Annotated in this window: 106 protein-coding genes, 4 tRNA genes and 1 riboswitch (1 of these 111 cut by a window edge); of the genes, 51 read left to right on the forward strand and 59 right to left on the reverse strand. The window is 70.9% G+C overall.

Going from position 1 to position 113449, the window contains the following annotated elements; translation table 11 throughout:
• Window positions 1-212 precede the first annotated feature (212 nt).
• The 3 genes from ABZU91_RS20785 to ABZU91_RS20795 all read left to right on the forward strand — a co-directional run bounded on the left by ABZU91_RS20785 (window position 213) and on the right by ABZU91_RS20795 (window position 2392).
• A complete protein-coding gene (locus tag ABZU91_RS20785; RefSeq protein WP_355242715.1) occupies window positions 213-917 on the forward strand; it encodes a dihydrofolate reductase family protein in 705 nt (234 codons plus the stop codon).
• Window positions 918-950: 33 nt separating this feature from the next.
• Window positions 951-1595 (forward strand): dihydrofolate reductase family protein, encoded by a 645-nt coding sequence (locus ABZU91_RS20790; RefSeq protein ID WP_355242718.1) that lies wholly within the window; start codon window positions 951-953, stop codon window positions 1593-1595.
• A 146-nt stretch (window positions 1596-1741) separates the two neighbouring features.
• Window positions 1742-2392, forward strand: coding sequence for a hypothetical protein (locus tag ABZU91_RS20795; RefSeq protein WP_355242721.1), 651 nt, complete (start codon window positions 1742-1744; stop codon window positions 2390-2392).
• A gap of 74 nt (window positions 2393-2466) precedes the next feature.
• Here the strand turns inward: ABZU91_RS20795 and ABZU91_RS20800 are convergent.
• A tRNA-Gly gene (locus ABZU91_RS20800) sits at window positions 2467-2540 on the reverse strand.
• 202 nt (window positions 2541-2742) lie between these two features.
• On the opposite strand from ABZU91_RS20800, the gene ABZU91_RS20805 reads away from it, so the two are divergent.
• Complete coding sequence (locus tag ABZU91_RS20805; protein ID WP_355242724.1) at window positions 2743-3726, forward strand: zinc metalloprotease; 984 nt, start codon at window positions 2743-2745, stop codon at window positions 3724-3726.
• A 77-nt stretch (window positions 3727-3803) separates the two neighbouring features.
• Here ABZU91_RS20805 and ABZU91_RS20810 read toward each other — a convergent pair whose 3' ends face one another.
• Window positions 3804-4352 (reverse strand): pyridoxamine 5'-phosphate oxidase family protein, encoded by a 549-nt coding sequence (locus tag ABZU91_RS20810; RefSeq protein ID WP_355242727.1) that lies wholly within the window; start codon window positions 4350-4352, stop codon window positions 3804-3806.
• Window positions 4353-4429: 77 nt separating this feature from the next.
• On the opposite strand from ABZU91_RS20810, the gene dcd reads away from it, so the two are divergent.
• On the forward strand, window positions 4430-5008 hold the full coding sequence (gene dcd / locus ABZU91_RS20815; RefSeq protein WP_266247661.1) for a dCTP deaminase: 579 nt from the start codon (window positions 4430-4432) through the stop codon (window positions 5006-5008).
• 60 nt (window positions 5009-5068) lie between these two features.
• Here dcd and ABZU91_RS20820 read toward each other — a convergent pair whose 3' ends face one another.
• Complete coding sequence (locus ABZU91_RS20820) at window positions 5069-6109, reverse strand: NlpC/P60 family protein (protein ID WP_355242730.1); 1041 nt, start codon at window positions 6107-6109, stop codon at window positions 5069-5071.
• A gap of 12 nt (window positions 6110-6121) precedes the next feature.
• Window positions 6122-6258: riboswitch (cyclic di-AMP (ydaO/yuaA leader) on the reverse strand.
• A 235-nt stretch (window positions 6259-6493) separates the two neighbouring features.
• Here ABZU91_RS20820 and ABZU91_RS20825 point away from each other — a divergent pair.
• Window positions 6494-8449 carry an N-acetylmuramoyl-L-alanine amidase gene (locus tag ABZU91_RS20825; RefSeq protein WP_355242733.1) on the forward strand — a complete coding sequence of 652 codons (1956 nt, stop codon included), beginning with the start codon at window positions 6494-6496 and terminating at the stop codon, window positions 8447-8449.
• Window positions 8450-8508: 59 nt separating this feature from the next.
• On the opposite strand, the gene ABZU91_RS20830 is transcribed toward ABZU91_RS20825, so the two are convergent.
• From ABZU91_RS20830 to ABZU91_RS20850, 5 genes are all read right to left on the reverse strand, one after another.
• Entirely contained in the window at window positions 8509-9522 is a 1014-nt protein-coding gene (locus ABZU91_RS20830) for an NlpC/P60 family protein (RefSeq protein ID WP_355242736.1), read from the reverse strand.
• A gap of 167 nt (window positions 9523-9689) precedes the next feature.
• Window positions 9690-10691 (reverse strand): hemolysin family protein, encoded by a 1002-nt coding sequence (locus ABZU91_RS20835; protein ID WP_355242739.1) that lies wholly within the window; start codon window positions 10689-10691, stop codon window positions 9690-9692.
• Complete coding sequence (locus tag ABZU91_RS20840) at window positions 10684-12006, reverse strand: hemolysin family protein (RefSeq protein WP_355242742.1); 1323 nt, start codon at window positions 12004-12006, stop codon at window positions 10684-10686. The genes ABZU91_RS20835 and ABZU91_RS20840 overlap by 8 nt, the downstream gene beginning before the upstream one ends.
• Before the next feature lie 104 nt (window positions 12007-12110).
• Window positions 12111-14366 carry a (Fe-S)-binding protein gene (locus tag ABZU91_RS20845; protein WP_355242745.1) on the reverse strand — a complete coding sequence of 752 codons (2256 nt, stop codon included), beginning with the start codon at window positions 14364-14366 and terminating at the stop codon, window positions 12111-12113.
• A 309-nt stretch (window positions 14367-14675) separates the two neighbouring features.
• Window positions 14676-14939 (reverse strand): cell division protein CrgA, encoded by a 264-nt coding sequence (locus ABZU91_RS20850; RefSeq protein WP_355242748.1) that lies wholly within the window; start codon window positions 14937-14939, stop codon window positions 14676-14678.
• 221 nt (window positions 14940-15160) lie between these two features.
• Here ABZU91_RS20850 and ABZU91_RS20855 point away from each other — a divergent pair, with 221 nt between their 5' ends.
• From ABZU91_RS20855 to ABZU91_RS20870, 4 genes are read left to right on the forward strand one after another with little or no spacing between them, the layout of a single operon-like run.
• Complete coding sequence (locus tag ABZU91_RS20855; protein ID WP_355242751.1) at window positions 15161-15964, forward strand: DUF881 domain-containing protein; 804 nt, start codon at window positions 15161-15163, stop codon at window positions 15962-15964.
• Complete coding sequence (locus ABZU91_RS20860; RefSeq protein ID WP_355242754.1) at window positions 15961-17658, forward strand: class E sortase; 1698 nt, start codon at window positions 15961-15963, stop codon at window positions 17656-17658. The genes ABZU91_RS20855 and ABZU91_RS20860 overlap by 4 nt, the downstream gene beginning before the upstream one ends.
• Before the next feature lie 4 nt (window positions 17659-17662).
• Window positions 17663-17956, forward strand: a complete 294-nt coding sequence (locus ABZU91_RS20865) for a hypothetical protein (RefSeq protein ID WP_355242757.1) — start codon at window positions 17663-17665, stop codon at window positions 17954-17956.
• Between the two features lie 2 nt (window positions 17957-17958).
• On the forward strand, window positions 17959-18609 hold the full coding sequence (locus ABZU91_RS20870) for an aminodeoxychorismate/anthranilate synthase component II (RefSeq protein ID WP_355242760.1): 651 nt from the start codon (window positions 17959-17961) through the stop codon (window positions 18607-18609).
• A 17-nt stretch (window positions 18610-18626) separates the two neighbouring features.
• Here the strand turns inward: ABZU91_RS20870 and ABZU91_RS20875 are convergent, their stop codons facing one another.
• The 8 genes from ABZU91_RS20875 to ABZU91_RS20910 are packed head-to-tail and all read right to left on the reverse strand — an operon-like array spanning window position 18627 to window position 28334.
• On the reverse strand, window positions 18627-19334 hold the full coding sequence (locus tag ABZU91_RS20875) for an ElyC/SanA/YdcF family protein (protein ID WP_355242763.1): 708 nt from the start codon (window positions 19332-19334) through the stop codon (window positions 18627-18629).
• 14 nt (window positions 19335-19348) lie between these two features.
• The gene (pknB, locus tag ABZU91_RS20880) at window positions 19349-21166 is read right to left on the reverse strand and encodes a Stk1 family PASTA domain-containing Ser/Thr kinase (RefSeq protein ID WP_355242766.1); all 1818 of its coding nucleotides are present in this window, start codon (window positions 21164-21166) and stop codon (window positions 19349-19351) included.
• Entirely contained in the window at window positions 21163-22569 is a 1407-nt protein-coding gene (locus ABZU91_RS20885; RefSeq protein WP_355242769.1) for a protein kinase, read from the reverse strand. The genes pknB and ABZU91_RS20885 overlap by 4 nt, the downstream gene beginning before the upstream one ends.
• Window position 22570: 1 nt before the next feature.
• Complete coding sequence (locus tag ABZU91_RS20890) at window positions 22571-24079, reverse strand: penicillin-binding protein 2 (protein ID WP_355242772.1); 1509 nt, start codon at window positions 24077-24079, stop codon at window positions 22571-22573.
• Window positions 24076-25566, reverse strand: coding sequence for an FtsW/RodA/SpoVE family cell cycle protein (locus ABZU91_RS20895; protein WP_355242775.1), 1491 nt, complete (start codon window positions 25564-25566; stop codon window positions 24076-24078). The genes ABZU91_RS20890 and ABZU91_RS20895 overlap by 4 nt, the downstream gene beginning before the upstream one ends.
• Before the next feature lie 30 nt (window positions 25567-25596).
• Window positions 25597-27057 (reverse strand): protein phosphatase 2C domain-containing protein, encoded by a 1461-nt coding sequence (locus ABZU91_RS20900; protein ID WP_355242778.1) that lies wholly within the window; start codon window positions 27055-27057, stop codon window positions 25597-25599.
• Window positions 27054-27539, reverse strand: coding sequence for an FHA domain-containing protein (locus tag ABZU91_RS20905; RefSeq protein ID WP_007454124.1), 486 nt, complete (start codon window positions 27537-27539; stop codon window positions 27054-27056). Before ABZU91_RS20905 ends, ABZU91_RS20900 begins: the two co-directional genes overlap by 4 nt.
• A 6-nt stretch (window positions 27540-27545) precedes the next feature.
• Window positions 27546-28334, reverse strand: a complete 789-nt coding sequence (locus ABZU91_RS20910; RefSeq protein ID WP_007454122.1) for a DUF3662 and FHA domain-containing protein — start codon at window positions 28332-28334, stop codon at window positions 27546-27548.
• A 207-nt stretch (window positions 28335-28541) separates the two neighbouring features.
• On the opposite strand from ABZU91_RS20910, the gene ABZU91_RS20915 reads away from it, so the two are divergent.
• The 3 genes from ABZU91_RS20915 to ABZU91_RS20925 all read left to right on the forward strand — a co-directional run bounded on the left by ABZU91_RS20915 (window position 28542) and on the right by ABZU91_RS20925 (window position 30611).
• Window positions 28542-28627: transfer RNA gene (locus ABZU91_RS20915), tRNA-Leu, on the forward strand.
• Window positions 28628-28692: 65 nt separating this feature from the next.
• On the forward strand, window positions 28693-29808 hold the full coding sequence (locus ABZU91_RS20920; protein ID WP_355242782.1) for an NAD-dependent epimerase/dehydratase family protein: 1116 nt from the start codon (window positions 28693-28695) through the stop codon (window positions 29806-29808).
• The gene (locus tag ABZU91_RS20925) at window positions 29805-30611 is read left to right on the forward strand and encodes a WecB/TagA/CpsF family glycosyltransferase (protein WP_355242785.1); all 807 of its coding nucleotides are present in this window, start codon (window positions 29805-29807) and stop codon (window positions 30609-30611) included. Before ABZU91_RS20920 ends, ABZU91_RS20925 begins: the two co-directional genes overlap by 4 nt.
• A 73-nt stretch (window positions 30612-30684) precedes the next feature.
• Here ABZU91_RS20925 and ABZU91_RS20930 read toward each other — a convergent pair whose 3' ends face one another.
• Complete coding sequence (locus ABZU91_RS20930; RefSeq protein ID WP_355242788.1) at window positions 30685-32241, reverse strand: S8 family serine peptidase; 1557 nt, start codon at window positions 32239-32241, stop codon at window positions 30685-30687.
• Between the two features lie 216 nt (window positions 32242-32457).
• Between ABZU91_RS20930 and ABZU91_RS20935 the strand changes: the two genes are divergently transcribed.
• On the forward strand, window positions 32458-33057 hold the full coding sequence (locus ABZU91_RS20935; protein WP_355242791.1) for a hypothetical protein: 600 nt from the start codon (window positions 32458-32460) through the stop codon (window positions 33055-33057).
• Here the strand turns inward: ABZU91_RS20935 and ABZU91_RS20940 are convergent.
• From ABZU91_RS20940 to ABZU91_RS20950, 3 genes are all read right to left on the reverse strand, one after another.
• The gene (locus ABZU91_RS20940; RefSeq protein WP_355242794.1) at window positions 33025-33426 is read right to left on the reverse strand and encodes a hypothetical protein; all 402 of its coding nucleotides are present in this window, start codon (window positions 33424-33426) and stop codon (window positions 33025-33027) included. The two genes, ABZU91_RS20935 and ABZU91_RS20940, sit on opposite strands and share 33 nt — an antisense overlap.
• Before the next feature lie 221 nt (window positions 33427-33647).
• A complete protein-coding gene (locus ABZU91_RS20945; RefSeq protein WP_355048523.1) occupies window positions 33648-33869 on the reverse strand; it encodes a DUF397 domain-containing protein in 222 nt (73 codons plus the stop codon).
• On the reverse strand, window positions 33839-34714 hold the full coding sequence (locus tag ABZU91_RS20950; protein ID WP_234584497.1) for a helix-turn-helix transcriptional regulator: 876 nt from the start codon (window positions 34712-34714) through the stop codon (window positions 33839-33841). Before ABZU91_RS20950 ends, ABZU91_RS20945 begins: the two co-directional genes overlap by 31 nt.
• A gap of 625 nt (window positions 34715-35339) precedes the next feature.
• Between ABZU91_RS20950 and ABZU91_RS20955 the strand changes: the two genes are divergently transcribed.
• Both ABZU91_RS20955 and ABZU91_RS20960 read left to right on the forward strand, forming a co-directional pair.
• Window positions 35340-35624: a hypothetical protein gene (locus ABZU91_RS20955; protein WP_355242798.1), complete on the forward strand. Its 285-nt coding sequence runs from the start codon at window positions 35340-35342 to the stop codon at window positions 35622-35624.
• A 98-nt stretch (window positions 35625-35722) separates the two neighbouring features.
• Complete coding sequence (locus tag ABZU91_RS20960) at window positions 35723-36154, forward strand: hypothetical protein (RefSeq protein WP_355242800.1); 432 nt, start codon at window positions 35723-35725, stop codon at window positions 36152-36154.
• Between the two features lie 7 nt (window positions 36155-36161).
• On the opposite strand, the gene ABZU91_RS20965 is transcribed toward ABZU91_RS20960, so the two are convergent.
• Together ABZU91_RS20965 and ABZU91_RS20970 are read right to left on the reverse strand one after the other, a co-directional pair.
• Window positions 36162-36965, reverse strand: coding sequence for a PASTA domain-containing protein (locus tag ABZU91_RS20965; RefSeq protein ID WP_355242803.1), 804 nt, complete (start codon window positions 36963-36965; stop codon window positions 36162-36164).
• A gap of 130 nt (window positions 36966-37095) precedes the next feature.
• Complete coding sequence (locus ABZU91_RS20970) at window positions 37096-37797, reverse strand: PASTA domain-containing protein (protein ID WP_355242806.1); 702 nt, start codon at window positions 37795-37797, stop codon at window positions 37096-37098.
• 122 nt (window positions 37798-37919) lie between these two features.
• Here ABZU91_RS20970 and ABZU91_RS20975 point away from each other — a divergent pair, with 122 nt between their 5' ends.
• Entirely contained in the window at window positions 37920-39455 is a 1536-nt protein-coding gene (locus tag ABZU91_RS20975; RefSeq protein ID WP_355242809.1) for a hypothetical protein, read from the forward strand.
• Between the two features lie 195 nt (window positions 39456-39650).
• Here the strand turns inward: ABZU91_RS20975 and ABZU91_RS20980 are convergent, their stop codons facing one another.
• Both ABZU91_RS20980 and ABZU91_RS20985 read right to left on the reverse strand, forming a co-directional pair.
• Window positions 39651-41129, reverse strand: a complete 1479-nt coding sequence (locus tag ABZU91_RS20980; protein WP_355242812.1) for a glutamate--cysteine ligase — start codon at window positions 41127-41129, stop codon at window positions 39651-39653.
• Between the two features lie 284 nt (window positions 41130-41413).
• Window positions 41414-41998 (reverse strand): YceI family protein, encoded by a 585-nt coding sequence (locus ABZU91_RS20985; protein ID WP_355242815.1) that lies wholly within the window; start codon window positions 41996-41998, stop codon window positions 41414-41416.
• A 100-nt stretch (window positions 41999-42098) separates the two neighbouring features.
• On the opposite strand from ABZU91_RS20985, the gene ABZU91_RS20990 reads away from it, so the two are divergent.
• Window positions 42099-42599: a MarR family transcriptional regulator gene (locus tag ABZU91_RS20990; protein ID WP_355242817.1), complete on the forward strand. Its 501-nt coding sequence runs from the start codon at window positions 42099-42101 to the stop codon at window positions 42597-42599.
• A gap of 241 nt (window positions 42600-42840) precedes the next feature.
• On the opposite strand, the gene ABZU91_RS20995 is transcribed toward ABZU91_RS20990, so the two are convergent.
• The 3 genes from ABZU91_RS20995 to ABZU91_RS21005 all read right to left on the reverse strand — a co-directional run bounded on the left by ABZU91_RS20995 (window position 42841) and on the right by ABZU91_RS21005 (window position 48409).
• Entirely contained in the window at window positions 42841-45519 is a 2679-nt protein-coding gene (locus ABZU91_RS20995) for a helix-turn-helix domain-containing protein (protein WP_355242820.1), read from the reverse strand.
• A gap of 143 nt (window positions 45520-45662) precedes the next feature.
• A complete protein-coding gene (locus ABZU91_RS21000) occupies window positions 45663-46811 on the reverse strand; it encodes an acyl-CoA dehydrogenase family protein (RefSeq protein WP_355242823.1) in 1149 nt (382 codons plus the stop codon).
• A 65-nt stretch (window positions 46812-46876) separates the two neighbouring features.
• Window positions 46877-48409: an acyl-CoA carboxylase subunit beta gene (locus tag ABZU91_RS21005; RefSeq protein WP_355242826.1), complete on the reverse strand. Its 1533-nt coding sequence runs from the start codon at window positions 48407-48409 to the stop codon at window positions 46877-46879.
• 162 nt (window positions 48410-48571) lie between these two features.
• Here ABZU91_RS21005 and ABZU91_RS21010 point away from each other — a divergent pair, with 162 nt between their 5' ends.
• A complete protein-coding gene (locus tag ABZU91_RS21010; protein ID WP_355242829.1) occupies window positions 48572-49132 on the forward strand; it encodes a snapalysin family zinc-dependent metalloprotease in 561 nt (186 codons plus the stop codon).
• Between the two features lie 57 nt (window positions 49133-49189).
• Here ABZU91_RS21010 and ABZU91_RS21015 read toward each other — a convergent pair whose 3' ends face one another.
• The 5 genes from ABZU91_RS21015 to ABZU91_RS21035 all read right to left on the reverse strand — a co-directional run bounded on the left by ABZU91_RS21015 (window position 49190) and on the right by ABZU91_RS21035 (window position 56951).
• Entirely contained in the window at window positions 49190-50110 is a 921-nt protein-coding gene (locus tag ABZU91_RS21015; protein WP_355242832.1) for a hydroxymethylglutaryl-CoA lyase, read from the reverse strand.
• Between the two features lie 113 nt (window positions 50111-50223).
• Window positions 50224-51561 (reverse strand): biotin carboxylase N-terminal domain-containing protein, encoded by a 1338-nt coding sequence (locus ABZU91_RS21020; protein WP_355242835.1) that lies wholly within the window; start codon window positions 51559-51561, stop codon window positions 50224-50226.
• Window positions 51562-51632: 71 nt separating this feature from the next.
• Entirely contained in the window at window positions 51633-52232 is a 600-nt protein-coding gene (locus ABZU91_RS21025; RefSeq protein WP_355242838.1) for a TetR/AcrR family transcriptional regulator, read from the reverse strand.
• Window positions 52233-52302: 70 nt separating this feature from the next.
• Window positions 52303-55161, reverse strand: a complete 2859-nt coding sequence (locus ABZU91_RS21030) for a hypothetical protein (protein ID WP_355242841.1) — start codon at window positions 55159-55161, stop codon at window positions 52303-52305.
• Window positions 55158-56951, reverse strand: coding sequence for an HSP90 family protein (locus ABZU91_RS21035; RefSeq protein ID WP_355242844.1), 1794 nt, complete (start codon window positions 56949-56951; stop codon window positions 55158-55160). The genes ABZU91_RS21030 and ABZU91_RS21035 overlap by 4 nt, the downstream gene beginning before the upstream one ends.
• A 121-nt stretch (window positions 56952-57072) precedes the next feature.
• Here ABZU91_RS21035 and ABZU91_RS21040 point away from each other — a divergent pair, with 121 nt between their 5' ends.
• Genes ABZU91_RS21040 through ABZU91_RS21050 form a run of 3 tightly spaced genes read left to right on the forward strand, consistent with a single transcriptional unit; the run spans window position 57073 to window position 60057 of the window.
• Window positions 57073-58314, forward strand: coding sequence for an MFS transporter (locus tag ABZU91_RS21040; protein ID WP_355242847.1), 1242 nt, complete (start codon window positions 57073-57075; stop codon window positions 58312-58314).
• A gap of 31 nt (window positions 58315-58345) precedes the next feature.
• A complete protein-coding gene (locus tag ABZU91_RS21045) occupies window positions 58346-58882 on the forward strand; it encodes a SigE family RNA polymerase sigma factor (protein WP_355242850.1) in 537 nt (178 codons plus the stop codon).
• A complete protein-coding gene (locus ABZU91_RS21050) occupies window positions 58879-60057 on the forward strand; it encodes a hypothetical protein (RefSeq protein WP_355242853.1) in 1179 nt (392 codons plus the stop codon). Before ABZU91_RS21045 ends, ABZU91_RS21050 begins: the two co-directional genes overlap by 4 nt.
• Before the next feature lie 64 nt (window positions 60058-60121).
• Here ABZU91_RS21050 and ABZU91_RS21055 read toward each other — a convergent pair whose 3' ends face one another.
• From ABZU91_RS21055 to ABZU91_RS21070, 4 genes are all read right to left on the reverse strand, one after another.
• Window positions 60122-61024, reverse strand: coding sequence for a sulfurtransferase (locus tag ABZU91_RS21055; protein ID WP_355242856.1), 903 nt, complete (start codon window positions 61022-61024; stop codon window positions 60122-60124).
• Window positions 61025-61149: 125 nt separating this feature from the next.
• On the reverse strand, window positions 61150-62736 hold the full coding sequence (locus ABZU91_RS21060; RefSeq protein WP_355242859.1) for a hypothetical protein: 1587 nt from the start codon (window positions 62734-62736) through the stop codon (window positions 61150-61152).
• A 147-nt stretch (window positions 62737-62883) separates the two neighbouring features.
• A complete protein-coding gene (locus ABZU91_RS21065; RefSeq protein ID WP_355242862.1) occupies window positions 62884-63114 on the reverse strand; it encodes a hypothetical protein in 231 nt (76 codons plus the stop codon).
• Window positions 63115-63334: 220 nt separating this feature from the next.
• Entirely contained in the window at window positions 63335-64102 is a 768-nt protein-coding gene (locus ABZU91_RS21070; RefSeq protein WP_355242865.1) for an SGNH/GDSL hydrolase family protein, read from the reverse strand.
• A gap of 493 nt (window positions 64103-64595) precedes the next feature.
• Between ABZU91_RS21070 and ABZU91_RS21075 the strand changes: the two genes are divergently transcribed.
• Genes ABZU91_RS21075 through ABZU91_RS21100 form a run of 6 tightly spaced genes read left to right on the forward strand, consistent with a single transcriptional unit; the run spans window position 64596 to window position 70255 of the window.
• Window positions 64596-65735 (forward strand): transporter substrate-binding domain-containing protein, encoded by a 1140-nt coding sequence (locus tag ABZU91_RS21075; protein ID WP_355242868.1) that lies wholly within the window; start codon window positions 64596-64598, stop codon window positions 65733-65735.
• Window positions 65621-66835 (forward strand): hypothetical protein, encoded by a 1215-nt coding sequence (locus ABZU91_RS21080; protein WP_355242871.1) that lies wholly within the window; start codon window positions 65621-65623, stop codon window positions 66833-66835. Before ABZU91_RS21075 ends, ABZU91_RS21080 begins: the two co-directional genes overlap by 115 nt.
• Before the next feature lie 53 nt (window positions 66836-66888).
• Entirely contained in the window at window positions 66889-68658 is a 1770-nt protein-coding gene (locus ABZU91_RS21085; protein WP_355242874.1) for a proline--tRNA ligase, read from the forward strand.
• A 56-nt stretch (window positions 68659-68714) separates the two neighbouring features.
• Window positions 68715-69140, forward strand: coding sequence for a CBS domain-containing protein (locus tag ABZU91_RS21090; protein WP_355242877.1), 426 nt, complete (start codon window positions 68715-68717; stop codon window positions 69138-69140).
• 30 nt (window positions 69141-69170) lie between these two features.
• Window positions 69171-69599: a SufE family protein gene (locus tag ABZU91_RS21095; protein WP_355242880.1), complete on the forward strand. Its 429-nt coding sequence runs from the start codon at window positions 69171-69173 to the stop codon at window positions 69597-69599.
• A 20-nt stretch (window positions 69600-69619) separates the two neighbouring features.
• Window positions 69620-70255, forward strand: a complete 636-nt coding sequence (locus ABZU91_RS21100; protein ID WP_355242883.1) for a DsbA family oxidoreductase — start codon at window positions 69620-69622, stop codon at window positions 70253-70255.
• Window positions 70256-70309: 54 nt separating this feature from the next.
• Here the strand turns inward: ABZU91_RS21100 and ABZU91_RS21105 are convergent, their stop codons facing one another.
• From ABZU91_RS21105 to ABZU91_RS21135, 7 genes are all read right to left on the reverse strand, one after another.
• Window positions 70310-70858 carry a YbaK/EbsC family protein gene (locus tag ABZU91_RS21105; protein WP_355243023.1) on the reverse strand — a complete coding sequence of 183 codons (549 nt, stop codon included), beginning with the start codon at window positions 70856-70858 and terminating at the stop codon, window positions 70310-70312.
• Window positions 70859-70941: 83 nt separating this feature from the next.
• Window positions 70942-71136, reverse strand: coding sequence for a hypothetical protein (locus ABZU91_RS21110; RefSeq protein ID WP_355242886.1), 195 nt, complete (start codon window positions 71134-71136; stop codon window positions 70942-70944).
• Window positions 71137-71173: 37 nt separating this feature from the next.
• A complete protein-coding gene (locus ABZU91_RS21115; protein ID WP_355242889.1) occupies window positions 71174-71953 on the reverse strand; it encodes an NAD(P)H-binding protein in 780 nt (259 codons plus the stop codon).
• 68 nt (window positions 71954-72021) lie between these two features.
• Window positions 72022-72543, reverse strand: a complete 522-nt coding sequence (locus tag ABZU91_RS21120) for a GAP family protein (protein ID WP_355242892.1) — start codon at window positions 72541-72543, stop codon at window positions 72022-72024.
• Complete coding sequence (locus ABZU91_RS21125; RefSeq protein ID WP_355242895.1) at window positions 72525-72662, reverse strand: hypothetical protein; 138 nt, start codon at window positions 72660-72662, stop codon at window positions 72525-72527. Before ABZU91_RS21125 ends, ABZU91_RS21120 begins: the two co-directional genes overlap by 19 nt.
• A gap of 52 nt (window positions 72663-72714) precedes the next feature.
• Complete coding sequence (locus ABZU91_RS21130) at window positions 72715-74103, reverse strand: MFS transporter (RefSeq protein WP_355242898.1); 1389 nt, start codon at window positions 74101-74103, stop codon at window positions 72715-72717.
• A gap of 58 nt (window positions 74104-74161) precedes the next feature.
• A complete protein-coding gene (locus ABZU91_RS21135) occupies window positions 74162-74422 on the reverse strand; it encodes a hypothetical protein (protein ID WP_355242901.1) in 261 nt (86 codons plus the stop codon).
• A gap of 219 nt (window positions 74423-74641) precedes the next feature.
• Between ABZU91_RS21135 and ABZU91_RS21140 the strand changes: the two genes are divergently transcribed.
• From ABZU91_RS21140 to ABZU91_RS21185, 10 genes are all read left to right on the forward strand, one after another.
• Entirely contained in the window at window positions 74642-79090 is a 4449-nt protein-coding gene (locus ABZU91_RS21140; protein WP_355242904.1) for an HAD-IC family P-type ATPase, read from the forward strand.
• Between the two features lie 59 nt (window positions 79091-79149).
• Window positions 79150-79959: an MBL fold metallo-hydrolase gene (locus ABZU91_RS21145; RefSeq protein WP_355242907.1), complete on the forward strand. Its 810-nt coding sequence runs from the start codon at window positions 79150-79152 to the stop codon at window positions 79957-79959.
• A 9-nt stretch (window positions 79960-79968) separates the two neighbouring features.
• A complete protein-coding gene (locus tag ABZU91_RS21150; protein WP_355242910.1) occupies window positions 79969-80427 on the forward strand; it encodes a hypothetical protein in 459 nt (152 codons plus the stop codon).
• 264 nt (window positions 80428-80691) lie between these two features.
• Entirely contained in the window at window positions 80692-80889 is a 198-nt protein-coding gene (locus ABZU91_RS21155) for a hypothetical protein (RefSeq protein ID WP_355242913.1), read from the forward strand.
• A 24-nt stretch (window positions 80890-80913) separates the two neighbouring features.
• Window positions 80914-81645, forward strand: coding sequence for an LPXTG cell wall anchor domain-containing protein (locus ABZU91_RS21160; RefSeq protein ID WP_355242916.1), 732 nt, complete (start codon window positions 80914-80916; stop codon window positions 81643-81645).
• A 125-nt stretch (window positions 81646-81770) separates the two neighbouring features.
• A complete protein-coding gene (locus ABZU91_RS21165) occupies window positions 81771-82229 on the forward strand; it encodes an SRPBCC family protein (protein WP_355242919.1) in 459 nt (152 codons plus the stop codon).
• Window positions 82230-82530: 301 nt separating this feature from the next.
• Window positions 82531-82869, forward strand: a complete 339-nt coding sequence (locus tag ABZU91_RS21170) for a hypothetical protein (RefSeq protein WP_355242922.1) — start codon at window positions 82531-82533, stop codon at window positions 82867-82869.
• A gap of 311 nt (window positions 82870-83180) precedes the next feature.
• Window positions 83181-83378 (forward strand): hypothetical protein, encoded by a 198-nt coding sequence (locus ABZU91_RS21175; protein WP_355242925.1) that lies wholly within the window; start codon window positions 83181-83183, stop codon window positions 83376-83378.
• On the forward strand, window positions 83375-83779 hold the full coding sequence (locus ABZU91_RS21180) for a type II toxin-antitoxin system VapC family toxin (RefSeq protein ID WP_355242927.1): 405 nt from the start codon (window positions 83375-83377) through the stop codon (window positions 83777-83779). The genes ABZU91_RS21175 and ABZU91_RS21180 overlap by 4 nt, the downstream gene beginning before the upstream one ends.
• A gap of 197 nt (window positions 83780-83976) precedes the next feature.
• On the forward strand, window positions 83977-84237 hold the full coding sequence (locus ABZU91_RS21185) for a hypothetical protein (protein WP_355242930.1): 261 nt from the start codon (window positions 83977-83979) through the stop codon (window positions 84235-84237).
• Here ABZU91_RS21185 and ABZU91_RS21190 read toward each other — a convergent pair.
• From ABZU91_RS21190 to gyrB, 6 genes are all read right to left on the reverse strand, one after another.
• Window positions 84208-84283 (reverse strand) — tRNA-Ala (locus ABZU91_RS21190). The two genes, ABZU91_RS21185 and ABZU91_RS21190, sit on opposite strands and share 30 nt — an antisense overlap.
• A 39-nt stretch (window positions 84284-84322) precedes the next feature.
• Entirely contained in the window at window positions 84323-84451 is a 129-nt protein-coding gene (locus ABZU91_RS21195; RefSeq protein ID WP_007453934.1) for a DLW-39 family protein, read from the reverse strand.
• Between the two features lie 42 nt (window positions 84452-84493).
• Window positions 84494-84567, reverse strand: a tRNA-Ile gene (locus ABZU91_RS21200).
• 152 nt (window positions 84568-84719) lie between these two features.
• Window positions 84720-85631 (reverse strand): DUF3566 domain-containing protein, encoded by a 912-nt coding sequence (locus tag ABZU91_RS21205; RefSeq protein WP_355242933.1) that lies wholly within the window; start codon window positions 85629-85631, stop codon window positions 84720-84722.
• 4 nt (window positions 85632-85635) lie between these two features.
• Window positions 85636-89418, reverse strand: coding sequence for an intein-containing DNA gyrase subunit A (gyrA, locus tag ABZU91_RS21210; protein WP_355242936.1), 3783 nt, complete (start codon window positions 89416-89418; stop codon window positions 85636-85638).
• A 130-nt stretch (window positions 89419-89548) separates the two neighbouring features.
• Window positions 89549-91495, reverse strand: a complete 1947-nt coding sequence (gene gyrB, locus ABZU91_RS21215; RefSeq protein ID WP_355242939.1) for a DNA topoisomerase (ATP-hydrolyzing) subunit B — start codon at window positions 91493-91495, stop codon at window positions 89549-89551.
• A gap of 522 nt (window positions 91496-92017) precedes the next feature.
• On the opposite strand from gyrB, the gene ABZU91_RS21220 reads away from it, so the two are divergent.
• Window positions 92018-92572 carry a hypothetical protein gene (locus ABZU91_RS21220; RefSeq protein WP_355242942.1) on the forward strand — a complete coding sequence of 185 codons (555 nt, stop codon included), beginning with the start codon at window positions 92018-92020 and terminating at the stop codon, window positions 92570-92572.
• Here the strand turns inward: ABZU91_RS21220 and ABZU91_RS21225 are convergent.
• A complete protein-coding gene (locus ABZU91_RS21225) occupies window positions 92557-93081 on the reverse strand; it encodes a MarR family transcriptional regulator (RefSeq protein ID WP_355242945.1) in 525 nt (174 codons plus the stop codon). The genes ABZU91_RS21220 and ABZU91_RS21225 overlap by 16 nt on opposite strands.
• 100 nt (window positions 93082-93181) lie before the next feature.
• Between ABZU91_RS21225 and ABZU91_RS21230 the strand changes: the two genes are divergently transcribed.
• Entirely contained in the window at window positions 93182-93412 is a 231-nt protein-coding gene (locus tag ABZU91_RS21230; protein WP_355242948.1) for a hypothetical protein, read from the forward strand.
• A gap of 9 nt (window positions 93413-93421) precedes the next feature.
• Here ABZU91_RS21230 and ABZU91_RS21235 read toward each other — a convergent pair whose 3' ends face one another.
• The 5 genes from ABZU91_RS21235 to dnaA all read right to left on the reverse strand — a co-directional run bounded on the left by ABZU91_RS21235 (window position 93422) and on the right by dnaA (window position 99886).
• Window positions 93422-94054, reverse strand: coding sequence for a DciA family protein (locus tag ABZU91_RS21235; protein WP_355242950.1), 633 nt, complete (start codon window positions 94052-94054; stop codon window positions 93422-93424).
• On the reverse strand, window positions 94044-95177 hold the full coding sequence (gene recF / locus ABZU91_RS21240; RefSeq protein WP_355242953.1) for a DNA replication/repair protein RecF: 1134 nt from the start codon (window positions 95175-95177) through the stop codon (window positions 94044-94046). The genes ABZU91_RS21235 and recF overlap by 11 nt, the downstream gene beginning before the upstream one ends.
• Before the next feature lie 16 nt (window positions 95178-95193).
• A complete protein-coding gene (gnd, locus tag ABZU91_RS21245) occupies window positions 95194-96066 on the reverse strand; it encodes a phosphogluconate dehydrogenase (NAD(+)-dependent, decarboxylating) (RefSeq protein WP_355242956.1) in 873 nt (290 codons plus the stop codon).
• Between the two features lie 38 nt (window positions 96067-96104).
• Entirely contained in the window at window positions 96105-97238 is a 1134-nt protein-coding gene (dnaN, locus tag ABZU91_RS21250; RefSeq protein WP_355242960.1) for a DNA polymerase III subunit beta, read from the reverse strand.
• An 818-nt stretch (window positions 97239-98056) separates the two neighbouring features.
• Window positions 98057-99886, reverse strand: coding sequence for a chromosomal replication initiator protein DnaA (gene dnaA, locus ABZU91_RS21255; RefSeq protein ID WP_355242963.1), 1830 nt, complete (start codon window positions 99884-99886; stop codon window positions 98057-98059).
• 624 nt (window positions 99887-100510) lie between these two features.
• On the opposite strand from dnaA, the gene rpmH reads away from it, so the two are divergent.
• From rpmH to ABZU91_RS21300, 9 genes are all read left to right on the forward strand, one after another.
• A complete protein-coding gene (rpmH, locus tag ABZU91_RS21260; RefSeq protein WP_355242966.1) occupies window positions 100511-100648 on the forward strand; it encodes a 50S ribosomal protein L34 in 138 nt (45 codons plus the stop codon).
• A 34-nt stretch (window positions 100649-100682) separates the two neighbouring features.
• Complete coding sequence (gene rnpA, locus ABZU91_RS21265; RefSeq protein ID WP_355242969.1) at window positions 100683-101099, forward strand: ribonuclease P protein component; 417 nt, start codon at window positions 100683-100685, stop codon at window positions 101097-101099.
• Window positions 101096-101389, forward strand: a complete 294-nt coding sequence (yidD, locus tag ABZU91_RS21270; protein ID WP_355242972.1) for a membrane protein insertion efficiency factor YidD — start codon at window positions 101096-101098, stop codon at window positions 101387-101389. The genes rnpA and yidD overlap by 4 nt, the downstream gene beginning before the upstream one ends.
• Window positions 101390-101391: 2 nt before the next feature.
• Window positions 101392-102384 carry a membrane protein insertase YidC gene (yidC, locus tag ABZU91_RS21275; RefSeq protein WP_355243026.1) on the forward strand — a complete coding sequence of 331 codons (993 nt, stop codon included), beginning with the start codon at window positions 101392-101394 and terminating at the stop codon, window positions 102382-102384.
• Between the two features lie 214 nt (window positions 102385-102598).
• Window positions 102599-103210, forward strand: coding sequence for a R3H domain-containing nucleic acid-binding protein (locus tag ABZU91_RS21280; protein ID WP_355242974.1), 612 nt, complete (start codon window positions 102599-102601; stop codon window positions 103208-103210).
• A gap of 122 nt (window positions 103211-103332) precedes the next feature.
• Window positions 103333-104043, forward strand: coding sequence for a 16S rRNA (guanine(527)-N(7))-methyltransferase RsmG (gene rsmG, locus ABZU91_RS21285; protein ID WP_355243029.1), 711 nt, complete (start codon window positions 103333-103335; stop codon window positions 104041-104043).
• A gap of 255 nt (window positions 104044-104298) precedes the next feature.
• Window positions 104299-105606 (forward strand): AAA family ATPase, encoded by a 1308-nt coding sequence (locus tag ABZU91_RS21290; RefSeq protein WP_355242977.1) that lies wholly within the window; start codon window positions 104299-104301, stop codon window positions 105604-105606.
• Window positions 105607-105633: 27 nt separating this feature from the next.
• Window positions 105634-106656 (forward strand): ParB/RepB/Spo0J family partition protein, encoded by a 1023-nt coding sequence (locus tag ABZU91_RS21295; RefSeq protein ID WP_355242980.1) that lies wholly within the window; start codon window positions 105634-105636, stop codon window positions 106654-106656.
• Window positions 106657-107423: 767 nt separating this feature from the next.
• Complete coding sequence (locus tag ABZU91_RS21300) at window positions 107424-108449, forward strand: hypothetical protein (protein ID WP_355242983.1); 1026 nt, start codon at window positions 107424-107426, stop codon at window positions 108447-108449.
• Between the two features lie 320 nt (window positions 108450-108769).
• On the opposite strand, the gene ABZU91_RS21305 is transcribed toward ABZU91_RS21300, so the two are convergent.
• Complete coding sequence (locus ABZU91_RS21305; protein WP_355242986.1) at window positions 108770-109267, reverse strand: SgcJ/EcaC family oxidoreductase; 498 nt, start codon at window positions 109265-109267, stop codon at window positions 108770-108772.
• Window positions 109268-109292: 25 nt separating this feature from the next.
• Between ABZU91_RS21305 and ABZU91_RS21310 the strand changes: the two genes are divergently transcribed.
• Window positions 109293-109799: a MarR family transcriptional regulator gene (locus ABZU91_RS21310; RefSeq protein WP_355242989.1), complete on the forward strand. Its 507-nt coding sequence runs from the start codon at window positions 109293-109295 to the stop codon at window positions 109797-109799.
• A 107-nt stretch (window positions 109800-109906) separates the two neighbouring features.
• On the opposite strand, the gene ABZU91_RS21315 is transcribed toward ABZU91_RS21310, so the two are convergent.
• The gene (locus ABZU91_RS21315; protein ID WP_355242992.1) at window positions 109907-110908 is read right to left on the reverse strand and encodes a D-alanine--D-alanine ligase; all 1002 of its coding nucleotides are present in this window, start codon (window positions 110906-110908) and stop codon (window positions 109907-109909) included.
• Between the two features lie 7 nt (window positions 110909-110915).
• The gene (locus ABZU91_RS21320) at window positions 110916-112229 is read right to left on the reverse strand and encodes a PLP-dependent aminotransferase family protein (RefSeq protein ID WP_355242994.1); all 1314 of its coding nucleotides are present in this window, start codon (window positions 112227-112229) and stop codon (window positions 110916-110918) included.
• Window positions 112230-112513: 284 nt separating this feature from the next.
• Here ABZU91_RS21320 and ABZU91_RS21325 point away from each other — a divergent pair, with 284 nt between their 5' ends.
• The gene (locus ABZU91_RS21325) at window positions 112514-113179 is read left to right on the forward strand and encodes a GNAT family N-acetyltransferase (protein ID WP_074315552.1); all 666 of its coding nucleotides are present in this window, start codon (window positions 112514-112516) and stop codon (window positions 113177-113179) included.
• A 6-nt stretch (window positions 113180-113185) separates the two neighbouring features.
• Here the strand turns inward: ABZU91_RS21325 and ABZU91_RS21330 are convergent, their stop codons facing one another.
• Window positions 113186-113449, reverse strand: partial view of an N-acetylmuramoyl-L-alanine amidase gene (locus ABZU91_RS21330; RefSeq protein ID WP_355242998.1) — the final stretch only. It continues 900 nt past the right edge of the window; 264 of the gene's 1164 nt are visible here — the last part of the coding sequence; the start codon falls outside the window, past its right edge — the gene reads right to left on this strand; the stop codon is at window positions 113186-113188.

The raw sequence follows: 113449 nt of genomic DNA on the forward strand, positions 1-113449 counted from the left end.
CACCCGCTACGCCAAACGAGCATCCCTTTACCGGGCCAGCCTTGTCCTCATCGCCGCCATCATCTGGCTTCCATGATCGACAGGACAGGCCCTAGTCGGCATCGCTGTGTGACTCAGGTCACAACTGGACACGGTAGGGGCGTCCTGATCGACTCCGACCTCGTTGCGAGCAGCACCCGGTGGGGTGCCGCCCGAGAGAGGGAAGAAGCGACATGACGAAGGTGACCGCACAGTTGTCCGTCTCGATGGACGGCTTCTACGCCGGACCGCAGTTCGACGGCCGCGGCGACTGGATCGACTCGGCCGAGGCCGCGGGCTTCTTCCGGATCACCCGCTGGGCCACCGAGGCGGCGGCCTGGCGCGAACGGCAGGGCTTCGCCGGCGGCGAGCGGGACGCCAACTCCGACGTGATGGCCGAGACGTTCGAGGCGGCCGGCGCGTACGTCATGGGTCGTCGGATGGCCGACGGCGGCGAGGTGCCCTGGGGTGCGGAGCCACCGTTCCGCGCACCGGTCTTCGTCGTCACCCACCGACCCCGCGAAACCCTGCTGCGCGGCGGCGGAACCAGCTTCACCTACGTCACCGACGGGGTGGCCAGCGCGGTCGAGCAGGCGCGCGCCGCAGCCGGTGGCAAGAACGTCGCCGTGGCCGGCGGCGGCAGCCTGGCACGCCAGGTGCTCAAGGCCGGCCTGCTCGACGAGTTGGAGCTGCACGTCGTACCGGTCGTGCTCGGCACGGGCCTGCGCCTGCTCGACGCCGACCTCGACCTCGGCGACAAGGAGGCGATCGAGCTGACGCCGACCCGGGTCATCCACACACCGCAGGTCACCCACATCCGGTACACGGTCAACGGTCGCGCCCCGCTCGTGCTCGACGACCGGGGTCGGGGCGGCGGAGCCACGGCGACCACCAACTGACCTGCGCTTCCATCGATCCCACGAGGAGTTCGCATGCCACAGCTACTACGGGTGCAGTGCTTCAACGTCTCGCGCGACGGGTTCGGAACCGGGGAGGGACAGAGCCTGGAACGGCCCTTCGGCCACGCCGACCCCGCCCCGCTGTTCTCCTGGCGTGCCGCCACCGCCAGCTTCGTCTACCGCACCGAGCCCGGCGGCACCCGCGGCCTGGACGACTACCTGACCCGCGACGCCGAGCACAACATCGGCGCGGAGATCATGGGCCGCAACAAATTCGGCCCCCAGCGCGGGCCGTGGGAAAACCACGAATGGCAGGGGTGGTGGGGAGACAACCCGCCGTTCCACACGCCGGTCTTCGTGCTCACCCACCACGTACGGCCGTCGTTCGCCCTGTCCGACACCACGTTCCACTTCCTCGACGCCAGCCCGGCCGAGGCGCTGGCCCGGGCGAAGGAGGCAGCCGACGGCCGGGACGTACGCCTGGGTGGAGGGGTGGCGACCATCCGTGCGTTCCTCGACGCCGACCTGGTCGACACCATGCACATCGCCGTCGCGCCAGTCGACCTGCACCGGGGCGAACGGTTGTGGGAGAGCCCTGACGAGCTGCTCGACCGCTTTCACCTGGAGTCGGTGCCCAGCCCCAGCGGAGTCACCCACCTGCTGTTCTGGAGGCGGTGACGCAGACGCCGGGCTTCTAGCAGGCTGCACGTGAAGCCCGGGTAAATCGATCACCTTGAGTAACAATTCCATCACATGGAGTTGTGCACCCCTGCGTCTGGGTAACTCGGCAGTAGAAAGAAACTCACCCCTGCAGGGGAGGAACGATGACGCGGGACAAGACCACCCAGGACAGGACCACCAGGCCCAAGACCATCAGGGACAACAAGGCCGCGATGATCGGGCTTGTCGGCGTGGTCGCTGCTGCTGCCATCGGGGCACTGATCGCCGGAATCTTCGCCCTGTTCGAGCCGGACAAGGGCAGCGGGGACACGGTCAACAACAGCCCTTGCGGCGTGATCAAGGGCAGTCAGATCAACTGCAACAATCCGCAGGGTGAGCCGCTACCCACGACGAATCAGGCTCCCACCGGAACCGGGCCGTGGCCGTTTCGGACCGTCAATACCTGGGGTGAGAGCGGCGTCGACATGGGAGCGGTCGTGCGCCCCTGCAAGGAACAGGACTGCGGTTGCGACCCTACGGTCAAGTGCCGGCTGGGCGTGGCGAAGGGCAATACCACCGTGTACGCCCGATGCCTGGCTCACTCCGACTTCACCGGGGTGCCGGGCGAGGTTCAGGACACGGTCTGGTTCAAGATTGCCTGGCCCAACAACAAGCTGAAGGCGACCCAGGTGTTCGCCCCCACCGCTCACGACCAGTACTCCGGATGGGTGAAGGGCTCGACGCTGGAGCCCGAGGGGCACAACGGCAACATCCCCGTGTGCCCCGCCGAGCCGCGTGTCGAGCCCTTCAACTGACCGGACGATCTCAGCACGGTCCAGAACGACGGAAGCCCTGGGGGGACATGTGTCCTGACCAGGGCTTCCGTGCGTGGAGCGGGTGACGGGAATCGAACCCGCACTGTCAGCTTGGGAAGCTGATGTTCTGCCATTGAACTACACCCGCGAGCGGCACCACTGTACCCGAGTCGTCGCGCCCGTGCACCCAGCCACCCCCGCGCGCCAGCTGACCACGCCCACCGCGAAGAAGTTTCCAGACGGCAACATATGGCCGTTCTCAAATGCATCGATGGGTTGTAACGTCTGCCACACGTTGCCAGCCATGGCGTGACACACCCCCTGCCGCGCCGCCAGAAAGAGGTGGGCCCATGGGACTCCGTCCCAACCTGCTGACCCGGCGTGTCGCCGGTGTCGCGTCGACGACCCTCGCGCTGCTGCTCAGCACCGCTGCGGTGGGCGTCGTTCCGGCTGCTTCGGCCTCCTCCGCAGCGCCGGGCGGCGCCTGTTCGGGGCCGGCCGGCAGCCAGGCCAATGCCCGGGCGAAGCCCGGCGCCGCAGCCCTGCACGAGCCGAACGAGCTGACCGCCAAGCAGGTCCGCGAGCGGGACGCCGACCTTGCGGCGGCATTGCGTGAACGGGCCAACTACCGGGCCGGCGCCGGCGCGACGACGCTGGCCACCGTCACCATCCCGGTGGTGGTGCACGTGATCCAGGAGAACAGCACCCGGGCCGGCGGCAACATCCCGGACTCGATGATCACCTCGCAGATCAGCGTGCTCAACCAGGCCTACGCGGGCGGGACCGGCGGCGCGACCACCGCTTTCGCGTTCCGGCTCGACAAGATCAATCGGGTGACGAACACGTCCTGGTACCCGATCGTCGACGGCTCGTCCGCCGAGCGGTCGATGAAGTCGTCGCTGCGGGTCGGCGGCAAGAACACGCTCAACATCTACCTCGGTGAGCTGAGCGACGACCTGCTGGGCTGGGCGACCTTCCCGCAGCGCAACCTGAGCAGCATGGACGGCGTGGTCGTGCTGAACGAGTCACTGCCGGGCGGCACCGCCACCAACTACAACCAGGGCGACACCGGCACCCACGAGATCGGCCACTGGCTGAACCTCTACCACACCTTCCAGGGTGGCTGCGGCGGCTCCGGCGACGGCGTCAGCGACACCCCGGCCGAGGCGTCGCCTGCATACCAGTGCCCGACCGGGCGGAACACCTGCTCGGCGACCGGCCTGGACCCGATCACCAACTTCATGGACTACACCTACGACTCGTGCATGTACCAGTTCACGACGGGGCAGGCGAGCCGCATGCTGACCGCGTGGAACGCGTACCGCGCGGCGTAGCACCCCGCACGTACATCCGGTGCCGGCTCCCTCGTGACGGAGCCGGCACCGGCGTCTTTCCGAGGAACAGGCCGTGGTCAGGCGGCCGTGTACTGGACGTCACGGCTGCGGCGGGTCGGGCGCGTCTGCGGTACGGCCGGAGCCGCGACCGCCGCCGGCGGGCTCTGCGGATCGAGCCAGACCTGGACGGCCGGATGACCGACCGCGATGCCCAGGCCGTGCTGCTCACGGCGGGTCAGCATCGCCACGTCGACGGTGAACTCGAACAGCCGCCAGTCGACCCGTGGCTCCGCCCGGGCGCTCTGCGCCAGCCGGGCCACCCGAACCGGATCGGTGACCGGTCGGGCGCGGCCCGCCACGTACGCCTCGTCGTCGCTCTCCTCCGGCGGGAACGAGTGCAGCGCGTAGCGCCCGTCCCGTTCGAGGTCGCGGCGCTTCGGCGAGTCGATGATGAAGCAGAACAGACCCTCGTCGGTGATGACCGGGGAGACCGGGTGGACCCGGGGCCCACCGTCGGCGCGGACCGTGGCCAGGTAGCCGAAGCCCGGCCCGTACTGCTGCAGGAGAACGCGAATCCCATCGGCGAGGCGGGGCTCGTCGGCGGCGAAATCGGACCAGGAAGCCATGCGGGCATTCTATCGAACAAATGTACGAGGAGCGACCTCGACACGCTGGTCACCGCCCACCTCGCTAAGGTGGTCCGATGCTGCTCTCCGACCGCGACCTGGTCTCCGAGATCAAGGCCGGCACGCTGGGCCTGGAGCCGTTCGAGCCCACCCTGGTCCAACCCTCCAGCATCGACGTACGACTCGATCGGCTGTTCCGGGTCTTCAACAACCATCTCTACACCCACATCGACCCGGCCATGCAGCAGGACGACCTGACCTCGGTGGTCGAGGTGCCCGACGGCGAGCCGTTCGTGCTGCACCCGGGAGAGTTCGTGCTCGCCTCGACACTGGAGGTGATCTCGCTCGGCGACCAGCTCGCCGGCCGGCTGGAGGGTAAGTCCAGCTTGGGCCGCCTCGGCCTGCTCACCCACTCCACCGCCGGGTTCATCGACCCGGGCTTCTCCGGGCACGTGACGCTGGAGCTGTCCAACGTGGCGAACCTGCCGATCACCCTCTGGCCGGGCATGAAGATCGGCCAGCTCTGCATCTTCCGGCTGTCCTCGCCGGCCGAGCACCCGTACGGCTCGGTGGTCTACGGGTCGCGTTACCAGGGTCAGCGGGGGCCGACGCCGAGTCGTTCCTGGCAGAACTGGCGCGCCTGGCCGACGAGGTAGGAGACGACGAGGGCCCGCCGCGAGCGGATCGCGACGGGCCCCGACCGCGTCCCGCGTTTCTCAGCCGGGACGGCCGTAGCTGTGGATGGGCCCGTCGTCGGCCTTCTTCATCTTGACGGGCACCCCGGCCTGCGAGGCGTGCACCACCCAGCCGTTGCCGACGTACATGCCGACGTGGTGGATGTCGCTGTAGTAGAAGACGAGGTCACCGGGGCGCAGGTCGCCCTTGCTGACGTTCCTGGTCACCCGGCTCTGCGCGGCGGCGTTGTGCGGCAGCGACACACCGGCCTTCGCCCAGGCGGCCAGCATCAGCCCGGAGCAGTCGTACGACTCCGGCCCCTCGGCGCCCCACACGTACGGCTTGCCGATCTGGGCGCAGGCGAACTTCACCGCGATGCCGGCAGCGCCACCCGGATAGCTGGCCGGGCAGGGCGCCGGACGCAGCGGACCGCCGCCGCCGTTGCCGTACACCTTGAGGCGCTGCTTCTGCAGCCGGTCGATCTCCTCGTTGATCTGCTTCTTCTTCGCCGCCAACTGCGCCTCGGTCCGGGTCAGCTGGGCGACCATCTCGTCCAGCGGCGCCTTCTGCCGGGCCAGCTCGTCGCGGAGATCGGCGACCTGCCGGACGTCCTGCTGCTGGTTGTGGGCGAACCGGTCGAGCATCTCGAGTTGCCCGACCACCTCACTCGGCGAGCGGCTGCCGAGCATCGTGTTGACGGTCGACAGGTTCTGGCCCATGTACGCCCGTACGGCCAGCGCGCTCACCTTGTTCATCGCGGCGTCGACCTGGCGCTCCAGGGGCGCGATGCGAGCGGCGAGCGTGTCGGCCTGCTTGCGCTTGAGGGCCAGGTCGGCTCGGGTGGCGTTGTGCCGCTCGATGATCGGTTCGAGCTTGTTCCAGTCGGCGTCGATCTGCCGTTCGATCTCGGCGACGGACGGGTCGGCCTGGGCCACCGTGGCGCTGCCCGTCAGGACGACGGCGACGCCGACCAGGGCGGCGAGTGCGGTGGTGAAGCGGGACCAGCGTGGGCGCGGCGCGATCGACGTCGGGTCGGCCGGAGCCGACCGCTCGGACGACGGCCGCGGGGCATCAAGGGCCACCGGGTTCCGTACTCCTTCTTCCTGACCGCCTACCGGGTTAGCTGACGGGTTCGGGCGGGAAGTGGGCGCCCTACCGCAGTGGCTGCGGATTCACCCCAGGGAAACGTGGGTCCCCGGCTCGCTCGGAAGCGACTCGGCGGTGTCGGTCCGTTACCGCCCGGGATGGGCAGACCTGCTACCGGGCCGACAAATGACCAGAGTAGAGACGGCCGTTACCGATCCGCAACCCACGCGTCCGTGACACTCCGTACCGATTGGAGCGGGCCGCCGAGCGTAGGTGAAGGTTTCTTTCTGCATGTTTTGAAACATGGAAAGGTATTGACGTGGACTCCCGTGCGGCGCGAAGGTGACCGCACTGACACCAGTTCACATGTAGGGGGTTCGATGAAGCGTCCGACCCTGCTCGCCGTCGCGGTCCTCACCGCCACAGCGGCCGTACCACTGCACACCGGCCCCGCCTCCGCTGCGCCCGCCGCCGACCGCCAGCAGCAGTACGCTGCCGCGGCGACCGAGTACGGCGTCCCGATCGACGTGCTGCTCGGCGTCTCCTACCTGGAGTCCCGCTGGGACAGCAACGCCGGTACGCCGAGCACCAGCGGCGGCTACGGCCCGATGCACCTGACCGATGCCCGGCACGTGACCGCTCTGCCCCGACGCGGCCACCACGACGCCCCGGGGGAGGACCCGCGTGGCGACGACTCCCGCCACGCTCTGACGCCCGCCCCGGCCGCCGACCCCGCGCCGCCCACCGCCGCCCTGCAGACCGTGGACGCCGCCGCCACGCTGACCGGGGCCACGACCGAGGCGCTGCGCACCGACGCGACGACGAACATCCGGGGCGGGGCGGCGCTGCTGGCCGCGTACCAACGGGAGGTGGGCGCGCCCGTCGGCGCCGGCACCGACCCGGCCACCTGGTACGGCGCGGTGGCCCACTACGCCGGCGCGGACAGCGCCGATGCCGCGGCGGCCTTCGCCGACGAGGTCTTCACCACGATCGGCACCGGCCAGACCCGAGTGACCGACGACGGCCAGCGGGTCACGCTGCCGGCCCGCGCCGTACGACCCGAGCGATCCTGGCTGGACCGGCTGGGCCTGCGGCGACTCGCTCGCCCGGACGGACTGGAATGCCCGCCCACGGTGTCCTGTGAGTGGATCCCCGCCCCCTACGCGGCGTTCGGCGACGGCGACTACGGCAACCACGATCTCTCCGACCGGCCCGCCCGGCAGAAGATCGAGTACATCGTCATCCACGACACCGAGGCGAGTTGGGCGACCACGCTCCAACTCGTCCAGGACCCGACCTATGTGAGCTGGCACTACTCGCTTCGCTCGGTGGACGGGCACGTCGCCCAGCACGTCCGGACCAAGGACGTCGCCTGGCACGCCGGCAACTGGTACGTCAACGCCAAGTCGATCGGGCTGGAACACGAGGGCTTCGCCGCGCAGGGCACCTGGTACACCGAGGCGATGTACCGGACCTCGGCGAAGCTCGTCCGGCACCTCGCGCTGCGGCTGGGCATCCCGCTGGACCGCCAGCACATCATCGGCCACGACAACGTGCCCGGCACCACCGCGGCGACCGTGCGGGGGATGCACTGGGACCCGGGGCCCTACTGGGACTGGACGCACTACCTCGACCTGCTGCACGCGCCACGGCTCGACACCGGCACCCCGGCCACCGGGCTGGTCCGGATCGACCCCGACTACGCGACCAACCAGCCGGCGTTCACCGGCTGCGTCACCCCGGGGACGCCGTGCGCGCCGCGCGGCTCGTCGTCGGTGATCCTGCACACCGCGCCGTCGGCGGACGCGCCGCTGGTCAACGACATCGCGCTGCGTCCCGACGGCACCCCGGACACGATGGACGTGTCGGACCACGGCGCCCGCGCCTCCGCCGGCCAGACGTACGCGCTGGCCGGTCGGCAGGGCGACTGGACGGCCATCTGGTACCTCGGACAGCGGGCCTGGTTCCACAACCCGACATCCGCGCCGACCGCCGCCTGGACCGTCGGAATGGTGGTCACCCCGAAGCCCGGCCGGGCGACGATCGGAGTGTACGGGCGGGCGTACCCGGAGCAGGCGGCCTACCCGGCCGGCGTGCCCTACCAGACGATCTCGCCACTGCAGTACACCCTCGCCGCCGGTCAGCGGTACGCCGTCGGCACCGTGCTGCAGAGCGAGTACTACCGGGCCAGCACGTTCGACGGTTCGTCCCCCGGCGACTGGACGGTGATCCGGGGCGAGAAGCGGTACGTGCAGATCCAGTTCGGTCATCGCATCATGTACGTCGACCTCGCCGACGTACAGCTCCTGCCGTCACCGGTGGGCGCACCCCGCTGAGAAGCCACGACGGCCCCCGGTCGGTGTGACCGGGGGCCGTTCGTCGTGCCTGGTGCGGATCAGCCGGGTCTACGGAACCCCGCGACGGGCATGGTGTTGATGCTCGACACCATCACCGGTTTGCCGGCGCGTGGTGCGTGCACCATCTGGTTGTTACCCAGATACAGCCCGACGTGACTCAGGCCGGAGTAAAAGAAGACCAGGTCACCGGCGCGGGCGTCGGCGCGCGAGACGGCCTTGCCCTCGTTCCACTGGTCACCCGTGTGGTGGGTGAGGTAGATCCCGGCCGACTTGTAGGCGTACTGGGTCAGGCCCGAGCAGTCGAACGAGTTAGGACCGACCGCACCCCAGACGTACGGGTCGCCGACCTGCTGGCAGGCGGTCCTGATCGCCTTCTGCGCCGCCGCGGAGACCACGCCGTTGATGGTCGGGCAACCCGCGGTCTTGACAGTGGTCTTCGGCATCGACGCTTCGAGCTTCTTGATCTCGGCGTCGATCTGCTTCTTCTTGGCCGCCAGGTCGTTCTGCTGCTTGGTCTGGGTGGCGATCAGCGCGTCCAGCTTCTGCTTCTCGCCGTCGTACTTGGCCCGGACGGCCAGCACACCCGCGACCTGCTTGCGCTCCTGGGCGGCGAGCCGGTCGAGGAGGGTGAGCTGCTCGGTGAGCGTGTCCGGCTTGGCGCTGACCAGCAGCGCGCCGATCTCCTGCGACGGGCCCGACATGTAGTAACGGGAAGCGAGGTCACCGACCCGGTTGAGCGCCAACTCGCTCTGCAGGGCCAGCGGCTCGATCTTCTTCTGCAGCGCTGCCGACTTGCTCTTGTTGACCTTCAGTTGCGCCCGCACCTTGTTGTACTGCTCGATCGTGGGCTCCAACTGCTCCCACTTCTTGTCGATCTGCGCCTCGATCTCGTCGACCGTCGGCTCGGCCTGCGCCGGCACGGCGAGCATCCCGGCACCGACTGCGGCGGCCGCGACCAGCACGAGCAGACGGTGGGCGACCCTGCGCAGACCGCCCGGTCGAACGGACAGCCCTGGTGCGTGACGATGAGGGGGCATGGTTGCCACCGGCACCGACTCCTTTGCAACCGACCGCCGGGCGCCTCGCTTGAGGGAAGGGCCGAGGCAGACGACCCACAGCGGTCGGAGCACAACATTAGGGAAGCGCCGGACCGGAATCAAGGCGAGCCGAGTCACCGTCACTGTCGCGCAACCACTTGCACACCATGTGTGTTGGTCATTTAACCAACGATTGCGGTCAATACATCATCGAGTGTCACCACACCGAGTGGACGACGGCCGTCACTGACCAGCACCATGTGCCGCCGTTCCCTGCGCATCGCGAGCAGCAGATCGGCCAGCGTACGGTCCGGTGGCACCACCGCCAACGGCCGGTACACCTCGGCCGGCACCGGTGCTCGGCGACCCTGTCCGGCGTACCCGAGGACGTCCTTGACGTGCACGAAGCCCAGCACGCGACGGGTGGACCGCTGCACCACCGGAAAGCGGGACCGACCGGTACGGGTGGCCAGCACCTCCAACGACGCGGGCGAGACGTCCTCGGCCACCGTCATCACCGTCGACCACGGCTGCAGGGCGTCGGCCGCGGTCCGGGTGTGCAGGGCCAGAGCGCCGGTGATGCGGGCGTGTTCCTCGGCGTCGAGCAGTCCCTCCGTACGCGCCTGCGACACCAGCCCCGCCAACTCCTCGGCGGTGAACACCGTCTTGACGGCCTCCGTCGCCTCGATGCGCCACAGGGCCAGCACCCGGCGGGCGGCCCACTTCATCGCCAGCAGCAGAGGCTTGGTGGCCACGCAGAACGCCAGCATGGCCGGGCCCAGCCAGAGCGCGGAGACCTCCGGGCCGGCCAGCGTGATGTTCTTCGGCACCATCTCGCCCACCACCGTGTGCAGGAAGACGACGACACCGAGCGCAAGCACGAACGCCACCGGGTGCACCGCGCGCTCGGGCAGACCGATGGCGTGGAACGGCGACTCGAGCAGATGGGCCAGCGCCGGCTCCGCGATCGCGCCGAGGCCCAGCGAGCAGACCGTGATACCGAGCTGCGCGCCGGCGATCATCAGCGGGATCTGGTTCATCGCCGACAACGCCCAGCGGGCCCGCTTCGAGCCGGCCGCCAACGGCTCGATCACCGTCCGACGGGACGCGATCAGGGCGAATTCACTGCCCACGAAGAAGCCGTTGCCGAGCAGCAGCAGCACGGCCACCAACAGCTCAGTCATCGGCGTCCGGATCCGCCGGAAGCAACACCCGGACCTGCTCGATCCGGTGCCGCTCCACCTCAACCACGGTGAACTCCCAGCCGTCGGCGTCGACCGTCTCGCCGGGCAGCGGAATGTGCCCGAGCCGCGCCAGCAGGAAACCGGCCAGCGTCTCGTACGGCCCCTCGGGCAGCCGGAAACCCGTCTGCTCGACCAGCTCGTCGGAGCGCAGCACACCGTCGACGAGCACGGTGCGCTCACCGCCCGGCACGGTCAGCTCGAACGGCTCGACGTCGTCCACGGTGGCCGGATCGAACTCGTCGGCGATCTCGCCCACCAGCTCCTCGACCAGGTCCTCGATCGTCACCACGCCATCCGTGCCGCCGTACTCGTCGACGACGATGGCCAGGTCCGCGCCGGCCGCCTTCAACGCCGCCAGCACGCCGTCCAGGTCCAGGCTCTCCGGCACGTACACCGGTTCCCGGGCCACCGCGGCGACCATGGTCGACCCCCGCGCGGCCAGCGGCACGCCCAGCGCGTCCGGCACACCCGCCACGCCGGTGACGAGGTCGAGGGTCTCCTCGTACACCGGGAAGCGGGTCCGCCCCGTCCGCCGGGACTCCTCCAGCAGCTCGGCCACGGTCGCGGTGGCCCGCAGCGCGACCACGTCGACCCGCGGGGTCATCGCCTCGGCCGCCCGCTTGTCGCCGAACCGGATGGTGCGACGCAGCAGCATCGCCGTGTCCGGTGGCAGCGCGCCCGCGCGGGCCGAGATGGCGGCCAGCAGGCCCAGTTCCTCCGGCGAGCGGGCGCTCGCCAACTCCTCCTGCGGCTCCACGCCGAGCGCCCGGACCAGCCGGTTCGCCGAACCGTTCAAGCCCCGGATCAACCAGCCGAACGTCCGGGAGAAGGTGTGCATCGGCCCGGCGGTGGCCAGCGCGGCGGGCATCGGCCGGGCCAGCGCCGCGTTCTTGGGCACCAGCTCACCGAAGAGCATGGAGAGGAGCGTCGCCAGGGCCAGCGCCAGGAACGGGGTGAAGCGCTCGGTGTTCTCCCCGGCCACCGGACGCAGCAGCGGGGTGAAGATCCGGGCCAGCGCCGGCTCGGCCAGGTAGCCGGTGAGCAGGGCGGTGATGGTGATCCCGAGCTGCGCCCCGGAGAGCTGGAAGGACAGCTCGCGCAGCGCGGTGCGTACCGTCCGGGCAGCCTCGTCGCCGGCGGCGGCCCGCCTGTCGATCTCCGCGCGGTCGACCGTGACCAGGGCGAACTCGGCCGCGACGAAGAACGCGTTGCCGGCGGTCAGCGCAACGAAGCCGACCAGCGGCAGCAGCGTCATCAAGAGCAGGCCGTCGATGTCCCCTCACCTCGGCGAGATTCTTGCACGGCGGCGACGACCCCTGCGGGCCGCCGCCACCGATGTGCAGAACCCAGGTGTACGCGTCAGCCGGCGACCGCCGTCGACTCCTTGTCGCCGCGCGGCTGTTCGGGCTTGACCGAGCGCAGCAGGACGCTCGCCACGTCGATGACCTCGACCTGCTCGCCGGCGCCCTTGCCGTTGACACCGTCGTTGAGCATGGTCGAGCAGAACGGGCAGCCCACGGCGACCGTCTTCGCCCCGGTGGCCATGGCCTCCTCGACCCGGTCCACGTTGATCCGCTTGCCGATCTTCTCCTCCATCCACATCCGGGCGCCGCCGGCGCCGCAGCAGAAGGAGCGCTCGCTGTTGCGCGGCATCTCGATCAGGCCGCTGTCGCGGCCCGTACCGGACCGGATCGCTGCGTCACCCTGGCCATCTCCGGCTCCGCCTCCGATGGCGGTGCCCAGCACCTCGCGGGGGGCGGCGAAGACCCGGTTGTGCCGGCCCAGGTAGCAGGGGTCGTGGTAGGTGACACCGCCGTCGACCGGCTGCACCGGGGTCAGCTTGCCGGTGGACACCAGGTGGGCCAGCAACTGGGTGTGGTGCACCACCTCGAACTCGCCGCCGAGCTGGCCGTACTCGTTGCCCAGCGTGTTGAAGCAGTGCGGGCAGGTGGCGACGATCTTGCGCTTGACCTTCTCGCGGCCCTCGAACGCCTCGTTCAGCGTCTCGACGTTCTGCTGGGCGAGCATCTGGAAGACGAACTCGTTACCGATCCGGCGGGCCGGGTCACCGGAGCACGTCTCGCCCTCGCCGAGGATCGCGAAGCTCACGCCGGCCTCGTTGAGCAGCGTGGCGACCGCGCGGGTGGTCTTCTTGGCCCGATCCTCGAACGCGCCGGCGCAGCCGACCCAGAACAGGTACTCGAAGTCGTCCACCTCGCCGACCCGCGGCACCTCGAAGTCGAGGCCCTTGGTCCAGTCCTCGCGGGTGTTCTGCGGCGCGCCCCACGGGTTGCCCTTGTTCTCCAGGTTGCGCAGCATCACGCCCGCCTCGGAGGGGAAGCTCGACTCGATCAGCACCTGGTAGCGCCGCATGTCGACGATGTGGTCCACGTGCTCGATATCCACCGGGCACTGCTCGACGCAGGCGCCGCAGGTGGTGCAGGACCAGAGGACGTCGGGGTCGATGACACCGCCCTCTTCGGCGGTGCCGATCAGCGGCTTGTCACCCTCGGCGAGCGACAGGACGTCCAGGTGCGCGAGCTGCGCCTGGGTGGCCTTCTCCTCGCCGGTGAGGTCCTTGCCGCCACCGGCCAGCAGGTAGGGGGCCTTGGCGTACGCGTGGTCGCGCAGGCTGAGCACGAGCAGCTTCGGCGACAGCGGCTTGCCGGTGTTCCAGGCGGGGCACTGCGACTGGCAGCGCCCACACTCGGTGCAGGTGCTGAAATCCAGCAGGCCCTTCCAGGTGAACTGCTCGACCTGGGCCACGCCGAACTGGTCCTTCTCCGGGTCGGCCTCCTCGAAGTCGAGCAGCTTGCCCTGGCTGGTCATCGGACGCAGGGGGCCCAGCCCGGAACCGGCCGGCTTCTCCGGGTCGCGCTTGAAGAAGATGTTGGGGAACGCCAGGAAGCGGTGCCAGGCGACGCCCATGGTGACGTTCAGCGAGATGACGATCAGCCAGGTCATCGAGATGACGATCTTGATGAGCGCGGCGACGCTCGCGCCGTCCGACCAGTCCGGGAGGATCGCGCCGACCGCGTGGCTGACCGGGGTCGCCCAGACCGGGTACTCGAAGTGGTCGGTGGCGACCTTGAAGCCCCGGATCACCAGGCCGAAGATCAGGACCAGCAGCACGATCCACTCGACGAAGTAGCCCTGCCACATGGTCGAGCCGGTGAAGCGGGAGCGACCGCCGGGCCGGCTCGGCCGGTTACGCAGCCGGATCGCCATCAACACCAGGATGCCGGCCAGCCCCAGCACCGTGATGATCTCGGTGGCCAGCCCGAAGACGGTCCAGTGCCCGATGAGCGGCAGTCGGCCGGTCGGCGTGACCACCTCGAAGTACGCCTCGAGCACCAGCAGGGACAGCACGATGAAGCCGACCATCACGAACCAGTGGGCGGCACCCACCACACCCCACTTGAGCATCCGGGTGTGGCCGGCGGTCTCCACCAGCATCTTGCTGGTGCGGGCGCCCTTGTCGGCGAACCGCTCCGGAGCGGGTTGCCCCAACCGGATGACGGCCGTCATCTTCATGACCGCGCGCACCGCCAGCCACACCGCCACGGCAGTGATGCCAGCCGCGAGGATCGTGGTGACGATCTGGACGCTGCCCATCGAGTTGGCCTCCCCGGTCTGCTGCTCGTCGAGCGGTTCAGCAACCGGGGCCGGGGCAGGAAGCGGCCAACATCGCGCCGCCGCCACACCCGCGACCGGACCGGTCGATGACCTCGCTCCGCTCGGTCATGCAGTGCAGCCTACGCGCAAGGTTACCCAGCAGTAACGTGAGTCATCTCGCAGTAGGCCGCGCTGCCTGCGGACACCATAGGGTGCCCGGCCCGGTCCTGCCGGGCAGGGGCTCGGCGGGTGATGGGGATCCTGCGGTCCGGTGGTGGATCCCGGGGTGCGGTGGCGCCCCGACCGGGCTCAGCGCCAGCGGGAGAGCAGCACCAGCGACGCGACCATCGCGCCGAAGCCGACCGCCAGGTTCCAGTACTGCCATGAGGCGACCGGGTACTCCTGCTCGGAGAGGTAGTAGACGACAAGCCAGCCGATGCCCGCGACGATCAGGGCGACCGCGGTGATCGGAAGCCACACCGGGCTAGGCTTGCGCGACGTCGCCGTCGTCGTCGGACGGACGTCCGTCGGCGGCGTGTACACCTTCTTCTTGCGGACCTGAGACTTGGGCACGGCGCTCTCCAGAGGGGGTGACGACCTCGTCCGGCCTGACAACCGGACGCGGAGGCGACGGTTCATGGCCAATAATGTTCGACAGCTAGCGTAGTCCCGAACGGCCGCCTGGACCACGAATGGGGTCAGGCAGGTACATGGAGTGACCGAAAAGGGCGGGACTGTTCGCATCACGGCCCAGCCGTCACGAACTTATCCCCGACACGCGGAAGGAACGCTCGGTGGAGTACACATCCGGCGCCGCCTCCTGGCAGAAGGTCCTCCGACGGGCCGTCGCCGGGCTGCTGCCCCGGCGGCCACGCCAACGGCGACCAGGCTGGTCGATCGGGGTTCCCCTGATCGCCGCCGCGGCAGGGCTGCTGTTCACCACCACCGCGACCACGGCGGGCGGTACCGCCCTGAGGGAGGACCGGCGGCCCCAGCTCAACCAGCTCATCGAGGAGCGGCAGCAGCAGGTCACAGCGAGCGAGCGCCGCGCTGCCACCCTGCGGAACGAGGTCGAGCAACGCACCAACACGCTCGCCGACTCGGACGCACCGATCAAGGCCCAGCAGAACCGCGCCCAACGCAGCCTCCAGGCCGCCGGATTCACTCCCGTCAGCGGCACGGCCGTGACGGTCGAGCTGAACGACGCACCCCAGCACAACGACGAGGCACACTCCGACGCCACCAACGACGACCTGGTCGTGCACCAGGGCGACGTACAGGCGGTGGTCAACGCGCTCTGGGCAGGTGGTGCCGAGGCCATGTCAATCATGAACGTCCGCGTGCTCGCAACCAGCGCGGTACGCTGCGTCGGTAACACCCTGCTGCTGCACGGCCGGGTGTACTCCCCACCATTCAAGATCGTAGCAATCGGCGATCCCGCTGCACTTCAGCAGGCCCTCGCCAGCTCTGAGGGAGTCCGGTTGTTCAAGGACGCTGTCGACGACTACCAACTCGGCTACAAGGAGTCCGTCTCCACCGTGACCGTGCCGGCCTTCGAGGACTCGACCGCCCTGCGCTCGGCGACGGTGCCCAGGTGAGCGACCCCGAGGACCGGCGCGACGGGCGACACCGGGACCAGGGCGACGAACCGACGGCCTTCCTGCCCAAGGTCAACCGTCCCGAGCCGGGACGCGCCGAACCGGTCCCGGGCCATACGGAGTCGTCCCCGGGCCGCGTCGAGCCCACTCCGGGCCGGCCGCCGACCGGCAACTGGCCCGAGCCTGTGCTGCCCACTCGCCCACGGACGACCCGCCCGCCGGCCACCTTCGAGCCGCCGAACCCGACCGGTCCGTCCCCGGTCGACCGTTCCGCCCCGCCGCAGGCGGGCCACCACGCCCCTGCCGCGCGCGCCGACAACGCCGCGCCGCCGAGCGCCGGACGACCCGACCCGCAGCGCACCCCCGGCCACCCGGCCCCCACGGCGCCGCCGCGCTGGCCGGGCATCCTGGCGGCCGACGTCGCACCGCGCGGCGACTCCCCCGCTCCCGGCGGGCCGGCCGCACCTTCCCCGCAGGGACCGGTCCGACCTGCCGCCCCGGGCACCGACCCCACGCGGTCACCAGCGGCGGGAGGGACGGCGGCGAGCCGTCCCTCGACCGCCGGCGCACCGACCACGCCGGTCGACGCTCCCGGCACCCCGACTTCCGGCGACTTCGGTCGGCCCGGTCTGTCGACACCCGCAGCGCCCTCCACGCCTCCGGTCGGGGACGCGCCGACCGCGTTCCTCCCGAAGGTCGCCGCCGGGTCCACTCGTCCGACCAGCACGTCGAGCACTCCCATCTCCCCGGCCGGGTCCAGTCGCACCGATGACCCGAACGCCACCGCGGTCATCCCCGCCGTGACCAAGGGACCGACGCCCCGGCCGCCGGCCATGGACTCGACGGCGCTGATGGGCGCGGTTCCCCGTACGCCCACCCCCGACGACCCGGCCGGCGCGGACGACGGCGCCGCCGAGCCGCCCCGACCGCGTCGCGGGGAACGGGTCGTCCAACTCCGGCCACACCAGACCGGCGAGGGTTACAAGAGCGTCTACTCCGAGCTGACCCGCCCGTCCCTCGCCTCCCGGTTGCGGACCGGCATCCGGGCCACCGGCGAGGTTCTGATCACCTTCGGCCTGGTGGTGCTGCTCTTCGCCGGCTACGAGGTGTGGGGCAAGTCCGCCGTCGTCGACGCCCACCAGAACGACCTCAGCAGCCAACTCGCCGAGGAGTGGGGGCCGACCGACGACCCGACGGTCGTTCCGTCCACGGGCCCGAGCGCCAAGCCTGCCCCACCCGTGCGCGGCAAGCCGATCGCCGGCCTCTACATACCCAAGCTCGAGAAGAACTGGGTGGTGGTCGAGGGCGTCACCCAGGACGACATCCGGTACGCCCCGGGCCACTACCCGACCAGCGCGCTGCCCGGCAAAGTCGGCAACTTCTCCGTGGCCGGCCACCGCAACCGGGCCACCTTCTGGAGGCTGGACGAGCTGCACGACGGCGATGCGATCGTGGTCGAGAGCAAGACCGACTGGTTCGTCTACCGGGTGGCACAGACCCGGATCGTCAAGCCCACGCAGGTCGAGGTAGTGGCGCCGGTGCCCGGCGAGCCAGACCAGAAGCCGACCAAGCGGATGCTCACGTTGACCACCTGCAACCCGAAGTGGGACAACTACCAGCGCCTGATCGTCCACGCCGAGTTGGACCGGACCCAGCCGAAGTCGGCCGGCCGCCCGACGGAGCTGGGAGGCTGACGCGATGTACGCGTTCATCTGGCGCAAGCTCCCGTTCGGACTGGCCGGCAAGCTCACCGGTTCGGTGCTGCTCGCCGTCGCTACGGTGGCCCTGCTCTGGTACGTGGCCTTCCCGTGGGCCGAGCCCCTGCTGCCCTTCGACGACGTGCAGGTCACCCAGGACTCCGGCGTTCCCGGAGAACCCGGCGAGCCGGGCGGTGGAGACGCGGTGACCGGGGAGACCCCGGGCGGCGACGAGCACGACCTGCCGTACGACACGGAACGGAACAACCCCGAGCCGTCCTCCACGAGCAGGTGACGATGCGCGTCCTGGTGATCGACAACTACGACTCGTTCGTCTTCAACCTAGTGCAGTACCTGGGCCAGCTCGGTGTGGACTGCGACGTACGCCGCAACGACGAGATCGACGTCGCCGAGGTCGGCCGGCTCGACGTTGGGGGTGTTCTGCTCTCACCCGGGCCGGGCAGCCCGGATCGGGCCGGTATCTGCCTGGACGTCATCCGGGAGTACGCGGGCAAGCTGCCGATCTTCGGCGTCTGTCTCGGCCACCAGGCCATCGGGGAGGCGTTCGGGGCAACCGTGACGCGGGCTCCCGAGTTGCTGCACGGCAAGACGTCCGAGGTACGGCACCACTCCGTCGGTGTCCTCGCCGGCCTGCCCGACCCGTTCACCGCCACCCGCTACCACTCGCTGGCCGTACTCCCCGAGACGCTGCCCGACGAGCTGGAGGTGACCGGCTGGACCGGCTCCGGGGTGGTGATGGCGATGCGGCACCGGACGCTGCCCATCGAGGGTGTGCAGTTCCACCCGGAGTCGGTGCTCACCGAGGGCGGTCACCTGATGCTCGCCAACTGGCTGGCGAGTTGCGGTCACACCGAGGCGCTGGAGCGCGCCCCCGCGCTGGCCGCCGAGGTGGACGCCCGGCGACTCGCCGCCTTCGCCAACGCGTAGAGGTCGGCATCGGCCGGTCAGCTTCCCAGGGCATCCCGCACGGCGGGGTTCACCGATGATCGGACCGCAGGTGGCCGGTCCCGGAACGCGTCCCAGGCTGCCTTGCCGCTGGCGAGGTAGTCCCGGACCGCCTTGCCGGCGAGCATGACGGAGCCGCATCCGTCGCATCGAGCGGAGACCCCGTCGACGTCGAGGCCGAGGTGCCGGCAGAGCGTCACCGCCCGGGACAGGTGGTAGGACTGCGTCACGATCAGCGCGCGTTGGACGCCGTACACGTCCCGGGCGCGGACGCAGCTGTCGTACGTGTCCAGGCCGAACGGGTCCGCCACCACCCGTCGCGGGTCGACACCGAGTCGCTCGGTCAGGTACGCCGTCATCACCGTCGGCTCATCGCCGGAGGTGCCCGCGCCATCGCCGGAGACGAGCACCACCCGCGCCCGTCCGGTACGTACCAGCTCGGCGGCGGTGTCCAGACGGCCGACGAGCCTGTCGCTCGGTTGCTTCCCGTCCGCTGCCGCCGCGGTGCCCAGGACGATCACGACGTCGGCGGCGGGCGCGTCGGCCGCGTCGTGGGTGTGCCCCCGTGCGCCGATCGTCGTCCACGACCACGGGACACTGCTCAGCACCACCACGACCACGCCCAGGGTCGCCGCGCGCCGCAGCCGTCGTCGCCAGTGGCCCGCCGCTGGTGGGCGGTCGCCGGTGGAGGCCCGAAGGCCCCGCACCCCGATGCGGACCGCTACTCCCCGGAGAGGCGGACCGGCGGCGGGAAGATCGGCTGGCCGGAGCCGCCACCGCCGCCAGGCGTCGGCGTGCCACTCGGCGTCGGCGTCGGCGTCCCCGACGGAGTCGGCGTCTCCTCGACCTCTTCCGGGACACCGATGTCGATGGTCACCGTCTTGCCCTGCGCCAGGTCAGTGCCGCCCTTCGGGTTCTGCTTCTGTACCCGGCCAGCCTCGGCGGCCGGGACCTCGTCGCCGTCGCGGAATGCGACCACGTAGCCAGCCGCGCGGAGTTCGGCGGCGGCGTCGTCCTTGGTGGAGTTGACGACGTTGGGCACCTTGTCGACGTTGCCGCGCGAGACCTCGACGGTCACCTCGCTGTCCTGGGGGACGGTGGTCCCCGAGGGCGGGCTGACCTTGACGACGATGCCCTTCTGCGCGGGGTTGTCGACCGGCTTCTCCTTGACGACCAGCCCCAGTGCTTCGAGCTGGGGCTTGACGTTGTCGAACTGCGAGTTGACCAGACCCGGGGGGATCTTGGCGTCGGGCTTGCCGTCACAGATCTGGACGGTCACGTTGCTCGCCTGCTTCAGCCGGGCGCCCGCCGCGGGGTCCTGCTTGGCGACAGTGCCCTTCGTACAGTCGTTGGCCAGGACAGGGTCGCCCACCACCGGGTTGAAGCCCGCGTTACGGATCTCGGTGACCGCCGCGTCACGCGTCTTGCCCGCGAGGGTGGGCACCGACTTCAGATCCTTGTCGTCCTGCTGACTCCAGAGCAGCGCGGCGACCAGAGCGATCACCGCCAGCACGCCGACCGCGCTGAACAGGGCGATCAACCAGGAGGACGCCTTACGCTGGCGCGGATCGCCCACCCGTGCCGGGATCTGCCGGGTCTGCGGTCCGGTGGCGGGCGGGTAGCCGCCAGCGCCCCCGGCCGGTGCCATCGCCACCGTCTCCGCCTCGCGCAGCACCGGAGTGGCCAGCACCGGTCGGCCGGCGGCGGCGCGGAGCAGGTCGGCCCGCATCTCGCCGGCGCTCTGGTAGCGGTTGAGCGGGTTCTTGGAGAGCGCCTTCAGCACGATCGCGTCGACCGCCGGCGTCACGTCCGGGTTGATGTCGCTCGGGGTCGGCGGCGTCTCCCGTACATGCTGGTACGCGACGCTGACCGGGCTGTCGCCGACGAACGGCGGATGCCCACAGACCAGCTCGAAGAGGACACAGCCGGCCGCGTACACGTCGGAGCGGGCGTCCACGGCCTCACCGCGCGCCTGCTCGGGTGACAGGTACTGGGCCGTGCCGATGACCGCGCTGGTCTGCGTCATGGTGGTCGCGCCACTGGCCAGCGCCCGGGCGATGCCGAAGTCCATCACCTTGACCTGGCCGGTCTGGGTGAGCATGACGTTGCCCGGTTTGATGTCCCGGTGGATGATGCCGTGCCGGTGGCTGAACTCCAACGCCGCGCACATGTCGGCGCAGATCTCCAACGCACGGCGGGGCTGCAACCGGCCCTCGGCGCCGAGGACCTCCTTCAACGTCCGTCCGTTGACGAACTCCATGACGATGAAGGGCAACGTCTCGCCGGTCGGGGCGGTCTCCTCGCCGGTGTCGTAGACCGCCACGATCGCCGGGTGGTTGAGCGAGGCGGCGTTCTGTGCCTCCCGGCGGAAGCGCATCTGGAACGTCGCGTCCCGGGCGAGGTCGGTGCGGAGCATCTTGATCGCGACGTCCCGACCGAGCCGGAGGTCGCGACCGCGGTGCACCTCGGCCATGCCGCCGTAGCCGAGCAGCTCGCCGACCTGGTACCTGCCACCGAGCAGGCGGGCCTGCGCTGTCATCGCGTCTGTCGTCCTTCGCTCGTCGTCGTCCCGCCGTCACCCGGCCGGAATCGTCCCTCACGACGGTACGACGTCCGGGTCGCATCGTCGCGTCCGTCGAGCCGCAGCGCGCCGGACGTCACGGTCTGTGAAGCCGGCGCCTCGGACGCACCGTTCTGCGACTGCTTGCGCAGGTTGTAGGAAATCACGCCGGAGCAGAGCAGGACCAGTAAGGCCACCAGGATGGCGAGGAGCACCATCCCGGGCCGGGACCGGCTGGGCTCGGGGGCCGGTCCGGCCTGCCGGGCGTACGCCGGTGGTTGTTCCTGCCGGGTCTGTGCCGGCGGCACCGCTGCGGCACCGCGCGGATAGCCACCCTGGGCGACCGGCGGTCGGGCGTGCGGTACGGCCGGCGCGACCGCCGTGGGGCGGGGCTGCGCGGCCGGCGCGATCGTGGTGGGCCGCTGCCCGACGGGCGACTGTCGATGCGGCGCGCCCGGCGGGCGGAACTGCTGTGCCTGCGGGACCTGGGCCCGGCCGGGCGCGGCGGGCGAGGACGGTGCCCCGGAGATCGGCGCGGAGTGACCGCCGGCCCGGGCCTGCTGGGACAACGCGGCCTTGAGCTGCCGGGCGACCGCGGCGAGGGCGGCGGCGCTCGGCCACCGGGCGGCCGGGTCCTTGGCCAGCGCCCGCTCGACGACCGCCCGGACCTGCGGCGGGATGTCGTTGGGCAGCGGCCGGGGCGTCTCCCGGACGTGTCGCATGGCGATGTCGAGCGGGTTGTCGCCCTCGAACGGCCGCCGTCCGGCGAGGCACTGGTAGGCGACCACGCCGAGCGCGTACACGTCGGACGCCGGAGTGGCCACCTGTCCGGTGGCCTGCTCCGGCGAGATGTACGAGGCGGTGCCGAGCACCGAGCCGGCGGCGGTGAGCTGCCCGACGATGTCGGAGCGGGCGATGCCGAAGTCGGTCAGCACGAGCGTGCCGTTCGGCCGGACCAGCAGATTGCCCGGCTTCACGTCGCGGTGCACGATGCCCTTCTCGTGCGCGGCGTGCAGCGCGTCCGCAGCCTGCGCGACGAGGGCCATCGTCCGGGCCGGCGTGAGCCGGCCGACCCGGCTCAGCGTGGACGAAAGGGCGTCGCCCTCGACGTACTCCATGACCAGGAACGCGATCTGCTGGTCGTTGCCGAAGTCGTAGACGTCGACGACACCGGGATGGTTGATGGTGGCCATCGTCCGGGCCTCGCCGCGGAACCGCTCGGCGAAGTCCGGGTCGTCGAGCAGCGCGGGGAGCAGGCTCTTCACCGCGACCGTCCGGCCGAGCACCTGGTCGGTGCCGCGCCAGACGTCGCCCATGCCGCCGCTGGCGATCCGCTCGTCGAGACGGTAGCGGTTGCCGAGCTGGACGCCGGGGCTGAGCATGTCAGCGGCCCCCGGGGTCGGCGATGGCGGCCCGCATGATCTGGCCACCGATCCGGGCCGCTTCGGAGCTGCCACCGCTGCCGGCCTGTTCCAGTACGACGCACACGGCCGAGACCGGGTTGCCGTTCTTGTCCAGGGCGAAGCCGATGAACCAGCCGTGGTCGGGGCGGTCCGGCGCGGACTGCGCCGTGCCCGTCTTGCCGCCGACCGCGTAACCGCTGATCGCCGCCTTCTGGCCGGTGCCCTTCTGGACGACGCCGACCATCATGTCGCGCAGGTCGGAGGCGACCTGCGGCTCGACGGGCTGGCGGAGCTCCCGTGCCTTCGCGGTGTAGTAGCTGGTGGTCCGGTCCGGTGCGAGGAGCTGCCGGACCAGGTACGGCCGCATCTGGCTGCCGCCGTTGGCGACCGCCCCCGCGATCATCGCGCCCTGCAACGGGGTCATCCGGACGTTGTTCTGACCGATCGAGGACTGGGCCAGCGCGGCCGGGTCGGTGCCGCCGTCCGGGTTCAGCATGTCGCCGGTCCGGCTGGCCGCCGTCCGGAGACCGCCCTCCTCGCCGAGCTGGCCGACGGTCAGGTCGTCCTGCTCGAAGCCGAACTGGCGGGCCTTCTCCTTGACCTTGTCCGCGCCGAGTCGCACGCCGAGCTGCGCGAAGCCCGTGTTGCAGGACTCGATGACCGCCTCCTGCAGGGTGACCTGCGGCTCCGGGCAGATCGACGGTACGGCGTTACGGATCGGGGTGCCCGAGGTGGGCGGCGTGTAGCTGGACCCGGCCGGGATCGGGGTCGACTTGGTGACGCCGTTCTCCAACGCCGCCGCGGCAACGACGATCTTGAAGGTGGAGCCCGGGGGCAGCGTCTCGGAGAGGGCGCGGTTCTTCAGCGGGCCGTCCGGGTTCTGCTCCAGCTTGTTGATCTCCGCAGCCGCCGCGGCCGTGTCGTGGCTGACGAGCGGGTTCGGGTCGAAGCTGGGCATCGACACCAGGGCCTGCACCGCACCGGTACGCGGGTCGATGGCGATCGCCGCGCCCCGCTTCGCATCCACCTGGTTGTTGCGCATCTGGTCGTACGCCACGTCCTGCGCCCGCTTCGAGAGCGTGAGCAGCACGTTGCCGCCGGCGGTCTCGTCGCCGGTGAACATGTCCTTGAACCGGTCGCCGATCAACTGGTCGCTGGTGCCGGCCAGGAAGTCGTTCTCCAACTGCTCGATGCCGGTGTCGGCCAGGTTGACCGGCTTGTAGCCGAGCACGTGGGCGTACTTGGCGCTGCCCGGGTAGGTGCGCTGGAACTTCAGCTTGCCGGTGGTCTCCTTGCTGGTGGCCAACGCGGTGCCGCCAGCCTCGATGTTGCCGCGCTTGCGCTTGTAGTCGGCGACCTGGACCCGACCGTTGTAGTCACTGGTGCGGTACTCGTCGGCCTTGTACGCCTGGATCCAGTTCAGGTTCGCGAAGAGCAGACCGAACAGGACCATGACGACGACGCCGACACGGCGCAGGGGTGCGTTCACGGCTTGATCACCTCCGTGGGAGCACCGTGCAACTGCTCGGGCGGACCGCCCGAGGGCCGGGCCGCCTTGCCGGCGCCACCGGTCACCGGCCGCCGGGCCCCGTCGGAGACCCGCAACAGGACCGCGATGAGCAGCCAGTTCGCCATCAGCGACGAACCACCGGCGGACAGGAACGGAGTGGTCTGACCGGTCAGCGGAATCAGCTTGCTGATGCCGCCGACGATCACGAAGACCTGGAGGCCCAGAGTGAAGGCGAGACCGCCGGCGAGCAGCTTGCCGAACGAGTCACGGACCGCCAGCGCGGCGCGCAGGCCCCGCTCCACGATCAGCAGGTAGACCACCAGCAGCGCGGAGAGACCGAAGAGGCCGATCTCCTCACCGATGCCGGCGAAGATGAAGTCGTTCTGCACCTCGGGCAGGATGTCCGGCTGACCACCGCCCGGCCCGGCGCCGAAGAGCCCACCCGTGCCGAGCGCGAGCAGACCCTGGACGAGCTGGTAGCCCTTGTCGGTCGGGTCGGCGAACGGGTCCAGCCAGATCTCGGCACGCAGGTAGAAGTTGGCGAACGGGCCGCCGACCGTCGAACCGAGGACGTACGCGAGATAGGCGCCACCGAAGAAGAGGAGAAGACCGATCAGCAGCCAACTGACCCGTTCGGTGGCGATGTAGAGGGTCACCACGAACATGCCGAAGTACAGCAGCGAGGTGCCGAGGTCCTTCTCGAAGACCAGCACCAGGAGACTGATCAGCCAGACCACGACCACCGGGCCGAGGTCCCGCCCACGCGGAAAGTCGATACCGAGGAACCGCCGGCTGGCCAGCGAGAGCACCTCACGCTTGCGCACGAGGTAGTACGCGAAGAAGACCAGCAGCGCCAGCTTGGCGAACTCACCCGGCTGGAGCGAGAACCCGCCGACCCGGATCCACAGCTTGGCGCCGTTGATCTCGGACATGCTGCGCGGCAGCACCGCCGGGAGCATCACCAGCACGATGCCGGCGAGCCCCAGGGTGTACGCGTACCGGGAGACCGAACGGTGGTCGCGCATGATGGCGAGCAGGCCGGCGGCGAGGATCACCGAGGCGAGCGTCCAGGCGAGCTGCCGCCCGCCGATGCCGGCGAAGGTGGCCAGATCCTCCCGGTCGACCGGGGCGGCGTCGCCCAGGTCGATCCGCCGCAGGAAACCGACGCCGAGGCCGTTCAGCAGGGCCACCGCCGGCAGCAGAGCCGGATCGGCGAACGGGGCGAGGAACCGGATGACCAGGTGCAGCCCGAGGAAGACCGCGCCGAGCGCGGCGGCGGGCATCCAGAAATCCGGCGTGACCGTGTCCAGAAGGTTCGCCTCGACGGTCGCCATGTACGCGGCCACCAGCACCATGGCCAGCAGCAGCAGGGACAGCTCGGCGTTGCGTCGGGACCGGGCCAGGCGTACGCCGGACTCCCCGCCCGTGGTGGCGGGCGAGGATGCCGGTGTGGCCGCTACGGTCACGGGTGGAGTCCTTGGGATCTCAGTCGACACTCACTCGGGAGACCGGCAGCCGGCCGGGTCGAGCGCCGGCGGTGCCGAGTCGGAGGGCGTGGCGTCGGGTGCGGTGGTCGGATCGGTCCCGCCTACGGTGGCCGCCATGGTCGGGCTCGCGCTGAGGACCCCGTTTACCGACGCGCTCGGGCTGGTGGCCGGCGTCGGGGACGTCACGGTCGGGCTCGCGGGGGGAGTGGGCGAGGGCGTGCCGGTCGGCACCGCCGTGTCGGGCGTGCAGAGCGGCTTCAGGTTGGGGTTGCTCGGGGTGTCGCTGGTCAACTCCGCGAGCTGACGCTCGGCGTCCGGTTCACTCTTGGCCCGGATGCCCACCTTGACCGTGTCCTGGGCGGCGACGGTGAGGTCGTCCAGGCGGGTGCCACTGGTGCGGTGCACCGTGGACAGATCCATCCCGGCGATCTGCCCCTGGATGCCGCGGAAGACGGCGACCTGGCCCTCCTCGGTGGCACCCACGTAGTACTGGCGCTGGGTGTACGTCCAGCCGGCGAAGAGCCCACCGCCGATGATCACCAGGAGCGCAAGCGCCATGGCGGTGGTGCGTACCGGACGACGCTTGCGCCGCTCCGGCTCGTCGTCGGCGGCCGCCGGCTCCTCGGGCACGGCGGGACGCGGCGCGGAGAGCGCCGAGGCCCGGGCAGCCGGGGTCGATTCGTCCGCTGAGGTGGCCATGCCGCGATCCCGGGCGGCGGCGCCGCCGACGATCGGGGTGGCCTCGACGATGTCGTGGTCGGTGGCGTCGGCGATGATCACCGTGATGTTGTCCGGGCCGCCGCCGCGCAGCGCGAGCTGCACCAGCCGCTCGACGCACTGCTGCGGATCGGTGTACTCCCGCAGGGTCTCGCCGATGGTCTCGGCGCTCACCACGCCGGAGAGGCCGTCGCTACAGATCAGGTACCGGTCACCGGGGAGCACCTGACGCACCGAGTACTCCGGGTCGATGTCCCGGCCGTCCAGCGCGCGGGTCAGCAGCGACCGCTGCGGGTGGCTGCTGGCCTCCTCGGCGCTGATCCGGCCCTCGTCGACCAGCATCTGGACGTACGTGTCGTCCTTGGTGATCTGGGCGAACTCACCGTTGCGCAGGAGATAGGCCCGCGAGTCGCCGATGTGGACCATCCCCAGCTTGCTGCCGGAGAAGAGGGTCGCCGTCAGCGTGGTGCCCATCCCCTCCAACTGCGGGTTGGCGTCCACCGTGTCGCGGAGTTGTTGGTTGGCGGTGCCGACGGCCGAACGCAACGCGTCGACGAGGGCGTCCCCTGGGACATCCTCGTCGAGCGGCGCCATGGCACCGATGACGATGTTGCTGGCGACGTCACCGGCGGCCATGCCGCCCATGCCGTCGGCAACGGCGAGTAGCCGCGGCCCGGCGTAGACGGAGTCTTGATTGCCGTCACGGATCAGACCGCGGTCGCTGTGGGCCGCATAGCGCAGGGTCAGAGTCATGGCCGTAATTCGAGGGAAGTGCGGCCGATCCGGATCGGCACGCCGAGGGGTACGGGGGTTGGTCCGGTGACCTTAGCGCGATCTAGGTACGTGCCGTTAGTCGAGCCGAGATCCTCGACGAACCACTGGCCCTCGCGTGGCACGAGTCGCGCGTGCCGTGCGGAGGCGTAGTCGTCGGTGATGACCAGGGTGGAGTCCTCGGCCCGACCAATGGTGATCTGCGCTTCGCCCAGGGTGATGCGGGTGCCGGCCAGTTGACCTGCGGTGACCACCAGCTGGTGGGCCGCCCTGCCCCGCTTCACCTTCGCCGGTTTGGCCGCCTGCCCCGTCGAGGCGCCAACCGCGCGTGGTGCCGCCACCAGGCGACCGGACCGGGCTCCCGCGAAGAGATCCCGACGGATCACGCCGACCACCGTGAATACGAAGATCCACAGCAGGATCAGGAACCCGAACCGGGCGACGGTGATGACAAGTGCCGGCAAGGCGGCTCAGCCGTCCACGCGGAAGGTCAGCGTCGTGGTGCCGAGCTGGACCATGTCACCGGGGTTCAGGGCGACCGCGGAGACCCGCTGCCCGTTGACCATGGTGCCGTTGGTGGAACCCAGATCGGTCAGCACAACCTGGCCGCCGTCGAAATCCAGTCGGGCGTGTCGCCGGGAGATACCGACGTCGGGCAGGCGCAGGTTCGCCTGGTCACCGCGACCGATCACCGTCGACCCCATCTGGAGGGGGTAGGTGCGTCCGTCACCGGAGACCAGCCGCACGTTGCGACCGCCACCGTGCCCGGGCGGCGGACCGTAGCCGCCACCCTGGTCGTACGCGGGGTACGCGGGCGGACCGGCGTCGTAGCCGGGCGCCGACACCGGGGCGACCTCGCCACCGGTGTAGACCTCGGCGGTGACCCGGAACATTCCCGTGTCGAGGCCCTCGCCCCGCTCGATCTCCACGATCACGTCGCCGTAGACCGTCCAGGCCTGCTCGCCGATGAACTCCGCCTGCGACTGGGCCAACTCCTGGGCCAGCGCGGCGGCGTACGGCGCCAGACGACTGTGGTCGAACGGCGAGAGATCGATCACGTAGCGGTTGGGCACCAACGTGCGCCCACCGGCCAGGATCGCCTTGTGCGCCTCGGCCTCCCGCTGCATGGCGTTGAGGATCTCCACGGGGTGGACCACCCCTTTGAAGACCTTGGCGAAAGCCCCTTCGACCAGGCCTTCCAGACGCTTCTCGAAGCGTTGCAGCACGCTCACCGGCTCCTCCTCGGGTCCCGAGGACATGATGGTATCCGGCCGGCGCGCGCGCAGCTCACACGCCGCTCGGCCGCCTGCTCCCGGCCCGTTCGGAAGGACCGGGACCACCGTGCTAATCTTTCGTCCGCCACGAACGGTAACCGCTCGTGGCGAGCGTCTGGGACAGCGTAGTATTCCCGGGGCCTGTTGGAGACAGCGGGTCCGGGGCGGCTACAGTGTCCCGGGTCGTGCCACGGGGATGTGGCGGAATGGCAGACGCGCACGGTTCAGGTCCGTGTGCCCGAAAGGGCGTGGGGGTTCAACTCCCCCCATCCCCACCAAAAGACGAGGGCTCCGCTTGATGCGGGGCCCTTCCGTCATATCGGGGCGTGCCGGGCGTCACGCTATGCTCCGATGGTTTCTGCCTCCGATGGACCAGGAGTGGCGTGTGAGTGTCGCGTTGGTGACCGGGTCGGGCGGTCTGATCGGCTCCGAGGCGGTCCGGCACTTCGCCGGCCTCGGTCTGGACGTCGTCGGCATCGACAACGACATGCGCCGGTACTTCTTCGGTGAGGACGGCTCCACCTCGTGGAGCCTGGAACGGCTCGGCCGTGACCTCGGTAACTCGTACACCCACTTCGCGGTGGACATCCGGGACCGGGACGGCCTGGAGCAGGTGTTCAAGAAGTACGGCTCGGACATCGCCGTGGTGATCCACAGCGCGGCCCAGCCGAGCCACGACTGGGCGGCCAAGGAGCCGTACACGGACTTCGACGTGAACGCCGGTGGCACCCTCAACATCCTGGAGAACACCCGCCGGCACGCGATCGACGCACCGTTCATCCACTGCTCCACCAACAAGGTGTACGGCGACCGGCCCAACAGCCTGCCGCTGCTGGAGCTGGAGACCCGGTACGAGCTGCCCGAGGACCACCGCTGGTACCAGGGCATCACCGAGGAGATGTCGATCGACCACTCGCTGCACTCGGTCTTCGGCGCCTCGAAGGTGGCCGCGGACGTGATGGTGCAGGAGTACGGCCGCTACTTCGACATGAAGACCGCCTGTTTCCGGGGCGGCACCCTGACCGGCCCGGCCCACTCGGCCGCGGAGCTGCACGGGTTCCTGGCGTACCTGATGCGCTGCGTGATGGAGGGTCGGACTTACAACCTGTTCGGCTACAAGGGCAAGATGGTCCGCGACGCGATCCACTCGCACGACGTGCTGACCGCGTTCGAGGCGTTCTTCCGGGCGCCCCGTTCGGCCGAGGTCTACAACCTGGGCGGCGGTCGGCACTCCAACACCTCGCACATCGAGGCCTTCCGGATCGCGGAGGAGATCACCGGCCGCGAGGCGCAGATCAACTACGTCGAGCAGAACCGCACCGGCGACCACCAGTGGTACGTGAGCAGCATGGCCCGGTTCGAGGCGCAGTACCCGGACTGGAAGATCACGTACGACGTGCCGATGATCCTGCGGGAGATCTACGAGGCCAACGTGGACAAGTGGGTGCCGCAGGCATGACTCGCCAGACCAAACGCAACGTCCTCGGTGTCCTCGTCGACGCCACCGACTACGCCTCGGCGACGGACGCCGTGGTGGCCGCGGCGCACGAGCGCCGGCCTCTCGCGTTGACCGCGCTGGCCGTGCACGGTGTGATGACCGGGGTGCTCGATCCGGCGCACAACGCCCGGCTGAACTCCTTCGACGTGGTCACCCCGGACGGACAGCCGGTGCGCTGGGCGCTCAACCTGCTGCACCACGCCGGGCTCACCGACCGGGTCTACGGGCCGACGCTGACCCTGCACGTGCTCGCCCGCTTCGCGGACGAGGGGCTGCCCGTCTACCTGTACGGCTCGACCGAGGAGACGTTGGCCAAGCTGATCCCGGCGTTGGAGCGGATGTTCCCGGCTCTGAAGATCGCCGGTGTGGAGCCGTCGAAGTTCCGCGCGGTCCAACCGGGCGAGGACGCCGAGATCGCCGACCGAATCCGGTCCAGTGGTGCCCGGCTCGTCCTGGTGGGGCTCGGCTGCCCGCGCCAGGAGGTCTTCACGTACGCGATGCGCCCGCTGCTGGACATGCCGATGATGGCGGTCGGCGCGGCGTTCGACTATCACGCCGGGCTGTTGCGCCAGCCTCCGTCGTGGATGCAGCGCGCCGGCCTGGAGTGGTTCTGGCGGCTCGGTCTGGAGCCGAAGCGGCTCTGGCGCCGCTACGTGATCCTCAACCCGGCCTACCTGACCCGGCTCGCCGGCCAGAAGACCGGTCTGTGGAAGGCCCGCCCGCCGGCACCGGCCACCGAGCGGCCGGCGACCTTCGCGGTCTGACAACCGATCTGGTACGACACGAGGCCCCACCGGGATCTTCCGGGTGGGGCCTCGTCCCTGGGTGGGGAACAGGTCAGACGGTCAGGGTCCAGCTGCTCAGGTAGCCGGTGTCCGCCGAGTAGACGTCGCGCACCTGGAGTCGCCAGGTGCCGTCCGCGGCTTCGCCGGACAGGTTGACCGAGTACGTGGTGTTCACGTTGTCGGCGCTGTCCGAGGTGCTGCTGTTCTTCAGCCGGTACGAACTGCCGTCTGGAGCGAGCAGGTCGATCACCAGGTCGCCCCGGTAGGTGTGGACGATGTTGACCGCCACGGTGGAGGCCGACGAGGCGTTCCGGCCGCAGCCGGAGATGGTGATCTGGCTGGTGATCGCAGCGCCGGCGTCCGGGATCGTCAGGGCGGCGCCGTTGGTGCCGGTGCAGCCGGTGGGCGGCGGAGTGGTGCCGCCACTACCCACGTAGAGCAGCAGGTTCGGTGAGCCCGAGCCGGCATTGGTGATCACGTTCGGCGTGGCGTTGGACACCAGTTGGTTGCGCACCTGGGCCGGGGTCCAGCTCGGGTTGGCGCTCGCCACCAGGGCCGCCGCCCCGACCACGTGCGGCGTGGCCATCGAGGTGCCGCTGATCGTGTTGGTCGCGGTGTTGCTCGTGTACCAGGACGAGGTGATCGACGAGCCGGGCGCGAAGATGTCCAGGCAGGTGCCGATGTTGGAGAACGACGAGCGGGCGTCGGAGTTGGTCGTCGAGCCGACCGTGATCGCCTCCGTGGTGCGCGCCGGCGAGACGTTGCAGGCGTTCGCGCCGTTGTCGTTGCCGGCCGCGAGGCCGTAGGTCACGCCGGAGGCGATCGAGTTGCGGACGGCGGTGTCCAGCGAGCTGTTCGCCCCGCCGCCGAGGCTCATGTTCGCCACGGCCGGCTTGATCGCGTTCTGGGTGACCCAGTCGACGCCGGCGATCACACCGGCGTTGGTCCCGCTGCCGGAGCAGTTCAGCACGCGTACGCCGACCAACTGGACGCCCTTGGCCACGCCGTACGTCGAGCCGCCCACGGTGCCGGCGACGTGCGTCCCGTGCCCGTTGCAGTCGTCCGCTGACCCGCCGTCCACGGCGTCGTAGCCGGAGGTGGCCCGGCCCCCGAAGTCGTTGTGGGAGAAGCGGATGCCCGTGTCGATGATGTAGGCGTGCACGTTGCTCGCCGTGTTCGGGTAGGTGTAGGAGCTGTCCATCGGAAGGTTGCGCTGGTCGATGCGGTCCAGGCCCCAGGACGGCGGGTTGGCCTGCGTACCGGAGATCGACACGGTGTGGTTCTGCTCGACGTACGCGACGGCCGGGTCGGCGGCGATCCGTGCCGCCGCGGCCGCGCTGACGGTGACTTCGAAGCCCCGCAGCGCCGTGCCGTAGGTGCGGGCGATCTTTCCGCCGTGTCGGCCGGTCAACCGTTGCGCGGTGTCGCCGACCCGGTTCGGTGCCACGGCTGCGTCCTTGAGGACGACGATGTAGCTGTCCGGTACGGCGGTTGCCCCACCAGCCTCCCGTACGACGCCGACGGGCTCGGCGGCCAGAGCCGGGGCACCGACGGCCAGCACGGTCGCGGTGGCCACCCCGACCAGTGCGGACCTGCGTGGAAGACCCATCTCCCTACCTCCCTCCGACCGGCGTCGAGACGCGACCACCGGTACCACTGATCGACAATCGCCGATCTAGGTGAGGGTAGGTCGATGGGGTCGGGTAGATAAACATGCCGAAACGTCCATCACCCGGATGGGATGCCCCCTACGGGCCGGGCTTCCGGGGGCAGCGGGGGTCCGCCCCGGATTCGCTGCGTTCCCCAACGGGAAAGACTCTCCGACATGGAGAGTCAGCTCACCATCCTGTTGCCGGTTGCCGCCGTCTGGCTGGCCGCCGGGGTCCTGGCCGACCGACTGCCACGGCTGCGGGACGCGCGTGCGCTCCGTCGGCGTACCGGATGGTTGCTGGCGCTCGCGCTGGCCGGCGTGGCGCTGCTCGCGGCGGCGTCCATCGGCGGCATGTCGAGCGCCGGCACCGCGCCGATCGACCGGGCCGCCGCGGGGCTCACCCTCACCACCGGCCCGGCGCTCGTGGTGGTCCTCTGCTCCGTACGGCGGATCCGCCGGCTGCGGGCCGGGGCCGGCGCGTTCGACACCGCACCCGGTACGCCCGCCCCGCACGGGCTGCGTGCCGCTGCGGCACACCCGCTCGTCGGGTTGCCGTTGCAGGTCACCGCCCTGGCGACGCTGCCGGCCGTGATCGCGGCAGCCGGCGCGGACCTCGGCGCCGAGCCCGGGGTGACCGGCCCGGCGATCACCGTCGGAGCACTCGCGGTAGCCGTCATCGGTGTCCGGCACGCGCTGCGACACAGTCGGCTCATCGAGCGGGCGCAGCCCACGGCCGCGCGGTCAGCGCGAGCGGCCGGCCCCCTGCACGTATAGGAGTTCCAGGATCGCCCGGGTCGCCTCGAACCAGCGATCCAGCCAGCCGGGCGGCGGCACGCTGCCCTTCGGCGGCAACTCCATCAGCAGGCCACGCAGCAGTGGGTGGTCGGCCAGCGAGCTGGTGGGCTCGATCGGCCAGCCGTCCGGCGGGAACGACGGCTCGACCAGCGGGTTGGGGTCCAGCGACGGCAGCGAGAGCGGCGGATCCATCGGCTCCGCACCCGACACCTCCCGCCCGTCCAACTCCTGGTCGGCCGAGATCACCTCGGTCAGTACGGTGTCCCGGCGCGCCCCGCGGTACTTGCCACCGAACCGCTCCGGCTTGGCCGGACCGTTGGTGAGGTTCTCTGATCCGATCGTCGTCATCCGTCTCGCCTACCTCGCTCGGGTGCGAATCGGTGCGGCGCGTCATCGACCAACGCCGTACCGACGGGTTCAACGAGGCGGGCCCGTTGTGGCGACGGGAATCCCGGCGGAACCTCGTCACGCCCGGCCGTCCCGGTTGCCGCTCCCGGCTCGCCGAAGCGCGGACACGGAAGGTCCCCGCCCGGTCACGGACCGGACGGGGACCTTCATCGACCACTCGGTCAGGCCGAGCCCAACACACCACCCCTGGCTCCGGCGACGAAGGCCCGCCAGTCACCGGGAGCGAAGACCAGGGCCGGGCCGGCCTTGTCCTTCGAATCCCGTACGCCGACTGCCCCGGTCACGTACGCCACCTCTACGCAGTTGTCGCAGTTCGGCCCGCTCTTCGAGCTCTTGAACCACGTCGCCTGCGTCAGGTCCACGGGGAACCTCTTGGTCGCCATTTCGGCTCCTCTGCCAGTTTTGCGATGTGTGCGACGGACTCCTCCGGACGAATGGCCGCAGCGCGGATGTGATCGAAGATGAAGCTGTACTTCTGCAGTTCGTCGCTCTTCTCGAGGAAAAGCCCACCCGTGGCGTTCTCCGCGTACACAACATCCGGATCACCGGGCTCGGGGAAGCTGAGGATCGTGAAGGTGCCGTCCATGCCGGCGTGCGCACCCACCTCGAAGGGGAGGATCTGGAGCGTCACGTTCGGCAACTCGGCCACCTCGACCAACCGCCTGAGTTGGCCGCGCATCACCTCGTCCCCGCCCACCGGCCGACTTACCACCGCCTCATCGAGCACCACCCACAGATCGACCGGATCGTCCTGGGTCAATAACGACTGACGGCCGAGACGGACACGCACTCTTTGATGTACCTGATCGGCGGTGAAGTCCGGACGGGCGGCGCGGATCATCGCACCGGCGTACTCCTCGGTCTCCAACAGACCGGGGACGACCTGCTGTTCGTACGCCCGGATGGAGCTGGCCGCAGCCTCCAGCCCGACGTACGCCCCGACCAGCACCGTGCTGTACGGGTGCCACCAACCCTTCTGCCGTGCCTCGCGGGCGATCTGCACGAGCTCGTCGCTCTCGGCACCGACCACGCCGTAGATCCGCAGCATGTCCCGCACGTCGCGCGGGGTGGCCGTGGTGTGTCCCGTCTCGATCCGGGAGACCTTGGACGCCGAGCACTCCAACTGCTCGGCCACCACTTCTATGGTGATCCCGGCCGACTCCCGTTGCCGGCGCAACTCCGCGCCGAGCCGTCGCCGTCGAATCGTCGGGCTGCGCCGTTCACTCATCGCGCGGCCTCGGCACTTCTGGTCCTCGCCGCTGGTTGCTCGACCCCACTCTCGGGCTACCTCCGGTCGCCGCGCCACTGGTTGCCGCCTGCCGGGGGCGCGACCGTCGACCGGCGAGCGTTCGCGACGAGGGGTGGTGCCGGTCATCGGCCGGCCGCGACGGGCGAAACCGGCCCTCAGTGTGCCGTCCGTACGCGGATGGCTTCAAGCGCCGCTTTGCGTGGCGAACTCACGTATCGGCAAAAGTCGACGTGCAACTTGCATGAAGCACGTCGCTGATGCACTCTGTCCGTATGGCTCGGATCACTCAGCGTTTCGGTCCGCTCTCTGGGCGTGGTGACCCCACCGACCCCGGACAGCCGGATGGGACGCGGGCCCGGCCAGCGACACCCGGACCTGCGCCGGGGTAATGACCCCACCGCTGCAAGCCAGTTGACTGCGGCGGTGGGCGCGGTTCCCGGCAGCAGTCAGGTGATGGTCGGGTGGCGGCACGCCACCAGCGTGTACGGCCCGACCACCACCAGCACCATCCGGTCCACGAGGCGCGATCCCGTCACCGGGCCGAGATCATCCCAGACCAGTCACCCGCCGGCACCCCGCCGGCTTACCCTCCCCAGGAGCCCATGTGCTTCCCCGCTCCGGTGACGTTCTGCACGTGACTCGCGCGGCGAGTGTCCAGTTCCTCAGGCCGATCATGTTCCGGGTGATCCGGGTGCTCGACTGGCCGACGTACGACGGTTGGCTCTGGCTCGACGGCTACGAACTCAACGCCGCAGGCGACGCCGTCAACCGACGGTCGATCTTCGTACAGCGGGAAGGGCTGCAACAGGTGCAGGCCGCACCCGTGCCCCGCCCGCACACCGTACGGACCCGTCGACCCGTTGCCCGTACGCCGGTCCGAGTCGGCTGACCAGCGCGATCCGCCGCGGGTAGGCGTGCCGTCGCCATAGAATCGGTACGCCCACCCCGGCACCGTTCCACCCGCACGTCCAGGACCCTGAGCCTGGGATGGTCATGGTCAATCAGCCCGCCGTGCGGCGGCACCACCGCTGGAGTATCACCTACGCTCTCGGACTGCTCGCCCTCCTCGGAGCCGTGACCACCGCCGTGGTCCTGGTTCGCGATCCGGCGTCGTCCTCCACCCGGCTGGCCGTACCGGTGCCGGCACCAGAGATCACCGTGGTCAGGTCCGACCCACCGGCCGACGACTACGGTTGGATCGGCGCCGACACCACCGACGGGTACGTCGAGACGACCAGCCCGGCCGCCGGTACCGGCGCTGGCGGTCAGGCCGATGGCCGCCAGGATCTCGCCGCGCCGACGCCGACCGGGCACGCCACCACCGACGTACGCCGCTCGCTCTTCTGGTCCGGGATCTTCGGCCTCACCATCTCGCTCGCCGGCCTCGGCCTCGTCGGCACCCGCCGGCGGATGTGGTGAGCGTCGGTCACGGCGTGGTCGTCGCCGTTGGGCTCAGGCTGGTCTGGCTGACCTCCGTCGAGGGCCGGGCCTGGGAGACCACCACCTGCACCTCCTCGTCGGTCCCCACCAGGGTGCCGGCAGCCGGATCGGTCCGCACCACGGTCCCGGGCGGCAGTTCGGACGGGCGGTACACCACCCGGTAGCTCAGGCCCAGCCGTTCCAGCAGCCCCTCGGCGGTCGACTGTCCAAGCCCGGTGAGCGGCGGCACCGGTATCTGCGCCTCCTCGGTGGTGGCCGCCGGGCTGCTCGGCGACGCGCTGCTGGGCGCCGCCGACGTCGGGGCGCTGCTGCTCGGCGGCGCCGTGACGCTGGCCGGCGGGACAGACGGCGTGGCCGGGCCGTCGGGGTCGTCCTCCCGCGCGCTCAGCACCACCCACAGGGCCGTACCGAGCAGGGCGGCGAGCAACAACGCGAGTACGCCCCAGAGGATCGGCAGCCACCAACGCCGGCCGCCCTGCTCCTCCACGTACCAGTCCGCCGACGGTTCGGCCGGGCGAGGCGCTCGTACCTCGGCCCGCCCGGACCACGCCGGCGGCATCGACCGCTCCACCGGCATCCGTGCGGTCCGGTCATTCGCCGACGCGGCCCGGTCGATAGGCATCGTCTCGTCCGGCGACGCGCTGCCACCCGACGCCGCCCGATCGATCGGCATCGTCTCGTCCGGCGACGCGGTGGGTTCCGGCTGCTGCGGACGGCCGCCGGCTGGCGGCAGAGGGCGGGTCCGGTCGTCGTCGGGCCCGGCGGGCGGCTCCTGGCGGTCGTCGCTCATGGCACGTCCTTTCCCGAACCGGGCGGGCGCCCTGGCCCTCGACCGTCAACCTAACCGGCCACGTCGACATCGGCCGGCATCGGTGACGCGAACCGCGTGCCGCCGGCGGGTCGGGGAAGGTCGGGGTCGGTCAGGTGGTGGGCTTGGCCGTCGGCTGGCTCGGCGGAGCCGCCGCCCCACACCAGATGCTGACCTCGTCGTTCCAGCGGGCCGGACCGTCCTCGGCCGGTACCTGCTGACTGACCTTTCCGCTGCGCCCACTGCGGTAACTCGGGTAGAGCCCCGCCTCAACCAGCTCGTCCGCTGCCTTGGCGCAGTCGTCGCCGACCACGTCGGGCACCTCGGCGGCGGGCGCCGGACCGGGGATCTGCAGCTCGACGGTGGTACCCCGGGTCACCGTGGTACCCACGGCCGGCGAGGCTCTCTCCACCGTGCGCCCGATGCCGCCGCCGAAGACCAGACGCCACCCCAACCGTTGCTTGCGCAGCATCTCGCGCGCCTGCACGAAGTCGGCCCCGACCACCGGAGGTACGGTCAGCCCGGTCCCCTTCGTCGCCGAGGCGGTCGTCCGGGGAGCGGACGGAGTGGTCCGACCGGTGGTCGGCCGAGCCGAGGTGGCCTCGTCGGTCGGCGTACCGGTCGCCGTGGCGACGGCCTGCGGGTTCGTCGGAGATTCGTCGTCGTCGCCGGCCAGCAGCCAGCCACCGGTGGCGCCCACCACGGCCAGGAGCACCGCGACCAGCCCGCCACCGAGCAGCACACTGGCTCGGCTGCCACCGCCGCCGTCCCGGCCGCCGCCGGAATCCTGTCGACCCGTGTTCGCGTCCGTCATACCGCCCACCGCCTCATCACCGGCGACCGTACCGTTCGCCGCCCATCACGTTGTGCCGACGGTCCATACCGGCGGGTCACTGCGACTCGCCGCACCGACGACGGGACGTTACGCTGCCCGGCATGGCCAGACGGGGCTGGGGAGTATCGATCGCGACGGCGGTCGGGGTCGCTGCCGGCGCGGGCGCCGCGCAACTGGGCTTCGGCTACGGGCTCGGCGTCATCACCTGGACGCCGACCGAGGCCGGGGCCAACGGCACGGCCTGGGCCGACGGTCTCGCCTGGGCCACCTGGCTCGCCGCCAGCTCGACGGTGCTGGGTGCGGTCTGCGCGCAGCGACTGCACCAGCGTGCCGCACCGGCCGACCCGCCGACGACCGACGCCGCACCGACCACCATCCCCACGGTCGAGGCTGACCTGCCGCAGCCGGCGATGATCGCGCCCGAACGGCCGACCCGGACCGGGGATGCCGACGCGACGCAGGACCGGCCGGCCGTGGCCGTCGATCGGTCGGCACCGCTGACGGACGAGCGCGGCGGCCTGTTCCGGCGGCTGTCCCTGGCACTCGGCGCCGGGCTCGGCGGGCTCGTCACCGTCCTGCTGGTCGCCGTACCGGCCCGGGTCGCCGTGGGTGCCGACACCGGTGTGCCGCAGCGGGTCGCGGCCCTGCACGCGGCGCTGGGAATCCTGATCGGCGTTGTCGTCGCGCTCTGGGCGCTGCGGTCCCGTACCGTCGCGCTGAACATCACCGCGACGGCCGCCTGGCTGTGGCTGCTCGCGGTGGTCTCGGTCATCGACGGTGTACGCGTCGGACGCGGGCTGACCGGCGCCCAACTCGGCACGTGGCAGCTCGACCCGGACCACGCGCGGTACTGGATCGGGGGCCAGATCTACTGGCCCGGCGCGCTGCTGGCGCTCGTACCCGCGCTCCTGATCGGTGCCCTCACCGCCCGGGGCGCCGTGCGGTCGGGCGGGCACCGGGTGGGCGCTGCGGCCTCCGGCGCGGCCGGCCCGCTGCTCGTCGCACTCGCCTACCTGACCACCGTGCCGCGTTGGGCGACCCCGGGGCCGGCACAGTTCTCGACCCAGCTCATCGCCCCGTACGCGGTGATCGCCGGCGTCGGCGGTTCGATACTGGTCGCCCGCCTCGCCGAACGCGGCAACCGCCGACGTGCCGCCGATCGAGGCCCGACCGCCCCGGCCGACGATCCCGGCCGGGCGACGGCGACCGACTACACAGAACCGACGCCGACCGGACCGGTGGCACCACGCAAAGCGGGGTCGACGCCCGCGGCCCGCTCATCCGAACCGGTGTCGACCACTGCGGCCGGCTCCCCCGAACCGGAGTCGGCCACTCGGGCGGATTCCACCCGAGCCACGGGGCTCGGCCCGACCTCGCGCCCGACGCCTACCCGGGAGGGCGACTCGGACGGCACCCGACCGGGACGCCGCGCCCGTTCGGTGAGCGACGCCGCAGCCGGTACGGCAGCCCGACGAGGCAGGACCGCCGCGGCGCCGACCACGCCAGACACCCAGCCGGACGACACGACCACCGCCGAACCCCGCGTCCCCGCCCCACGCCCCGCCCCGGACGCCGCAGCCCCGGCCAACACCCCGACCCCCCACCGGGCCCGCCCACCCCGCCGCACCACCACCTGACCCACCCCACCGTCCCCTCCCCGCACCCACCCACCCACCCCACCCCCTCCGTCCCCCTCCGTTGCCCTCCGTCCCCCTCCGTCCCCCTCCGTTGATCATGAAGTTATTGCTGCGACACGCCGCGGCGGGTGGCAACAACTTCATGATCAACAGCGCGGGGTGGTGGGTGGGGTGGGGTGGGGGTGGGGTGGGGGGTTAGTCGACGGGCCAGGTGTGGACTGGCTCGTTGGTGCGTTGGAGTTCCGCGTAGCGCTTGACCATGTGGTGCAGGGCTGCCGGGCGGTCCAAGCCCCGCTGCCGCTCGGCCGACCAGACCGCCTCGGTCTGCCAGACGGAGCCGTTGCGGCCGGTGCGGCAGCGCTGCTCGATGATGCCGAGGAGCCGGTCCCGCTGCTCCGGGGCGACACCGAAGCCGTCCAGCCCGGTCGCGGCGACGGGCAGTAGCTGGTCCAGCACGAGCTTGGTGACCGGAACGTCACCGACCCGGGGCCAGTGCAGCACGGCGTCCAGACCACGACGGGCCGCCGAGTGGAAGTTCTCCTCGGCCGAGGAGAAGGTGAGCTGGCTCCAGATCGGTCGGTCGGCCTCCGCGAGACCACGGACCAGCCCGAAGTAGAGGGCCGCGTTGGCCAGCATGTCCACCACTGTCGGACCCGCGGGCAGCACGCGGTTCTCCACCCGGAGGTGCGGGCGGCCGTTCATGATGTCGTAGACCGGGCGGTTCCAGCGGTAGACCGTGCCGTTGTGCAGCCGCAGCTCGCTCAGCTGGGGCACCCCGCCGGCGTGCAACACCTCCACCGGATCCTCGTCCTCGCAGATCGGCAGCAGCGGTGGGAAGTACCGGACGTTCTCCTCGAACAGATCGAAGATCGAGGTGATCCAGCGTTCGCCGAACCAGACCCGGGGACGTACGCCCTGGGCCTTGAGTTCTTCCGGTCGGGTGTCGGTGGCCTGCTTGAACAGGGCGATGCGGGTCTCGGCCCACAGTTGGCGACCGTAGAGGAAGGGCGAGTTGGCCCCGACCGCCACCTGCACTCCGGCAACGGCCTGGGACGCGTTCCAGTAGTCGGCGAAGCTGTCCGGCGCGACCTGGAGGTGGAACTGGAGACTCGTGCAGGCCGCCTCGGGGGCGATCGAGTCGGTGTGCGTGCGCAACTGCTCGACACCCCGGATGTCGAGCTCGATGGCCTCGCCCCGGGCGCCGACGATCTGGTCGTTGAGCACCCGGTAGCGCTCGTTGGTGGAGAGGTTGTCCTCGACGAGGTGCCCCTCGGTGAGGGTGGGCAGGATGCCGACCAGGACGATCTTGGCGTCGGACCTGGCAGCACGTTCGTCGGCCCGGGAGAGGCTGCTGCGCAGGTCGTGTTCGTAGTCGGCGAACCCGGCACCCTCGATCAGCCGGGGCTCCGCGTTCAACTCCAGGTTGAACTGCCCCAACTCGGTCTGGAACAGCGGATCGGCGATCTCGGCGAGGATCTCCTCGTTGCGCATCGCCGGCTCGGCCGCCGAGTCGACCAGGTTGAGCTCGATCTCGAGACCGGTCATCGGCCGGTCGGCGTCGAACCCGAAGTCGTCGAGCATCAGGGCGAAGACGTCGAGGCACCGCCGGACCTTCTGCCGGTAGCGGACGCGGTCCTCCCGGGTGAAGGCGCCCTGCGAGACGTCCCTGCCCATGTGTCCTCCCGACAACCGGCGCGGTCGGGATCATGCCGTCCCGGAAAGCGCATTGTGAACCATCAACGGTAAGAGCGCTCGCCTGGCCAGGGCCAGAGGCCGACGACGGTGTCCGACGCCGGCGGAAGCGGATGCGCTCGTGGCGCCATCTCTACCCCGTCGGCATCGTGCGGGACCCCGCGTTGGCAAGAACAAGTCGTGACAATTCACACGCGCCTGGTACGGACGACGCCGGGCCCGCGCCGACGTACGGCGCGGGCCCGGCGTACCGGTGATCCGTGAGATCAGGCCTGGCGGATGCCTTCGCCCTCGATCTCGATCTTGATCTTGCGGCCGACCAGGACGCCGCCGGTCTCCAGGGCGACGTTCCAGGTCAGGCCGAACTCCTCGCGGTCGATCTCGGTGCTCGCGGAGAAGCCGAAGACGTCCTGGGCACCGAACGGGCTGCGGCCCACGCCCTCGAACTCGACCTCCAGCTCGACCGGACGGGTGACGTCCTTGATGGTCAGCTCACCGTTGAGCACGAACTCGTTGCCGTTGCGGGACTTCACGCCGGTGCTGCGGAACTCCAGGGTCGGGTACTTCTCCGCGTCCAGGAACTCGGGGCTGCGCAGGTGCGCGTCCCGGTCACCCTGGGTGGTGTCGATGCTGGCAGCCTGGATGGTCGCGACGACCGAGGACTGGAGCGGGTCCTCGGCGATCGTGATGGTGGCGGTCGCCTCGTTGAACTCACCGCGGACCTTGCTCACCATCATGTGCCGGGCGACGAATCCGACCCGCTTGTGCGCCGCGTCCAGCACATAGGTGCCGGCCGCCGGGATGGTGAGACCGTCCCAGTCGCGGGTAACCGCGTCGATGCTGCTGGTCATGACTGGTGTCCTCCAGAGGATTGTTTAGTAGCCCAACGACTGCTTGAGCAAATATAACCGCAACAACATTCCCCGTGTCAAGTACTGGTAGGATGAACGAGTGACCAACGTGTTCGACGACCCCCGGATCACCGCGGTTGGCCTCCTATACGAGGCCCACGCCGGGCTCTCGGCCCGGTTCGCCGCCCAACTCGAGGAGCACGGCCTCTCTCAGGTCGAGTTCGAGGTGATTACCCGCCTGGCCCGCTCGCCGGGCAACCAACTGCGGATGACCGACCTCGCCGCACAGACCTCCCTGTCCACGAGCGGGGTGACCCGCGTGGTGGACCGGATGGAACGCGACGGGCTACTCACCCGCCGAGCATGCCCGAACGACCGTCGCAGCTCGTACGCGGTGGTCACCACGTCCGGGATGCAGCGGCTCGACGAGACGCTGCCCGGGCATCTACGGATCATCGAGCAGTGGTTCACCGGCCAACTCGAACCCGAGGCGCTGGCGGCGCTGCTCGACGGCCTGCGACGGGTGCGGGACGCCGTCCATCCTGGCGCCACCGCCGGCAGCACCGAGCAGGAGATGGCCGACGACTGCGACCCGACCTGAGCGCTGGCCCGCACGAAGGGCGTCCGGGCGACACCGGCAGAAAGACCGGCAGAACTGACCTTGTGGACCGGACAAACCTCTTGAAGAACACCTTTCTACCCGGCAACGGTGGCAGGCTTTCGCCCACCGGGGAATCACCGGGGGGTGACGGCGCGGGCGAACAGCGAGGGGTAGCACCAAGGGGGCTCTTCGCCCGCGCCACTCTCGACCCGGAAGTCCACTGAGGGCGACAGGCGTCCACTCACCGTTCGGTGGATCCGCCCCGCGCGGCGATCAGTGCGTAGAGCAGACCGGACTCCTGCGGCAGCAGCCGGATGCCGGTGTCCTCGCAGACCCGGTCGAGACGATCGAGGACGGCCGGGTCGCCGGTGCTCGCGGCGAGGCCCACCAGCGCCTCCACCACGTCCCGCCGGTCGTGACCGGCCTCGACGGCGGCGGCGAACCACTCGGCCGCCAACTCCCGATCACCCGCGTGCAGCGCCAGGTTCCCCTCGATCAGCGCGCAGATTCCCACCTCCGGCCCGCTCCACGACAACACCGTGTCGTCCGAGCGTGGTCGCGGCAGCCCGACCCGCCCGGTCCACTGCTGCCCCGGCGCGGCGAGCGTCGCCTCGGCGGTGCCCACGCGCAGTTCGGTGAGCACCTCGGTCGCCTCCGTGACACGTCCGTCCTGGGCGAGCGCCAGGCCGACCGTGCCCAGCACGCGCCGACGATGACCCGGGTCGCCCAGCTCGAACAGCGCCGCGACCGCCCGCCGCCCCTGGTCGACGGCGTCGGCGTACCGGCCCTCGAGGCGGGACACTTCGGCACGGTTGGCCCAGGCCAGCACCCGCAGCCGCTGCTCACCGCCCTCCGCGGCGAGCCGGTCCACGGCAGCCAGCCGGCGGCGCGCCGCAGCCAGGTCGCCGACGCGGATCTCGTGCCAGGCAAGGCTGTTCTGCGCCACCGCCAGATCACGGGTACGCCCGTTGCGGGCGGCGAGCCGGAGCACCGCCTCGGCCTGTTCCCGCGCCTCGTCGTGCTCGCCGACGCTGGTCAGCAGCGCGCCGAGCACGCTTCGCGCCTCCAGCTCGCCGGTCACGTCGCCGGACTGTCGGAAGACCTCCAACGCGGCGCGCGCCGTCGGGACCTCGTCGGCCTCGGCGCCGTGTTCGGCGGCGAGCCGCGCCACGCCGAGGCTGGCCCAACCACGCAGGATCGGGTCCGCGTCGGCGGTTCGCGGGTCGGCCAGCAACCGTCGCAGCCACTGCCGCCCGGCGACGTCGCGCCCACGAAAGCGCCACCAGCGGGGTAGGCAGGCGGCGAGCCGCAGCGCGGTCAACGGGTCGTCGGAGGCCGCATGGGCCAGCGCGGTGCTGATGTCGCTGCTCACCTCGTCGAGCCGGTGTACCGCGTCGAGCATCCGGGGGCCGGCCAGTTCGGTGGCGGTCCGCGCCACGAGCCGGGCGATCACCTCCGCGTGTCGACGTCGTACGCAGGTCAGCTCACCACCACCGACGGCCTGCTCGACGGCGAAGTCACGGACCGTGTCGAGCAGACGGAACCGGAACGGCCCGGTGCCGCGGACGCTCAGCAGGCCCAGCTCGACCAGGCGGTCCAGCAGTGGGACCGGGTCGATGGCGACCGTGCCGTCCCGGTCGGCCTCGTCGGTGAGCATCTCCTCGGCCATCTCCACCGACCACCGGTTGCCGAACATGGCGAGTCGCCGCAGCGCGTCGCGCTCGTCCGCGGCGAGCAGGCGGTAGCTGGTCGCCACCGCGTCCCGCAGGGTCACCGCCACCGCCGCTCGCGTGACATCGGTGGCGTACGGACGGCGGGCGGCCACCTCCGGCCCGTCCCACCGACCCCGGGTCGGGTCGGTCGAGGTGGTCAGGTCCAGCACGCGGTCGCCGTACCTGTCGAGCAGTTCGGTGAGGTCGAGCAGCCGTCCCCGAGCGGCCATCAGCTCGATCGCCAGTGGCAGGCCGCCCAGCCGGCGGACCAGCGCGGCCAGCGCCGGTAGCTCGTCGGGGCTGGGCGGCTCCCGACGGACCTGGGCGAGCCGTGCGATGAACAGGGCGACCGCAGGCCATGAGACGAGCGTGGCCGGGCCGGAGTGCTCGGCGTCCGGCGGCGGCACCTCGAGCGGGGCGACCGGCCAGACCCGTTCGCCGGGCAGCCCGACCGGGTGCCGTCCGGTGACCAGCACCCGCAGTGACGGCAGTGCCGCGCCCAGCCGGTGCACTGTCTCGGCCACCGGGCCGGGAGCGCGTTCGACGGCGTCCATGACCAGCAGCGCCGGCCGGCCGGCGAGACGGGCGACGAGTTCCGGCAGCCGGGCGGTGCCGAGGACCGTCATCGAGGCGGCGAGCACGTCCGGCGCGTCCGAGCCCTGGCCGACCAGCACGCCGGCCACACCGCCCGGATGGGCGCGTGCCGCCGCGTGGGCCACGGCGAGTGCGAGCGCGGTCTTGCCGACACCGGCCAATCCGACGAGGCTGACCAGCCGGGGGCCGTGCTCCGCGGTCAGCATCGCGGCCAGCTCGGTGACGTCACGGTCGCGTCCGATCAGGGCGACCGGGGGCGGAAGCGCGACCGGCGCGTCGGCCCGTGTCGCGTCGGCCGTCGATGCGCCGCCGGGCGTTCCCGAGATGACATCCGACCCGGACAGCTCACCGCCGATCGCGCCGCGAGCCGTGGCCAGGAACGCCACCCGGGCGGCGCCGGCGAGCCCCAACGCCGAGGCGAGCAGATCGACGGTGGTGCGCTGCGGTCGAACCGAGCGGCCACGCTCCAGGTCCCGCACGGTCCGCACGCCGACTTCGGCACGGGACGCCAGCTCCGCCTGCGTCAGGCCGGCAGAGCGCCGGTGCGCACGGAGCAGCTCCGGCAGCCCGGTACGACCGTCCGGGCTCCGCGACCGTCCATGATCCGGAGTCATGGGCACGAAGAGTACGGTTCGCCTCCGACCATCGGCAGTCGAACGTCGTCCTGCCGACGTCCGCTCGCCGATATCCGACAGCCGAACGGTTGATCGACAATGGCCGCTCCAGTACTGCCGCGGACCCGTGTGCTCCGGTGGGGTCAGAGACCCAGATCGCGGGCGATGATCATGCGCTGCACCTCGCTGGTGCCCTCACCGATTTCAAGGATCTTGGAGTCCCGCCAGAACCGGGCGACCGGGTACTCGTTCATGAAGCCGTAGCCGCCGTGGATCTGGGTGGCCTCGCGGGCGTTGTCCACCGCGATCGTGCTCGCGTGCAGCTTCGCGATGGCGGCCTGCCGTTTGAACGGCTCGCCGGCCAGCATCCGGGCGGCGGCGTCGTAGTAGGCCAGCCGGGCGGTGTGCGCCTTCAGCTCCATGTCCGCGATCTTGAACTGGACGGCCTGGTTGTCGCCGATCGGTCGACCGAAGGCGTGCCGCTCCTTGGCGTACCTGATGGACTCGTCGACACAGCCCTGGGCGAGGCCGACGGCCAGCGCGGCGATGGCGATCCGGCCCTCGTCGAGGATCCGTAGGAACTGGGCGAACCCTCGGCCGCGCGTACCGAGCAGGTTGGCCGCCGGCACCCGACAGTCGTCGAAGGTCAGCTCGTGGGTGTCCGAGGCTGTCCACCCGACCTTGGAGTAGCCGGGGGCCACCGTGAAGCCGGGCGTACCGGTCGGCACGATGATCGTCGACAGCTCCTTGGAGCCGTCCGGGTTGGTGCCGGTCACCGCGGTGACGGTCACCATGGCCGTGATGTCGGTGCCCGAGTTGGTGATGAACGCCTTCGAACCGTTGATCACCCACTCGTCGCCGTCCAGCACGGCACGCGTCTGGGTGCCGCCGGCGTCGGAGCCGGTGCCCGGCTCGGTGAGCCCGAACCCGGCAAGCGCCTCGCCGCTGAGCAGCCGGGGCAGCCAGGTCGCCTTCTGCTCCTCGGTGCCGAAGCGGTAGATCGGCATCGCGCCCAACGACACGGCCGCCTCCAGCGTGATGGCCACGCTGGAGTCGACCCGGGCCAACTCCTCCAAAGCCAGACACAGGGCGAAGTAGTCGCCGCCCATCCCGCCGTGCTCCTCGCCGAAGGGCAGGCCGAACAGGCCCATCTTGCCCATCTGCCGGATCACCTCGTACGGGAAGGTGTGTCGCTCGTAGTGCTCGGCGATGACCGGGGCGACCACCTCGCGGGCGAAGTCCCGCACGCTCTCCCGCAGCGCCGCTTGTTCGTCGGTGAGCCGGAAGTCCATCTCATCCTCCTGGTGGGGACGGTCCGCCGGGGCGCTCGTGACGCCGGGACGGGTGGCTGTGCGGGTCAGACCGGGGTGACGCCGTGCCGGCGTCGGGAGAAGTGCCGGTCCTTCGTACGCGCCGCCGCGAACCGGCGGACCAGCTCCGTACGCAGGTCGTGGGGCTCGACGATGGCGTCCACCACCAGCTCGCTGGCGAGCCGGACGACGTCGATGTCCTGCTCGTACTCGGCCCGCTTGGCGGCCACGAAGGCGGCCCGCTCGTCCGCGTCCTCGATCGCCGCGATCTTGTTGGCGTAGACGGCGTTCACGGCGGCCTCGGCCCCCATGACCGCGATCTTCGCGGTGGGCAGCGCGATCGTCGCGTCGGGTTCGAAGCCGGGGCCGGCCATCGCGTACAGGCCCGCGCCGTACGCCTTGCGGACGACCACGCAGATCTTCGGCACGGTCGCCTCGGAGATCGCGGTGATCATCTTGGCGCCGTGCCGGATGATGCCCTGCTTCTCGACGGCGCTGCCCACCATGAAGCCGGGGACGTCGCTGAGGAAGAGCAGTGGCACGTTGAACGCGTCGCAGAGCTGCACGAACCGGGTGGCCTTGTCGGCCGAGTCGACGAAGAGCACGCCGCCCTTGAACATCGAGTTGTTGCCGATAACGCCGACGACCTGGCCGTCGAGACGACCGAAGCCGATCGTCAACTCCTTGGCCCACAGCGCCTGGATCTCAAAGAAGGAACCCTCGTCGAGCAGGCCCTTGACGTACCGTCGCATGTCGAACGCCTGCCGCTCGCTGGCCGGCACCAGCGCGGCCAGGTCGACCTTCGCGGACGCGGCGACCGCCGGCGCGGTCGGCGGCGCCTGGGTCCAGTTCGCCGGCAGGTACGACAGGTAGGTCTTCACCACGTCGAGCGCGTCGGCCTCGGTCTTGCAGAGGAAGTGACCGACACCGGATTCGGCGGTGTGCACCTTGGCCCCGCCCATCGCCTCCAGGGTGGTCTTCTCCCCGGTGACCATCTCGACCATCCGGTCGGAGCCGAGATACATGCTGGCGTTGCCGTCGACCAGCGCGACCACGTCGCAGAACGCCGGGATGTACGCCCCTCCGGCGGCGCTCGGGCCGAACAGCGCGCAGACCTGCGGGATCGAGCCCGAGGCGCGGACCTGGTTCCAGAAGATCTTGCCGGCGCCACGGCGACCGGGGAAGAGGTCGACCTGGTCGGTGATCCGCGCGCCGGCCGAGTCGACCAGGTAGACCATCGGCACGCCGGCGCCGTAGGCCCGCTCGATGATCCGGATGATCTTCTCGACGGTACGGGCGCCCCAACTGCCGGCCTTGACGGTGGAGTCGTTGGCCATCAGGCAGACCTGCCGGCCGTCGATCGTGGCGGTGCCGGTGACCACGCCGTCGGCGGGCAGGCCTTCGGCGAGCGCGTTGGCGTAGAGGCCGTCCTCGACGAAGGAACCCTCGTCGACCAGCAGCGCGACACGTTCGCGCGCGAAGAGCTTGCCCTTGGCCTCGTTGGCCGCGTGGTACTTGTCCGCGCCGCCGGACCGGGCCCGCTTGCGCAGTTGCTCCAGCGCCTCACCGTCGAGCGTCACGCCGACTCCCTCGCCCGTGTTGACCTGAACGATCGTTAGGCTATCGCATTCGCGCACCCTCCGGCGACCCACGATCGACGGACGCTCCTTTGAGCGAAACATTGAAATCTATTAATCTCTGTGGATAGGCTCCTGACACCCCCTCTTGGATAGGAGTCAGCGATGACCTCACGACTCAGTCGGCTCGCCGTCGCGTTGGTCGCGACGGCAGGTGCCACGCTCGGCGTCACGGTCGCCAACCCCGCGCCCGCGTCCGCCGCGATGACCATCTGCTACAACACCAGCCAGGCAGGCGCCTACGCCGGCACCGCCAACCAGTCCGCCTCGATCTGGAACAACGCCACCAGCAACCTGACGCTCTCCGCGAACTGCGGCTCGAACCTGCGGATCTACCAGATCACCGGCGGCGGCTCGTACGCCGTGCGGACCAGCCTCGGCAACGGCCGGGTCTACATCGACACGCAGCAGGCGGCGCAGTACAGCCCGCTTCGGATCATGACCCACGAGATCGGGCACATCCTCGGTCTGCCGGACAACTACAACGGCAACTGCGCGATCCTGATGTCCGGCGGCAGCGCCGGCACCAGCTGCACCAACCCGTACCCGAGCACCGCCGAGGCGAACCGGGTGAGCAGCCTCTTCGCCGGCACGTTCAGCGCGACCGACCGCAGCGCGGACATCTTCCGTGACAGCTGGCCGGCGGCGCTCACCACGGTGGGCTGACCGAACCCGCGCACCACGAAGGGGCCGGCGTGTTCCGCCGGCCCCTTCGTCGCGTCCTCAGCTCGGCATCGGCGTCAGCCGGGTACGCGGGCCCGCCCGCAGCACGCCCGAGGGCAGCTTCTTGCCGAGCAGCTCCTCGGCCAGCTCGGCCACCTCGATCAGGGCGTCCAGGTCGATGCCGGTGTCGATGCCCATGTCGTGCAGCATGTGCACCGCCTCCTCGGTGGCCAGGTTGCCGCTGGCGCCCGGCGCGTACGGGCAGCCGCCCAGGCCACCGACGCTCGCGTCGAACTCGGTCACCCCCAGCTCCAGTGCGGTCAGCAGGTTGGCCAGCGCCGTACCCCGGGTGTTGTGGAAGTGCAGCAGCACCGGCACGTGGGCGTTGCGGTCGCGTACCGCGGTCAGCAGCTCACGGACCCGACGCGGAGTGGCCATGCCGGTCGTGTCGCCGAACGCCACCCGGTCCGCGCCGTCGCGGACCACGCGGTCGACGATGCCGGCGACCCGCCCCGGGTCGATGTCCCCCTCGTACGGGCACCCGAAGCTGGTCGCCACGATCACCTCGACCCGCGCCCAGGCCCCGTGCAGGAGGTCGATCAGCTCGGCGATGTCGTCCAACGACTCGTCGGTCGAGCGGTTGACGTTCCGGCGGTTGTGGGTGTCGCTGGCCGACACCACGACCTCGATCTCGGTGAACCCGGCGGCCAGGGCCCGCTGCGCGCCCCGGGTGTTCGGCACCAGCGCCGAGTACCGCACGCCGTCGGTCTTCGCCGCCCGCCGCCACACCTCGTCGGCGTCAGCCATCTGCGGGATCGCCTTCGGGTGCACGAACGACACCGCCTCGATCCGGCGTACCCCGGTGGCGGAGAGCGCGTCGAGGAGCCGCACCTTGGCGTCGGCGGGAATCGGCTCCTCGTTCTGCAACCCGTCTCGCGGCCCGACCTCGCGGATGGAGACGGAATCCGGCAACTGGCTCATGGTCACCTCGCTGTGACGTCGGATGGGGGGCGGCGGTCGGTGCTGTTGGGTGCCAGTGTCGGCCCGCCGGACCGCAGGGCACCAGCCCCGCGAGCCGACGACGGCCGGCCGGGTCAGCGCATGCGGGAGACGATGCCGGTGTCGTAGGCGCCGGAGCGGAACTCCTCGTTCTCCAGCAGCTCGGCGAAGAACGGGACGTTGTTCTTCGGGCCCTCGATCTGGAACGCCGCGACCGCGTCGCGAGCGCGTTCGAGCACCTCGTCGCGGGTCGCGCCACTGACGATCAACTTGGCCAGCAGGCTGTCGTAGAACGGGGTGACCGTGTTGCCCCCGGTGTATCCGGAGTCGACCCGGACACCCTCGCCCGTCGGCTCCACCCACGTCCTGATCACACCCGGCCCCGGCAGGAAGCGCTTCGGGTCCTCCGCGTTGATCCGCATCTCGATGGCGTGCCCGCTCGGCACGAGCGCGTCCGGGTCGAAACTGGGCGCCAGCCCGGCCGCCACCCGCAGCTGCTCCTCCACCAGGTCGACGCCGTAGACGTACTCGGTCACCGGGTGCTCCACCTGCAGCCGCGTGTTCATCTCCAAGAAGAAGAACTCACCGGAAGTGGGGTCGAGCAGGCATTCCACCGTGCCCGCGTTGCGGTAACCCACGGCCTCGCCGGCTCGGACCGCCGCCGCCAGCAGGCGTGCGCGCAGTTCCGGCGAGACGGCCGGCGACGGGGACTCCTCGACCAGCTTCTGGTTGCGCCGCTGCACCGAGCACTCCCGCTCGCCGAGCGCCACCACCCGACCGTCGGCCAGGCCGAGGATCTGCACCTCGACGTGCCGCACCCGAGGAAAGTACCGCTCGATCAACACCGAACCGTCGCCGAACATCCGCTCGGCGAAGGCACGCACCTTGTCGTACTCGGTGCGGAGCGCGGCCTCGTCGGCGGCCACGCCCATGCCCATGCCGCCGCCACCGGCTGCGGCCTTGACCATCACCGGGTAGCCGATCTCGGCGGCGGCCGTCACGGCCGCGTCCAGGTCGGCGGCCGGGTCGGTGGTGCCGGGCGCGACCGGCACGCCGGCCGCCGCCATCAGGTTACGAGCATTGATCTTGTCGCCCATGGCGGTGATCGCGTCCGCGCCGGGCCCGACCCAGATCAGGCCGCTCTCCTCGACGGTACGGGCGAACTCGGCGTTCTCCGACAGGAAGCCGTAACCGGGGTGGATGGCCTGCGCGCCGGTCGACTTCGCGGCGGCGAGGATCGCCTCGACGTTGCGGTAACTCTGCGCCGGGTTGGGCGGGCCGATGAGAACGGCCTCGTCCGCCTCGACGACGAACGGCAGCTCGGCGTCCGCCTCCGAGTACACCGCGATCGCGCGGATGCCGAGCCGCTTCGCGGTCCGGATGACCCGGCGGGCGATCTCGCCCCGATTGGCGACCAGCAGTGACTCGATCATGTTTCCTCCCGGCGTCCGGATGTTGGGACGATGTCAGGGAATCATGACCGGCGCACTTCTGACGAGTCGGATCAGGCGAGCAGTGCGGCCAGGGTCGCTCCGCGCAGCAGCTCGGCACGTCGACGCCGGTCCACCTCGCCGCCGAGGAACGGGGTCGAGTTCATCAGGCCGAACGCGGCGTGCGCCAACACCCGCGCCTCACCGTCGGGCATGCCCGGGTGCAGCGCGGTCAGCACGGTCACCCACTCCTCGACGTACATCCGCTGCAGGCGGCGGATCCGACGGCGCGGCTCCTCCGGCAGGCGGTCCAGCTCGTGCAGGTGCAGCGCGATCACCGCCGGGTTGGCCAGCGCGAACTCGACGTGGAAGTCGATCAGCGACTCCAGCACGGCGCGCGGGTCGTCCGAATGCCCGGCGGCGCGCTCCCGGCCGCCGGCCAGCAGCCCCTCACTGACCGGGATCAGCGCGGCGGCCAGCATCGCCTCCTTGCCGGCGAAGTGGTGATAGAGCGCCGGACCGGTCACCCCTGCTGCCGCGCCGATGTCGTCCATCGACACGCCGTGGTAACCACGGGCGGCGAACAGACCGACCGCGATCTCCAGGATCTCGTCCTTGCGGGACCGACGTCGGCCCGTACCCGTCGCACCCCGCGCCTGCTGCTCCACCGTCACCGGGCAAGCGTAGACCGCGAGCTGGGAACGGTGGGGCGATGGTTACCGGACGGTCCAGTCGGTGCAGCGGTCAGTCGTCCGGGTCGAGGTCGTGCTCCTGTCGTAGAGCAGCCGCCTCGGCGGGCCGGTCGAGCAGGTCCAGGGCACGGGCCAGCAACCACGCCGTCTGGCGGACCGGACGCGAGCCGGCCGGCAGACCACCGAGTACGCGACGCAGCAGCGGCTCCGCCTCGGCCGGCCGGTCCAGTCGGAGCAACAGCTCACCGACGAGTGTCTCCACCTGGGCCGCCTCACCGAACGCCTCGATCGACCGCAACCGGTCGGGCACCCCGGAGAGCCGTTCCAGCGCCTCGTCGAGCCGCCCCTCACCGGTCAGCACCCGCGCGCCGGTCTCGGCCGTCATCGCCAACTCGTACGTCACCGGCGGCTCCGGCTGCCCGGCCAACGCCGCCGCCAGCCCGTCCGCCAGTTCGACGGCGTGCACCGCCTCCGGCAGGTTGTCGGACCAGAACCAGGCGTACGCCTCCCGACGGCGGGCGCGCAGCTCGTCCAGCGGAAGCTCGGCGAGCCGGTACGCGGTGGCGGCGGCGGCGAACCGCTCGGCGGCCACGGCGTCCCGGTCGGCGTCGTACAGGATGCCGCCGGCCTCCTCCAGCACCTGGGCCCGGTTGGGCAGGTTGTCCGGGCCGTCGAGGTTGACGGACAACTGCTCCAGCAGGGCCAGCGCGGGGTCGATCTCGCCGAGCCCCGCGTAGACCCCGGCCAGCAGGTGTCGGCAGCGGTCGGCCTCCGCCTGGGCACCCAGTCGGTCCAGGCCGAGCACGGCCTCCTCGGCGACCTCGGCCGCCTCCGCGAGCCGACCCACCACCCGGTACGCGTTGGCCAGCTCCCAGCGCAGGAACGCATCCCCCTCGGCGCCATGCTCCACGCAGATCGTCACCGCCTCGACGAAGTCGTCCACCGCGTCGGCGGCACGGCCGGCGGAGAGCAGCGCCCGCGCGCGGGCGACCCGTACGGGCAGCTCCGCGTCCGCCGGCGCCATCCGCAGCGCCTCGTCGCAGGCGGCCACCGCCTCGGCCGGATCGTCGACCGTCCTCGCGCAGGTCAGGCAGGCTGCCACGACCAGCTCGCCGACGCCCAGCTCGCGGCCGATCCGACGCGCCTCCTCGGCGGCGGCGCGGGCCTCGTCGACGCGGTCGGACTGCTCCAGCAGATGCGCCCGGTGCAGCGCGACGCGAGCCCTCAGGTGCTCATCGCCGCCCGCGTCGGCAGGTATCCGATCCAGGGCCGTCAGGGCGTCCGCCCACCGTTGCCGGTGCAGCAGCGCCAACGCCAGCCGGTCGTGCCCGGCGGCACGCTGCCGGGGATCGCCGAGCCGATCCAGCGCCTCGGCCGCCTCCCGGACCAGCGCGAGCCCCTCCTCGGCGTACTCGTCGACGCGGGTCAGCAGCACACCGAGTCGCCCCGCGACAACCTGGGCATGCAGCTCCTCACCCGCCGAGCGGTACCGGTCCAACGCCGCCCGGTTCAGCTCGACCGCGCCCTCGATGTCGTCCTCGTCGCTTCGCTCGGCGGCTCGCAGCGCAAGCCGGTGCGCGACCGTACGCGACGGCAGGTCGGCGGTAACGAACCCCTCGTCGTACGCCGCCAGCGCCGCCTGGAACGTCGCCCGGTCGTGTCGGCCCCAGCTCTCCTCGGCGACGGTCAGCAGCTCGTCGGCGTCGGCGGGCAGGGGCACAGTGGACGCCTCGACCGGCGCTCGGCCAGCTCGCTCGGACACGGGCACCGCCGCGCCGGTCGGTGCGTCCCCGCTCGGACGTACCGGACGACGACGGACGCTCGCGGAGAGCGGCAGGTGCTCGCCGGGCCGTACGGCGAGCCGGCGCGCGATCCACTCCGACTGGTGGGTGGTCCCGTTGCGGACGTCGAAGCGGGCGGCCAGCTCGGTCGCCGTACCCGCCAACTCGTCGGCCAGCGTCGGCGCGGGCACCTCGGCAGCCGGCCGGCCCTCGGCGGCCCGGCGGTAGACCGTCGCCGCGCCGGCTTGGCGCAGCGCGGCGGCGGCCGTGGCCGCGAAATGCATGGCCGCGGCCGGCGACGGCGGTCGGTCCAGCCAGTCCAGGTGCCGCTCGACCAGCTCGACCGCCCGCGCCTCGTTACCGGTGAGCGTGCAGAACTCGATGTGGTCGCCGATGTCCCACAGGTCGGCAAGGCTGCCGCGCAGCTTGCGGTACGCCTCCCGGTGCGCGTCGCGCGCCGAGGAACCCCGGCCGGTACGCAGGTAGGGCAGGAGGAGCGCCGTGAGGATCGCCTGCGGTTGCTCGGTGCAGGTCAACCGGCCGGCGAGCACCGGCTCGGCCAGGGCCACCGCCTCGGCGTCCCGCCCGGTGTCGGCGAGGTAGCCCACCTGGCTCGTCGGGTCGCACCCGGCGCAGTCGGACAGGTCGTCGCGGGGCGTCGTCTGCCACAGCCGGTACCAGTGCGCGGCGGCCTCGGCGTCGCCCACGTGGTCGGCGACCCGGAACCGGTGCTTGTGGACGGTCTGCAGGCTGTGCCCACCGGCCCGGTAGCGCCGCTCCATGTCGTCGAGCACGGCGTACGTGCGGTCCAGCGGCACCTCGGGGAACTTCAGCAGACCCGAGATCATGTACTTGAAGTGCCACAGCAACTGGTGCAGGTGACGCTGGTGGTAGGGCTGCGGATCGCGGTCGAACTCGGACAGGCACCAGGAGAACGTCACGAACGACTTCGCCGGCTCGCCCCCGTAGACGTACCCCGTCGTCGCCTGCATGCGGGTGACGAATGCGAGGTGCCGGTCGTCGGCGGCGTCCACCCGGCGCAGCAGCTGCTCCAGCGCGGCGATCTGCCCCGCCCCGTACGGCATGTCGGCGATGCCACGCAGCACCCGCCACAGGTCCTCGTCGCTCATGCCTGCTCCCGTCCCGGCACGGCCCGGCCGAGCAGGCCGAGGAAGGAATTGTTCAGTAGCGCCGCGTCGGCCGCGCGGATCGGATGGTGCCCGAGCAGCAGCGCCTGCCCGTACAGCGCCTCGACGGCGAGCCCGACCAGCTCCGGGTCGCCCAGCATCGTGACCCGCCGTACCAGCGGGTTGCGGTGGTTGAGCACCAGTTGCGGGCGGTCCGGCGGAGCGGTGGCGGCGAGCGCGTCGAGCACCCCGCCCCACAGCTCGTCGGCCCGGTCGCGGCTCGCGGCGAGCTGGTCGTTGAACGCCGCCGACCGGCTCACCAGATAGAGCGCGGGCAGCGAGACCGGGTCGTACGCCCGGATGACCACCTCGCAGCCGGAACGCTCGACGGCTCGCTGCGCGGCGCTGAGGAACGGACGCAGGGCCAGTTCCACGGACGGATCGAGGGCCTCGAAACGGGTGGTGAGGTCACTCGGCTCGAGTCGTTCGATCAGCACCGAGCGGTCCACCGCCGGCAGCCGCTCGATCAGCTCGGTGTCGTACGTGTAACCGGCGTTGACCACCGCCAGATCCTGCGCGGCGGCCACCGCGGCGAGCTGGCGGAACTCGTCGAGGCTGGCCGCGTAGCGGAGCACCCCGTAGCGCTCCCGGAACTCGGCGAGGGTGAGCGTGCCGACGTTGGTGTCCATCGGCCACCACCTGTCGACCAGCCGGAGCATGTCGTCGTCGTGCAGCGCCAGCGCCTTCACGCCGAGGTGGTGCACCTGGAGGAACTCGGCCAGCCGGTGCGGGTCGTGCCGCGCCAGCCGGACCAGCCAGCCGCGTACCTGGTCGCCGAGCGCGTCTCGGGTCGCGGTCAGCAGGGTGTCCTCGTAGAGGGCCTCGCGGCTGGCCGTCGGGCGCAACTCGGTCGCGTCGACCACGCAGTGCGCGAAGAACGCCCAGTCCGGCAGCAGGCCGTCGGCGTTCTCGGTGAGCAGCATCCGCTTGAGGTAGACGCGGTGCCCGGCGCGCGCCGCCGGGTTCACCGGGGTGGGCAGGATGACGGCGACACCGGTCAGCCCGGCCTCGGGAACGCTCAGCGGCAGCACGTCGAATGGCTCCACACCGAGCGTCTCGCGGGCGTACGCGATCAACGCCGCCCGGTCGACGGGCGCTCCGGGCGTCGTCGGCCAGGGTGGCTCGCCGACGGTGGTGACCACGTCGCCGACCCGGACGGTGACCGGCAGCAGCGAGCCGAAGAGCCGCGCCAGGTCGACGACGGTGGGGGTGCTGAACCACTGGTCGGCGTCGCGTCGGGGCACCAGCGTCACCGTCGTGCCCACCTCGGCGCGGGCGGCCTCCGGCGGCGCCACGGTCACCGCGTACCGGCCGTCGGCGTACCCGGTCCACCGGACCGTGGGGTTGTCGCCGTGGCGGGTCAGCACCTGGATCTCGTCGGCCACCAGGAAGCAGGAGAGCAGGCCGATGCCGAACTGGCCGAGGAACTCGTGCCGGGAGAAGCCGAGCTCGTCGCGCTTGGAGCTGCGGCCGATGGTCGCCAGCAGCTCGTGCACCTGCGCCTCGGTCAGGCCCACGCCCGTGTCGTGCACCCGCAGGGTGCCGTCCCCGGTGACCTCCGGGGTCTCGATACGGACCAGCGCCGGCGCGTCCGGCTCGCTCGTACGTCGGGCGGTGATCGCGTCCACCCCGTTCTGGAGCAGCTCCCGGACGTAGACCCGAGGGCTGCCGTATAGGTGATGGCTGAGCAGGTCGACCACGCCACGCAGGTCGACCTGGAAAGTGTGGTCCACGCCTGTGCTCTCCCCGGTCCCGATGCCGGCGCTCACCGTACCCAAGATCACTGACGGTCCGCGTCCCCCTTTCGCCCGGCGGCTTGACCCTCGACCCGGTCGAACCGGCACGGTCGGCGGCATGACCTCCTCCGCTCTGGGCCGGAACTTCCGACTGCTCTGGTCCGCCGTCGTCGCGTCCCGCTTCGGGGATACGCTGCGGACGCCGGCGCTGGCGCTGCTGGCGGCGACGATGACCCGTGACCCCCGGGTCATCGCCGGGGTCACCGTTGTCGCACAGGTGCCGCCGCTGCTCTTCGGCCTGCTCGGCGGCGTGTACGCGGACCGCTGGGACCGCCGTCGGACGATGGCCCGCATCGACGGGCTACGCGCCGCGGTGGTGGCGGCGCTGGCCGTGGCGGTGGCCGTCGACCGGGCCGGCGTCGCGCTGCTGCTGGTGGCGGCATTCCTCCTCGCCACGCTGGGCACTTTCTTCGACTCCGCCTCGTTCGCGCTGCTCCCGGCGCTGGTGCCGGCGGCCGCGCTGCCCCGGGCGAACGGCCGCCTCCAGGCAGGTTCGGCGGTGGCAGGCGGTTTCCTCGGCGCTCCCGCAGCCGGCATCCTGTTCGCCACCGCCCCGGCTCTGCCGTTCGCCCTCGACGCCGTCACCTTCGCGGTGGCGGCACTGCTCGTACTGGCCCTCACCCCGCCGTCCGCCGTCCACAAAGCGCCGGCCACCGTGCCCGCATCGGTGTGGGGCGACATCGTGGAGGGAGTTCGCTGGCTGCGCGCGCACCAGACCATGTGGCGGGTCACGCTGCTCGCCGCAGCGAGCAACCTGGCGATCTCCGGAATCATGGCGGTGCTGGTGCTGTACGCGCTGGACGTGCTGCGGGTGCCGCAGGCCGGGTACGGGCTGTTCGCCGCGGTGGTGATACTCGGCGGGGTCGCCGGGGCGCTCGGCGCGGGCCGGCTCGCTGCCCGGCTCGGCACGGTGCCCGCGCTGGGCGCGGTTCTCGCCGCGCAGACCGTGGCGCTGACCGGGTTCGCGCTGGCTCGACACCCGGTGCCGGGCGGAATCGCCCTGGCCGTCTTCGCCGCCGGGACCGTGGTGTGGAACAGCCTGTGGGCGTCGTACGGTCAGCGGCAGGTGCCGGCGGGGCTGCTCGGCCGGGTCGGCGCGGCCCAGCGGATGGTCGGTCTGCTCACCGCCCCGATCGGCGCGGCGCTCGCCGGGCTGGTCGCCGCCACCTACGGGACGGTGCCGGTGGTGGGCGCCGCAGCCGGCGTGTTCGCGCTGGTGACGGTGGTGGCGTGGCAGATACTGCGACCGGCCGGGAAATCAGCCCAACCTTTTCCGCCCTCTCGTGCGTCTGTCGGGTGACGCGCACCGCGGGCGGCCGGAAGGGGTGCGGATGGGATCGACGGCGGACGACGGCCGCGACGGCTACCTCGCCTTCGTGGAGAGCAACCAGCACCGGCTCCTGCGCGCGGCGTTCCTGATCTGCGGCAACCGGCACCAGGCCGAGGACCTTCTCCAGGACGCCCTGCTGAAGCTGGCGCTGCGCTGGGCTTCGGTCCGTGACGGCGATCCCGCCGCGTACGTGCGGGCCATCCTCTACCGGGACGCGGTGTCCTGGTGGCGGCGTCGTCGCCGGGAGTGGCTCAGTGCCGCGCCGCCGGAGCGGGCCGCGCCGGACCGGGACGGCGCGCTGCGGCTGACCCTGCACGACGCGTTGGGGACGCTGCCGCCGCGGCAACGGGCCGTGCTGGTGCTGCGGTACTACGAGGACCTCACCGAGGTCGCCACGGCCGAGGCGCTCGGGGTGACCGTCGGCACCGTGAAGAGCCAGTGCCACCTGGCGCTGCGTCGCCTCCGGGAGGTGGCTCCCGATCTCACCGGCGACGACCGACCGGGTCGGGGCGCCAACGGTGTGGAGGTGAACCAGTGAACGAGCAGGATCTGCGCGACCTGTTCGCCGTCACCGTGCAGGACGTGCTGCCCAGCGCACCGGCGACGGCCGGCTGGGACCGGGCGCGGCGTACCCGGCGTACCCGACGGGTCGTCGGCGCGGTCGTCGTGGCCGTGGCGTTGGCCGGCGGTGCGGCGGTCGCCCTACGACCGTCCCCCGATCCACGCCTGACCCATCCGGTGGCGCCCACCGTCGTGCCCACCCACGCGACTTCCGTGCAGCGCCCACCCGCCGAGCTGACGTTCCCCCCCGACCCGCTGAGTCGGATCAGCGGCCCGCCGACCGTGGCGCTGTCCGCGCGACCGGTCCAGCGGGCGCTGGCGCTGTTCCAGCCGCTGAACGAGGAGGGTCAACCGGACGGCCCGATCCGAATCCTCGGCGACGACGGTGTGGTCCGCAGTCTCGACGTGGTGACGCCGGCACCCACCTGGGACGAGAGCGGCAACGAGGCGACAGCGGTCAAGCCGGGAGTCCTGTCGCCGGACGGCCGGTGGGCGGCGTTCGCGCAGACCAACGAGCTGATCATGGTCGACCTCACCACGGCGGGCGTACGTCGCGTCCCGCTCGACGGTTACCTGGAGCTGGTGGTGTGGGCGCACGACCGGGTGCTGGTCGGCGGCGACAACCGGGCGTACGTCGTGGAACGGGACACCGAGGCGGCCAGCACCACCGACGTGTCGGCCTGGAATCTGGTCACACCCGATCCGGAGGCCGGTCGTGGGGCGGCTCTGCTCGAGATGGTCGGCGAGCGCGGTGGCCTGAAACTGCAGAGCCGGACCGGCTTCGACGGCCCGGTCCGCTCCGAACAGCGGATCACCGGGGACGCACTGCCCCGGCCGTTCCAGGTGAACGAGTTCTACGGCCGAGGTTGGCTGCACGGGGGCAGGTTGGCCAGCGCCGGATGGATCGTCAACGACCAGATCAGCGGCGCGGAGGGGGTGGCCGTGCTGGACTCCCGCACCGGCGCGGTGACCCACCTGCTCGATCTCGGGCGGGACCGCGCCAAGGGCTGCTGTCCGGTGCTGGGCTGGGACAACAAGGGCGCGGTGCTGCTCCGCCTGGAACCGGCCGCCCTGGCCCGTTGGGACCCGGAGACCGGCGCGATCACCGGAATCATCGCCGACCTGCGCGGCGTGCTGGCGCTGGCCGGCTGAGGGGCGGCGTGCTGGCGCTGGCCGGCTGAGACTCGTCGAGTGCTCAGCCGGCCGGGCGCACCCCTCAGGCGGCGATACCGCCGGGCTGGTCGCCCTTGACGACGGGCGCCCGGACCAGGTTGCCCCACTCCGTCCACGAGCCGTCGTAGTTGCGCACCTGCGGGTAGCCCAGCAGGTGCCGCAGCACGAACCAGGTGTGGCTGGACCGCTCACCGATCCGGCAGTACGCGATCACGTCGTCGTCCGGGCTGAGCCCGAGCTGGTCGGCGTAGATCGCCTTCAGCTCGTCGGCGGACTTGAACGTCCCGTCCTCGTTCGCGGCGGACTTCCACGGCTTGCTGACCGCGCCCGGGATGTGCCCGCCGCGCAGCGCGCCCTCCTGCGGGTAGTCCGGCATGTGCAGCATCTCGCCGGTGTACTCGCCCGGGGACCGCACGTCGACCAGCGGCCGGCCCACGGCGATGTGCGCCATCACCTGCTCGCGGAACGCCCGCAGCGGCGCGTCGTCCCGCAGCGGCACCGGGTAGTCCGCGCGTGGTCGGGCGGGCTTGTCGCGGGTCAGCTCGCGCCCCTCGGCGATCCACTTCTGCCGGCCGCCGTCGAGCAGCCGCACGTCGGCGTGGCCGAAGAGCGAGAAGACCCAGAGGGCGTACGCGGCCCACCAGTTGAAGTTGTCGCCGTAGAAGACCACTGTGTCGCCCCGGCCGATGCCCTTCGCGGCGCACATCTCGGCGAAGGCCGTCGCGTCGAGGTAGTCCCGGGTCACCTGGTCGTTCAGGTCGAGGTGCCAGTCGACCTTCACGGCGCCGGGGATGTGACCGGATTCGTAGAGCAGGACGTCCTCGTCGGACTCGACCACGACGAGGCCCTCGTCGCCCAGGTGCTCGGCCAACCAGTCGGTGGTGACCAGTCGCTGCGGGTCGGCGTACGCCTGGAGGCGGGGATCAGGATCGTTCGGCACAGACATGATCCCCAAGGTACGCCGCGGCACCGCCGGACGGCCCGCCATCGGGGATCGGGGGGTCACGGATGTGGCGCGGAACGCTGCCGGCCCGTCACCCGGGGACGGATGACGGGCCGGCAGACGTCGGTCTAGCTGCTTGCGGGCCCCTCGGCCACCGTGAAGTACCAGGTGGCCGGGTCCAACTCGGTGCCGTCCGCTCTGATGCCGACGACCTCGAGCATCGAGAAGCCGGCCTCCGTCGGCGTCCAGGTCACCGATGCGCTCCCGTCGGCGTCAGCCTGCACCGTGCGGGGCTCCTCGTTGAAGAACGAGTAGCGGTAGCTGACGGTGCCGGGTACGACCGGCGTGAAGGTGAACACGCCGGGCACACCCGGCCCACCGCCTTCGCCCCACTCCTCGTAGACGGTCGCGGAGATCCTCGGCGCGGTGCCGGTGGCGAAGAAGCTGTAGTTGGTGACCGGCGACTCGTTACCGACGGCGTCGACGCTCCACACGTCGAGGGAGTTCGGGCCTCTACGGGGGGTGAGGGTCACCGTGGCCGAACCCCCGGGATGGTTGGCGGTCACCACGCCTGAAGCACCACTGTTGAGCTGGTAGCGGAACCCGACGACGTCCACCGCGCCTGCGGCGTCGAAGGTGAATTCGCCCGGTAGCGCCGGCGGCTGCGGCCCGTCGACCGGGAAGTCGGTGGAGGCGACCGTCGGAGCCGTGGCCGGGCCCTCGTGGTCGGTACGGAAGTAGCAGACCGGACTCCAGTCACTGGTGGCCCGGTCGTCCGCCGCCTGCACCTGCCAGGCGTAGACGCGGTCGTGCTCGAGCGGGGTGTCGTGAGCCCAGAACCGGCCCAGCGCCCGCTGACCGTCGCGGACGTAGTCGGCCCGTACGATCCGCGCCTCCGGCTCGTCGACCGGCCAGAGTGCGAACGTCGCGGTGAGCTGGTCCGTCCCACCGGTGACGTTGAGATCCTTGTCGTGCACGACCGCCGAAAGAATCAGGTCGCGCCGTGGTACCACCTGGTACGGCTCGGCGACGGTGCAACTCGTGCCACTCAGGGTCTGTAGATCGGTCGGCACCCCGGGCGGGAAGTTGTGGTCGATGGAGAGACCGACCTGGCTGGCGTACTTCCGGGCCAGCGTCGGGTCCTTCTCGACCGCCGCCGGGAGCCGGAGCGACAGGGTCAGCGTGCTCTTGCCCTCGGCAAGCGCCTGGCGAAGACCTTCCGTCGCGTCGAAACCGACGTAGGACCACGGGCAGCCCAGCTCGGCAGGCAACGTGGTGGTGTCGATCCGCGCGAGGTCGACCGGTGGCTTCGTCCAACTGGACTGGGCGGTGTACGGCGCGGTGCGCCACAACTCCACCTCAGGACGCTTGGTGCAGTCGCCCGCTCTGGTCTCCTTGGCATCGAACGTGGCGAGTTGGATGTCCGCACCCCTATAGCGGGTGATGTCGAAGGTGAAGTACGCCCGCGAGGTGTGCGCACGCCCCTTCTTGTCGACCCAGGTGCCGATCGGCACGTCGCCTGCCTGATCGATGTTGATCGTCTTCGGCTGTACGGAGTCCGTCCAGGCCCAGGAGTTGTTCTTCTCGTAGCGCACGTCGTAGGCGGCAGCCGGCGTGGCGGTCGAGACGACGACCATTCCGACGGCGGCCAGTGTGGACAGTGCGGCGGCGAGCACGGGTCGCCTGGTTGATCTGGACGACGTCCTGACAGGCATGAGGGTCATCCCTCATCCACCCTTCCCCGATGGTCCCCATGCGTGATTGATGGGGGTAGCGGATCGTATCCAGCCGGAGCGCTGTCGGGTGACCCGCCAGAGGGCCGGGGGTGGATGGCAGTCGGCACGATCCGGTGAGGGACGCGCTCAGGCGCGTCGGTGCGCGATCCTGCCGGCGACCACTGTCGCGAGGCAGGTGCCGTCGGCGTCGTGCACCGACAGATCCGCCCGGCCACCGGCAAGAAGGGTCGGCGTCACAGCTTGGGCCAGCACCTGAAGGTCGCTCCGCCCGACGGCGGCCCGCAGCGCCGGCTCGGCCAGATGCTCGACGAGCACCGCCGTGACCCCGCGTCGCAGCAGCCGCGTGCACCCGCTCACGCGGGGTGGGCGCCGCCGGCAGCGGGCCGTCGTGCAGCAGGCCGGGCCCGAGCGTGCCGGGCCAACGACGGACCCGCACCTCCGCGTACGCCTCGGTCAGCTCGGCGAACGGGCCGACCTCCTCGACGCGGTCGCCGTCCACCAGCACGCCGTGGTCCGGAACCGGCTCGCCGTCCTGTTCGCGGCGCAGCAGTGGCGCGGTGTGCAGGGTGCGCACGGTTCAGTCGACGATCGGCCCGAGCAGCGGGCGCTTCGCGGTCACCGTGTCGCCGGACGATCGGCCGGTGAGCCGCCGCTTGATCCACGGAGCCAGGTACTGCCCGGCCCAGCGCAAATCGGCCGCGCGGGCGGCGAGCCACGGCGACGGCGCCGGGTGCGGCGGGACCATCAGCCACTCCTCGTCGCAGCCCACGCCGAGCGCGTTCAGCACCTGCGCGGCGACGCGCCGGTGCCCGGCCGGGGAGAGGTGCAGCCGGTCGGTGCTCCACAGCATCGGGTGGAGGAACGTGTCGTCGGCGTACAGGTCGACCAGGATCGCGCCGTGCCGCGCGGCGGTCTCCCCGACCGCGTGGTTGAGCAGTTCCACCCGGGGCGCGACGAGACGCTGACCGGGCAGCCGCGCCATCACGTCCGCGAATCGGAAGAGCAGCACGTCCGCGCCACCCGAACGGAGCTGCCGGACGACATCGTCGAAGCGGGAGACCAGCGCCTGCGGGTCGAAGCTCCGACGAAGGACGTCGTTACCACCGGCCGCGAAGCTGATCAGGTCCGGCTTCATCGCCACCGCGGAGGGCACCTGCTCGGCGACCACACTGGGGAAGAGCCGGCCCCGGATGGCCAGGTTCGCGTACCGGAAGTCAGGGCCCGCCTCGACGGCGAGTCGGGTCGCCACCAGGTCCGCCCAACCTCGGAAGGTGCCATCCGGGTACGCATCGTCCATACCCTCGGTGAAGCTGTCCCCGACCGCGACAAAACTGCGCCAGCGCACCCGCGCCCCCCTCACGCCACCGTTGCCTGCGGCGACCAGTCTTTCACCGGAGGCGCATCGGCCGGTGCCCCGATCGGTCGACGTGGCGGAGGTCATGCGCGCGCCTCGATCGAGGGCCTTGATCGAGGGCCTTGATCGAGGGCCTTGATCAACACGAGTTCACCGATATCGCGGTATCCGAGTCGGGTTGACACCGCAACTTCGGTGAACTCGTGTCGATCACCCGCAACGTCGGGTCGCTGTGGCCAAGCAGATCATCCGGCGGCACTGGATCCTGGGGTCCTGCGAGCGGTGTCAGGGCCGGGTTGGAACGTGCGGAGCGCTGACATGGGCCCGGGAGCGCATGACGGCGTACCGCCACACCGGCAATCGGACGACCGACTTAGCCCTCACGGACCAGTCGCGAATCCGGCTGATGGCGGAGTGCCATGGTTCGCCACCAGGCCCCACAATGGAGAGCCGGTCACCGGGCCGTGCAGCGGGGAGGGCCTAGTTGAGTCAGGCAAGCGAGCCGAGCCCCGCCGGGCCGGCCCCGGAGTTGGGCACACCGTCGCGCAGCACACGGACCCGTCAGATCCGGCTCGTGGGGCTCGTCGTCGCACTGGCCGTCCTGGCGGCGGCACTGGTCCCGATCATCCTCGCCGCGGGTCCGCCGACGCGGGACGAGTTGCTGGAGGACGCCGGCCTCAAGGGCAAGCAGCAGCTCGTCATCGGGGTGAAGGACGACCAGCCGGGCATCTCGCAGCGCCTTCCGAACAACGTCTGGAAGGGCTTCGACGTCGACATCGCGTACATGATCGCGAGCGATCTCGGGTTCGACCACTCCCAGGTGCGTTTCGTGCCGATCGAGAGCGAGGACCGGGCCCGTCGACAGGCCCAGGACAACGACGGGTTCGTCATCGTCGACCTGGTCATCGCCTCGTACAGCATCAACGACAAGCGCCGGGAGGAGGGCGCTGTCTTCTCGGCCGCGTACCTGAACACCGAGCAGTCGGTGCTGACGTTGAAGGACTTCAAGGGGCAGGTGAGCAGCCTGGAGGATCTGCGGGGACTGACGGTCTGCTCGCTGACCACCTCGACGTCCATCCAGCGCCTCGCCGAGGCCGGCGCCACGCCGGTCGGCCGGAACAGGATCAGCGAGTGCGTCCAGGAGCTGTACGACGGCAAGGTGCAGGCCGTCACCACCGACGCGGCGATCCTCGCCGGGTTCGTCACCGGTGACCAGCCGGGCGCCGACGGTCAGCACTTCCCGGTGTTCCTCAAGAACGTCAAACCGTTGCAGCACTGGGACATCGGCTCGTCTCCGCAGGAGCGGTGGGGTGTCAACACCGGTCCCAACCAGGCCCTGCTCGACCTGGTCGACCTCGCGCTCTACGAATCGGCCAAGGACGAGGAGAACTCGGCCTGGGAGAACGCGTTCAACGCCAACCTCCGTTGGCAGCAGGGCTACAACCTCCCGCAGCCGGTCGCGGAGCAGCAGCAGCCCGAGCCGAGAAAGGTAGAGGTGCGACAGTGGCCGTGGGAGAGGATCGCGCTACCACCGCCGGCGCACCCCGGATCGTCACCGGTGCGTTCGGGGCCGTTCGCCCGCGCCGGATGGCGGGGGCGCGGCAGGCGCAACAGTGGCTGCTGACCCTCCTACCCGCCTTCCCCGTCCTCCTGCTGGTGCTGCGGCTGTGGCAGCTCAGCCGGCAGGACATGTCCACGATGCTGCTGCTCGTCCAGTACGTCAGCCCGCTCGGCCTGCTCAGTGCCCTGTTGATCGCACTGGTGTGGGCGTTCCCCGTCGTCGTGCTCACCTTCGGCGTCCTCGGTCGGCTGCTCCGGCTCAGCGCTCCTGACCGCTTCGACCCGGAACGCTCACTGCTGGCCTCCGGGACGGCGCGTACCCCCGGGTGGGTGATCACCGCGGCGGTCGCGCTGGGGGCGCTCACCTGGCAGCTCCGCTTCCTGCCGTCGCTGCTGATGCTCGGCCTCTGGCTGCTGGCGCTGCGCACCCGCTACCTGCACCCGGATCAGCCGACCCGCGTCCTGCTGGTCAGCGTGGCCCTGCCGCTGGCGGCGGCGGTCCTGGCGTACAGCGTGCTCGGACCCGCGATCTGGACGGCGTACCGGGACGGCGAGCTGGCCACCGCAGCCCTGCTGGCGGTGCCGCCCGCCGCCACCCTGCTGCTCACCGGCCCGGTCCCCGACTGGATCGCTCCGACGCTGACCCACGGCCTGGCGTTCACGGTCGCCGTCGTACTCCCGGTGGTGATGGGCGCGGTCTTCCTCCGGGTGCCCCTGCTACCCCTCGCCGCGGTCGAGGTGCTCCCGAAGCAATCGGCCGCGACGGCCCCGGAAGTCCCGGCGTCGACAGCCCCGGGCGGCTCGGCCTCGCGGCCATCGAAAAGCACGACCTCAGCGGCCCCGGGCGCCCCCGGGAACGGCGGCACGGCAACCCCGGACGGCCCCCCGTCCGCCGCCGACGGCCGGCAGGTGGTGCTCGGCGCGCTCATCACGGTCACCGACACGTCGACGATCGTGCTGGACCGGACCGCCACCGTGCGGTTCCTGCCGAACGGCTGGGTCGAGTCGCAGGTCCTCTGCCCACAGCCGGCGGCGGTGCCGTACAGCCTGGTGTCGGTGCGCGGCTGGCCGGTGGAGGAGACCGCCCTGGACTGGATGATGCCCCGCCGGCCAGTCGCCGACCCGGACGTCCGCTGCGAGGGCCGGCTTCCCGGCACTCCGTGACGCCCGCCCGAATTGGATCGCCACAACCCGGATCGCGGTCCTAGGCTGCGCGGATGCTGCTACGCATGTCGACCCTGTTGCTGCGGACCCTGCGCGAGGATCCGGCCGACGCGGAGGTGCCGAGCCATCGGCTGCTGCTGCGCGCCGGTTACATCCGTCGCGCCGCGCCGGGCGGCTACACGTGGCTGCCGCTGGGCAAGCTGGTGCTGGACCGGATCACCGAGGTGGTGCGCGCCGAGCTGAACGCGATCGGCGACCAGGAGGTGCACTTCCCGGCGCTGCTGCCCGCCGAGCCTTACCGCACCAGCGGCCGGTGGACCGAGTACGGCGACCTCCTCTTCACCCTCGCCGACCGGCGCGGCGCCGAGCACCTGTTGGCGCCCACCCACGAGGAGATGGCGGCGCTGCTGGTCAAGGACGTGTTCACCTCGTACCGGGATTTCCCGGTGACGCTCTACCAGGTGCAGACGAAGTTCCGCGACGAGGCGCGACCCCGGGCCGGTGTGCTGCGGGGCCGGGAGTTCCTGATGAAGGACGCGTACTCCTTCGACCTGGACGAGGCGGGCCTGCGGGACGCGTACGCCCGGCACCGGGCGGCGTACCAGCGGATCTTCGACCGGCTGGGCCTGGAGCACACGGTGGTGCACGCGATGTCCGGCGCGATGGGCGGCTCGGCGTCGGAGGAGTTCCTGGCCACGACGCCGGTCGGCGAGGACACGTTCGTCGGCTGCACCGCCTGTGCCTACGCGGCGAACACCGAGGCCGTCCTCACCCGAGCGCCCGCCGCAGGCGACCCCGCCGCCCAGCCCGCGGCGCAGGTGTACGACACCCCCGAGACCCCGACGATCGCCAGCCTGGTCGAGCTGGCGAACAGCCGCCGACTCGGTAACCGCGACGGCTGGACCGCCGCCGACACCCTGAAGAACGTCGTCCTGACCGTCCGTCAGCCCGGGGCGGACCGCGCCGAACCTCTGGTGGTCGGGCTGCCCGGCGACCGGGAGGTCGACCTGAAGCGGCTCGCGGCCGCGCTGGAGCCCGCCCAGGTGGCGGTCTTCGACGAGTGGGCCGAGCATCCGGAGCTGGTACGCGGCTACATCGGCCCGCAGGTACTCGCCAAGCTGGGCATCCGCTACCTGGTCGATCCCCGGGTGGTGACCGGCTCCGCATGGCTGACCGGGGCGAACGAGCCGGGTCGGCACGCCACCGACGTGGTCTGCGGGCGGGACTTCACGCCCGACGGCACGATCGAGGCCGCCGAGGTGCGCGCCGGTGACCCCTGTCCCGACTGCGCCGACGGCGAGCTGACCATCCGGCGGGGCATCGAGATCGGGCACATCTTCCAGCTCGGCCGCCGGTACACCGACGCGTTCGCCGTCGACGTGCTCGGGCCGGCCGGCAAGCCGGTCCGACCCACCATGGGTTGCTACGGCATCGGGATCTCCCGGGCCGTCGCGGCCATCGCCGAACAGCACCACGACGAGCGGGGACTCCGCTGGCCGGCGGCGGTCGCGCCGTGTGACGTACACCTGGTGGTGGCGGGCAAGGGCCCGCAGCTAGACGCGGCGCTGGACCTCGGCGGGCGGCTGGCCGCCGCCGGCCTGCGCGTGCTGGTCGACGACCGGACGCACGTCTCGGCCGGTGTGAAGTTCACCGACGCCGAGCTGATCGGCATCCCGCGCGCCGTCGTGGTCGGCCGCCGACTTGCCGACGGGTACGTCGAGCTGCGCGAGCGGGCCGGCGACGGGCGGGTGGAACTTCCGGTGGACGGTGTGGTGGAACGGATCGTCGACGAGGTCGGCCGAGAGCGTGCGAACCTGGTGTAGCCACCGCGTCACGGGGTAGTGCAGTCGGATCGGGTGATACGTCTTCGGAGGATCTCATGACCGGTTACCGGGTCAGCGACGTGATGACCAAGCAGGTCGTGTACCTGTCGGCGGAGACCACCCTGGACGAGGCGGCCAGGGTGATGAAGGAGGCGGACATCGGCGACGTGGTGGTCACCGATGGCGCCACCCTCGCCGGCATGCTCACCGACCGGGACATCGTGGTGCGGGCCGTCGCCGAGAACGCCTCACCGGCGGCCACCACCATCGGCTCGATCGTCACCCGCGAGGTGGTCATGATCGAGCAGCACTGCACGGCCGGCGAGGCCGCGGCGCTGATGCGGGAGCGCGGCATCCGACGGGTGCTGGTCTGCGACACCGACCGCAAGCTGGTGGGGATCGTCTCCCTCGGTGACCTGGCCATGCAGCTCGACCCGACAAGCGCGTTGAGCGAGATCAGCGAACAGTCGCCGACCACGTGAGCCGTCGGCGCCGGCGGTAACCTCGAACCCATGGCTGACATGCCGGCCCGACTGGCCGAGATCGTCGACGAGTTCGCCGCCGCGCCGCGCGACCTGGTGCTGGAGATGCTGCTGGAGTACGCGGACGTGATCCCGCCGCTGCCCGCCGACGCCGCCGGGCACGAGGGCATGGAGCAGGTGCCCGAGTGCCAGACGGCGTTCTTCCTGCGCGCCACGGTGACGCCGGACGGGGTGGTCGAGACGCTCTTCGACTGCCCGCCGGAGGCGCCCACCACCCGGGCGTTCGCCGGGATCCTCGCCGAGGGGCTGGCCGGCGCGAGCGCCGAGGAGGTGCTGGCCGTCCCGGACGATCTCTACCAGCGGATGGGCCTGGCGCAGGCGATCAGCCCACTGCGGGTGCGGGGCGGCACCGCCATCCTGGGACGGCTCAAGCGGCAGATCCGGGAACAACTCGCCTGACCGGGCAGTTGCCACCGATCATGGAGATCGACATCTACGCGGACGTCGTCTGCCCGTGGTGCTACCTGGGCAAGCGTCGCCTGGACGAGGCAATCGCCCGTTACGACGGCGAGGTGACCGTCCGCTACCGGCCGTTCCAGCTCGACCCGTCGCCGGTGCCCGAGCCGCTTCCGGTCGTCGACGCGCTGGCCGACAAGTTCGGTGGTCCCGAGCGGGCGCGACAGATGGTCGCACGGGTGGTCCAGGTGGCGGCGGGTGACGGGCTCCGGCTGGACTACAACCACGCGGTGGCCGCAAACACCTTCGACGCGCACCGGCTGATCGCCTACGCCGCCGAGCGCGACCGGGCGGCCGAGATGGTGGAGGCCCTGTACCAGGCGCACTTCACGAAGGGCCTCGACGTCGGCTCCCGAGAGGCGCTGGCCACGATCGCCGGCTCGATCGGCCTCGACGCCACCGACGCCCGCCGGTTCCTCGACTCCGACGAGCGGACCGCCGAACTCGCCGCCGAGTTGGCCGCCGCCCACGACCTGGGCATCACGAGCGTGCCGATGTTCGTGCTGGCCGGCAAGTATGCGGTCAGTGGCGCCCAGGAGACATCCACGCTCCTCGCCGCGCTGGCCGAGGTCGAGCAGCGGGAGGCTGCCGCTCGCTAGCCATATCGACGTGCGTGATGTTTCACGTGCAACGGTATCGATGCCGGTGCCTGGTCAGGCCGGCCTGGCCAGGCCCTCCACGACCTGAGCGCCGGGCAGTGCGCCCAACGCCGGCCCCGGCAGGGCGATCTTGCTGTGTCGTACGCCGGACCCGATGATCACGTGCGGGGTGGCGATCACCCGGGAGTCCACCAGGATCGGCCACTGGGCCGGCAGTCCGATCGGGGTGATCCCGCCGTACTCCATGCCGGTCAACTCGACGGCGTCGGCCATCGGGGCGAAGCTCGCCTTGCGGACGTCCAGCGCCCTGCGGGCCACCCCGTTCACGTCGGCCCGGGTGGTCGCCAGCACGATGCAGGCCGCGTAACGGACCACACCGTCGCGCTTGCCGGCCACCACGACACAGTTGGCCGACACGTCCAGCCCCACCTCGTACGCCTCACAGAAGGCCGCCGTGTCGGCGAGGTCGGCGTCGATCGGTGCGACCAGCACGTCATCGACGTCCACCGGCGCGTCGGCCGGCCACTGGGCGATGGCCTCCGCCACCGGCGCGGCGAGCAGATCGAGGCGGGCACGGGCCGGTTCGGTCTTCAGCGTTCCCATCACGGGTGCGATCCTCGCATCCGTGCCGCCGGCCCGCCCGCCGACTCCCGTGGCGTCCCGCGACACCACCTCCGCGTCGCGGTTCAACTGCCCGCGAGGAACGCGTTGTCGTGCATGAACGAACGGTCGCGGGCGGCCGCCAGCTCCTCTTCGCGGCGGGCCCGGGCTCGCTGAAGCTCTAGGTCCTCCAGCGCGTGCCGGACGCCCAGCCGGATCACGCCGTAGAGGAAGACGAAACCGAAGACGTAGAGGATCACCGTGGTAACGACAACGAACATGACGTCACCGTAAGACGAACGTGAACCGGCGTCCCTCTCATCTCCGCGCGGTTCCCCCGTACGTGTCCCGAAGGTGGTCTCCCCAGGTGCGAACGCCGCGAGGCAGCGCCTCGGTGAGCAGTCCACCGGCGCGCAGTTCCCGGCCGAGCCGACCGGGAATCCGGATCGGCAGCAGTGGCCGACGCGACCCCCGCGCCTCTCGCCACGTGCGGACCGCCTCGTCGAAGCGGAGCACCTGCGGCCCGCCGAACTCCTCGATGCCCCCGAGCGGACCGGCGGCCAGCCGCGCCGCGAGCCGGGCCGCCACCTCGTCCAGATCGACCGGTTGGGCGAGGACCGCGCGGTCACCAAGCACCGGGCCCAGCCGCGCGCTGGAAGCCAGCAGGTCGTCGAGGAACTCGGGGAACTGGGTGGCGCGCAGCACCGACCACGGCACCGGACCGGCGGCGACCACCTGCTCGGCGGCGAGCTTGTGCCGGTAGTACGCGAACGGCACCCGGTCCACCCCGACGATGGAGACGTAGACCAGGTGCCGCACACCTGCCGCGCCGGCGGCCACCACCAGCCGCCGTGTGCCCAGTACATCCACCTGGTGCGTACGCCCCCGGGGCGAGGACGCCAGGTGCAGCACCGCGTCCACGCCGGTCACCGCCTCGACCAGCCCGTCCCCGGAGGCCAGGTCGACCACCACCCAGTCGACGCCCGAGCCGGTACGGGGCCGGCGACTCGTGGCCCGGACAGCCAGCCCGTCGTCGCGCAGTCGCGACAGCACGGCGCTTCCCAGGCGACCACCCGCCCCGGTGACCAGAACCCTCATCGTCCCCCTCCTCCTGCGCGGCCCGTCGTGCTGATGACGGCGTGCCGGCGGCACACGTGACGGCTGCGTCAACCCGAGCGGATCAGGTCCAGCACGGTCAGCAGAGCGAAGAACGCGATCACGATCTCGTTGACGATCCAGGCGTGCCCTTCCGCCCACTCCCGCATCCGCGCGAGCGTCCGCGCGGCCTTCTGCCCGAGCAGCACCAACGCCAGCAGTGGCACGGCGAGCAGGAGCACGGTGAGCAGCACGAACGGCACCAGGTGCCACCACGGAAGATCGTGTCGGGCCACGGTCGCGCCCACCGTCGCCATGGTGAGGTCGTCGGTGGGCGTCACCACGAAGAGCAGCGCGCCCGTCCGCGCCGCCCAACGCGGATCGGCGTGGCTGACACTGCCCAGCCAGCGCGGCGGCCCGGACCGGTCGCGGCGCAGCCAGATCACCACGGCCAGGACCACCAGCAGCGCGAGCACCACCAGGTCGATGGCCGGACCGCTGTCGACCTTCCGGGCGGCGGTGCTGGCATCGGTCGCCAGCCCACCCAGCACCCGGGTCAGCAGCCAGCTCGCCGTCACACCGGCGGCGACCACCAGCCCTGCACCGACGACGCTGCCCGGGGCCGGTCGGACGAGGCGAGGAAGACCGCCACGACCAGTTGGGTCCCGGCGACCATCACCACGGCCAGCGGCAGGACGGTCAGGAAGCTCATCGCCTGCCAGCCTGACGCCTGACCGGAACCGATGCGCCGAATCGTCGGCCGATCACCCGCCCGTCCGCGTACCTTCCGGCACCACGACCCGGCCGGCCAGCAACGCGCCGAGCAGCGCCAGACCGGCCGCCACCACAAGCGTCACCAGGTAACTCGACGGGCCGGGCGCGCTCCCGGCGGCCAGTACGGCACCGGTGAGCGCCAGCACTGTCGCCGCGAAGAGGGAGTCCCCCAGTTGCAACGACGAGCTGTTGCGGCCCTGCTCGCCGGGAGCCGACAGCTCCAGCGTGAGCACCGACAACGACGGGTAGAGCAGTCCCATGCCGAGCCCGGCGACCGCCCAGCCGAGCACGGCGACGGCAACCGGCACCTCGGGTCGGACGGCCAGCGCCACCGTCGCCGTACCGACGGTGATGGCGCACAGGCCGGCGCGCGGCAGGCTGGCCCGGGAGGCCGGCACCGGAATCCGGCCCTGTATCCAGGAGCCCACCGACCAGGCCAACGCACCCACCGTGAGGACCAGCCCGGCGGCGGTCGGTGACAGTCCCCGCTCCCGGGAGAGCATCAACGGGATGACCACCTCGGCGCCGACGAACGCCGCCGACGCCAAACCCCGCAGACCGACGACGGTGGGCAGCCCACGGGCCGCCCGCAGGAACCCGGGCGGCAGCAGGCGCGGAGCGCAGATCACCAGACCGACCAGCGCGAGCGCGACCACCGCCAGGGCCGCCGCGCCGCGCTGCTGTCCCCCGATGTGCAGCAGCGCGGCGCTCGCGCCCGCCCCGCAGGCCCAACCGATGCGGGCGACCGCGCCGCCCGGCGGCCGGGTCGGCACGGTCGTGTCGAGCGACCGGAGCCCGGGTTGGATCAGCAACACCGCCGGGACGGCCACCGCCGGCACCACGAGGAAGACCCATCGCCAGCCCAGGTACTCGACGATCAGCCCGGCCAGGGCCGGCCCGACCAGCGACGGTACGACCCACGCCGCCGCGAACGCGGCGAAGATCCGCCGGTGCAGCTCCTCCGGGTACGCCTGTCCGACGATGACGTAGAGCGCCACCGAGAGCAGTCCGGAGCCGAACCCCTGCACCACCCGGCCGATCACCAGCATGGTCATCACCTGTGCCGTCCCGGCGATCAGCAGCCCGACCACGAACCAGGCGACGCCGTGCCACATCGGCCCCCGCGGTCCCCGCGCATCGCACCAGATGCCGGAGACGACCATGGCCAGCACACCGGCGGCGAACGCACCACCGAACGCGATGCCGTACAGCGCCAGGCCGTCGAGACTGCGCGCGACGGTCGGCATGGCCGTGCCCACCGCCAACGCCTCGAACGCGAGCAGCGACACCAGCGCGACACTGCCCACCGTCATCGCCCGGAGCCGAGGTGCGAACAGCCCTACGGGCGCTGGGGCGAGGGTGGTGGTTGGGCTCGACATGCACCGAGCCTGCGACCTCAACCCGGATTCATGTCAACCAGGGGTGATCCGGCTCTCGTCAGGTCTCCTGGAGCGCCTCCCCGACGCCGCGTACCAGTCCCGAGAAATGCTGGTCCGCCAGGACATGCCCGGCGGTGATCACCAGGGCGAGCGGCCACTCGATCACCTGCAACGCGGCCAGGACTCCGAGCCCGGCGTAGTAGGCGACCTTGTCCGGCGGCGGTACGGCCACCTCGCCCAGCATCGGCAGCGCGACCCGCCGGCTGTACATCCGAACGTTCTCGCGTGAACCGTTGAGGTGTCGCGTCAAGGTGCTCATTCCGGCCTCCCCGTGTCCGGTGCTGGTCGTCGGATTCCACCGCCCACCCCGTCCATGCACCGTCGGCGGCGCAAAGTTCCGGCCGTCTCGGGGGCATAACGGACGGCAGGTCGGGAAGCCAGGCCGCCGGACGCGAGGGCGGTGGGAGGACGAGATGACCGACGGCACAGCACGCGGCAACGGGGGGTCGGGTCGGCGTCCGTCCGACCGTACGCCTCGATGACGGCGGCGGGTCGCGCCGCCGGCCGTCTCCTGCCGTCCATCGGCGTGCCGAACCTGGTCGGTGAGGCGTCCCGGACCGTCGGGTCGGCCGCGACCCGGCTGGCGCGGACGGCCGGCCTGTCCCGACGTCGGGTGTGGTCGCGTCCCGGCCGCCACCACATCGAGGTGCACGGCGTCTGCCAGGACGGCGGCGACCGGTTGGCCCGGCAGGTGGAGGCCGCGCTCGAACGGCTGCCCGGCGTGGCCTGGGCCCGGGTGAACGCGCCGTCCGGCCGGGTCGTGGTGGCCGTGCAGGCTCCCGAGCCGAGGCTGCGGGACCTCGTCGCCGCGATCAGCCGGATCGAACGGACCTGTGACCACGAACCGGACCCGGAGATCCCGCCCCCGCACCCGCCGGAGGAGGGGCCGCGTACGCCGCGCACCCTCGGCGCGCTCGCCTCGGACGCGCTGGGCCTGACCATCTCGGCGGCCACCCGCATTCTGCCGTTCACACCGTTGCCCGGTGAGGTCGCCGGCCTGCTCGCCGCCGCGGACCTGCAACCGAAGCTGCACGCCTTCGTGGGCAGGAGGCTGCGCTCGGACCCCCGCGCCGACGTCATCTTTCCGCTGGCCGAGGCGGTCGTGCAGGGCCTGACCGGCAGGTGGACGGGAATAGTGCTCGACGGCGCCCAGCGGATGGTGCAGTGGGGTGAGGCGCGGGCCCAACTCGCCGCGTGGGAGAAGGCCGAGCCGCGGCTGACCGGCGATCCGGAACGCGCCACCGCCCGGTGGCCGTCGGTCGACCGGCCCTGCCCGAAGCCGGACGGCCCGGTCGAGCGCTACATCAACCGGATGCTGGCCGCCGGTGCGGCGGCGGCAGCGGCGGCGACGCCGTTCGCCGGGCCCAAGCGGGCCGCCGCGCTGGGCCTGTCCGCGTTACCGAAGGCCCCGGGCAGCGGACGAGAGGGGTACGCGGCACAACTCGGTCGGGTGCTCGCCCGGCGCGGGGTCATCGCGATGGACCGCAGCGTGCTGCGGGACCTGGACCGGATCGACACGCTGGTGCTGGACGCCGCGGTGCTCGGGTCGGAGCGGGGCGTACTCGCCGATCTGGCTCCGGCGGCCGGGGTGGACGTCGACGAGGTCGCGGAGCGGGCGTTCACGCTCTTCGACCCCGCCGACCCGACCGGTTCGCGGGAGTCCGACGGCTGGCGGCTCGCACCTCTTTCCCGGCTGCCCGGTGGCGATCACGGCGACGTGCCCGACGGCGAGCGGCTGCGTACGGCCGGTGGACAGCTGCTGGGGCTGACGAACGGGGGACGACTGGCGGCGCTGCTGCGGGTCGAACCGGAGCCTGCGCCCGGGGTCGACGGTCTACCCGCCGTCGCGCGGCAGGCCGGACTGAGACTGGTCGTGGCCGGTGGTGACGAGCAGCGGTACGACTTCGCCGACGCGCTGCTGCCGGGCGGCGACCGGCTGGCCGACTCCGTACGCGGGCTCCAGCGCGACGGCGCGGTGGTCATGCTGGTCTCCGGTGACCGGGCGGCGCTCGGCGCGTCCGACTGCGGTCTGGGAATGTCCGCTCCCGAGGAACTGCCCCCGTGGGGGGCGCACCTGCTCGTCGGCACCGACCTGCGGGTGGTGGCCCTGGTGATCGAGGCCACCGGGGCGGCCCGGCGGATGACCCAGCAGAACATCCGGCTCGCCATGGCGGGGACCGGGCTGGGGGCGCTCGGCGCGTTCACCGCCCCGCCGACCCAGCTGCCACACCGGTCGCTCGTGGCGGTCAACGGCGCGGCGGGACTGGCGTTCGCCAACGGAGTCTGGCGGGCCAGCCGGCTACCCGACCGGTCGGACACGCCGGCACCGGTGGCGACGGCGTGGCACCTGATGCCGGTCCGGACCGTGCTCGACCGCCTGGACACCACGCCGGACGGGTTGACCAACGCGGAAGCGCAGCGCCGACACGACGGCCACGACACCGGCGGTGGCGGACATCCCGCCGGCGGTGGCCTGCTGCGGGCGTTCCTGGACGAGCTGTCGAACCCGCTCACTCCCGTCCTGGCGGCCGGGGCGGTGCTGTCCGCGTCGTTCGGCTCACTCGTCGACGCGGCGCTGGTCGGCAGCGTCGTCGGCGGGTCGGCCCTGATCGGGGCGGTGCACGAGCGCAACACCGAACGTTCGCTGGCCGAGCTGCTGTCGCGTTCGGCGGTCACCGCCCGGGTGCGCCGGGACGGGGCCGAGCAGGTCGTCGCGGCCGAGGACCTCGTCCTCGGAGACGTCATCGCCCTCGAACCGGGTGACTCGGTGCCGGCGGACTGCCGGGTGCTCGAATCGGTGGGCTTGGAGGCGGACGAGTCGTCGCTGACCGGCGAGTCGCTGCCGGTCGCCAAGAGCAGTCAGGCGGTCGTCGCCGCGGCCATCGCCGACCGGCACTCGATGCTGTACGAGGGCACCACCGTCGCCGCCGGCCACGGCACCGCGGTGGTGGTGGCGACCGGCGCCGACACCGAGTCCGGCCGCAGCCTGGCGCTGGTCCGTCAGGCACCCCCGACAAGTGGGGTGGAGGCGCGACTCGGCTCGTTGACCAGCGCAGCCATCCCGTTGGCCGCCGGTTCGGCGATCGCCGTGGCCGGGGCGGGCCTGCTCCGGGGCGTACCCCTGGCCGAAACGGCGGCGACCGCCGCGAACCTGGCCGTCGCGTCGGTGCCGGAGGGGCTGCCGTTCCTGGTCAGCGCGGCGCAGCTGGCCGCCGCCCGGCGCCTCGCCGAGCACGGCGCTCTGGTCCGCAACCCGCGCACGATCGAGGCGTTGGGCCGGGTGGACGTGCTCTGCTTCGACAAGACCGGCACCCTCACCGAGGGCAAGCTGCTGCTCGCCGGGGTCGGCGACGGTGTCGGCGACCGGTACGCGCCGGTGGACCGGCTCGACGACCGGCTCCGACTCACTCTCGCCACGGCGCTGCGGGCCACCCCGGCGGCGGACGATCCGGAGGAGTTGGCGTTGCAGACCGACCGGGCGGTCCGGCGGGGCGCCGCCACGGCCCAGGTGGTGGAGCAGACCGGAGCGGCGGGCTGGCGTGCGGCCGGCGGACTGCCCTTCGAGCCGTCCCGCGGCTACCACGCCAGCATCGGCGAGACGGACGGCCACCTGCTGTTGAGCGTCAAGGGCGCCCCGGAGACAGTGCTGCCGCGGTGCGCGAACCGGCGTACCGACGGCCGGCAGGAGCCGCTGGACGATGCCGGCCGCGCGGAGCTGCACCGCCTGCTGGCCGATCGGGCGGGAGCGGGGCACCGCATCCTCGCGGTCGCCGAGTGCCACGTGGACTCCGCGCAGATCACCGACTCCGACGTCCGGGGGCTGACCTTCGTGGGGTTCCTGGCACTCGCGGACGGGGTCCGGGAGAGCGCCGCACCGGCGGTCCGGCGCATCCGGCAGGCGGGCGTGCACACCATCATGATCACCGGTGACCATCCGGCCACCGCCGAGGCGATCGCGGCCACCATCAGCGAACACGACGAGCAGCGGGTGGTCACCGCCAGCGAACTCGACCAACTGGACGACGAGGCGCTCGCCGATCGGCTGTCCACCACCGACGTGGTGGCCCGCTGCACCCCGACACACAAGGTGCGGATCATCCAGGCGTTGCAGAAGTGCGGGCGGACCGTGGCGATGACCGGCGACGGTGCCAACGACGCCCCGGCGATCCGGCTGGCCGACGTCGGCATCGCCCTCGGCCAACGGGGCACACCGGCCGCCCGGGCAGCCGCCGACCTGGTCGTCACCGACGACCGGTTGGAGACCATCATCGCCACCCTGGTCGAGGGCCGCGCCATGTGGTCCTCGGTGCGGCACGCGCTGAGCATCCTCGTCGGCGGCAACCTGGGCGAGATCGCGTTCAGCGTGCTCAGCGCGGCGGCCACCGGCCGCTCCGCCCTCACCGGCCGGCAACTACTGCTGGTCAACCTGCTCACCGACCTGGCACCGGCGCTCGCCATCGCGGTCCGGCCACCCGCGTCGGACCGTACCGACGGCCTGCTCCGGGAGGGGCCCGACACATCGCTCGGCGAGACCCTCAGCAGGGAGATCGCGCTGCGCGCGGCGTCCACCACGCTGGGCGCGACCGTCGGCTGGACGTTGGCCCGGTACACCGGCCGGCAGCGGCGGGCCGGGACCGTCGCCCTCGTCTCGCTGGTCGGCACCCAGCTCGGACAGACCATCCTGGCCGGAGGCACCAGCCCGGCGGTGCTGGCGTCCACGGCGGCATCGCTCGGAGTGCTCGTCGTGGTGGTGCAGACTCCGGGGGTGAGCCAGTTCTTCGGCTGCACACCGCTCGGCCCGGTCGGCTGGACCATCGGCGCCGGATCGGCGCTCGGCGCCACCGTCGCCAACGGCGCGCTCACCAGGCTCGTCGCGCATTTCCCGTCGGCCCGACCCGACCTCGCCCAGCCCGTCGACAGCGACTGACCACCAGCTCGCCCGCTTGGACACCACCGGCCGGGGTACCGGAGTTCGAGGAGGTGGGCATGATGGTCGAACATCCGCAGGTCACGTTCATCGGCACCGCGACGACGCTGCTACGGATCGGTGGGTTCACCCTGCTGACCGACCCGAACCTCCTGCACCGCGGCCAGCGGGCGTACCTCGGCAAGGGGCTGTGGTCGCGCCGACGCACGGACCCGGCGCTGCGGATCGCCCAGCTTCCCCACCTGGACGCCGTGGTCCTGTCCCACCTGCACGGCGACCACTTCGACCGGGTGGCCCGCCGGGAACTCGACCGCGAATTGCCCATCGTCACCACGCCCGCCGCCGAACGCCGGCTGCGCCGCTGGGGCTTCCGGGCCGCCGACGGCCTGCCGACCTGGTCGTCACGGGAGCTGCACCGCGACGGTACGACGGTGCGGCTGACCTCGATGCCCGGCAAGCACGGTCCGGGCGTCGTGGACCGGCTGCTGCCCGACGTGATGGGCACGATGATCGACGTGGAACGCGACGGACGGCGCGAGTTCCGCCTGTACGTCACCGGCGACACGCTCAACCGACCGCTGCTCACCCCCATCGCAGAGCGTTATCCGGACATCGACGCGATGCTGATCCACCTCGGCGGCACGAAGGTCGCCGGAATCCTGCTCACCATGGACGCCCAGCAGGGCGCGGACCTGGTGGAGCTGATACGCCCCGAGCTGACGGTGCCGATCCACTACGACGACTACCCGGTGTTCCGCTCCCCGCTGGCGCACTTCGTCGACGAGGCCCGCCGGCGCGGCTGGGTCAAGCAGGTACGCACCGTCGAGCGCGGCGAGACGGCACCGCTCACGATTGATCGTGCTGGCTAACCTGGCACCATGCCGTCGTTCTTGGCCAATGGAACTCGTCCGAAGGCCTGGCCAAGTCTTCCGCTGGCGCTGCTGCTGCCGTGCGGCCTGCTGATACTGATGGGCATCACCGACGACCGTGAACCGCCCCCGCCGGTCGGCGTGCTGCTGCCGGCGACGGTGATCGCGGTGGAACCGGCCCAGACCGCCCACGATCCCTACGTGCTGGTACGCGTCGACACCGTCGACGGGCCGACCATCTGCGGCATCTACGACAAGTCGTTCCCCGATCGGCGGCTGCCGGCGCTGCACCAGCGACTGACCGTCGACTACACACCGGCCAGGTGCATGCCGGAGCCGGTCAACACCGAGCTGCCCCGGGGCGTGATCGTCGCGATGGGAGCAGTCGGATTGGCAGTGTCACTTCTGTGGCTGTGGGCAGGTCCGCACTTTCAGCGGCTCGCCCGTCGACGGCACTCCCGCTCCTGACGCGTCCGTCACCGCCGTTCGCCCCGGGGGGAGTCCGCTGCACCGCCCGGCACATCATCGAAGTAGCTCGGGGAGCGGCAGCTCCCCTCGTATCGTCTTTTCGGCCAACTCGACGCGCTCCGGATGTAGTCGATCGTCGCCCAATGGGTGACTCGGCGCATTGATACAGCGTTGCCCGGACCGGGAGCTACACACCGGACAGTGGAGGAAGGACCCGCTCGACGGCACGAGTTCGACACCTTGGGCAAGGGCTGACCTGCCGATTTGGACGATGGCCTCGAACAGTTCGTGATCCTGGTGCCGGGTGGCGGCGGCGGCTACCTGCCGCATCCCATCCCAGAACTTCTCGGCCGAATCTGGTTCGTTCACGTCGATACGCACGATCGCGGTTCCCCGCCTCCGATCACGGTAAACGCGGGGCATTGCGACACGCCCGTCTTCGATAACATGCCCAAGCTTTGATCTACAACGGGGAGGTACATCTACATGCAGTGGAAGATTCCGGCCGGCATCGCGATAGCGCTGGCCTTCATGGTTCCGGCGGCACCGGCGATGGCACAGACCGCGGCGGCGCCCGGGCTGGACCAGAACTGCCAGACGGTCGAGCGCAAGACGTTCAAGGACATCCGCGAGCTGTTCACCTTCGACCTGGACACCGCCAGTGTCAGCCAGCTACGGCTGCTGACCAACCGGATCCTGTCTGCCGCAGACACGGAAGCCCTGCCCACCCTGCCCGACATCATTCAGGAGCGGCTGGGCGGCACCTCGGATGACCTGCGCGCCTGGCTCAAGAAGGACGCGCAGACCGTCTGGGCGATCGATCTGCGGATCAAGGTGGGGCAGACGATGACCGGCGCTGGCCCGAATGTGAAGGAGGCCGCACAGAAGACGCTCGACTCCGAAGGCGTCGAGCCTTACCTGGCCTACCTGAACGAGGGCCTGTACGACGCGCGGGCGCTGGACTGCAAGTCGCTGCCCACCCCGACGCCGACGACGTCGCCGACGTCGCAGCCCACCCCGACGCCCAGCGCCACGTCGACCGTCGCGCCGATCGCGGCCACCTCCACGAGCCCGGTCGCCGCCGGCGGTGATGGCGGCGGACTGCCCGTGACCGGTGCCGACACCGCGACCGTGGCCGGCATCGGCGGTGCGCTCCTGCTCGTCGGTGGCGCGAGCTTCGTGATCGCGCGGCGACGCCGCGCCCGCTTCGTGGCGTAACCCGAACTGACGCGCCCGGCTCGACATTTCGTCGGGCCGGGCGCGTCGGCGTTTGACCGACGGGACCGGCTCGTTCACCTTGCCGCCGGCCCACCGGGTCACCTGGCGCGGATTAGGCTCCTGCCGTGCCCCGCTTCGATCTGGTCACGGTGGTCCCCGCCAGTCCGGCCTCCGTGTTCGCGGCATGCCTCGACGTCGACGCGCACACCCTCTCCATGGGTGCCAGCGGCGAGCGGGCCGTTGCCGGAATCACCAATGGACGCCTCGGCCCCGGGCAGACGGTCACCTGGCAGGCACGACACTTCGGCGTCCGGTGGCGGATGACCGTGCAGATCACCGAGTACGAGTCACCGCACCGATTCGTCGACGAGCAGGTCAGCGGACCGTTTCGTCGCTGGCGTCACGAACACGTCCTCACCTCTGATCCGGACGATCCGGCTACGACGGTGATGCGTGATGTCGTCGACTTCACCGCCCCTGCCGGCCTGGCCGGGTCCCTGATCGGGGTGGTGATTCTGCGTCCATACCTTCGGCGGCTGATCGGACGGAGGAATTGCTTCCTCGCCCACAGTCTCGCCGGCTGAGCGACGCGGCAGGCCGGGGTCCCACCCTCCGGTGGACTTACGACCCGGACGACGGACGCCGTGGCTGTTGCGCCGTACTCGGGGCGCGAGATCGAGCCGTGGAAGGGTGCTGGTGGAGCCCAGGGGACTCGAACCCCTAACCCCTGCCTTGCAAGGATCAAAACTCTTGTCGGCTGGCGTCGGCTACTGCCGCTGACCTGCTCGTCGTGCCGGCTAGCGCCGCCGGCCACCTGTGTCCGTCCGCCGGCTTGGCTGTACGGATGGCTGTACAGCCGTCGTTCCCGCTTCTCATACTCGACCGGTGACTGCTGCGGATCTTCCAGCCCGGTTCCGACCGATCATCGAGCAGGTGGTCGAACGGATTGCCGCCGGTGATTTCGACGGCCTAGCGCGGGACTACTCGCGATCGGACCACGACCTGGGCGTCTGGGCGCGCGAGTATCCGGCAACGTTCATTCCACTGCCGCCCGAGGCATGGCACCACGTCGACGCCTACTCCCTTGCTGACCACGATGCCTGGAAGGTCGACGTCGACCTCTGGTCTCGCGAGGAGGGCAGAAGCGACATGACCTTGCAGGTAACGGTCTGGGTAGAGGCTGGCGCAACCAAGCTGACCATCGATGACCTGCAGGCTCTCTAGTTGCGCTTACCCCACGGCACCACCAGTTTGGAAGATCGTTTCCGGCTGGCGTGATCTGCCCGGATCGCCTGGTCGGCGGCGGTGTCGGGTTGCCCGATCATGACCGCCGTCGACCTCTTCGGTCACGGGTTACCGACACGCGGCTGACACGGCCGCGCGGTTGTCCGGCGGCGTACGGCTTACCGCCCCCGGCCACTCTGGCCGGGGGCGGCTTGCCGTGTCGTCGGCTCTCCGTGCGGCTGATTGACGGTGGTGCCGGTGCTGACCGTGCGACAATGGACGGCGGTATGTGGTGCAGGAGGTGGGTCGTGATGTCGAGCAGCGCCGAGCGGATGCCCGAGTGGCCGACCGCTGAGCATGTGCCGGTGCAGGAGTTGGCCCGCCGGCAGGGTGTGCAGCCGGTCGCCTCTGTCGACGACCTGGCCCGGCCGGGCCTGTTCGAGTCCGACGAAGAATTGGACGACTTTCTCGCCGACCTGTACGCCTCTCGGCGGGCCAGCGCCGCGTGAGCCTGGTCGTTCTGGACACCGACGTCGCGTCGGCGATCCTGCGTGGTCGTCTGCACGATCGACTTCGTGCCCGGCTGGCCGGTAAGACGTTGTGCGTCACGTTCGTCACGCTTGGTGAGTTGACCAAATGGACCGTGCTGCGGAGTTGGGGGCCGCGCAAGCTGGCTGACCTCGCGCAGTGGCGATCCGGCGTGGTGGTGCTGCCCTTCGACGAGGCGGTGGCGACGACCTGGGGCCAGCTCCAGGCGCGGGCACAGCACCGGGGGCGGCCTCGGCCGACGAATGACTCCTGGATCGCGGCCTGCTGCCTGGTCGACCGACTGCCACTAGCGACCTTCAACGGCAAGGACTACGCCGACTTCGCCGAGTACGACGGCCTACGCCTCTTCGACGTCTCGTAGCACCACGGCCGCGCCCACCGCGACCGATCGACCGCTCCGGGTCCCGGCGGTCATCGACTCGCCGAACCCGTACTACAGGTGGCAAGCCGCGAAGCGGCGCGGCAGTCGATCGCCCCGACCACCCCGCGATCGTTCCCCCGCGCTGGCGAGTACAGATCAGGACAGCGCTGGCGGCGAGCTACCGGTACGGTCCGCCGGTGAACCCCGCTGCGAGGCACGCCTCTACCGTTCGCGTCATCGGCAACCCGGCTTCGCTCGCCGGACTGCTGGTCTTCGTCATGACGCTGTCGAGCGTCATCGGGTCGGCCGAGCCGCACGTCCTGGCGGGCTTCCTCGTCGCCACCGGGATCGGGCTGCGCATAGAAGCCGCGATCAGCTCACCTTGTACGGATGGCAGCACTCGGACCGAGATCGAACCGGGAAGGTGGTGGTGGAGCCCAGGGGACTCGAACCCCTAACCCCTGCCTTGCAAAGGCAGTGCTCTGCCAGTTGAGCTAGGGCCCCGTGAAAGGCGACGGCGACCGGCTCACCGCCGGCCAGACGTCAGCGCAGGTCGGGCGCGGTGGTCGCCTCGTGCCACAGGGCACGCTCGTCGTTGGCGGCCTTGACCTTGTTGAAGACGACGGCAGCCACGCCGACGACGCCGGCCAGGATCAGCAGCTTCTTGAACATGGGGCAACCCCTTGCGCTCGACTACCGTCGGACGATGTGCGGTGGGGCTAGATGGAATCGAACCATCGACCTCAGAGTTATCAGCTCTGCGCTCTAACCGACTGAGCTATAGCCCCGCGTAGCGACGAGCAAGATTAACCCATCCGCTGCGCCGGCCCCAAATCGGGGTCCGATCGCGCGAGCCAGGCCGTCGCCGCCTGCAAAAACTACCCGAGTACGGGACGCCGGAGCGACCGCATTACGCGGTGCTCCGGCGCCCCGGTCACACTCAGTCCCGCTCGGCGAGCGTCAACTCGATCCCGCCGACCAGGTCGGCGCAGACGTTGTAGACGAACGCTCCCAGCGTGGCCAGCGCGGTGAACAACACCACGTTGACCAGGCCGATCAGCGCCGAGCTGAGAATCACGCCCTTGGCGGTGATCTGGAACCCGCTGGTGCTCTGCCCACCGCCCGCGTTGACCAGGTCGCTGAGGCTGTCGTTCACGCTCTGGAACACGCCCATCGCGTCCAGCGCCAGGTAGAGCACCGACGTGGCGACCACCACGACGATGAACAGCACCACCGAGACCGCGAACGCGAACTTCATCACGGACCAGGGGTCGATCCGCTTGAGGTTCAGCCGGGCCCGGCGCGGCCCACGGGACGCCGCCGAGCTGACCGAGGTACGCGCGGCGCGTACCGCCTCGCCGACGCGCGCGGCCCCGACGGCGGACGAGTTGCCGATCCCCGGCGGCAGACCCCCGCCGCTCGCGGGGCGACCACCGGCACCCGTACGCCCGGGATCCGGCGGGGGCGGGGTCATGCCGGGCGTGATCCGGGGCTGCGTGCCCGTGGCCCCGGTCGATGTCGCCTGACCGGGTCGGGTACTGATCGGCTGCGTTGTCGTCGGACGCGCCGGGTTCGGGGCGGCCGCCGTGGGGACCGCCCCGGTCGACGTCGGTGCCTCGCCGGCGGACTTCTCGGTCTTGGCCTCACCCGATCCCGAGTCCTCGCCGGGCTGCTCCGGCGGGGGTGTCATGCCGGGAGCCCGGGTGAATTTCGGGGCAGGCGCGTCGGCGGGAACCGTGGCCCGGCCCACGGCTGCGCGGCCGGTCGCTGGTGTGCCGCCCTTGGCGGCCTCCTCGTCGACCGGGTTGGCCGAGGTCCCCGTGTTCCCCGACTTCGCCTGTGTCTCCGTCATTCAACTAGTCCTGTTCGTCAGGCTCGTCGGCATTGCGAGCAATCGCCACGATAGTTACGCCGTCCGGGAGGTCCATCAGCTTGACCCCCATTGTGTTCCGGTCACGCGTACGGCGTACAGGCTTCACCGGAGTCCGGATGACACCACCGTTGCTGGTGATCGCGAACAACTCGTCGTCCGGGTCGATCACCACCGCACCGACCAGACCACCGCGCCGTTCGGTGATCTTCGCAGTCAGCACGCCCTTACCTCCCCGGCCCTGCACCGGGTATTCCTCGATCGGGGTACGTTTCGCGTATCCGCCGTTCGTGGCCACCAGGACGTCCAGACCCTCCCGAACGACCTCCATGGCGAGCAGGACATCGTCGTCCGTGAAGCGCATGCCGATCACGCCCGAGGTGGCACGGCCCATCGGGCGCAGCGCCTCGTCCGAGGCGTTGAACCGGATCGCCTGCGCCTTCTTCGAGACCAGCAGCAGGTCGTTCTCCGGTGCCACCAGAGCAGCACCGACCAGCTCGTCCTCATCGCGCAGGTTGATCGCGATGATGCCGCCGGAACGGTTGGAGTCGAACTCCTCGAGCCGCGTCTTCTTCACCAGGCCGTTCTTCGTGGCCAGTACCAGATAGAGGGCTACCTGGTAGTCCGGGATTTCGATGATCTGCGCGATCTGCTCGTCCGGTTGGAAGGCGAGCAGATTGGCCACGTGTTGGCCCTTGGCTACCCTACTGGCTTCCGGCAACTCGTACGCCTTGGCCCGGTACACCCGGCCCTTGTTCGTGAAGAACAAGATCCAGTCGTGGGTCGAGCATACGAAGAAGTGGCTGACAATGTCGTCCTGCCGCAGCGTGGCGCCGCTGACGCCCTTACCGCCGCGCCGCTGCGACCGGTACAGGTCGACCTTGGTCCGCTTGGCGTACCCGGTGCGGGTGATCGTGACGACCACGTCCTCGCGGGCGATGAGGTCCTCCATCGAGACCTCGCCGTCGAACGGGATGATCTGCGTCCGGCGGTCGTCGCCCCACTTGGCGACGATCTCGCCCAGCTCCTCTGAGACGATCTTCCGCTGCCGCTCGGGCTTGGCGAGGATGTCCTTGAGGTCGGCAATCTCGATCTCGAGCTTCGCCAGGTCGTCGATGATCCGCTGCCGCTCCAGGGCCGCGAGCCGGCGCAGCTGCATGTCCAGGATCGCGGTCGCCTGGATCTCGTCGATCTCCAGCAACCGGATCAGGCCCTGCCGGGCGTCGTCCACCGTCGGAGAGCGCCGGATCAGGGCGATCACCTCGTCCAGCGCGTCCAGCGCCTTGCCCAGGCCGCGCAGGATGTGTGCCCGCTCCTCGGCCTTGCGCAGCCGGTACGCGGTCCGCCGACGGATCACGTCGATCTGGTGCTCGACGTAGTAGCGGATGAACTGGGCCAGGTTGAGCGTGCGCGGCACCCCGTCGACCAGGGCCAGCATGTTGGCGCCGAAGGTCTCCTGGAGCTGGGTGTGCTTGTAGAGGTTGTTCAGCACGACCTTGGCGACCGCGTCGCGCTTGAGCACCAACACGATCCGCATACCGGTACGCCCGGAGGACTCGTCGCGGATGTCGGCGATACCGGCGAGCTTGCCCTCCTTGATCAGCTCGGCGATCCGCTCGGCGAGGTTGTCCGGGTTGACCTGGTAGGGCAGCTCGCTGACGACCAGGCAGGGACGGCCCCGCTTGTCCTCCTCGACCTCCACCACGGCCCGCATCCGGATCGAGCCGCGACCGGTGCGGTACGCGTCCTGGATCGCGGTGGTGCCGACGATCAGGCCGTAGGTGGGGAAGTCCGGGCCCTTGACGATGCCGATCAGGGCTTCGAGGGTGGTCTCCTCGTCCTCCTCCGGGTGCTCCAGGCACCACTGCACCGCCGCGCCGATCTCCCGCAGGTTGTGCGGCGGGATCTTGGTGGCCATGCCGACCGCGATGCCCTCGGAACCGTTCACCAGCAGGTTGGGAATCCGCGACGGCAGGATCGTGGGCTCCTTGGCCCGGCCGTCGTAGTTGTCCTGCAGGTCGACGGTGTCCTCGTCGATGTCCCGCAGCATCTCCATGGCCAGCGGGTCGAGCTTGCACTCGGTGTTGTGGCTGACGAACCCGTCGGAGACGAACGAGTGGTCGTCGGTGTCGACCCGGACGCTGTAGACCGGCTGCACGCCGGCGTCCGTGATCTGCGCCACCTCGGCGTAGTAGAACCGTCCGTCGACCAACGGCTCGACCACGTCGAGCACCTCGGAGTTGGTGATCCGGGCCGCGATCTCGTCGCGGTCCCGCTCCCACCGCTCGACCCGGTCCACGTTGTGCCGACGCAGCCAGTCCTGCTCGGTCCAGCGCGTCGCGCCGTGCGAGCGGATGAAGTCGGCGACCAGCGGCACGTGGTCGCTGGAGAGCGCCGTGCTGCTCGCCGGCACCTGGGCCAGCTCGGCCTCCAGCTTGGCCTGCTTGCGGCCGAGGAAGCCGACGTGCGCGGCGAAGATCCGTGCGTCGCGGCGGTTGGTCACCACGACCTTGATCTCGCCGTCGTCGTAGCGGGTCTGCCGGCTGATCACGCCGAACTCCAGCAGCAACTGCTGGACCTCGGCCGCCAGGCGCTCGCTGCGGGTCGAGTACGAGATCTGCATGGTGTTGCTCGGCAGCAGCGACGACGAACCGTCGCCCTCGAACAGCGCCTGGAGGAACGCCCGCTTGATCGCGGCGGGGCCCTGCCAGACGAACTCGGGAACGAACTTCGCGGCGCTGCGCGCGCCCACCATGTCGCCGAGGAGGCTCGTCCGCAACGCGGCGAGGTCCTGCACGTCGAGTTCGTGGAGGGTGCTTCCGGAGGCGATGACCCGCTCGCTGACGTAGCGAGGGCCGCCAACGGCGAGGTCGTAGGCCGCGAGGACGCGGACGAAGAACTCCCGGTCGACGTTGTTGAACCCGGCCCGGTTCGGGGAGACCCAGCCCTCGCTGACGAAAGCGCCGGCGAGGACGGCGGCCTCGACGTGCTCCAGCATCGAGTAGCCGATCTCGTCCGGCACCGAACGCTGGAGGACCACCCGGTCGCCGGGGGAGATCTCGGCGAGCAGCTTCCACAGCAGGGTCGGCACGCCGGCCACGTCCACCAGGCAGAGCACCGGGTGGTTGTGGGTGCCGGTCAGCTCGTACCCCTCGCGGGTGCGCAGCCGCAGCGTCGGGTGCTCGCCGGAGTGGAAGAACTTCGAGGCGCGGACCAGGTCGCCGTTGCGGTCGCGGACCTTGAGGTCGATGTCGGTCTCGCTGGACGGCGCGGCGTCCGCGACCACGTCTGCGATCCGCACGCTGCCCTCGGCGGTACGAATCCTGACATTTCCGGATACGCAGTATCGCATCGCCGCAGCCGGATCGTTACCCGGCGAGCCGAAGTTGCCGTTGCCGTCGACCAGCGGGTAGCGCAGCGACCAGGGCTGCGCCATCCGGACCAGCGCGTCGTAGATCGCCGAGTCGCCGTGCGGGTGGAACTGGCCCATCACGTCGCCGACGACGCGGGAGCACTTCACGTAGCCGCGGTCCGGCCGGTAGCCGGAGTCGAACATGGCGTAGAGGATCTTGCGGTGGACCGGCTTGAGGCCGTCCCGGACGTCCGGCAGCGCGCGCCCGACGATGACGCTCATCGCGTAGTCGAGGTAGGAGCGCTGCATCTCCACCTCGAGCCCGACCGGCTCGATCCGATCGTGCGCGACCACCGCGGCGGTGGCCTCGGCGGGGACCTCGGGCTCGTTCGGTGTGGACTCGGGAGAATCGGTCACTGTATACCCTTATCAGACTCAGAGTCGTTTTCGTGCTGTGGATAACGTCTGTGGATAGCGGCCAAGCTGTGGATAACTCTGTGGACCGGCGGGCCGGCCGGGTCCTGCCCGGCCGGCCCGCCGACGTCCGTCAGATGTCCAGGAACCGCACATCCTTGGCGTTGCGCTGGATGAACGACCGGCGGGCTTCGACGTCCTCACCCATCAGGACGCTGAACAACTCGTCTGCGGTTGCAGCGTCGTCGAGCGTGACCTGACGCAGGGTGCGGGTCGCCGGGTTCATCGTGGTCTCCCACAGCTCGGGATAGTTCATCTCGCCGAGGCCCTTGAACCGCTGGATGTCGTCCGGCTTGGCGTTCGGCTTCTTCTGCTGGCGCAGCGCGATCAGCCCGTCCCGCTCACGGTCGGAGTAGGCGTACTGCGCGTCGTCGCCCTTCTTGTTCCACTTGATCTTGTAGAGCGGCGGGGCGGCCAGGTAGACGTGCCCCAACTCGACCAGCGGACGCATGAAGCGGAACAGCAGGGTGAGCAGCAGGGTCTGGATGTGCTGGCCGTCGACGTCGGCGTCGGCCATCAGCACCACCTTGTGGTACCGCAGCTTCTCCATGTCGAAGTCGTCGTGGATGCCGGTGCCCAGCGCGGTGATCAGCGCCTGGACCTCGTTGTTCTTGAGGACCCGGTCGATCCGGGCCTTCTCCACGTTGAGGATCTTGCCGCGGATCGGCAGGATCGCCTGCGTGCGCGGGTCGCGACCCTGCTTGGCCGAGCCACCGGCCGAGTCACCCTCGACGATGAAGACCTCGGACTCGCGCGGGTCGGTGGACTGGCAGTCGGCCAGCTTGCCGGGCATCGAGCCGGACTCCAGCAGCGACTTGCGTCGGGCCAGCTTGCGTGCCTGCTGAGCGGCGATGCGGGCGCGGGCCGCCTGGGACGCCTTCTGGATGATCGTCTTGGCCTCGGCCGGGTTGCGGTCGAACCAGTCGACCAGCCGGTCGTTGCAGACCCGCTGCACGAAGCTCTTTACCGGGGTGTTGCCCAGCTTGGTCTTGGTCTGGCCCTCGAACTGCGGGTTGGTCAGTTTGACCGAGATGATCGCGGCCAAGCCCTCTCGGATGTCCTCGCCGGAGAGCTTCTCGTCGCCCTTGAGCAGCTTCTTGTCGGTGCCGTACCGGTTGACCACGCTGGTCAGCGCGGACCGGAAGCCCTCCTCGTGGGTGCCGCCCTCGTGCGTGTTGATGTTGTTGGCGAAGGTGTAGACCGACTCGCCGTACGACTCGTTCCACTGCATGGCGATCTCGAGGGACATGCCCTCTTCCTCGGCCTCGAACTCGACCACCGTCTTGTGCATCGGGTTCTTGGAGGCGTTGAGGTGTCGGACGAAGTCGGCGATACCGCCGTCGTAGCGGAAGGTGACCTCGCGGGTCTTGCCGTCCTCGTCCTCCGGGACCCGCTCGTCGAGCAGGTGGATGGTGATGCCCCGGTTGAGGAAGGCCATCTCCTGCAGGCGTCGGTAGATGGTCTGGAAGTCGAAGTCGATCGTCTCGAAGACGTCCGGGTCGGGCCAGAAGGAGACCGCAGAGCCGGTGCGGTCGGTGGTCTCGCCCTTCTCCAGCGTGGATGGCTTGGAGTGGGTGTACTGCTGCCGCCAGACGAAGCCGGACTTGTGGATCACCACTGCCATCTTGGTCGACAGCGCGTTCACCACGGAGACGCCGACGCCGTGCAGGCCGCCGGAGACCGCGTACGCCTTGCCGTCGAACTTGCCACCCGCGTGCAGCACGGTCAGTGCGACCTCGACGCCCGGCTTCTTGAGCTTCGGGTGGAGGTCGACCGGGAAACCACGGCCGTTGTCGGTGACCTGGACCCCACCGTCGGCGAGCAGCACCACGTCGATGGTGTCGCAGTAGCCGGCCATCGCCTCGTCGACCGCGTTGTCGACGACCTCCCAGACGAGGTGGTGCAGACCGCGCTCGCCGGTGGACCCGATGTACATACCGGGCCGCTTGCGAACCGCCTCCAGCCCCTCGAGAACGGTGATCGACTCTGCGCCGTACTCCTGCTTGTCCTGCGCTGCCACCCTCGGCCACTTTCTCGCGCCGTCGGCGCCGGTGGGGCGCGTCGGGCGCGGGTTCGGCGGGACAGGACGCGACGTCGGCGCGCGGACCGGCGCCGGAGACCTCCGGACAGCGGGTCGAACGCGCCGGTCGCCGCGGTCGCCCGCGGATCGCGATCGGCTCGACCCGGAGTGGAGAATGACCTGGGGCCACCGGCCCCGTCCCTCGCCCCGCACCGGGTCTTCGTCTCGCTGTCAATCCTACTGTGCGCGGGGGACAGAACCACCACTCGGCACCCTCAACGAGGCGGCTGAGATGTCCGTAGCCGGCAGAACCCCGTTACCCGCGACTCCCCCCACACGCCAGGCCCTGTTCGGACGCGCCGCCCCCGGACGGGTTGACCCGCGCTCGGGCGGGTCGGGGGTCGCGGTCGGATCGTCCGTGCCGTACGTTTGCGGCGCCCCGGAAGCGGCCTTGATCTTTACCGGTCGGAACCGGGACGATCGACCCGATCGACCCGACACGTGCTCTCTAAGAGGTGACAGATGGGGCTGGACAACGTCGCGGTGCACTGGCCGCGGACCGGCCGCTTCTACGATCCGGTGGCGCCGGCCGAGTTCGTCGACTTCGGCGAGATCGTCGATCTGCCGCGGATCTCGGCGCCGACGGCGGCGCTGGCCGAGCTGATCGCGAAGACCGGCACCGTCCGCGCGACCGCGTACACCGAGCTGGTGGATCTCCTGCTCGGCCTCGAAGGTGTGTTGTATGCCACAGACGCCGCGGCCGAGGACGAGGACCCGGTGATCGACCCGGACGGCTGTGCCTGGATCGCCGGCGGCGTCGAGCGGTTCGTGGCCGGCCACCGGGAGTACGGCGAGACGGTCACGTTCGACTCGGTGAGCACCGTGCTGCGGACACTGCTGGGCGACGGCCGGCTGGCGGAGCAGCAGTTGCGCTGGCTGGACACCCGCCTCGACGCCTTGCGCGACGAGAGTGGTGATCCGCCGCAGTGGAACTTCACCTGTGCCGAGCTGGGCGTGCTGGCGGCGTTCTATCGACGCTGTGCCGAGCGCGGGTTCGCCGTCTACGCCGACGCCTGAGCCCCCGGGCCGTCCGCCTGAGCCCCCGGGCCGTCCGCCTGAGCCTGCGGGCCGCTCGGGGCGGGGCGGTTGGCGGCCGCGATCACCTGTGTGAGCACGACGTGCAGGTGTTGCAGGTCCTCGACGGGCAGTCCGAGGCGTTGCACGATCGCGGCCGGGATCTGCTCGGCCCGGGCGCGCAGAGCAGCGCCGCTGGCGGTGAGTGTGACGGCGAGGCTGCGCTCGTCGGCCGCGTCGCGTTCCCGGCGCAGGTAGCCGGCCGCTTCGAGTCGCTTCAGCAGGGGTGACAGGGTGCCCGGGTCGAGCTGCAACAGGCGGCTGAGGTCGCGGCCGGACAGCGGGGCGTGCTGCCAGAGCGCCAACATCACCAGGTACTGCGGGTGGGTCAGCCCCATCGGTTCCAGCAGCGGTCGGTAGACGGCCACCACGCTGCGCGCCGCGACCGACAGGGCGAAGCAGACCTGCTGCTCCAGCGCCAGCGGGTCGGCGCCCTCCGGTTGGCCGCTCATCGGTTGCTCTCCTCGTGCACGGCAACTATCGTACCGATCGTTGGTACACCAATAGTTGGTGCGGCAACGGTAGGCGTCACGGCACGCGGAGGGACGGCAGATGAGCGAGGACGGCGCGACCACGAGAGCACCGGGCGAGGGCGGCCGACTCCTGCGCTGGGCCTTCCTCCGGCATCTCGCCGGGCCGGCCGACGGCGTCCAGGGCGCGGTGCAGGGCGGTTCGACCGCCGCCCGTGAGGCCTGGAAACGCGACCTGGCCGAGCGCAAGCGCTACTCGCAGGAGCAGCGCGAGCGCAGGCGGGCGGCCCGGGAGGCCGACCGGCGGCGCTGAGGGGCCGGCTCAGCCGTACGTGTCGCGCGGCCCGCGGCCGCGTACCCGGCGTGGGCCCTTCTGCCACGACGGCGCGGCCGGGCCGTGGATGTGCAGCTTGCGCACCACGTTGTGGCCGACCTCCTGGGCGATCTGCTTGAGCAGCGAGCCGGCGAGCAGCCGTAGCTGGGTCGCCCAGGCCGTCGAGCGCGCCTCCACGGTCAGCTCGCCATCCTCCAGCTTGACCGGCCGGCTGTGCTGGGCGACCTCCGCGCCGACCACCCGCTCCCACGCGCCGAACACGGTCGCCTCCGCCGCGGGCTGCTGCCAGCCCCGCGCCTTCACCAGCCGGTTCAGTACCGCGCCCAGGGGCTGCGGGTCGCGCGGGTCGGGGCCGGGGCCGGAGTAGCCACGCAGCCGCCGTCCGGAGCCGCCGGCGCCGTCCGTGCCCGCGCCGGGGGCACGCCGGGTGCGCGCCGCCGCCTGCCGGCGGGACAGCGCGGCATCGAGCACGGCCCGGGCCAGCTCCGGGCCGCTGGGAGCCTCCGGCTGGTCGCCGGTCGCCCCGGCCTGTGGAGTACGCGCGCCCGCGGCGTCACCGGCCTGCCGGCCGCTACCGGTCGTGTTGGCACCTGAGCGCCGCCCGCCTGGCTCATCCGACACGGCGTACCGTCCCCTCGCCGACCTGGTAGCGGGTGCCCCGCAGGGCGGCCGGGACGTCGTCGTCCACGGCACACGTGACGAGCAGTTGACTCGCTCCGCCGACGAGTTCCGCCAGCCGTTCCCGACGCCCGGTGTCCAGCTCGGCGAAGACGTCGTCGAGCACCAGAACGGGCTCGATGCCGTCAGCGCGCAGCAGGTCGTACCCGGCGAGGCGCAGCGCGAGCGCGAAGGACCAGGATTCGCCGTGGCTCGCGTACCCCTTGGCGGGCAGCGGCCCGAGCGACAGGGCCAGCTCGTCGCGGTGCGGGCCGACGAGGGTCGTGCCCCGCTCGATCTCGGCGGAACGGGAAGCGGCGAGCGCGGTCGTCAGTGCCTCGACAAGCGTGGCCCGGTCGGTGGTCGGCTCGGCCAGTTCGACCGACGGCCGGTAGGCGATGCCGGCCGCGCCCCGGCCCGCGGCCACCGCGTCGTACGCCTTCGCGACGTGCGGGGTGAGCGCGGCAACCAGCTCCAGCCGCCCGGCGAGCAGTTCCGCGCCGTGCTGGGCCAGGTGGGTGTCCCAGACGGCGAGGGTGCCGAGATCACCACCACGGGAGCCGCCGGTCTTGCGGGCGAGGTACGCGGTGCGCAGCAGGGCGTTGCGCTGCTTGACCACCCGTTCGTAGTCGGCGCGTACGCCCGCGTAGCGGGGTTGGCGGTTGACCAGGAGGTCGTCGAGGTAGCGGCGACGTTCGGCCGGGTCACCGCGTACCAGTTCCAGGTCCTCCGGAGCGAACAGCACCAACCGCAGCGCGCCGAGCACGTCGCGGGCCCGCCGGGCGGGTGACCGGCCCAGGCGGGCGCGGTTGGCCCGACCCGGCACGATCTCCAACTCGACGAGGAGTTCCCGCCCGTCGTGCACGACCGCGCAACGGATCACCGCCGACGAGGCGCCCATCCGAACCAGCGGCGCGTCCGTGGCGACCCGGTGCGAGTCCAGGGTCGCCACGTAACCCAGCGCCTCGACGAGGTTGGTCTTGCCGACGCCGTTGGCGCCGATCAGAACGTTCGCCCCCGGCTGGAGGTCGACGGCAACCCGCTCGTACGAGCGGAAGTCGACCAGTTCCAGCCGGTGAACGTACACAGGGTGTGGATGCCGCTCAGCGCTTGTGGACAGCGTGGCCGCCGAACTGCTGACGCAGCGCGGAGACGGCCTTCATGGCGGGTGAGTCGTCCTGTCGGGAGGCGAACCGGGCGAACAGCGAGGCGGTGATGACGTTCAGCGGTACGGCGAGCCGGACCGCTTCGTCGACCGTCCAGCGCCCCTCGCCGGTGTCCTCGGTGTAGCCGCTCAGGTCGGCCAGCTCCGGGTCCTCGTCGAGAGCCCGGTCCAGCAGGTCGAGCAGCCAGGAGCGGACGACGGTGCCCTCGCGCCAGGACTTGATGACGCCCGGCACGTTGGTCACCAACTCGGAGGCCGACATCAGCTCGTAGCCCTCGGCGTAGGCGTGCATGAGGCCGTACTCGATGCCGTTGTGCACCATCTTCGAGTAGTGCCCGGCGCCGACGGGGCCCGCGTGGACGAACCCGAACTCGCCCTCCGGCTTGAGAGCCTGGAAAAGCGGCATGAGCCGGTCGACGTGCTCCTGGGCGCCGCCGACCATCAGCCCGTAGCCGTTCTGCCGGCCCCAGACGCCCCCGGAGACGCCGACGTCCACGTAGCCGATGCCGCGCGCATTGAGCCGCTCGGCGCGGGGAGCGTCGTCGCTGAAGCGGGAGTTCCCGCCGTCGATGATGATGTCGCCCTCGCCGAGCACGTCGGCGAGTTCGTCGATCGTGGCGTCGGTGACGCCGGCCGGCACCATGATCCACACTGCGCGCGGTGATTCGAGCTTTTGCGCCAGCTCGGCGAGGTCCGCCGCGTCGCTCAGCTGCGGGTTGTGATCGAATCCGACCACTTCGTGGCCGGCAGCCCGCAACCGCTCGCGCATGTTGCCGCCCATCCGGCCGAGTCCTACCAGGCCGAGCTGCATTTGTTCCTACCTCCGTGGATCTGGTGTTGCTGGGCCGATCAGCGAGAAACGCGGATCGGCATGATGAGGTACCGATACCCCGGAATGACCTCACCATCCTCGCCGGCGGGTGAGATCACCGCCGGCTTGAAAGCGTCGACGAACGAGAGTACGGCGGTCTGCGAACCCAGGTTTGCCAGGCCGTCGATGAGGTACTGCGGGTTGAAGCCGATGGTCAGCGCGTCACCGGTGAAGGTGGCCTCCATCGCCTCGCTCGCCCGCGCCTCCTCGGAGCCGCCAGCCTCGACCACCAGCCCGTCGGCGCTGAAGCTGAGCAGCACCGGGGTGGTGCGCTCGGCCACCAGGGCGACCCGCTTGACCACCTCGATCAGCGTGCTGACCGGAACCCGGGCCTCGGCGTTGTGGGTGGCCGGGAAGAGCGAACGCACCGGCGGGTAGTTGGCGCCGTCGAGCAGCCGGCTGGTGGTACGACGGGTGCCGCCCGCGAGGCCGACCATGCCCTCGCCCGCCGCGCCCTGGGCGAGGGCGAGGGTGACCTCGCCGCCCAGCGGCCCGAGGGCCTTGGCGGTGTCGTTCAGGGTGCGGGCCGGAACCAGGGCGTTGATGCTCACGTCGGGGTCGTCGGGCCGCCACTGGATCTCGCGCAGCGCCAACCGGTACCGGTCGGTGGCGAGCATCGACAGCGTGTTGCCGGAGAGCTCGACCCGGACGCCGGTCATCATCGGCAGCGTCTCGTCCCGGCCGGCGGCGATGGCCACCTGGGCGACCGCGGTGGCGAAGGACGCGGCGTCGACCGTGCCGGCGCTCTGCGGCATCTCGGGCAGGGCGGGGTAGTCCTCCACCGGCATGGTGGGCAGGGTGAACCGGGCACTGCCGCAGACCAGCTCGAGGTGGGCGCCGACCGCGGCGATGTCGACCGGCTTGGCCGGCAACGCCTTGGTGATCTCGGCGAGCAGGCGGCCGGAGACCAGCGCGGCGCCGTCGGCGTCACCCTGCACCTCGACGGTCACCTGGCTGGAGACCTCGTAGTCGAAACCGGAGACCCGCAGGTTGCCGTCGGTGACGCGGAGCATCACCCCGGCGAGCACCGGTACGGACGGCCGGTTCGGCAGGCTCTTCGCGGTCCACGCCACGGCCTCGGCGAGCGCGTCGCGCTCCACTCGGAACTTCATCAATGCCTCCGCGTCGACGTCAGCGACAACTCTCTCATGCCGACCGCTGCCTACCGTCCCGCCCAACCGTGCGGGTGTCCATCGCACCTTAGGGCGCGGGGACATCGGCTGTGCGCCCGACCCCATGGATCGTGTCGATGCTGACCGGCCTGTCCGGCAGCGTTCGGCACGATCCACAGAAAGCCCAACGGTGATGATTGGTTTTTGTTCTCTTAGAAGAGATAACCCATAGTCTTCATCGCACCTGTGCAAACTGTGGAGAACTCAAATCCCCGCAGCTCAGAGCGGTTATCCCCCGGTGGGTTGCCTGTGGAGAACCGGGTGTGAAACCGCCTTGTGTATCCACAGCCCGCCGACGTGGGCCGGTTGTCCACCGTTGTCCACCGGTTGTCCACCGGTAATCCACCGACTTTCTCCCCAAGCCTGTGGACGGCCGAGAAGATCACCATTGCTGTTGTCCCCAGAACCTTCAACAGCTCGTACACAGGCCGACGATCATCGGTGGATAACTCTCTCGTTGTCCCCAGCCGTCCACAGCGTCGTACACAGGGTTTCTCCACAGCCTGTGGGTAACCGGCGGCGGACGGACCGTAGTTATCCACCGACGGTGGATAACGAGTTGTGGACAACGAGTGAGCATCGAGGTGGACACGGCACCGATCCTGTGGCCTACACCATGTCGAGGGTCAAGCCGAAGCCCTCACCCGGCGACGAATTCGGGTGCCCGCAGAGTGGAGTCAGCCCGCCGGAGAGCAGAAAAAGACGCCCGGCCGGATCTCCGGCCGGGCGTGTCCCGGGGTCGCGTCGCGGCGTACCCCTCAGGTGTTCTGCTTGATCCGGTTCGTCAGCTCGGCGATCTGGTTGTAGAGCGAACGCCGTTCGGCCATCTGCTGGCGGATCTTGCGGTCCGCGTGCATCACGGTGGTGTGGTCCCGGCCGCCGAAGGCCTGCCCGATCCTCGGCAACGACAGCTCGGTCAGCTCCCGGCACAGGTACATGGCCACCTGGCGGGCGTTGACCAGCACGCGCGAGCGGGACTGGCCGCGCAGGTCCTCCAGGCTCACCCCGAAGTAGTCGGCGGTCGAGGCCATGATCTGGTCGGCGTTGATCTCCGGCCCGGCGCCGTCGGGCATGAAGTCCCGGAGCACCTCCTCGGCCAGGGACAGCTCGACAGTCGACCGGGTCAGGCTGGCGAACGCCGTCACCCGGATCAGCGCGCCCTCCAGTTCCCGGATCGAGTTCGACACCCGGGAGGCGATGAACTCCAGCACGTCCGGCGGGGCGTACATCCGCTCCTGCGCCGCCTTCTTCTGCAGGATCGCGATCCGGGTCTCCAAATCCGGTGGCTGGATGTCGGCCAGCAGTCCCCACTCGAACCGGGTTCGCATCCGGTCCTCGAGGGTGGCGAGCTGACGCGGCGACCGGTCGGAGGTGATGACGATCTGCTTGTTGGCGTTGTGCAGGGTGTTGAAGGTGTGGAAGAACTCCTCCTGCGTACGCTCGCGGTTCTCCAGGAACTGGATGTCGTCGATCAACAGGATGTCGACGTCGCGGTAGCGCCGCTGGAACGCGCTGGTCTTGTCGTCCCGGAGCGAGTTGATGAAGTCGTTGGTGAACTCCTCGGTCGAGACGTACCGGACCGAGCGGGCGTTGCCGAGCGTCGTGGCGTAGTGCCCGATGGCGTGCAGCAGGTGCGTCTTGCCCAACCCGGAGTGCCCGTAGATGAACAGCGGGTTGTACGCCTTCGCCGGCGACTCGGCCACCGCCACGCTCGCCGCGTGGGCGAACCGGTTGGACGAGCCGATGACGAACGTCTCGAACATGTACTTCGGGTTCAACCGGTTGCCGCCGGTGTCGGCGCCGGGCAGTCGGCGCTCGTCACGCCCGCCGGGGCGGTGATCCATCCCGCTGCGACCCGGGCCGCTGTCCGTCCCCCCGTCCCGGGGCAGTGAACGGATCACGTGCTGGTCCCGGGGCGACGTGGCGTCCTCGCGGTAGCGGGGCTCGTAGGGCCGGGTGTCGGGGCCGGGCGCATCGAGTCGGGCCGCCTGCTCGTCGTACCCGCGCCGCTCGTGCGCCGGTCGAGGCGCCCGCGTCGGCTCGACGAAGGCAGTGCTGAACAGTGCCTCCTGCCCGTCCCGGCTGGCCGGAATCAAGCCGGACCGGTGCGTGTCGACGGCCGACGCGGGCGGTGGACCCGCCGGCGCCGGCGGTACGGCGGTATCGGGCATGCGCGACGCGAGGTGTTGCTCGGGGATGGCGTCGTCGGCCACGCCCCGTCCGGGGTACTCGTCCCCGAGCGGACCCGACGACGGGTCCGCGACGTCCAGCGGCCCGGGCTCGGGCGTGCTGCGGTAGACGGTGCCGGCCGGGCGGCCGGCGGCGTCCTCGGCCACCCGCACGGTCACGGCGACCTGGATCGGCCGGCCGAGCCGGCGGGTCAGCGCCTCGGTGATCGCCGGGCGGAGCCGCGACTCGATCACGTCCCGGGTGAAGGCGTCCGGTACGGAGAGCAGCGCGGTGTCCTCGACGATCGCCCGTAGCCGGGTCAGTCGGAGGTAGGCGCGTTGCTGGGCGGAGATGATCTCGTCGGCGAGCTCGTCGGTCGCCGCCAACCACACCGCGGCAAGGTCGGTCGTACCGGCCACCGTCGTGCCACCCCCTCGCCTCTGCTCCCGGCCGCCGCTGTCTGCCAGCCGGCCGTTCCGGGCCCGCCGCGTACACGGGTGGAACATCACCCACCCGGACAACTGACCAGCGCTCGTCCACAGGTTATCCACAGCCTGTGCACCGACCGATTGTGGCCGCCCGCCGGGCGCGGGACCAGCCCCTGCCTGGACGGCCGCTGAAGCGGGTTCACCGTGCCGAACGATTCACCAGCGTGTCCGGTCTTGCCTGCGCGCGACGACCGGAGCATCCGACGCTCACCGCAATCGGGCACGGTAACAGCGTTGTCCCTGCCCCATCAACCGGCGACGCGGCAGCGACCTTGTCGGCATCAGCGAAAACCGCCCCTTCGGTCTCGGGCGCGTCCCGATCTCCCCCCGCTGTGGGTGTTTGACGGTCATTGCACCCCTGCGTAGGCTGGAGCGGCTGCTCTCTCGCCCTCTGCTAGGGTGATGGGTGCTTGCTGCCCGTGGTCGTTTCCCCGCACCGCCGGTCCCGATCCGCAGGGCAGCACCGAACGGTGGCCATCGTCGAGGTGGCCTGGACCACCCCACGACCCCGGCGATCCCGTCGCCCGGGGCGCGTACGAAAACGGAGAGCCTGACGTGAGCAAGCGCACCTACCAGCCGAACAACCGCCGGCGCGCGAAGACCCACGGCTTCCGGCTGCGCATGCGCACCCGTGCCGGCCGTGCCATCCTCTCGAGCCGCCGCGCCAAGGGGCGCGCCACCCTGTCGGCCTGAGCCGACCGGGTCGGTCCGGGGGACGTGGGCAGTCGTGCTGGCCGCCGCACAGCGACTGCGGCGCAGCACTGACTTCGCCGCAGCGGTTCGCGGTGGCCGCCGCGTCGGCCGAGGTGCCGTCGTGGTCCATCTGACCGTGCCGGCGACCACCGACCCCAGCACGACGATCTCGCCGAAGCCGGCGTGGGAGTCCGGGGCGGAGCAACCCTCCGCCCCGGCCCGCGCCGGCTTCGTCGTGTCCAAGGCCGTCGGCAACGCGGTGGTTCGCAACAAGGTCCGCCGTCGACTGCGGGCGCTGGTCCGGGAGCGGCTGGGCGCGCTGCCCGACGGCAGCACCCTCGTCGTCCGGGCGCTGCCCGCCGCGGCCGAGGCTTCCTACACCCGGCTCACCACCGACCTGGAGGCCGCCATCGCGGTGGCCCGGTCGCCGCGGGAGAGGCGGGCCCGGTGAGCACCGACCCGACCGCCACACGCCCGACGTCAACCGGTGCCAGGGTGCTGATCGCGCCCATCATCGCGTACCGTCGGTGGATAAGTCCGGCACTGCCGGCCCGCTGTCGGTTCTACCCGTCGTGCAGTGCGTACGCCCAGGAAGCCCTCGTGCGGCACGGCGCGCTCCGGGGAGCCGCGCTGGCGGTCCGCCGGTTGCTGCGCTGCCACCCCTTTCACCCTGGTGGACATGACCCGGTGCCGGAGCCGGGCAGCCGCCGTCGTGCTGATGTGACTGGAGCCCCGAATTGAGTCTGAGTCTCGACTGGATCTACTACGCGATTTCGTGGATCCTGCTGACCTGGCACTCGGCGTGGGACGCCATCGGGGTGCCGGTCGGCGCGGTGGTCGGCACGAACTTCGCCTGGATCCTGTCCATCATCTTCCTGGTGGTCACCGTCCGGGTGATCCTGTTCCCGGTCTTCGTCAAGCAGATCAAGTCGCAGCGGGCCATGCAGGCGCTCCAGCCCAAGGTCAAGGAGCTGCAGGAGAAGCACAAGGGTGACCGGGAGACGCTCCAGAAGGAAATGATGGAGCTCTACCGGAAGGAAAAGGCCAACCCGCTCATGGGCTGCCTTCCGATGTTCCTCCAGATCCCCGTCTTCCTGGGCCTCTTCCACGTGCTGCGCCGGCTCGACCCGTTCAAGCCCGAGGACAAGAAGACGATCTACGGCTGGACCGTAGACCAGTTCAACAGCGCCTCTCACGCGAAGCTCTTCACGGCCCCGCTCGCCGGCAAGTTCGGCTCCACCGCCGACGAGCTGGCGCGACTCAACGCCAACGGCAACATCACGAAGATCATTGCTGGTGTCCTGGTCCTGGTGATGATCGCCACCACGTATCTGACCAGCCGTCAGATGATCCTCAAGACCGGCTGGGCGGAGGACCCGCAGCAGCGGATGATCCAGCGACTGATGCTCTACGGCATCCCCGCGTCGCTGCTGATCTCCGGCGCGATCTTCCCGATCGGTGTGATCATCTACTGGGTCACGAACAACCTCTTCACCCTCGGACAGCAGCAGTGGGTGCTGCGGAAGTTCCCGCCGCCGGTGACCGCCAAGAAGGCCACCGCCCCCGCTGCCACTCGCAGCCCGGTGCAGCCCGCCAAGTCCGGCGGCCTGTTCGGTCGCGGCAAGGCTGCCCCGGCGGCCCCGGTCAAGGCGGCCGCGCCGAAGGTGGCCGGCCCGAAGCCGGGTGCCAAGCCCGCCAACCCGAAGAAGAGCCCCCCGGCCAAGCGGCAGGGCTGACCCCCGTGTGGCCGTCGTCGGGCAACCGGCGACGGCGCAACCCCGCACCGAGCAGCCGCCGTACGGCCGGCGCCGGGCGGAACCGACCGCGTGCGGCGCGGTCACGGGCGACACTGCCCGTACAGACGTGCCCGTGGGCACCGGCGACCTCCCGCCGGCCTCCGGGAAACCAGCGGACCCGACGGTCCAGCCGAGCGAGTACGGAGATGAGACCGTGACCGAGACCAGCATCCCCCGCGCCGAGCAGTCCCTGGACGAGGAGGAGACCGCGACGCTCGCGGTGGACGACGACGACACCGACACCGACACCGACGACGACGACACCGAGGCCCCGGCCGGCGGTCGTGAGAAGAAGAGCGCGGGCGAGAGCGACCTGTTCCGGCAGAGCGAGATCGCGGCCGACTACGTCGAAGGACTGCTCGACATCCTCGACTACGACGGGGACATCGACGAGCTCGTCGCCGGTGGCCGTCCCGTCGTCGAGGTGGTCGGCGCCGGCCTCCAGAACCTCGTGGGTCAGCGCGGTGCCACCCTGGATGCGCTCCAGGAGCTGACCCGGCTCGCCGTCTTCCGGCAGACCGGTACGCCGAGTCGGCTGCTGCTCGACGTCGGTGGCTACCGGACGAACCGCCGCAAGGAACTCGCCGCCGTCGCCAAGAACGCCGTCGAGAAGGTCAAGGAGTACGGCGAGCCCGTGCGCCTGGACGCGATGAACGCGTTCGAGCGCAAATGCGTCCACGACGTGGTCAACGCCATGGCAGGCGTGGCGAGCGAGTCGGAGGGCGTCGAGCCGAACCGTCGCATCGTCGTACGGCCGGCGGACTGACTCCGTTGACCCACGACGACACCACGGCTGACGCCGTGACCGGCCCGGGCGGTACGCCGTCCGGGCCGTCCCCTGTCCGGCGTGACGATCCGACGGGGCACGAGGGGGTAGTCGATGTCACACTGCCGCCCGAGCTGGCCCCGGCCGCACTGACCCTCTTCGCTGATCGGCTCGACCTGGCCGCCGCGTACGCCGAACTGCTGGCTACCGACGGGGTGCTCCGGGGTCTGATCGGCCCGCGCGAGGCACCCCGGATCTGGGACCGTCACCTCCTGAACTGCGCTGCGGTGGTCGAGCGGATTCCGAGCGGCGCGAGCGTGCTCGACGTGGGCTCCGGCGCCGGCCTACCCGGTCTCGTGCTGGCCATCGCGCGCCCCGACCTGACGGTCACGCTGATCGAGCCGCTCGCGCGACGGACGTCGTTCCTCGTCGAGGTCGTGGAGCGGCTCGGCCTGACCCGATCGGTCCGGGTGTTCCGGGGTCGGGCCGACGAGGCCGCCAGCGGATCGAGTGGCTGGGAACCGATCAGCGGTGACGTGGTGACCGCCCGCGCGGTCGCACCGCTGGACCGGCTGGCGACCTGGTGCCTGCCCCTCGCGGTACGCGGTGGGCGCCTGCTGGCTCTCAAGGGATCGTCCGCCGCCGCCGAGATCGAGGAGCACGCCGACACCGTGGCGCGGCTCGGCGGCGGGGATGCGGCCGTGCACCTCTGCGGTGTCGGTGTGATCGACCCGCCTACGACCGTGGTGGAGATCGTCCGGGAGCGGATGGTCGGCACGGCTCGGTCGGCGGCGAGCAAGCGCTCCCGCGGTGGGCACGCCCGCCGCCGCTGACGGCCGCGCCATCGGGCGTCCCGGCCGACGGGTTGCCTCGTTGTATCGGTACGGATGGACGAGGGAATGAGAACCCGACGTGGACCAGCCGCGCCCGTCCGCCGTAGGCTGACCGCGCGTCGATAATGTGGAGCGGCCGACGGACGTCGCGGACTCCGACCGCTCCCGAGGGGCCGTACGCTCCGGGGTGCGAGCGCGGTGTGGCCAAGTTGACCGGGGCGCGGACCGACCATCCGAAGCGGGCAGGGATGACAGGTGCATGACGACGGCAGGTACGACGATCCACGCGTGACCGGGTCAACCGGCGACCCTGTTTCACGTGAAACCGACTACCCGAACTGGTCGCCCGGTGCCGCCGGAGCGCCCGTGCCGGCGGCCGACGATCCGCTCGTCTCGCGGGACGAGGCTGCGGTTCCGATCGCCGGGCCGGAGCCGACTGCCGGTCGCCGGTCGGCCGACGGGCCGAGTCGACCGGTCAACGCCGCCGACGTACGGCAGACGCCCGGTCGACGGAACACTGCCGCAGCGGTTCGCTTCGAGTCCGCGGTACCGCACCAGCCCACCGCCGCGGCGACACGCGACGCCACGCCGGTGGTTCCAGACGTACCGGTCGCGTCGGCCGAGTCGCTGGCGGCGGTCGCGGCCGACCCCACGTACGTTTCACGTGAAACCCCGACGCGCGAAGAGGATGACCCACCGTTGGCTATGGAGGCGATGCGCGCCGTGCAGATCCTGAATCCCAGTGGCGAGGTGACCATGCCTCGACCGGACCGGACCCGGGTCATGTGCGTCGCCAACCAGAAGGGCGGCGTGGGTAAGACCACGACCACGGTCAACCTCGCGGTGGCACTCGCCCTGCACGGCAACCGGGTGCTCGTGGTCGATCTGGACCCGCAGGGCAACGCGTCGACCGGCCTCAACGTGCCGCACCACACCGGTATCCCCGACGTCTACGACTGCCTGATCAACAGCGTCCCGCTGTCCGAGGTGGCGCAGGCGGTCGAGGGCATCCCCAACCTGTGGTGCGTACCGGCCACGATCGACCTCGCCGGCGCGGAGATCGAGCTGGTGTCGGTGGTCGCCCGTGAGTCACGCCTCGACCGGGCGATCGCCGCGTACCCGGGCCAGTTCGACTACGTCTTCATCGACTGCCCGCCCTCGCTCGGCCTGCTCACGGTCAACGCCCTGGTCGCCGCGCAGGAGGTGCTGATCCCGATCCAGTGCGAGTACTACGCGCTGGAGGGGCTCAATCAGCTCATCAACAACATCAACCTGGTGCGGCAACACCTCAACCCGAAGCTCGACGTCTCCACCATCCTGCTCACGATGTACGACCGCCGTACCCGCCTCGCGGACGCGGTCGAGCAGGACGTTCGGAACCACTTCGGCGACAAGGTCCTTCAGGCGGTCATCCCCCGCAACGTGCGGGTGTCCGAGGCACCCAGCTACGGCCAGTCGGTGATGACCTACGATCCCGGTTCGCGGGGCGCCACGAGCTACTTCGAGGCCGCCCAGGAGATCGCCGAGCGGGGCGTCAAGGAGCCGGTGGGCCGGAATGCGTAGTGGGAACAAGTCGCTGGGAGGCGTTGCATGAAGAACCGTCCTCGGGGCGGTCTGGGACGGGGCCTGGGCGCTCTCATCCCGACCGGGCCGGTGCCGGGTGCCGCCGGCACCGCGACGGCCGAGCCGGAGAGCGGGCACGGTGATGTCGACGAGGGCATGCCGGACGCCGCCGTCCTGACGGCACCGGTGAGCGCCAGCGTCCACCAGCCGGAGCCCGTGCTCAGTCCCGTGCCGGGTGCCCGGTTCGCGGAGATCCCGGTCGACGCGATCGTGCCGAACCCCAAGCAACCCCGCCAGGTCTTCGACGAGGAGGCGCTGGAGGAGCTGAAGACCTCGATCCGGGAGGTCGGCTTCCTGCAGCCGATCGTCGTGCGGCAGCTCGACGACGAGAAGTACGAGCTGGTGATGGGCGAGCGCCGTTGGCGTGCCGCCCAGGCGGTGGGACGGGACAACATCCCGGCGATCGTCCGGGACACCCGCGACGACGCCATGCTCCGCGATGCGCTGCTCGAGAACATCCACCGGGCCAATCTGAACCCGCTGGAGGAGGCCGCCGCGTACCAGCAGTTGCTGGAGGAGTTCGGCGCCACTCACGAGGAGTTGGCCCGCCGCATCGGCCGCAGCCGGCCCCAGATCTCCAACACGATCAGGCTGCTCAATCTGCCGGCCCAGGTGCAGCGCCGGGTCGCTGCGGGCATCCTGTCCGCCGGGCACGCCCGCGCGTTGCTGAGCCTCGACGAGTCGGAGGCGCAGGAGCAGCTGGCGCTGCGGATCGTCGCCGAAGGGCTGTCGGTGCGGGCGACCGAGGAGATCGTGGCCCTGGCGCTCAACGACGGCTCGGCGAAGAGCCAGGCCGCCAAGCGACGGCCGAAGCCGCACGCACCCGCCCTGACCGATCTCGCCGACCGCCTGTCGGATCGCTTCGACACTCGGGTGAAGGTCGACATCGGCCGGAGCAAGGGCAAGATCACGATCGAGTTCGCCACCGTGGATGATCTGGAACGCATCGTCGGCATCATCGGTGTGCCGGAGGAGGGGGCGCAGGACTGACGGTCCTGGCTCCGCCAGAGGCCGCGTCTCCCCTTGGGGACGCGGCCTTTCTGTGTACGTCCCCGTTTCACGTGAAACGGGGACGCCGGAGGCGGCTGCCGGCCAGGTGTCCCCGGGGCGCATCTGACTCGTGTTCATCGCTGGGAGTCGCTTGCCGGGGACAGATGGCGGTACCGGCGGCCCGAGGCCGTGTTGTTCGCGAGCTTCGAGGGGGACGTGGGCGTCACGCCGCGCCCTCGACGACCTAGGTGCCGTCGTTCGACCTTCACAGCCTCTGACGTCGCCGTAGACGGTTTGATCGACCCGAGGCACCCTCGACCGCCGCGAAGGCGGCAGCGACGCCCTCAGCCGGCGGGCGAGGCCACTGCTCATCGGGCCCGCACAGCCACTGCGGCAGGACGGTTCTGGGAGTCGGCCCGTTTCACGTGAAACACACCCCGGCCGGACGCCACATCCGGGTGCGGTTGTGCCGGTGGGGAGGCCGGCCGATCGCCGAGACGGCGGAGGGTTCGCGCAACGACTGACGGGCCGAAAAGTTATCCACACCGGTTGTCCACAGGCACCCCTCGTTTCACGTGAAACGCCGCGTGAAAGCGGGTGCTGGCCTGTGGATGACGGGGTGTATTCGCGTCCTCGGCAGCCTGTGGATATCGCTCGGCCGGCCGGCGGTGGCGGTCGCAGCGATCGACGACCAGCACTGATCGGGGCGGTCGGAACGGGTCGAACAGGTAGGGACAGCGGTGCCGGACTCGGTTAGGGTCAGCGTCGTGCACGACACCCCTCCCTCAGTCCCGGACTTCACCCAGTGGCCCTCGTTTCCCTTCGAGGGCGACCTGCGGGTGAAGCAGCTCGACGACCCGGTCCCGGTCGAACCGCCCCGCAAGGGTGAGGGTCTCCGGGAATGCACCGCCTGCAACGCACCCGACGACGCCTACATCTGGGTGGGAGAGCGGTGGCGGGTCCGCGCCATGGACCGGCCGACCGGCCTGCCGATGGTCCTCATCCTCGAATCGAGGACCCACCTCGATCTGGGTGACCTGCCGAACCTGCTCGCCGCCGAACTGGGGGTGATGACGGTACGTCTGGAGCGAGCCATCCGGTCGTTGGACGGCGTGGCGCGGGTGCATGTGAACCGGTGGGGCGACGGCTCCGCCCACCTGCACATGTGGTTCCTCGCCCGGCCGTACGGTCGGCTCCAGCTTCGGGGGACCTTCCTGTCCCTGTGGGACTCCATCCTGCCGCCGATCTCCGAGGAGCAGTGGCGGGAGAATCTGGCCCTCGTCGCCGCCTGGCTGGCCGAGTTCGGTGGCCGCCCGTTGGCCGAGCCGCCCCGCATCCAGTGGCAGGCCCCGTCGAGCCTGTTGGCTCAGTCCGCCGCGGCGGCACACGCCGCAGCCGCTCAGGAGGAAGCCGTGTCGGTCATCGAGGCCGCCGAGGAAATCCCCGAGCCGGTCGAGGACGCCGACGGCAACGTCGATGGCGACCTCGGTTCAGAGTCGCAGGCTGCGGCGGAGAACCAGTCTGTGGACAGCGACGACCCGGTAACGGCCTTCGCTGGCGACGCCCACGGGTCGACAGCCGCGATAGCGTCCGAGCCGAAGTCGCCCGTCAGCCCCGTACTCGACGCCCCGGTGGTCGAATCGGTCGCCGACGGCACGACGTCCTCGGAGCCGGAACGCGACGCCGAGGATTCGGGACCAGCGACTCCGGTCGTCCCCGCTCAGCGGAGGGCCCCCACCGACGACGCCAGTGACGGCGAAGTCACCCCGCCCGACGTGAGCGCCCCTCGCTGATTGCCGGTTGCGCGTGGGGTTGGCGGATGGCCGTCCGGATGTCACGCCATCCCCACGCCGCTAACGGCGGAGGGTGCCGGGTGAGGCCCGCGCGCCTGATCAACGCACTCAAGGCCGCCGGCTGCGCCTGGATCGACCCCGACAAGGCCGCACCCTTGACGGCATCGTGCTCGACACCGCGCCCCGCTGACCGTCGTGGCCGGACGGCGACGCTCGACCGCAGCGTCAGACGCGCGGGTCGCGGGGATCCGAGGGGCCTCAGGGGCACCGGACGTGACTCGCGACCCCCATGTCGGGACTCCGTCGCGGTGGCTGCCTGCCTAATCTGCGTGGACTACAGCCTTGCTGCCGATGCCGAGTGCACGGGAGAGCCGCACCATGGCTCGGGCGATGCGGGAAGGCATGGAGTCCGGGGCTGGGATGGCGATCGGTCGTACGCGGCCGTTGTGCAGCGCGGTGAACCGCCATCCCTCGGGCGTGCGGACCGCAACGAGAGTCTGGCGGGACAGACGCCTCTTCGGTAGTTGGGAGCGCCACGGCATCTGGACCGAGGCGGTGCCATGGACGAGGGCGATGTCGGGGCTGAGGTAGCGGATGGATTCGATGTCACCGACCAGCGCCGAGCCGGCGAGCACGCCCCGGAAGAGCTGGTCGTGGGCGCGCTGCATCGGCTTTCGCCCGATGGCGCGGGTGCCGTCGTACGAGACGTAGTCGGAGTCCTCGGTGAAGCAGGCTGCGTAGGCGACGGCATCGTTGTCCGTCCAGGCCTGCTTGAGGCGGTGGAAGAGAGCTGTGATCTCGTGGTCGTCGGTAGCCATGCCTACACTCCCCTAGTACTATTCGATGGTCGAACATTACGATAGCAGGAGTCTTCGAGTGTCGAAACATGATCTGATCGGCTCGGTGGCCGCCGAACTCCGGCTGCTGCAGCAGAGCTTCGATGCCTTCGACGAGGCCGCCGCCGCCACCCTCAAGCTCAACCGAACGGACCTGCGGGCGTTGGACCTGCTCCTGGCCGGTGAGGGCTGCCTGTCGGCTGGCGAACTCAGCCATGCCTTGAAACTCAGCCCGGCCGCCACAACCACCGTCATCGACCGACTTGAGCGCACCGGATTCGCGGGCCGGATCTCCGACCCGCACAACAGGAGGCGTGTCCTCGTTGCCGCGACCGACGCGGCTCGCGCCGCTGAGCGAGACATATACGCACCGGTTGGTGTCGCCGGAGCCCAAGCCCTCGCCGACTACAGCCTCGACCAGCTCGCCACGATCCTGCACTTCCTGCAGACTGCCCGCCACGTGCAGGAGGATCAGGCGACGCGGCTCAGCCGACACGAACCCGACAATCTCTGACGCCTCACCGGTTGCGGCGTGGTGCGCAACGTCTCCCGGGCTGGCGGCGTCTCGGCATGCCGGCCGAACCCGTCCCCCTCCGCCCGGGATAGAAGGTTACCGCCAGGTCAGGACGCCTGTCGGGCGGCGGCCCGGGTGACGAGCGAGCCGACCAGGCGGCCGAAGTCCAGGCCGGCCGCCTGGACGGCCAACGGCAGCAGGGACGTCTCCGTCATGCCGGGCGAGACGTTGACCTCCAGCACGTGCGGCCGGCCGTCGGCGTCCACGATCACGTCGACCCGCGACAGGTCCCGCAGTCCGAGGGCGGTGTGTGCGGCGAGCGCCACGTCGGCCACCGAGGCTGCCACCTCCGGCTCCAACCGGGCCGGAGCGTGCCACGTGGTCCGGCCCGCCGTGTAGCGGGCGGCGTAGTCGTACACGCCGTTGCGCGGCACGATTTCCACCGGCGGCAGTGCCTGCGGCCCGTCCCCCAGGTCGATCACGGAGACCGCCACGTCCATGCCGGGCACGTACCGCTCCACGAGAGCCGTCGAGTCGTACGCGAAGCACCCGACCATCGCGGCGGGGAGCGATGCGGCGTCCCGGACCACCGCGGCGCCCAGACCCGACCCGCCCTGCGCCGGCTTGACCATCAGCGGGAGGCCGAGCCGGTCGGCGATGCGGTCCAGCACGGCCACCGCGCCGAGTTCGGAGAAGCGGTCGTGCGGCAGGGCCACCCAGTCGGGGGTGGGGATGCCGGCCTCGCGGAGGACCGCCTTGGCGGACGGCTTGTCCCAGGCGAGCCGGGAGGACCGGGCGTCGCAGCCGACGTACGGGACGCCGCACAGGTCGAGCACCCCCCGCAGCGAGCCGTCCTCGCCGGTCGCGCCGTGCAGGGCGATCACGACGGCGTCCGGCGGGTCGACCGTGAGGGACGGCAGGAGAGCCACGTCGGCATCCCGCAGCTCGGCCTCGACGCCGACGGCACGCAGCGCGTCGAGCACCCGTCGGCCGGAGCGCAGCGACACGTCCCGTTCGTAGGAGAGCCCGCCGGCGAGGACCAGCACCCGCAGGTCGGCCGCGACGGGGGTATCGGTCACGGAGAAGCGCTCGGCAGCGGTCGTACCCATGCCGGCATCATGCCAAGTCGGGGCCCGGCACGTCGGAGCCGGGCCGGCCGCGACGGCCCGCGGCACCGCCCACGGCACCGAAGACGCGGCGCGTCGCGATCTCCTGCTCCATGACACCCGCGAGCCGGCGTACGCCCTCACGGATGCGCTCGGGGGGCGGGAAGCTGAAGTTCAGCCGCATCGCGCCGGTGCCCGTCCCGTCGGCATAGAAGCCGGTGCCGGGCACGTAGGCGACCCGGGCGGCGATGGCGCGCGGCATCATGGCCTTGGAGTCCAGTCCGTCCGGCAGGGTGGCCCAGACGAAGAGCCCGCCGGCCGGGGTGGTCCAGCTGGTGCCCTCGGGCATCAGGTCGGCCAGCGCGTCGAGCAGGGCGTCGCGGCGTTCGCGGTAGACCTCGCGGTAGACCTTGAGCTGCTGCCGCCACGGCATCGTGCCGAGGTAGGTGGCCACGGCGGCCTGCGCGTAGCCGCTGGGGCAGAGGATCTGCGCCTCGCTCGCGATCACCAGCTTGTCGCGGACGGCGTGCGGCGCCAGGATCCAACCGACCCGCAGGCCGGGAGCGAAGGTCTTGGAGAAGGTGCTCAGGTAGAAGACGCCGTCGCGCCGCCGGGCCCGCAGCGGCGCCGGGGCCTCGCCCTCGAAACCCAGCTGGCCGTACGGGTCGTCCTCGATCACGAGCAGGCCGGCGCGCTCACAGATGTCGAGGACGCGCTCCCGGCGCTCCTCGCTGAGCGTCACGCCGGCCGGATTCTGGTAGGTGGGGATGGTGTAGAGGAACTTGACCCGGCGGCCGGCCCGGGCGAGGCCGGCGATGGCCGTCTCCAACGCCTCCGGGATCAGCCCGTCGTCGTCCATCGGCACATGCACCACCTGCGCCTGGGCGGCCTGGAACACCCCGAGCGCGCCCACGTACGTCGGGCCCTCGGCGAGCACCACGTCACCGGGGTCGAGGAAGAGCCGGGCGACCAGGTCGAGCGCCTGCTGCCCGCCGACGGTGACCACGACGTCCTCGGGTGAGGCGCCGCACGCGGCGTCGATGCCGGAGAGCGCCATGACTTCGCAGATCCGCTCGCGCAGCTCCAGGGTGCCCTGGCCGATGCCGTACTGCAGGGTGGTGACCCCGTGCTCGGAGCCGAGGCGACCGAGCATCTCGCCGACCGCGTCGAGTGGCAGCGCCGCGATGTACGGGGCGCCACCTGCGAGGGACACGACCTCGGGGCGACTGGCCACCGCGAAGAGTGCTCGGATCTCGGAGGCGGTCATCCCGCGCACGCGCCGGGCGTACCGGTCGGTGTAGTCGTCGAGTGTCGTGCCGGTCATGACCTCACCTCGATCGCTGCTCGGGTGGCTCCCGCTCCGGGTACCCCGCCCGCTCGTGACCATGGCGGCGGGACACCGATTGTCGATCCTAGTCGGCGAAAGCCTGGTTGCCGCTCTGCCGGAACGGATCGACCACATGGCGGACCGTCCTGCGGGGGCGGGGATTTGCGCGTCCCCTCCCGTACGGTCGATCGGCGGCGTACGATCGCTCGTCGGAGGCAGGAAGGCCGCGCTGTCGTTCCGTGCCGGTCTCACCACCGAGCCTAACTGTGGGGATGCGCCATATGTCGCGACGTCTGGTCAGCCTGACCCTCGACACGCTGGAGGATCTTCCGCGCCCCTGCCGTCAGTGCGTCTACTGGGAGCTGGATCCGGTCTCCGCCGATCGGGCCTGCGCCGCCGGTGACCCGGGCCTGGAAAAGGAGGCGTGGGTCTCCCAGACCCTGCTGGAGTGGGGTTCCTGCGGCAAGCTCGCGTACGTCGACGGCATGCCGGCGGGCTTCGTGATGTACGCGCCGCCCGCCTACGTGCCCCGCTCGATGGCCTTCCCGACATCGCCGGTCTCTGCCGATGCCGCGCTGTTGATGACCGCCAACGTGGTCGCCGCGTTCGCTGGCGGCGGGTTGGGCCGGATGTTGGTGCAGGGTGTCGCCCGGGACCTGACGAAGCGAGGGATCAAGGCGATCGAGGCGTTCGGCGACGCCAAGTTCGGTGACGCGGACGACCCGGCCGGAGGGTGCGTGGCACCGGCCGACTTCTTCCTCTCCGTCGGCTTCAAGACCGTACGTCCGCATCCCCGTTTCCCCCGTCTGCGCCTCGAACTGCGTACGGCGCTGAGTTGGAAGTCCGACGTCGAGTACGCGCTGGAGAAGCTGCTCGGCTCGATGAGCCCGGAGACGCTGCTCCGGCCGGTCCGGCCCGCGCCGGCCACCCGCTCGACGGGCGGCTGAGCGGGGTCAGTCGACGACGGTGCCGGCGGCCACGACCGCACGCAGCTCGCTGACGTCGAGCGAGCCGGTCGGCACGTCCCGCTCGATCGGGTAGTACATTCGCTGCACAGCCGCCACGATCGCCTCCACCACCCGATCACGGAACCGGGGGTCGACGAGCCGGGCGCGGTCCACGGGCGAGGTGAGGTAGCCGACCTCGACCCGGACCGCCGGCATCCTCGTCAGCCGCAGCAGGTCCCACGCCTTCGCGTGCGTACGGCAGTCCCGCAG

The sequence above is a fragment of the Micromonospora sp. NPDC005174 genome (assembly GCF_040608495.1).
In the GTDB taxonomy this organism is placed as follows: domain Bacteria; phylum Actinomycetota; class Actinomycetes; order Mycobacteriales; family Micromonosporaceae; genus Micromonospora.

Bases quoted from the DNA above. Each gene is read 5' to 3' on its own strand.
- ABZU91_RS20785 (WP_355242715.1), top strand. From the start codon at position 213: ATGACGAAGGTGACCGCACAGTTGTCCGTCTCGATGGACGGCTTCTAC.
- ABZU91_RS20790 (WP_355242718.1), top strand. From the start codon at position 951: ATGCCACAGCTACTACGGGTGCAGTGCTTCAACGTCTCGCGCGACGGG.
- ABZU91_RS20795 (WP_355242721.1), top strand. From the start codon at position 1,742: ATGACGCGGGACAAGACCACCCAGGACAGGACCACCAGGCCCAAGACC.
- ABZU91_RS20805 (WP_355242724.1), top strand. From the start codon at position 2,743: ATGGGACTCCGTCCCAACCTGCTGACCCGGCGTGTCGCCGGTGTCGCG.
- ABZU91_RS20810 (WP_355242727.1), bottom strand. From the start codon at position 4,352: ATGGCTTCCTGGTCCGATTTCGCCGCCGACGAGCCCCGCCTCGCCGAT.
- dcd (WP_266247661.1), top strand. From the start codon at position 4,430: ATGCTGCTCTCCGACCGCGACCTGGTCTCCGAGATCAAGGCCGGCACG.
- ABZU91_RS20825 (WP_355242733.1), top strand. From the start codon at position 6,494: ATGAAGCGTCCGACCCTGCTCGCCGTCGCGGTCCTCACCGCCACAGCG.
- ABZU91_RS20835 (WP_355242739.1), bottom strand. From the start codon at position 10,691: ATGACTGAGCTGTTGGTGGCCGTGCTGCTGCTGCTCGGCAACGGCTTC.
- ABZU91_RS20840 (WP_355242742.1), bottom strand. From the start codon at position 12,006: ATGACGCTGCTGCCGCTGGTCGGCTTCGTTGCGCTGACCGCCGGCAAC.
- ABZU91_RS20845 (WP_355242745.1), bottom strand. From the start codon at position 14,366: ATGGGCAGCGTCCAGATCGTCACCACGATCCTCGCGGCTGGCATCACT.
- ABZU91_RS20865 (WP_355242757.1), top strand. From the start codon at position 17,663: ATGTACGCGTTCATCTGGCGCAAGCTCCCGTTCGGACTGGCCGGCAAG.
- ABZU91_RS20870 (WP_355242760.1), top strand. From the start codon at position 17,959: ATGCGCGTCCTGGTGATCGACAACTACGACTCGTTCGTCTTCAACCTA.
- pknB (WP_355242766.1), bottom strand. From the start codon at position 21,166: ATGACAGCGCAGGCCCGCCTGCTCGGTGGCAGGTACCAGGTCGGCGAG.
- ABZU91_RS20885 (WP_355242769.1), bottom strand. From the start codon at position 22,569: ATGCTCAGCCCCGGCGTCCAGCTCGGCAACCGCTACCGTCTCGACGAG.
- ABZU91_RS20900 (WP_355242778.1), bottom strand. From the start codon at position 27,057: ATGACTCTGACCCTGCGCTATGCGGCCCACAGCGACCGCGGTCTGATC.
- ABZU91_RS20910 (WP_007454122.1), bottom strand. From the start codon at position 28,334: ATGTCCTCGGGACCCGAGGAGGAGCCGGTGAGCGTGCTGCAACGCTTC.
- ABZU91_RS20920 (WP_355242782.1), top strand. From the start codon at position 28,693: ATGCTCCGATGGTTTCTGCCTCCGATGGACCAGGAGTGGCGTGTGAGT.
- ABZU91_RS20925 (WP_355242785.1), top strand. From the start codon at position 29,805: ATGACTCGCCAGACCAAACGCAACGTCCTCGGTGTCCTCGTCGACGCC.
- ABZU91_RS20930 (WP_355242788.1), bottom strand. From the start codon at position 32,241: ATGGGTCTTCCACGCAGGTCCGCACTGGTCGGGGTGGCCACCGCGACC.
- ABZU91_RS20935 (WP_355242791.1), top strand. From the start codon at position 32,458: ATGGAGAGTCAGCTCACCATCCTGTTGCCGGTTGCCGCCGTCTGGCTG.
- ABZU91_RS20940 (WP_355242794.1), bottom strand. From the start codon at position 33,426: ATGACGACGATCGGATCAGAGAACCTCACCAACGGTCCGGCCAAGCCG.
- ABZU91_RS20945 (WP_355048523.1), bottom strand. From the start codon at position 33,869: ATGGCGACCAAGAGGTTCCCCGTGGACCTGACGCAGGCGACGTGGTTC.
- ABZU91_RS20950 (WP_234584497.1), bottom strand. From the start codon at position 34,714: ATGAGTGAACGGCGCAGCCCGACGATTCGACGGCGACGGCTCGGCGCG.
- ABZU91_RS20960 (WP_355242800.1), top strand. From the start codon at position 35,723: ATGGTCATGGTCAATCAGCCCGCCGTGCGGCGGCACCACCGCTGGAGT.
- ABZU91_RS20965 (WP_355242803.1), bottom strand. From the start codon at position 36,965: ATGAGCGACGACCGCCAGGAGCCGCCCGCCGGGCCCGACGACGACCGG.
- ABZU91_RS20970 (WP_355242806.1), bottom strand. From the start codon at position 37,797: ATGACGGACGCGAACACGGGTCGACAGGATTCCGGCGGCGGCCGGGAC.
- ABZU91_RS20975 (WP_355242809.1), top strand. From the start codon at position 37,920: ATGGCCAGACGGGGCTGGGGAGTATCGATCGCGACGGCGGTCGGGGTC.
- ABZU91_RS20980 (WP_355242812.1), bottom strand. From the start codon at position 41,129: ATGGGCAGGGACGTCTCGCAGGGCGCCTTCACCCGGGAGGACCGCGTC.
- ABZU91_RS20985 (WP_355242815.1), bottom strand. From the start codon at position 41,998: ATGACCAGCAGCATCGACGCGGTTACCCGCGACTGGGACGGTCTCACC.
- ABZU91_RS20995 (WP_355242820.1), bottom strand. From the start codon at position 45,519: ATGACTCCGGATCATGGACGGTCGCGGAGCCCGGACGGTCGTACCGGG.
- ABZU91_RS21000 (WP_355242823.1), bottom strand. From the start codon at position 46,811: ATGGACTTCCGGCTCACCGACGAACAAGCGGCGCTGCGGGAGAGCGTG.
- ABZU91_RS21010 (WP_355242829.1), top strand. From the start codon at position 48,572: ATGACCTCACGACTCAGTCGGCTCGCCGTCGCGTTGGTCGCGACGGCA.
- ABZU91_RS21015 (WP_355242832.1), bottom strand. From the start codon at position 50,110: ATGAGCCAGTTGCCGGATTCCGTCTCCATCCGCGAGGTCGGGCCGCGA.
- ABZU91_RS21020 (WP_355242835.1), bottom strand. From the start codon at position 51,561: ATGATCGAGTCACTGCTGGTCGCCAATCGGGGCGAGATCGCCCGCCGG.
- ABZU91_RS21030 (WP_355242841.1), bottom strand. From the start codon at position 55,161: ATGAGCGACGAGGACCTGTGGCGGGTGCTGCGTGGCATCGCCGACATG.
- ABZU91_RS21040 (WP_355242847.1), top strand. From the start codon at position 57,073: ATGACCTCCTCCGCTCTGGGCCGGAACTTCCGACTGCTCTGGTCCGCC.
- ABZU91_RS21045 (WP_355242850.1), top strand. From the start codon at position 58,346: ATGGGATCGACGGCGGACGACGGCCGCGACGGCTACCTCGCCTTCGTG.
- ABZU91_RS21055 (WP_355242856.1), bottom strand. From the start codon at position 61,024: ATGTCTGTGCCGAACGATCCTGATCCCCGCCTCCAGGCGTACGCCGAC.
- ABZU91_RS21060 (WP_355242859.1), bottom strand. From the start codon at position 62,736: ATGCCTGTCAGGACGTCGTCCAGATCAACCAGGCGACCCGTGCTCGCC.
- ABZU91_RS21085 (WP_355242874.1), top strand. From the start codon at position 66,889: ATGCTGCTACGCATGTCGACCCTGTTGCTGCGGACCCTGCGCGAGGAT.
- ABZU91_RS21090 (WP_355242877.1), top strand. From the start codon at position 68,715: ATGACCGGTTACCGGGTCAGCGACGTGATGACCAAGCAGGTCGTGTAC.
- ABZU91_RS21095 (WP_355242880.1), top strand. From the start codon at position 69,171: ATGGCTGACATGCCGGCCCGACTGGCCGAGATCGTCGACGAGTTCGCC.
- ABZU91_RS21100 (WP_355242883.1), top strand. From the start codon at position 69,620: ATGGAGATCGACATCTACGCGGACGTCGTCTGCCCGTGGTGCTACCTG.
- ABZU91_RS21105 (WP_355243023.1), bottom strand. From the start codon at position 70,858: ATGGGAACGCTGAAGACCGAACCGGCCCGTGCCCGCCTCGATCTGCTC.
- ABZU91_RS21110 (WP_355242886.1), bottom strand. From the start codon at position 71,136: ATGTTCGTTGTCGTTACCACGGTGATCCTCTACGTCTTCGGTTTCGTC.
- ABZU91_RS21115 (WP_355242889.1), bottom strand. From the start codon at position 71,953: ATGAGGGTTCTGGTCACCGGGGCGGGTGGTCGCCTGGGAAGCGCCGTG.
- ABZU91_RS21125 (WP_355242895.1), bottom strand. From the start codon at position 72,662: ATGAGCTTCCTGACCGTCCTGCCGCTGGCCGTGGTGATGGTCGCCGGG.
- ABZU91_RS21130 (WP_355242898.1), bottom strand. From the start codon at position 74,103: ATGTCGAGCCCAACCACCACCCTCGCCCCAGCGCCCGTAGGGCTGTTC.
- ABZU91_RS21135 (WP_355242901.1), bottom strand. From the start codon at position 74,422: ATGAGCACCTTGACGCGACACCTCAACGGTTCACGCGAGAACGTTCGG.
- ABZU91_RS21140 (WP_355242904.1), top strand. From the start codon at position 74,642: ATGACGGCGGCGGGTCGCGCCGCCGGCCGTCTCCTGCCGTCCATCGGC.
- ABZU91_RS21145 (WP_355242907.1), top strand. From the start codon at position 79,150: ATGATGGTCGAACATCCGCAGGTCACGTTCATCGGCACCGCGACGACG.
- ABZU91_RS21150 (WP_355242910.1), top strand. From the start codon at position 79,969: ATGCCGTCGTTCTTGGCCAATGGAACTCGTCCGAAGGCCTGGCCAAGT.
- ABZU91_RS21160 (WP_355242916.1), top strand. From the start codon at position 80,914: ATGCAGTGGAAGATTCCGGCCGGCATCGCGATAGCGCTGGCCTTCATG.
- ABZU91_RS21175 (WP_355242925.1), top strand. From the start codon at position 83,181: ATGTCGAGCAGCGCCGAGCGGATGCCCGAGTGGCCGACCGCTGAGCAT.
- ABZU91_RS21195 (WP_007453934.1), bottom strand. From the start codon at position 84,451: ATGTTCAAGAAGCTGCTGATCCTGGCCGGCGTCGTCGGCGTGGCTGCC.
- ABZU91_RS21205 (WP_355242933.1), bottom strand. From the start codon at position 85,631: ATGACGGAGACACAGGCGAAGTCGGGGAACACGGGGACCTCGGCCAAC.
- ABZU91_RS21220 (WP_355242942.1), top strand. From the start codon at position 92,018: ATGGGGCTGGACAACGTCGCGGTGCACTGGCCGCGGACCGGCCGCTTC.
- ABZU91_RS21225 (WP_355242945.1), bottom strand. From the start codon at position 93,081: ATGAGCGGCCAACCGGAGGGCGCCGACCCGCTGGCGCTGGAGCAGCAG.
- ABZU91_RS21230 (WP_355242948.1), top strand. From the start codon at position 93,182: ATGAGCGAGGACGGCGCGACCACGAGAGCACCGGGCGAGGGCGGCCGA.
- gnd (WP_355242956.1), bottom strand. From the start codon at position 96,066: ATGCAGCTCGGCCTGGTAGGACTCGGCCGGATGGGCGGCAACATGCGC.
- dnaN (WP_355242960.1), bottom strand. From the start codon at position 97,238: ATGAAGTTCCGAGTGGAGCGCGACGCGCTCGCCGAGGCCGTGGCGTGG.
- ABZU91_RS21295 (WP_355242980.1), top strand. From the start codon at position 105,634: ATGAAGAACCGTCCTCGGGGCGGTCTGGGACGGGGCCTGGGCGCTCTC.
- ABZU91_RS21305 (WP_355242986.1), bottom strand. From the start codon at position 109,267: ATGGCTACCGACGACCACGAGATCACAGCTCTCTTCCACCGCCTCAAG.
- ABZU91_RS21310 (WP_355242989.1), top strand. From the start codon at position 109,293: ATGGTCGAACATTACGATAGCAGGAGTCTTCGAGTGTCGAAACATGAT.
- ABZU91_RS21315 (WP_355242992.1), bottom strand. From the start codon at position 110,908: ATGGGTACGACCGCTGCCGAGCGCTTCTCCGTGACCGATACCCCCGTC.
- ABZU91_RS21320 (WP_355242994.1), bottom strand. From the start codon at position 112,229: ATGACCGGCACGACACTCGACGACTACACCGACCGGTACGCCCGGCGC.
- ABZU91_RS21325 (WP_074315552.1), top strand. From the start codon at position 112,514: ATGTCGCGACGTCTGGTCAGCCTGACCCTCGACACGCTGGAGGATCTT.